This is a genomic window from Pseudomonas sp. M47T1, from assembly GCF_000263855.1.
Classification (GTDB): domain Bacteria; phylum Pseudomonadota; class Gammaproteobacteria; order Pseudomonadales; family Pseudomonadaceae; genus Aquipseudomonas.
Window position 1 is genome coordinate 112,069 of record NZ_AJWX01000007.1, and the last position, 91,750, is coordinate 203,818.

The following is a 91,750-nucleotide window of genomic DNA, read 5'->3' on the forward strand; positions in this document are numbered from 1 at the left end:
CATGCCCACGATGTCGCAGCCATCACGCTCCAGCCGGGCGATTTCCGCCACGGTCTCCAGGCGCGGGCCCTGGGTGCAGGCATAGACACCCTGCTCGCTGTGCGGCACGCCTTCGGCTGCCAGGGCCGAGATCAGGCGGGCACGCAGTGCCTCGGTGTAGGGGTAGCTGAAGTCTATGTGGGTCACATGCTCAAGTTCATCGGCGAAGAAGGTGTGTTCGCGCCCACTGGTGTAATCCACCAACTGATGCGGCACACACACATGCCCGGTACCCATGGCCGGATGAATGCCGTCCACCGCATTCACCGCCAGAATCGCCTGGGCACCGGCCTGTTTGAGCGCCCACAGATTGGCACGGTAATTCACCTTGTGCGGCGGCAACCGATGAGGGTGGCCGTGACGCGCGAGGAACAACACCTCATGGCCGGCGAACTCACCTTGGAGGATGTCCGCCGATGGCGCCCCGCAAGGGGTGTCCAGCGCCAGGCTGCGGGTGATGGTCAGCCCTTCGAGCTGGGTCAGGCCGGTACCGCCGATAATCGCGTAGACAGTCATTGTCAGGCCTCGGTCAATCAATCAATTGGGCGTCGCGCAGGGCTGCGACGGCCGTAAGCCAACGCGGATGCTGGCGGTACTCGACATTGCTGAATGCCTGCCCGCGCATGCGCGCGATGCGTGGCGACGGGGTCACGTTCAGGCGCTGCGCCGCGCTCAGTGCCAGCTCGGCCGCCGCACGGTCGTTGCACACCAGGCCCATGTCGCAGCCCGCACCCAGCGCCGCCTCGATACGACTGGCCGCGTCACCCACCACATGGGCGCCGGCCATGGACAGGTCGTCGCTGAAAATCACGCCATCGAACTTCAGTTCGCCACGCAGAATGTCCTGCAGCCAGCGCCGGGAGAAACCGGCAGGCTGACTGTCGACCTGCGGATAAATGACGTGGGCCGGCATCACCGCCGCCAACTGAGCGCTCAAACGCGCGAACGGCACCAGGTCCAGGGCACGGATCTGTTCCAGGCTGCGCTCATCGGTGGGGATGGCCACGTGGGAGTCCGCCTCGGCCCAGCCGTGACCAGGAAAATGCTTGCCGCAAGCGGCCATGCCGGCAGCGTTCATGCCCTTGATAAAGGCACCGGCAAGGGCCGCGGCACGCTCCGGATGGCCCTCGAAGGCTCGACTGCCCACCACGGCGCTGCGCTGATGGTCCAGGTCGAGTACAGGGGCGAAGCTCAAGTCCAGGCCAACCGCCAGCACCTCGGTAGCCATGATCCAGCCGCACTGCTCGGCCAGGTACTCGGCATTGGGGTTGTCAGCCAGGGCGCGCATGGCCGGCAGGCGCACAAAGCCCTGGCGCAGGCGCTGCACCCGACCGCCCTCCTGATCCACCGCCAGGATAAGGTCCGGGCGAATGGCACGGATCGACGCGCACAGCTCGCGCACCTGGCGGGCGTGCTCGATATTGCGCGCGAAGATGATCAGGCCGGCCACTTCGGGCTGGCGCAGCAGGTGGCGGTCTTCGGCGGTCAGCCAGGTGCCGGCGATATCGACCATCAACGAGCCTTGAAGGCGGGAAGTCATGGGGTAATCCTTGATTCGCGGGTGCATGCGTGCCGCCCCATGCAGCCTTTGGCCGCACAGGGGTGGATAAGCAAGAGGGAAAAATCGGCGCCAGAACGGCGCGACAGATTCGGAATAGGCATGGGCGGCTAGCTTAGCCGAAGCCACCCGCCGCGCCCACCGTCAATTGTTTCATGCCTTGGCCAGGGCTGGCGTCGACTTGCTGCGCGGGCGCAGCTGCGCGGCGGCCATGGCACCGTCGGTGACGCCACTGTCAGCACGCATGCCGGCGGCCAGGAACGGCACCATCAGGCGCATGACCTGCTCGATGGAGGTGTCGATGCCGAAATCGGTCTCGGCAATGGCGCGCAAGGCCTTGATGCCGGACATGCTGAACGCGGCGGCGCCGAGCATGAAGTGCACGCGCCAGAACAGCTCCAGCGGCGGGATACGCGGCGCGGCCTCGTTGACCAGCAGCATGTAGCGGCGGAAGACCTTGCCGTACATGTCTTCCAGGTAACGACGCAGGTGGCCCTGGCTCTGGCTGAACGCCAGGCCCAACAGGCGCATGAAGATGGACAAGTCGTTGCCGCTGCGCGGCTGCACCACCATGGCCTGCTCCACCAGGATTTCCAGCAGCTCTTCGAGGTTGGCCTTGTGCTCGGGGCGCGCCTGGCGGCGCTCCAGCTCACGTTCCAGGCTGATGCAGAATGGCCCCAGGAAACGCGAGAACACCGCCTGGATAAGCGCCTTCTTGGAGCCGAAATGGTAGTTCACCGCCGCCAGGTTGACCCCGGCCTTGCTAGTGATCAGCCGCAATGAAGTTTCGGCAAAACCTTTTTCCGCGAACAACTGCTCGGCAGCGTCGAGTATGCGTTCAACGGTTTCCGACTGGGCCATGCTAGATTCACCTGACAAACACTTGTTTGAAACATACGTTTCAGACCCGGCTTTTGTCAAGCCTGGGCAGACGTTTTGTGTCTTGTCGGTCACGTATTTAATCACACGCCGTGCACGTTTGGCCCGGACCTTGACGATTCCCCTGCCCTGTCCGCCGGGCGGCAGTGCGATTCGGGGGGACGAGCGGTGACAAAAGCAGGATTGCCAAGCCACTCATACTGTATATAATCCCAGTCACTGTATAAAAAGACAGAGCGATCGACATGCTGAAACTGACGCCACGCCAAGCCGAGATCCTGGCTTTCATCAAGCGCTGCCTCGACGACAACGGCTTTCCGCCCACCCGCGCGGAAATCGCCCAGGAACTGGGCTTCAAGTCGCCGAACGCCGCTGAGGAACACCTCAAGGCGCTGGCGCGCAAGGGGGCCATCGAAATGACCCCGGGCGCGTCCCGCGGCATCCGCATTCCCGGTTTCGAGGCCAAGGCCGACGAATCCACCCTGCCGATCATTGGCCGGGTTGCTGCCGGTGCGCCGATCCTGGCCCAACAGCACATCGAGGAATCCTGCAACATCAACCCCACCTTCTTCCACCCGCGCGCCGACTACCTGCTGCGCGTGCACGGCATGAGCATGAAGGACGTGGGCATCTTCGACGGCGACCTGCTGGCCGTGCACACCTGCCGCGAGGCCCGCAACGGCCAGATCGTGGTGGCTCGCATCGGCGACGAAGTCACGGTCAAGCGCTTCAAGCGTGAAGGCAGCAAGGTGTTCCTGCTGGCGGAAAACCCGGAATTCGCACCCATCGAGGTCAACCTCAAGGATCAGGATCTGGTCATCGAAGGCTTGAGCGTCGGCGTCATACGCCGATAAAGGAGGCTACATGCAGTTCCCACAACCGTTGCAACCGGCTCAACTGTCTTTGTTCGAGGCCTTCATGGCTCAACCAGTCACGCCGCTGTTCACCCACGCAACCGAAGTGCCCTGGACGGCCCCACAGCCGGAAGTCTTCAGCGAACTGTCGTTGCGCGGCGCTGCCGGGAACTGCCTGAACCTGCTGGCCCCCGTGCTGCGCGAGCTGAGCGAGGACCAGGACGCCCGCTGGCTGACCCTGATCGCACCGCCTGCCAGCCTGACCCAGGCCTGGCTGCGTGACGCTGGCCTGAACCGCGAGCGCATTCTGATCCTGCAACCAGGTGGCAGCCAGAGCCCGCTGCAACTGACCTGCGAGGCCTTGCGCCTTGGCCGTAGCCATACGGTAGTGAGCTGGCTGAACCCGCTGGCCGGCAGTGCGCGCCAGCAGCTGATCGCCGCTGCCCGAGTGGGCGATGCACAGAGCCTGAATATCCGGATGGGGTAGAACACAGCTGTGGGAGCTGACTTGCCAGCGAGCTTTTAAAGATCAAAAGCTTGCTGGCAAGCCAGCTCCCACAGCGTTCCCTGATCAATGAAGGACGCGCGGGCCTTCGTCTTTTTCGATTTCGCCTTCCACCATCTTGCCGGCCATTTGCACGCCCACGCTGAGCATGGCCTTGGCCACTTCTACATGCTGTCCTTGCAGGAAGGCCTTGGCGTCTTCGGAAAAGTCCAAGGTCACGAGCGAGCCTTCATCCTCGGCACGGCGCAGTTCGATTCGGCCGTCAGGCAGCTCGACAATTTCTAGAAAGGACGTTGGCATAAAAAGGGGTTCTCCACGTGAGGGCGCCATTGTAGCAGCCACAGACGCAATCAGCACTCACTGAGGCCCTCACGGTACCGAATGGCCAAGCCCTTGAGCTGCTGACGCCAGCCTTCCAGCACCTCGCGGGTGAGCGCCTCGGGCTCCTCGGGCGCGTCCAGGTTGACTGCCACGATCAACGGCTGGGTGACATCCCCTTTCACTACCTTGGGCGCCTGGGGTGGACGGTGCAGGGCTGCATGGGCAGCCAGCAGCTCGTAGACCCAAGTGCCGGGCGCCTGCGCCAACTCCACCAGCTCGGCCATTTCCGGAATGGCAATCTGTGCCAGCACTTCACGGGTCAACAGGTCTTCGGCACGGGGCGTGGCGGCCTGGGGCAGGCGGTAAAAGCCGGCGATTTCATGGCACAAGCCAAGCAAGGCACCGTACAAGTGAAACAGCGACGACTCGCGCTCGGCCTGAATGCGTGCCAGGGCATTCATGGCCTGGCCCTGCTCGGCCTTGCCCATGGCTTCCAGGGACAAGCCAGCGAAGTAAATTTTCTGGTTGGTGCGGGTGTAGAGTTCGTGGGCCATGTGGGCACCCTCCGGTAAAGACGGGGTTCGGGCAGACGAACAGTTTCCGTGAAGGGGGGCGCCTACCGCAAGGCAAATTGCATCTGAGTAGCAGTCGGCCATGATGTGCGGGTTCTATCCGCAAAAAGCACCCCAGCGCAGTGTCTGATACTCCGCGGTGCCTGCTTCGCGGGCAGAGCCCGCTCCCACACAAAGCAGTATTCGTTAAAGGGGAAGGCGTTGGAGCCTGCATAAAAAAACCGCGCCTGGGCGCGGTTTTTTGTTACTGCTGAGTCAAGCCGGCTCTTTCTCTTTTGCCCGCTTGTCTTCCACCTTCCAGCTGTCGCCTTCGTAGAACGCGCGCCAGCCGGTAGGCTTGCCTTCAACCTCGGTCTGCACGTACTGCTCCTTGGTCTTGCGGCTGTAGCGGATCACGGTTGGGCGGCCATCCGGGTCCTTCTTCGGCGCTTCGCAGAGGAAGTGGTATTTGGGATCGATCTCGTCCTTGTGCGCAATGATCTCGATCACCAGCGGCGCACGGGTCTCGCGGTTTTTCGGGAACTGGCTGGCGGCCAGGAACAGGCCCGACGCACCGTCACGCAACACATAAGTGTCGTTGACCTTCTCGCACTTGAGCTCTGGCATCTTCACCGCGTCCATCTTCGGTGGCGCCGCCTCACCGCTTTTCAGCAGCTTGCGGGTGTTCTTGCACTCAGGGTTGGTGCAGCCGAAGAACTTGCCGAAACGACCGGTCTTGAGCTGCATCTCGCTGCCGCACTTGTCGCATTCCAGGCTCGGGCCTTCGTAGCCCTTGATGCGGTAGCTGCCTTCTTCGATCTCGTAGCCCACGCAGTCCGGGTTGTTACCGCAGATGTGCAGTTTGCGCTTCTCATCCAGCAGGTAAGCGTCCATGGCGGTGGCGCAGATCGGGCAGCGGTGCTTGCCGCGCAGCACCAGCGACTCGGATTCACCCTCGTCATCGGCAGCGATTTCGTCGCCCGGCACCAGGTTGATAGTGGCCTTGCAACGCTCTTTGGGCGGCAGGCTATAGCCCGAGCAGCCCAGGAACACGCCGGTGGAGGCGGTACGGATCATCATGTGCCGGCCGCATTCGCGGCAGGTGATGTCGGTAGGCGTCGGCTGGTTGGCGCGCATGCCGCTGTCGGCCGAGCCGGCCACTTCCAGCTTGGTCTTGAAGTCGCCGTAGAACTCGTCCAGCACGTTCTTCCAGTCACGCTCGCCCTGGGCCACGTCGTCGAGGTTCTCTTCCATGCCGGCGGTGAAACCGTAGTCCATCAGGTTGGAGAAGCTTTCCGACAGGCGTTCGGTGACGATGTCGCCCATCTTCTCGGAGTAGAAGCGGCGGTTGTGCAGCGCCACGTAGCCACGATCCTGGATGGTGGAAATGATAGCCGCGTAGGTCGACGGACGACCAATACCGCGTTTTTCCATCTCTTTCACCAGGCTGGCTTCCGAATAACGGGCCGGCGGCTTGGTGAAGTGCTGGGTAGGGTCCAGCTCGATCAGCTTGAGCACTTCGCCCTGGTCCATTTCCGGCAGCACGTCGTCATCGCCCGGCTTGGCCATTTGTGGCATTACGCGGGTGTAACCGTCGAACTTGAGGATACGGCCCTTGGCACGCAGCTCGAAGTCACCGGCGGCGACAGTGACCGTGGTGGACAGGTACTGGGCAGGTGGCATCTGGCAAGCCAAAAACTGGCGCCAGATCAGCTCGTACAGGCGCTCGGCATCACGCTCCATGCCCGACAGCTTGGTAGGGTGGGTGCTGACGTCGGACGGACGAATGGCTTCGTGGGCCTCCTGGGCGCCTTCCTTGCTGCTGTATACCATGGGCGCAGCGGGCAGGTACTGCTTGCCGAATTCGTTTTCAATGTAGCTGCGCGCCATTTCAACCGCGTCCGCGGACAGGTTGGTGGAGTCGGTACGCATGTAAGTGATGTAGCCGGCTTCGTACAGACGCTGGGCCATCATCATGGTCTTCTTCACGCCGAAGCCCAGGCGGTTGCTGGCAGCCTGCTGCAGGGTCGAGGTGATGAACGGCGCCGACGGCTTGCTGCTGGTCGGCTTGTCTTCACGCTTGACGATGCTGTAGCTCGACGCCTTGAGCTTCTCCAGCGCGGCCATGGCCGTGGTTTCGTTCAGCGGCTTGAAGGCTTCGCCCTTCTCGCGCGCCACTTCGAAACGCACCTTGGCGCTCTTGGCGGTGCCCAGGTCGGCGTGGATTTCCCAATACTCTTCTGGGTTGAACGCACGAATTTCGCGCTCACGCTCCACCACCAGCTTCACGGCCACCGATTGCACACGGCCTGCGGACAGGCCGCGGGCTATCTTCGACCACAGTAGCGGCGAGACCATGTAGCCCACCACGCGGTCGAGGAAGCGCCGCGCCTGCTGGGCGTTGACACGATCAATGTCCAGCTCGCCCGGCGTGGAGAAGGCCTCCTGGATGGCCTTCTTGGTGATTTCGTTGAACACCACGCGCTTGTAGCGGCTGTCATCACCACCGATGGCTTCGCGCAGGTGCCAGGCAATGGCTTCCCCCTCGCGGTCCAAGTCGGTTGCGAGATAGATGGTGTCGGCATCCTTGGCGAGCCGGCGCAGCTCCTCGATCACCTTCTCCTTGCCGGGAAGGATCTCGTAGTGGGCTTTCCAGCCGTGCTCCGGGTCTACCCCCATGCGCGCCACCAGTTGCTTGCGCGCCTTTTCCTTGGGCGACAAGACAGGTGCCTCGGCGGCCGCGGCCTTGCCACGCTTGACCGGTTCTTTCGTGGCGCTAGCCGAACCGCTGGTGGGCAGGTCTCGGATATGGCCGATACTCGACTTCACCACGTATTGGTTGCCCAGATACTTGTTGATGGTCTTGGCCTTAGCCGGGGATTCCACAATGACCAGCGATTTGCCCATGGATCAGAAAATTCCTGAATACTAGAAATGAAAGCGATTGGCGCCTTCGAGGCACCGCTATATATAGTGGCTACGAAGTGAGGTCAAGCGCGGATGTTCAAGCGATCTCGTCGCCGGGCCGCTCGAACAGGCTCGGTTCGGCCTCGACCAAAGCAAAGCGCGGGACGCGCTCGCCGTCAACTTCAACCGACTCCAGAAACATGCTCAATGGCCGTACCCACAGGCCAAACTCGCCATACAACGCCTGGTAGCAGACCACCTCTTCCTCGTTTTCGGAATGGCGCGCAACCCCAAACACGCGGTATTGAGGCCCCTTGTAGTGACGGTAGAGCCCTGGCTGTAACGGCATGTTTCCCTCGCTAAAACAAATATTCTGTAAAAACAAAAACCGGGGCACCTGGCCCCGGTTCGCCGACTCTCGACCGCTTACACGCGCTCGAAGACGGTGGTGATGCCCTGACCCAGACCTACACACATGGTGGACACCCCGAAGGTGCCGTTGTTCTGTTTCATGACATTCAGCAGGGTGCCCGAAATACGTGCACCCGAGCAACCAAACGGGTGGCCCAAAGCAATGGCGCCGCCGTGCAGGTTAACCTTCTCGTTCATCTTGTCGAGCACTTTCAGATCCTTCAGCACGGGCAGGGCCTGTGCGGCGAAGGCTTCGTTGAGCTCGAAGAAGTCAATATCGGCGATGCTCAGGCCGGCACGCTTCAGTGCTTTCTGGGTCGCCGGCACCGGGCCATAGCCCATGATTGCCGGGTCTACGCCAGCCACGGCCATGGAACGGATCACCGCCATCGGCTGAATGCCCAGGTCTTGAGCACGTTGGGCCGACATGACGATCATGCAAGAGGCACCGTCGGTGATTTGCGACGAAGTGCCCGCTGTCACCGTGCCACCTTTCGGGTTGAACGCAGGGCGCAGGGCGGCCAGGCTCTCCAGGGTGGTGTCCGGACGAATGGTCTCGTCGTAGTCGAACATTTTCAGGAAGCCGTTCTCATCATACCCCTGCATCGGGATGATCTCGTCCTTGAACTTGCCTTCCACGGTGGCCTTGTGGGCCAACTGGTGCGAACGCACGCCGAAGGCGTCCTGGGCTTCACGGGTAATGCCGTGCATCTTGCCCAGCATTTCCGCGGTCAGGCCCATCATGCCCGACGCCTTGGCAGCGTACAGGGACATGTGCGGGTTGGGATCCACGCCGTGCATCATGCTCACATGGCCCATGTGCTCCACGCCACCGACCACGAACACATCGCCGTTGCCCGTCATGATGGCCTGGGCGGCGGTGTGCAGCGCGCTCATGGACGAGCCACACAGGCGGCTGACGGTCTGGCCGGCCGCGGTGTGCGGGATCTGGGTCATCAGCGACGCCATGCGCGCGATGTTCCAGCCCTGCTCCAGGGTCTGGTTCACACAGCCCCAGATCACGTCCTCGACTTCGCCCGGGTCAACCTTGACGTTGCGTTCAAGCAGTTTGCTGATCAGGTGCGCCGACATGTCTTCGGCGCGGGTGTTGCGGTGCATGCCACCCTTGGAGCGGCCCATTGGCGTGCGACCGAAGTCAACAATCACCACATCTCTCGGATTCAAGCTCATAAAATTTTTCTCGCTCAAGTGTGGGGCGCTTAACCGAAGAAGCTCTGGCCGTTCTTGGCCATCTCACGCAGCTTCGCGGTGGGGTGGTACAGCGGGCCCAGGTCGGCGTACTGGTCTGCCAGGGCGACGAAGTTGGCCACGCCCAGCGAATCGATGTAACGCAATGCACCGCCGCGGAACGGAGGGAAACCGATGCCGTACACCAAGCCCATGTCGGCTTCGGCCGCGGTCTCGACGATACCGTCTTCCAGGCAACGCACGGTTTCCAGGCACAGCGGGATCATCATCCAGTTGAGGATGTCCTCGTCGGACAACTCGCGCTGCTCGTAGACGATTGGCTTGAGCACTTCCAGCACCGAAGCGTCGGCCACTTTCTTCGGCTTGCCCTTCTTGTCGGTCTCGTAGGCATAGAAGCCCTTGCCGTTCTTCTGGCCCAGGCGCTTGGCCTCGTACAGCACGTCGATGGCCGAGCGGCGATCGTCTTTCATGCGGTCGGGGAAGCCTTCGGCCATCACGTCACGGCCATGATGGCCGGTGTCGATGCCGACCACGTCCATCAGGTAGGCCGGGCCCATGGGCCAGCCGAACTTCTCCATGATCTTGTCCACGCGCACGAAGTCGATGCCGGCGCTGACCAGACGAGCGAAGCCGCCGAAGTACGGGAACAGCACGCGGTTGACCAGGAAGCCCGGGCAGTCGTTGACCACGATCGGGTTCTTGCCCATTTTCTTGGCGTAGGCCACGGTGGTCGCCACGGCGACTTCGCTGGACTTCTCGCCACGGATCACTTCCACCAGCGGCATCATGTGCACCGGGTTGAAAAAGTGCATGCCGACGAAGTTTTCCGGACGCTTGAGGGCCTTGGCCAGCAGGCTGATGGAAATGGTCGAGGTGTTGGACGCCAGGATGGCATCGTCCTTGACCTGGGCTTCCACTTCGGCCAGCACGGCCTGCTTGACCTTGGGGTTCTCGACCACGGCTTCGACGACGATGTCGACGTGGCCGAAATCACCGTACGACAGGGTCGGGCGAATGGCGTTGAGCGCCTCGGCCATTTTGGCCGGGGTCAGGCGGCCTTTCTCGACGCGCTTGCCCAACAGCTTCGAGGCTTCGGCCAGGCCTTGCTCGATGCCCTTCTCGTTGATGTCTTTCATCAGGATCGGCGTGCCCTTGACCGCCGACTGATAGGCGATGCCGCCACCCATGATGCCGGCGCCCAGCACGGCGGCCTGGTTCACGTCGCGAGCCAGTTCGTCGTAGGCCTTGGCCTTGCGCTTGAGTTCCTGGTCGTTGAGGAACAGGCCGACCAGGCTCTGCGCGGCAGAGGTCTTGGCCATTTTCACGAAACCGGCGGCTTCGATTTCCAGGGCCTTGTCACGGCCGAAGTTGGCGGCCTTCTGGATGGTCTTGATGGCTTCGACCGGCGCCGGGTAGTTCGGGCCGGCTTGACCGGCCACAAAGCCCTTGGCGGTCTCGAAAGCCATCATCTGCTCAATGGCGTTGAGCTTGAGCTTGTCCAGCTTGGGCTGGCGCTTGGCCTTGTGGTCGAATTCGCCGCTGATGGCGCGCTTGACCAGGTCCAGTGCCGCGGCCTGCAGCTTGTCGGGCGCTACCACGGCGTCCACGGCGCCGGCCTTGAGGGCGTCTTCAGCGCGGTTTTCCTTGCCCGAGGCAATCCACTCAATGGCGTTGTCGGCACCGATGATGCGCGGCAGGCGCACGGTACCACCGAAGCCTGGGTAGATGCCCAACTTGACTTCCGGCAGGCCGATCTTGGCGGTTTCCGACATGACGCGGAAGTCTGCGGCCAGGCACATTTCCAGGCCGCCACCCAGGGCGATGCCATTGATGGCCGCCACGGTAGGCACGCCCAGGTCTTCGAAGTCGCTGAAAATGCGGTTGGCTTCCAGGTTACCGGCGACCAGTTCGGCCTCGGGCAGCTTGAAGTTTTCGACAAACTCGGTGATGTCCGCGCCGACGATGAACACGTCCTTGCCACTGCTGACAATCACGCCCTTGATCGATGCATCGGCCTTGATGGTGTCGACGGCCTGGCGCAATTCGGCCAGGGTCAGACGGTTGAACTTGTTGACGGACTCACCCTTGAGGTCGAACTTCAGTTCGACGATGCCACTTTCAAGAGCCTTAACCGTGATGGCTTTACCTTCGTAAATCATCAACTGATCTCCACGATATGGAAGCTGAACAGTACACGCCAAACGCTGGTACGGGGCCGGCTGGCGCCTAGCGCCGATTGCCGCTCCCCCGCTGCCAGACACACCCGTCAGCGCGATAGTCGGGATTCTGTAAGAGCGTTCCTACAAGACAAACGCTCAATTCATACGCCCGTTTGATTTGGGTACGCACACATTCACGGAAAAACCGGCAATTGTCAAATGCGCTGAAACACTGCAAAAACGCGACTTTGCGGTCACGCGTGCGTCAAAACAGCGCACGCAGCCTTTTCGCTGATGACGCAACATTCAGCAACAGCATCGCACACCCTCGTGACAGCCAGATACGCTGCGGGCTGTGGCAACCAAACGTCGCACAGAGAATAAAAAGAAGGGATTTTTGCGAGCGCCCGACGTAAGCTCCGTTCGCGACTACACTGTCGACCAAACATCGCGAAAACGTCTTACCGGCCTGCCTGGCCACCCCCAGCCCGACGCAGATTATCGGGCTTTTTAATGCCTGGAATTTAACCGGCCTGGCGGGCAGAAGACCTTCAGGCAAGCGCCTTCAACACCTCATCAATCACCACCAGCACCTCGACCTTTCCCCGCTCCCCCCAATACAGGGCAATCATCTGGTGACCTGCGTCAACCTTGTAGACATTGGCCGGCAAGCGGGCGAACTGGGCCAGCAATATCGGGTCTTCACACGGCTCGCGCCATTGATTGAGCCAGCTGCCCGGCTCGGTCTGCCAGTAGCAGAACTGCGCGGCCTGGGCCGAGCGCCGGGGGCGGCAATACTGCGCACAGGGGCTAGGTGGCTCCTTGGGCAGCCAGTGGGGCCATTGCTGGGGCATGAGCTGCATGGCCATGCCCAGGCGCCGTGCTTCCATGCGCAGGGCCATCTGGCCGCTCTGGTTGCGCGAGGGGCGCAGCCAGACCATGGGGCTTAAAACCAGCGCAAGGATTGACACCACTATCCATACCGTCATATGACTGTGCACCCTGTAAAACATTTATAAATGAGTTGGTTAGGACACGCGCAAACAGACCGACTTGAAACAGGCCATACTTGAACTATCGCCACGTCAGGAGAGCTTCCCATGCCCTACCACCATATTCTGGTCGCCGTCGACCTGACCGAAGAGTGCGATCCGGTGATTCACCGGGCCCGCGAGCTGTCTGCCAGCCAGGACGCCAAGCTGTCCCTGGTGCACATCGTCGAACCCATGGCCATGGCCTTTGGTGGCGATGTGCCCATGGACTTGTCGCAACTGCAACAGCAGCAATTCGACCAGGCCAAGGAACGCCTTGAACGGTTGATTACCAAGTATCCGGAACTGACGAAAGAAAACTGCCACCTGACCTACGGCCAGCCGAAGCAGGAAATACATGGCCTGGCCAAGGAAAAAGGCTGCGACCTGGTGGTGGTGGGCAGTCACGCCCGTCATGGCCTGGCATTGCTGCTGGGCTCCACCTCGAACGACGTGCTGCATGGCGCGCCGTGCGATGTACTGGCGGTACGCCTGAAGAAGGCGGAGTAGCAGCTTCAAGCTTCAAGCTGCAAGAAGAGGCACACGCGCCCTTCTTGCAGCTTGCAGCTCAAAAGCTGCGCCTTAGGCGTCCAGCTCAGCCCAACGCTCGACCATCTGGTCCAGCTTGGCCTGAGCCTGCTCCAGGTCGGCAATGACCTTGGCGGTCTCTGCAGCCGGCTTCTGGTAGAAACCGGCATCAGCCATGGCCGCTTCCAAGGCCGCGATCTTCTGCTCCTGAGCCTCGATTTCACCCGGCAAGGCTTCCAGCTCACGCTGCAGCTTGTAGCTGAGTTTCTTCTTGGCCGCTGGCGCTTCAGTGGCTGGCGCAGGCGCTGCCGCCGGTGCGGTAACCACGGCGCTGTTGAGCTCGGCCTTGCCCGATTTGTTCTCGGTAACACCGAGCAACTTCGGCGAGCCGCCCTGACGGATCCAGTCCTGATAGCCGCCCACGTACTCGCGCACCTTGCCCTCACCTTCGAACACCAGCGTGCTGGTCACCACGTTATCCAGGAAGGCCCGGTCGTGGCTGACCATCAGCACGGTGCCCTTGAAGCTGGACAATACTTCTTCCAGCAGCTCCAGGGTTTCCACGTCGAGGTCGTTCGTAGGTTCGTCGAGCACCAGCAGGTTGGCCGGCTTGCTGAACAGCTTGGCCAGCAGCAGGCGCGCACGCTCGCCACCCGACAGCGCCTTCACCGGCGTACGGGCACGCTGGGGGCTGAACAGGAAGTCGCCCAGGTAGCTGAGCACGTGGCGGTTCTGGCCGTCGATCTCGATGAAGTCCCGGCCTTCGGCCAGGTTGTCGATCACGGTCTTTTCCAGGTCCAACTGGTGACGCAGCTGGTCGAAGTAGGCCACTTCCAGGCGCGTGCCTGCCTCGACCTTGCCGCTGGTGGCTTCCAGGTCGCCCAGCATCAGCTTGAGCAGCGTGGTCTTGCCAGTACCGTTGGCACCCAACAGGCCGATACGATCCTGGCGCTGCAGCACCATGGAGAAGTCCTTGACCAGGAACGGGCCGCCCGGGTGGGCAAAGCTGACGTTCTCGACCACCATCACCTGCTTGCCGGATTTCTCCGCGGTATCGAGCTGGATGTTGGCCTTGCCTTGGCGCTCGCGACGTTCGCCACGCTCCACGCGCAGCTCTTTCAGGGCGCGTACGCGGCCTTCGTTGCGGGTACGGCGGGCCTTGATGCCCTGGCGAATCCACACTTCTTCCTGGGCCAGGCGCTTGTCGAACAGCGCGTTGGCGGTTTCTTCGGCCGACAGCATGGCTTCCTTGTGCACCAGGAAGCTGGCGTAGTCGCCATTCCAGTCGATCAGACCGCCGCGGTCCAGCTCCAGGATGCGCGTGGCCAGGTTCTGGAGGAAGGACCGGTCGTGCGTGATGAACAATACGGCGCCGCCAAAGCTGCTCAGGGCCTCTTCCAGCCAGGCAATGGCACCAATGTCCAGGTGGTTGGTGGGCTCGTCGAGCAACAGCAGGTCGGGCTCGGACACCAGCGCCTGGGCCAGCAGCACGCGACGACGCCAGCCACCGGACAATTGCGCCAGGGTCTTGTCGGCCGGCAACTGCAAGCGGCTCAGGGTGCTGTCCACCAGCTGTTGCAGGCGCCAGCCGTCGCGGGCTTCAAGGTCCGACTGCACATGCATGAGCTTGGTCAGGTCTTCATCGGTGACGATGTTCTGGCTCAGGTGGTGATATTCAGCCAGCAGCGCGCCCACGCCGTCGAGGCCTTCGGCCACCACGTCGAACACGGTACGATCGTCGGCCACCGGCAGTTCCTGCGGCAGCTCGCCGATCTTCAGGCCCGGCGCACGCCAGACCTCGCCCTCGTCAGGCTTCTGATCACCCTTGACCAGGCGCAGCATGCTGGACTTGCCAGTGCCATTTCGCCCAATGATGCAGACCCGCTCTCCACGGGCGATCTGCCAGGACACTTTGTCCAACAACGGCATCGCGCCGAAAGCGAGGGACACATCGCTTAATTTGAGCAGGGTCATGTGTTTCTCCAAAAACCGGGCGCGCATTCTACCTGACTTGGGCGCCCAGCACAGTAAATGCCGTCATACGGACGGCGCGCGCCGAATTCATGTTCAGATACAAGCACAGTGCTTTCATCGCCGGCCCGCAACCGGCTAAGCTAGTGGGTAATCAGTGCAGGCCACGCCGCACTTGTCATGCCTTATCTGCACGGATGTCTCATGCGCGGTCGCCTGTCTAGCCTTTTGTCCTGCCTGCTGCTTTCTGCCACCGCCGTCTCCTGCGCCCACGCAGTGGACCTGAACACCCAACGCCAGTATTACGACCAGGCCAAGCGGGCCCTGGCCAAGGGCGACAGCGGCCCTTATTTCCAGTACGCGCCCATGCTCAGCGATTACCCGCTGGAGCCTTACCTGGCTTATGACGAGCTGACCGCCCGGCTGAAAACCGCCAGCAACGACGAGATCGAGAAATTCCTCGCCGCCCACGGCGACCTGCCCCAGGCCAACTGGATGAAGCTGCGCTGGTTGCGCTGGCTGGCCGAGCGTGGCGACTGGGATACCTTTGCAAAATATTACGACGCCAAGCTCAACTTCACCGAGCTTGATTGCCTGAACGGTCAATACCAGCTCAGCCACAACCTCAAGGCCGAAGGCTATGCCAACGCGCAGAAACTGTGGCTGACCGGCAAAACCCAACCCGACGCCTGCGAAGCGCTGTTCGGCATGTGGGCCGCCGACGGCCAGCTCACCGAGGACAAGCGCTGGCAGCGCCTCAAGCTTGCCGCGCACACCCGCAACTATGCGCTGGCGAACGCCCTGGTGGCTACCTTGCCCACCCTGGGCAACCAGGGCCGCCTGTTGATCAGCGTGGCGCAGAACCCCGAGTTGCTCACCGACCCGTCGCGTTTCCAGCCCGCCACCGAAGCCATGTCCGACGTGGTGGGGCTGGGCCTGCGCCGGCTGGCCAAGCAGGATCCGGACCGGGCCATGCAGCTGCTCGACAGCTATGCCAGCAGCATGCGCTTCTCGCGTGACGAAAAAGTGGCGATCGCCCGCGAGATAGGCCTGACCCTGGCGCGCAATTATGACCCGCGCGCACTGGACCTGATGACCCAGTACGACCCGGAGCTGCGCGACAACACCGTCACCGAGTGGCGCTTGCGCCTGCTGCTGCGCCTGGGCCGCTGGCAGGACGCCTATGAGCTGACCCGCCGCCTGCCCGCGGACCTGGCCGCCACCAACCGCTGGAAATACTGGCAGGCGCGCAGCCTGGAACTGGCGCAGCCGCAGAACCCGCAGGTGGCGGTGCTCTACCGCAACGTGTCCAAGGAGCGTGATTTCTACGGCTTCCTGGCGGCCGACCGCACCCAGGCGCCCTACTCCCTGGCCAACCGCCCGCTGGTGATCAGCCAGGCACTGATGAACAAGGTGCGCAACACCCCCGGCATCCGTCGCGCCATGGAACTGCTGGACCGCGGCCAGGTGGTGGACGCCCGCCGCGAGTGGTACTACGTCAGCAACCTGTTCAGCCGCGACGAAATGGTTGCCCAGGCCAAGCTGGCCTACGACATGCACTGGTACTTCCCGGCCATTCGCACCATCAGCCAGGCCCAGTACTGGGACGACCTGGACATTCGCTTCCCCATGGCCCACCGCGACGCCCTGGTGCGCGAAGCCACCAGCCGCGGCATTCATGCCAGCTGGGCGTTCGCCATTACTCGCCAGGAAAGCGCCTTCATGGACGACGCCCGCTCGGGCGTAGGCGCCATGGGCCTGATGCAATTGATGCCCGGCACCGCCAAGGAGACCGCACGCAAATTCAGCATTGCGCTGGCGTCGCCGTCGCAGGCCATCGACCCGGACAAGAACATTCAATTGGGCGCCGCCTACCTGAGCCAGGTGCACGCGCAGTTCAACGGCAACCGCGTGCTGGCCTCGGCGGCGTACAACGCCGGCCCCGGCCGAGTGAAGCAATGGCTGCGTGGCGCCAACCACCTGAGCTTCGACGTGTGGGTGGAGTCGATCCCCTTCGACGAGACCCGCCAGTATGTGCAAAACGTGTTGTCGTATGCGGTGATCTACGGCCAGAAGCTCAACACGCCGCAGCCGATTGCCGACTGGAACGAGCGCTACTTCGACGATCAATAACCGCGCCCGTGAGGCGGCCTTGAGGCCGCTACAGCAACCGCGCTGTCGCAGGAGCTGGCGCAGGCTGCGAGCAGGACCTTCGCGGTATCGCGCGCAACCCAGGCCCGCTGCGCGCGCCTTGCAGCTGCCGTCAGCGGTTATTCGAGCAGGGTAACCGGCATGCCCACTTCCAACTGCCCCACACCATCATTGACCAGGTTCTGGCCAAACAGGATATCTCCATCCACCTGGCGGTAGGTCTTGAGGGTGGTCAGCGGTTCGCGGTCCTCGCTGCGCACGCCGGTGTGCGGGTCAAGCGTGGTCAGGATGCAACGAGCGCACGGCTTGACCACGCGAAATTCCACATCACCTATGCGGATGCGCTTCCAGCCATCCTCGGCAAAGGCTTCGCTGCCGCTGACCACCAGGTTGGGGCGAAAACGCAGCATTTCCAACGCACGCCCGACCCGGCCGCTCAGATCGTCCAGCGACGCCTGGCCAATCAGCAACAAAGGAAAGCCGTCGGCAAACCCCACCTTGTCGTCGTCCAGCCCGAAGCCGGGCTGGGTGGTGCGCGCACGGTCCACCGGCACCTGCACCAAGCGCGTGGGCTTGCCTATAAAGGATGACACCCAGGCCGCAGCGGCATCGCCGGCGTCGGGCACGCGCAGGGTATCGCGCCAAATGGTCACACCACGCAGGGACGCATCGACCCCAGGCGTCGGCACGAACAAGGGAGCCTGGCCAGGCCCGGACAGTTGCAGGCCGCCATCCTGATGAGCCGCGCCCAACTGGCTCATGTGCGCTTCGGCGCGCTGGGTGAGGAAGCGCCCCGTGGCCTCGTCCACGAGCATCCAGCGTCGGTCGCCCGAAAGGCCCAGGCTGTCCAGCGCTGACGATTGCAAGGGCTCGGCGATGGCCGACTTGAGGGGGTAGCGATAAAGGGCGCTGAGGTGCATGGCGAATTCCGGCTATCAGACAGGCTGCCAGTTTATCGCAAACCGCCCCGCGACCGCTGCCTGACGAGGCAGCGGCGAAACGGCGATCAGTTATCGAGCATCAAGCGCTGGCGCACCACGTCCACCAGCTTGTCGGGCTGGAACTTGGACAGGAAGTTGTCGCAGCCCACCTTCTTCACCATCGATTCGTTGAAACTGCCCGACAACGAGGTATGCAACACCACGTAAAGGCCACGCAGGCGTGGGTCATGACGAATTTCGGTAGTCAGGCGGTACCCGTCCATTTCCGGCATTTCCGCATCGGTGAAAATCATCAGCAACTTGTCGGTAAGGTTTTCACCGGCGTCGGCCCAGGCCTTCAGCATGTTCAGGGCCTTGAGGCCGTCACTGGCCACGTGCATCTTCACCCCCAACTGCGAAAGGGTGTCGCGCAACTGCGCCAGTGCCACCGTCGAGTCATCCACCAACAGCACTTCACGACCACGCGCGCGGGCCAGCACGGGGTCTTCGAGCTTCTCGCGCGACACCTTGGCGCTGTAGGGAACGATCTCCGCCAACACCTTTTCCACGTCGATGATTTCCACCAATTGGTCGTCGACCTTGCTGATGGCCGTCAGATAATGCTGGCGACCGGCGCTGGTGGGCGGCGGCAGGATGGCTTCCCAGTTCATGTTGACGATGCGGTCGACTCCACCCACCAGAAACGCCTGCACAGAGCGGTTGTACTCGGTGACGATGATGGTGCTGTTGGGGCCGGGCTGCAGCGGGCGCATGCCAATGGCCTGGGACAGGTCAATGACCGGCAGCGTCTGGCCGCGCAAATTGACCACGCCGCATACATACGCATGGCGCTGGGGCATCAGGGTCAACTTGGGCAGTTGCAGCACTTCCTGCACTTTGAACACGTTGATGGCGAACAACTGGCGGCCGGCCAGGCGAAACATCAGAATTTCGAGGCGGTTCTCACCCACTAGCTGGGTACGTTGGTCTACTGTGTCGAGAATGCCTGCCATCAATGACTCCTGGGGACGTTGCTAAGGTGGTCTCATGGGGGTTATCGGCCGTAACCTGTCGATCTTGAAGAGCGACGAAATACACGTTCCAAACCATTGATGTCACATTAACATCATGGTTAACTGATCGCATCGACAACGCTACATATCCAGATACAAAACTGCTAAGAACCCTCCCTCCTTATCAGGGTTTCCCCTATAGGCAATCGGGCAGAACCTGATATTCGCGATATCCAATAGCCATTAATGTGACGCCATTCTCAATGCATGAATGGAGTCAGGCTTTTGTTCGGTCTCTTTTTACCCCCCTGGTCACAGCAATCGGAGTGGCTGTGAGGGCCTGATTCCCTCCCGCCCGATGCAGACAATGTGTCTGGAATGTGGCTCGCAGGACACATTGAAAATGAAAGCGCAATTGCCAGCCACCCGCCCACGGATGCAGCTAAGCTTGAGTGGCCTGAACGAAAACTCGCACGGACAGCGCGCGATGACCAGGTCCGCACGGAGTTGTGGAGATAAACATGCTGAATGACACTCAGTGGTCATGTGCCCTGCCCGACTTTCTGGTCGACGCCCAGGCCATGCTGAACAAACTGCAGGAATGCTTGAGCCACCTGGAGCTGATCTGCAACGATCAGGACGCTGCGGACTGCCTCCTGCGCACCCTGGAAAGCCTGAGTCAACGGGCTTGCGGGCTGTCACTTGTGGAAGTGACAGCCTTTTGCCAGCAGTTGCAACAACTGCTGCGAGTTGCCAAACCGCGCAATCGTTTGGAGGGCAATACCCTCAAAGCGCTAAACGCGTGTCTGACGTTGCTGGCCTGGCAACTGGAACTGATTGACCCTCGCACCGGCCAATTGAGCATGGATGAAGACGAGCAGACCGCCCTCGTTCGAGCCCTGGCCATCACCATCGACCCTGATCAGCAGCACCTGCCGTCGCCTGCAGGAAGATTTGAAAATCAGGCAGATCGTCGGGCGCCCTGATTGTTATTACGCCTGCTTTGTTGTTTTTTTCATACACCCCCGAGCGCGCTACGGCGCGAGTCAGCGGCTCATGAATTGACCAGTGGTTCTCTTAGTGACCATCGGATAATCCCCTAGGTACAACTTTGCCGGTTATCTGTAACTTGGGCCTTACAGCCAAAGTTGAAGAAAAGCCATGGGCGCCCCATAACCGTGCAATACAGCATGGGGAAAATAAGCGGAGTTGATAGTTGATAGCGCCTGGCAGCAACTTGGACAGGCCCGATGATGGCACAATGCCTTTATCCTTTCCTCCTTTCACTCCCGTGAAAACTACCGACCGCTCAGGACCCGAACCTGAACAGGCGACCTAATGTTGATGAAGTGATACCATGGCACACCATTTCCCCGCACGGACCGGACACCTTGACCACCCGACACCTTCCCGGCGTCACGGGGAATCGGGCCGCTCGTTCTATTTGCCTGCCTTTTTTGTACCACGCGACACATCAAGAGCATGGAGCCCTGGAAACAGGTTTCAACAACGCCTTAACCGGTTATCAGCAGCGACTATTTCTTGGCTCCGTTCTCTATGTACGCCAGTTTCAGAAAATACACACAGTGGCCAATGGGCCTACATCAAATGCGTTGGCTGACCGTGTTGCTGTGCCTTTCTTCGCTCTTGGGCAATGCATTGATATTTGCCCATGGCGGCACTGTTCCTGCCGCCCTGCTGGTGTTAAACGTGGCAGCCATGCTCAGCGTCTGGCTGCAGCACCGCGGCGCCCAGAAGTCCATTGCGTTCAAACCTCAGGAGCTGGCCGACCGCCTGCTTGAAGTTCAGGAAAACGAACGCCACCGGCTCAGCCGTGAACTGCACGACGACATTGGCCAGTTGCTCACGGCCGCCATGATGCAGGCGGACTGGCTGCAACGGCGCCTGCCCAATGATCTGGAAGAGGGCTTTGCGACATTGCGCGACACCATCGACGAAACCCTGACCAAGGTGCGCGACGTGTCGGCCATTCTCAACCCGCGCCAGCTCAACAGCCTGGGCCTGGAAGCCAGCCTGCGCGCGCATCTGTTGCGCACCCTGGAAAACACCAGCGTGCACTGGAGCCTGGAGTGCCGCCAACAGATGACCGGCATTCCCGAGGAAATGGCAGTCGCGGCCTTTCGCATTACCCAGGAAGCGGTGACCAACCTGCTTCGCCATGCCCAGGCTGCCAACCTGCTGGTACGCCTGCAGCGCGCGCCCGAGGGCCTGCGCCTGTACATCAGCGACGATGGCGTGGGCTTTACCCCGGTGGACGACCCGGCCCGCCACGGGTTGCGAGGCATGTCTGGCATGCAGGAGCGCGCCAGCCTGATCGGCGGCTGGCTGAAGGTGACCAGCCAGCCTGGCCATGGCACTCAACTTGAAGCACTCTTTCCGTGGGCGCCGCGCGACCTGGAACGAGCCAACCTGGGCAACGGCCTATGATCTGCAAATTACTGCTGGTAGACGATCACTCGCTGATCCGAGCGGGCGTGCGCGCCCTGGTGTCGGACCTGCCCGGCTACGCGGTGATCGGCGAAGCCAGTGATGGCGCGCAATTGCTGGACATGGTGCAACGCCTGGACCCGGACATCGTGCTGCTCGACCTTTCCATGCGCGACACCGGCGGGCTGGAAGCGCTGGGCCGCCTGCGGGCCACCCGGCCGCGCAGCAAGGTGCTGATCCTGTCGATGCACACCGACCCCGAGATGATCATGCAGGCGCTGGAAATGGGCGCCCACGGCTACCTGCTCAAGGACACCACGGCGGTGGAACTGGAACAGGCTCTGGATGCACTGCGCGGCAACGAGCGCTACCTCAGCCCGGCCATCGCCCACACGGTCATCAACCAGGCGTTGATACGGGTGCAAAGCAACAAGCCGGAGTTGGCCGACAACCACAACCTCACCCCGCGGCAACTGGAAATCCTGCGCCTGATTGTGCGCGGCAAATCCACCCGGGAAATTGCCAACGGCCTGGGCCTGAGCGTGAAGACCGTGGAAACCCACCGTTCGCAGATCATGAAGCGCCTGCAGATCTTCGATGTGGCCGGCCTGGTGCTGTTTGCCGTACGCGAGCGCATCATCAGCCTCGACGACTGACCACTGCCACGCTGTAGATTTCACGCTGAACATGCGTAGTGTCCACTGTGGCCGGCGCAAGCCTTGGGCAGCGGCTAGGCGTGCGGCTTTGTCACCAGCGGCGAATGGGCGGGTAGGTGCACGTTCAATGCGCCCTTGCGGGCGCTGAAGCGCAGGTTGTCGCCCGTCAGCGGTTCGCCGTCCAGGTTGATATCCAGCCCTTCGGCGCTGTGGATCTCCACCCACGGCAAGCGCGCCCGCACAAACAGGTTGTCCACCCCCAGGCCACCAGCCAGCAGGTCCTTGAGGGTGCCGAACACTTCGGTGGGCGCCGGCAGGATACTGACGTCCAGCAGGCCGTCATCTGCCAGCGCCGTGGGGCACAGCACATGGCCGCCACCGGCCTGGCGACCGTTGCCGATGCCCAGGGCCAGCAGTTGGCCTTCCCATTCGAAGCCCGGGCCACGCAAACGACCATAGGCCGGGCGCAGTTCGGCGAACCGCGACAGCCCGGTGAACAGGTACGCCGCCCCACCCAGCACCTTCTTCAGGTCATCGGAGGTGCTGGCGGTGATCTGGCTGCCGAAACCGCCGGTGGCCATGTTCAGGAACATCTGCCCGCCCACCTCCCCCAGGTCGATGGCCCTGGCCGGCGCGTCCAGCAGCGCCAACGCACCCGCGCAATCGAGCGGCACACCGGCCGCACGGGCAAAATCATTGGCTGTGCCCAATGGCATCAACACAAGGCTGGCGTCCGTGTGCGCCCGGGCAATGGCCTCGGCAATGTCTCTGAGGGTGCCATCGCCACCGCCGGCGATGATATGCGTATACCCAGCAGCCAGCGCCTCGCCCACCAAACGCTGGGCATCGCCCGCCTCCCAGGTCAGGCGCACGGCAATCTCCACACCGCTGGCGCGCTGTGCCTCCACGGCGCGGCGCACCTCGTCATTGAGTGCCTGCTTGCCATGCAAAATCAAAAATGCCTTGCGCGTCGTCATCCTGCCTCCGCCCTTCAAGAAAGCCCCCAGAAGCAGTTTTCGACCACAAAGGCGTCAAAAAAAGCCATACAGATCATCGGCCGCTGAATATTTTTTTGGCGCATCGCGTTTTTTTCATTCGCAAGGCGGTGCTTCATGGACTTTACTCAGATTTCAAAGTGCCACGTATCTTTGTTGTTTTCCAAAGCGTCCGACCTTAAAGTACCGCGCTAACGGAAAAATGACGCGCAATTCCCCGCCAAGAATAAAGCGACAATAATTTGCCACCACGGATGGGACCCAGCGAAAAACAGTCATACCCATGACGCACTATGGAACTGCCGCAATTCTTGTTGTCGGCCTTGGATTACCAACGGTCTGGAGGGAAGGGATATATGCGCTTGCAACCCGTGGACAGTCTGCTGATGACTCGGCCGAGTATGGTCGAGTATTTTCTCTTTGCTATTCGCCTGGTCCACGGTTTTACCGCCATAGCCCCTGGGCTGCTGATCTTGTGGCTCGATTCGAGCATCGAGGTTGGCGCGGTGAAGAACGACCTGGCCGTACTGTGCTTCTTCGGTTTCCTCAGCGTGCTGATTTTCCAGGCGCTAGGGGTCTATGCCGAATCGATTTTCAGTAACCGCCTGCGCTTCCAGACCACGTTCTACGCCTGGGCGTCGGCGTTCTGCCTGCTGCTGTTCATGCACCGTGCCCTGTCGCTGTTCGACTTCATCAGCAACCTGCAACTGGCCATCTGGTTTATCGGCACCTTCATCCTGTTCGGCATCGAGCGGCTGATCATCCTCACCCTGTTCCAGCAGTTGATGGTGCGCGGCGTATTCCTGCAGAACGCAGTGATTCTGGGCGCCACCGAAAACGGCCAGCGCCTGGCCGAATACTTGCTGCAACACCAGGATATCCGTTCCGGGGTGGTGGGCTTCATCGATGACCGTATGGCCCGCCTGCCCAAGACCCTGGTCAACCTGCCCCTGCTGGGCAACACCCAGGACCTGGAACAACTGATTCGCGAAGAGAAAGTCACCCAGGTACTGGTGGCCATTCCGTGGTCGGCGGAAAACCGCATGGACTACATCATTCGCGAGCTGCGCCGCCTGCCGGTGAACGTGCTGCTGGTGCCGGACATGGTTGCCTTTCGCCATTCCCACAACCGCATCACCGAAGTCGCCAACCTGCCCATGTTCAACGCCTCGGAAGTGCCGTTGCGTGGCTGGTCGCCGTTTTTCAAGCGTGTGGAAGACATGGTGATTTCCACCATCGCCCTGACCCTGCTGTCGCCGATCATGTTGCTGGTGGCCCTGGCCATCAAGCTCGACTCACCCGGCCCGGTGCTGTTCAAGCAAAAGCGCTATGGCTACAACAACCGTTTGATCGAAGTGTTCAAGTTCCGCTCAATGCATCAGCACCAGGCCGACGCCAATGCGGAAAAACAGACAGTGCGCGGCGACTCGCGCATCACCCGGGTAGGCCGCTTCATTCGCAAGACCAGCCTGGACGAGCTGCCGCAGTTGTTCAACGTGTTCGGCGGCAGCATGTCCATGGTCGGCCCACGCCCCCATGCCACCGCCACCAAGGCCGCCGGCATTCTGTTCGAGGAAGCGGTGAAGGAATACACCTCCCGCCACCGGGTCAAGCCGGGCATTACCGGGCTTGCGCAGATCAACGGCTACCGTGGCGAAACCGACACGCTGGAAAAGATCGAGAAGCGTGTGGAATTCGACCTCGAATACATCGAAAACTGGTCAGTGTGGTTTGACCTTTACATCCTGTTCCGCACTGTCCCGGCAGTGCTTTTCACTCGCGAGGTTTATTGAATGGGCACGCTCATCCCCTGCATCATCGCCGGCGGCGCAGGTACCCGCCTGTGGCCCGTCTCCCGCGAAGCCATGCCCAAGCCGTTCATGCGCTTGCCCGATGGTGAAAGCCTGCTGCAGAAAACCTTCAAGCGCGCCAGCGGCCTGCCAGGCGTGGACCGCCTGCTGACTGTGACCAACCGCGAAGTGTTTTTCCGTACCCTGGACGACTACCGGCTGCTGAACAAGGGCGGCGCCGGGCTGGACTTCATTCTTGAACCGTTCGGTCGCAATACCGCCCCGGCCGTTGCCGCCGCAGCCCTGCACACCGCACGCCTGTACGGTGAAGACGCGCAGTTGCTGGTAATGCCGGCCGACCAGTTGATCACCGACATCGAAGCGTTCGGCAAGGCCGTGGACGCTGCTCGCAGCCTGGCTGACCAGGGTTGGCTGGTGACGTTCGGCATCGTGCCAAGCCGTGCCGAAACCGGCTTTGGCTATATCGAGAAAGGCCAGGCGCTGAGCGAGGGCGGCTTCCAGGTGGCTCGCTTTGTAGAAAAGCCCGACGCCGTCACCGCCCAGGAATACCTCAAGGGCGGCCTGCACCTGTGGAACGCCGGCATGTTCTGCATGCGCGTGGATGCGATTCTGCGCGAATTCGAACAGCACGCACCCGAGGTGCTGGAAAAGGTCAGCACGTGCCTGGCCGCCAGCCACCGCAAGGATGGCAACCGCGAGATCCAGCTGGAACTGGACAGCACCGCGTTCGCCAATGCCCCGGACATTTCCGTGGACTACGCCATCATGGAGCGCTCGCAGAAAGTCGCGGTCATCCCCTGCGAACTGGGCTGGAGCGACATCGGCTCGTGGCAGGCGGTACGCGAACTGAGCCCGTCCGACGGCAATGGCAACCAGTGCAACGGCGAGACCGTGTTGCACGACGTGCACAACTGCTACATCGACTCGCCCAAGCGCCTGGTAGGCGGCGTGGGCCTGGACAACCTGATCATCATCGACACCCCCGATGCCCTGCTGATCGCCGACGGCGACCGCAGCCAGGAGGTCAAATACATTGCCCAGGAGCTCAAACGCCAGGGCCACGACGCCTACCGCCTGCACCGCACCGTGACGCGCCCGTGGGGCACCTACACCGTGTTGGAGGAAGGCAAGCGCTTCAAGATCAAGCGCATCGTGGTACGCCCCAACGGCTCGCTGTCGCTGCAGATGCACCACCACCGCAGCGAGCACTGGATTGTGGTGAGCGGCATGGCGCGGGTGACCAATGGCGAGCGCGAGTTCCTGCTCGACACTAACGAGTCGACGTTCATCAAGCCGGGCCATACCCACCGCCTGGTCAACCCCGGCGTCATCGACCTGGTGATGATCGAGGTGCAGAGCGGCGAGTACCTGGGTGAAGACGACATCGTGCGCTTTACCGACATTTACGGCCGGGTGCCAGAAGCGCCCAAAGCCTGAACCCACTGACAACGACTGACCGACGCGGATCCGCCAGGGAGCTGTATTTCATGCACCACAGGAAGACTGACCAATGAAAAAAGTGTTGCTTATGTTAAGCGTTGTCCTGCTCGCAGCCTGCAGCAGTCCAGCCAAAGTTTCATTGCCCAGTGGTAACGTGCTGAAAGCAGCTCATGACGCGGGTAACTCGCTGGCCGGCAAACCCCTGCCGCCAGAACGTATCCGCGCCGGCGACACCTTGAGGATCGTGCGCAACACGGGCGAGGCGCCGTCGATCTCGGCGTTCACCGCCAACTCGATCTACGAGCTGACCCTGTTCCCGGTGCAGAACGACGGCACCTTCTCCTACCCCTACATCGGTCAGGTGCGGGCGGCCGGGCTGTCCACCGAAGAGCTGACCAAGGTGCTGGAGGTCAAGCTTGAGAAGATCTACCGCGAGACATCGCTGACCATCAACATCAACTCGGCGCCCAGCAACACCGTGTTTGTTGGCGGCGCCGTGCGTAGCCCCACCACCCTGTCGGTGAACGTGGCGACCACGCTGGAGCAGGCCATCATCGGTGCCGGCGGCGTGCTGTCGGTGGCCGACAGCCACAACGTGGCCTTGATGCGCCAGGAAGAAAGCGGCAAGTACAAGACGTACTTCTTTGACTACAGCAGTTCCCTGTTTGCCAACAACGATCGCGGCCCCGTATTGCTGCAGCGCGGTGACGTAGTGTTCGTGCCCAAATCCCATGTGGGTAATGGCATCGAGTCGGTCGATCTGTACCTGAACCAACTCATCCCATTCTCCAAATCCATTGGCGTTGGCGTGACCTACGACTTGCGCAACAACAATAACTGATCGTAAAGGACAACAGACATGATCAATATCCGTTCCTTCCGCGATTTGCTGCGCCTGTTTTTCATCTTCAAGCGTGAAGTGAAAATCACCGTTGCGGTGACGTTCGTGGTAATCCTGCTGGGCGCCTTCCTGCTGCCCAACCGTTATGAGTCCACGGCACTGCTGCTGGTCAAGCCCGGCCGCGACAGCACCCTGCCCATCGAGGTGTCCGACCGCCAGACGGCCGTGGTCCCGCTGCAGCGCGACCCGGTGGTGGACGAGGAGCGCATGCTCACCGGCCGCCCGATCACTCGCCTGGTGGCCGAGCAGTACCTGGATGACCTGTCGCGCCAGCCGCGCAAGGAAGGCGTGGTCGCCAACCTCAAATACGGGGTCAAAAGTGCCGTGCAAAGCCTGGCCGACATTGGCCGCGGCTTCCTGCAACTGCTTGGCCTGGTGGAGAAGCAGACCCCGGTGGAGCGCCTGGCCACCCAGCTTGAGAAGAACTTCAGCGTGACCCACGCCACCGGCTCCTCGGTGATGGAAATCAGCTTCACCTGGAGCGATCCGCAAGTGGCCCAGACGGTGGTCAAAAGCTGGATCGAAAACTATCAGGAAGAGCGCACCCGTACCCTGGGCCGCAAGAGCCTCTACTCCTTCTATGAAGGCGAGAGCAAGGCTACCCAGCAACGCATCCTGGAGACCAAGAAAAACATCCAGAGCCTGCTCGACCAACTGGGCGCGGTGAGCATCACCGAGCGCCTGAACGATGTGTCGCGCAACCTCAACGACCTCAAGGGCGAGCGCCTCAACACCCTGCGCTCGATCGCGTCCACCCAGGCTGGCCTGGACACGCTGAAAGCGCAGATGAAAAGCATCCCGCCGGAAATCAGCATCGCTCGTGAAATCGCCCGCAACCCGGACCGTGAAGACCTGAGCACGCGCATCAACACCAAGCAGATCGAGAAACAGGAGCTGCTACGCACCTTCAACGACGACGCACCTCCGGTGAAGGCCATCAACACCGCCATCGCCAACCTGCAAGCGCTGATGAACGGGGAGAACGCGACCGTGCAGCGCTCGCAGAACATGGCGCCAAACCCAATCTATACCCGCCTGCAAAACAGCATCGCCGACCAGTCCGCCAGCCTCAGCCGCCTGCAGTCCCAGGCCGCGCAGCAGGAAACCCAATTGGCCAAGCTGGAAGGCGACCGCACCCAGGCCGTGGGCCTGGAACCACAACTGTCGCAGCTGCAACTTAACCTGGACGCCGCCGAGAAGAGCTTTGCCCTGTACAGCGACAGCCTGGAAAAAGCCCGTATCGACCGTGAGCTCGATGCCAGCCAGATCAGCAACATCGCCGTGGTCGAACAGGCCACCCTCAACCCTAGCCGTGTGTTCCCGAAAAGCCTGCTGATGATTCTGTTCGCCATTCCAATCAGCCTGGCGGTTGGCCTGCTGGCCCTGTACTTCTTCTACCTGCTGGACCAGCGCATCCACGACGGCGACAAGATCGAGGAGCGTTTCGGCATCAAGGTATGGACCAGCCTGCAAGACATCAGCGGCCAGGAGGCGGCACGCATCAGCGCCTTCACCGCCAGCATGTACCGCCTCTATGGGGTGCTGCCGCTCAAGCAAGTGGCCCTCAGCGGCCTGAGCATCGGCCTGACCTCGGCGCGCAAGGGCGAAGGCGTGAGCTTTGTCATCGAGCACTTGCGCACGCTGCTGCAAGAGCGTGGCCACCTGGTGCGCGTCAACGGCCAGGGCGCGGCGCAACCGGGCGAAATCGTGTTGTTGGACGCCGCCGGGTTCTTCTCCAACCAGGAAGCCTTCGTCACCCTGCGCGAGGCTGACCTGATTGCGCTGATCGTCGAAGCCGAGAAAACCACCGTCCCAGTACTGGAAAACGCCCTGTCGATTCTCACCACGGCGTTCAAGCGTGTTGATGGCATCATCATCAACCGTCGCCGCTTCGAGATTCCGGCCAAGGTGCTGACCTTCATGTCGCGCATCCGGAGCCATGGCTGATGCATATTGCCCTGCTGGCGCCCCTGCCACCGGAACAGAACGGCATCGCTGACTACGCCGGGCACCTCAAGCACGCCCTGGAACAACAGGGCGTGACCGTCAGCGCACCACTGGCGGGCCTGGGCAACGACGTGCAAGCTACCCAGGCGGCTATCAAGGCCTTCGACTGGCAGGGCATCGACCTGGTGCATGCCGAGATCGGCGGTGGCCGCCTGGCTGAATTCAACGGCTTGCGGGCCCTGCGCGAGCGCTTCCCGCGCCTGCCGCTGACCGCCACCGTGCATGACCCGGAGCGCTTGGTATGGCGCCGTGAACACCTGCCCTGGCCACTGTCGCTGGCCCAAGGCCTGCCCAACCCGTTGCCGCAGATGGCCACGGTATTGGCCGACCCCCTGTGCCTGCGCGAAGAGCGCCAACTGGCGCGCAGCCTGACGCGTCTGATAACCCTGACCCGCTCTGGCAACCAGGCCCTGAAACAGCGCATGGGCCTGCGTGACGAGCAGATGGTGGTGATCCCCCACGGCAACCTGGACATCCCGTCGGCGCCGCTGCCACCGTTGGAGCCCCTGCGCCTGCTGTACTTCGGCTTTATCTACCGCGGCAAAGGCATCGAGGACCTGCTGGACGCCCTGGCGCTTACGTTCAGCCAGCAGCCGGCCTTGCGCGACCGCATCCGCCTGACCCTGGCCGGCGGCAGCGAACCGGAAATGGCCTTCGGCCCGTCGGGCAGTTACCTGGACCAGCTGCGCCAGCGCATCGACCAGTTGCAACTGGGCGATGCCATCGAATGGGGGCTGGACTTGCCGGCTGCCGATATTCCCAAGGTCATCCAGGCCCACCACGTGATGGTGTTGCCCTACCGCGAGTCCAGCAAGCTCAAGCTGCTGGGCAACCTGCGCGGCACCAGCGGCGCCCTGTCATGGGCGGTGGCCTGCGGCCGGGGGGCCATTACCTCCGATGCCCGTTCGTTCGCCGAAGAAGTGGCCAACGACAATGGCGTCATCTTCCCGCAGGGCAATGTACAGGCCCTGGCAGCTGAATTGAGTCACTTGTGTGCCACACCGGAACTGGCGATACGCTGGGCCGAGCACGCCAGCCTGATCGGCAGTCAACGAACCTGGCCACTCACGGCCGCTCGTTTTGCGCAAATGTTCGAGGACGCCTGTGGAGGGCGCTGATCATGTGGAAAAAGCCAATCGTATGGATACCCGTCCTGCTGTGCGCCATTGTGGCAGTCAGCACCTTGCCGTGGAGCGACAAGGCCGAGGCAGACATCACACTCAAGGGTCCGCGAGCGGTGACATGGAGTGATTTCCTGGGCGTCAACGCACAGTTCCAGTATTTCGACCCGGCCGTCTACCAGAAGCAGATGTCGGCCCTCGACGCCTTGGGGCTTACTTGGGTGCGCCTGAGCATTCACTGGGCGGTCATCGAACCTGCGCAGGGCACTTTCGACGTTGCCGCGCTGGACGGCGCGATGGCGGCAATGGCACAGCATAACTACAACATCGCCGCCTACCTGGTCGGTTCGGCGACCTTCGACAGCAGCGCACCCAGCGGTGCCACCGCCGTGGACCAGTATCCGCCCACCGATTTCAGCATCTTCGCCAACCGCATGGCCATGCTCGCCAAACGCTATCCGCAGGTGAACACCTGGCAGGTGTGGAACGAACCCAATATCTACTGGCTGCCCAAAGAAGACCCCACCGCCTATGGCAAGCTGCTGTTCACCGCGGCGGCGGCCATTCGTGCCGCCGCTCCTGATAAAGCCGTTGGCACTGCGGGCATGGCCTACTACAGCCAGATGCAAAGCACCTCGGGGCTGATCCTCACCGACCTGGTCGACCAGGGCCTGCCGTCCAGCAACATCATCGCCTCCTACCATCCCTATTCAGCTTACCCAGAAGGCGATGACACCACCGCCAAGGACTTTATCCAGCGCGGCAACTTGCTCAACACCACCCTGCACAGCAAGGGCGTGACCCAGGTATGGGCCGACGAATGGGGCTGGTCCAGCTATGCCGGGCCGGTGGAAGAGCAAGCGATCATCGGCACCGCCGGCCAGGCCGACTACACCTTGCGCCGCCTGGCATTGATGAGCGCCATGGATTACCAGCGCATCTTCCTGTTCAACCTCACCGACCTGGATGCCCGCGCCTCGGTACGGGACCAGTCCTATGGCCTGGTAGACATCAACGGCAATCCGAAACCGGTGTACACCGCCCTGAAAAACTTCCTCGGCGTGACGGGCGCGCGCCTGGAACCGGCTGACGCGCCGACCTATACCAACGGCCCTGGCGACTTGTTCAACATTGCCTGGACCCGCGCCGACGGCACGCACCTGTGGCTGATCTGGAGTGCCACCTCGGGCGCCACGGTGACGCTGCCCTCGGTGCCTTCGGCGACGCTCTTCGACCCGTTGCAGGGCACCAGCACCAGCCTGGCCAATGCCCAGGGCATCAGTGTTCCGCTCAAGACCAGCCTGCAAATGCTGGTCTGGTAACAAGGACGATTCAATGCGTATTCTCTGGACCCTGCCCTATTTGCCGTGGCCCACCACCAGCGGCGGCAAGACCCGCCAGTACCATCTGCTGCGCAGCCTGGCCGCGCGCGGGCATCGCATTACGCTGCTGGTGCAGTCCAAGACCGAGGTTGACCAGGCTACACGCAACGCCCTGGAACCGTTCCTGGAGCAGTTGATTGTGTTGCCGCGCCGCCCGCTGCGCAGCCTCAAGACCCTGCTGGCGGTGCTGGCCGCGCCTTACCCGATGCTGGCCAGCATCAATGGCCTGGCGCCGGAACTGGAACGCTACTTCGACCAGTTGCTGAGCACCCACTGGGACGTGGTGCAGATCGAGCACAGCTACAGCTTCCAGCCCTACGAACGCGCCTTGCACCGCCACGGCCAGCCGTTCCTGCTGACCGAGCACAACATCGAATCGGCGCTGGGGGCGGCCAGCTATGATCGCTTTCCTGGCTGGCTGAAACCCTTCACCGCCTACGACCAATGGCGCTACCGCCGTTGGGAAAAGCGCGTGTTCGCTCAAGCGACGCAATTGGTAGCAGTGACCCAAGCCGACGCGGAGCAGATGCAGGCGCTGTTCCAGCGCCAGGCGCCCGTGGTGGTCAACGGCGTCGACTGCCCGCATTACGCGTCGGTACAGCCGGACTTCAACAGCCAGCGCCTGTTGTTCATCGGCAACTACGAATACAGCCCCAACCTGGATGCGGTGGAATGGGCGCTGGACTCCATTATGCCGAAAGTCTGGGCATTGAACCCCGAGGTGCAACTGTCGGTCTGCGGTTTTGCCCTGCCCGCCCAATGGCGCGAGCGCTGGCCCGATCCGCGAGTGCAGTTCCAGGGTTTCGTGCCCGACCTGCGTGCGCTGCAAGAGCAGACGGCGGTTTTCTTCGCCCCGCTGCGCCAGGGTGGCGGCTCCAAGCTCAAGGTGCTGGAAGCCATGGCCGCCGGCCTGCCGGTGGTTACCACGGGCCAGGGCGTGTCGGGCCTGGCGGTCAACAATGGGCACCACTACTTGGGCAGTGAAACCGCCGAGGGCCTGGCACAACTGCTGGCTGACGCGGTACGCGACCCGGCACGGCTGCAAGCTCTTTGCGACGCTGCGCGCGATTACGTGCGCGGCCATCACGACTGGGCCGTTGCCGCGGCTCAGCTTGAACACGTTTATTCACGGCTTTTGCAACCTATGGAAGACACCAGCGTATGCGCATAGGACTGGATTATCGCCCCGCCACTTGCTATCCCAATAGCGGCATCGGCCGTCAGAACCTGGCGCTGGAACAAGCGTCGCGGGCCAACCCGAACGTGCAGTTGCAGTTGTTCAGCCTGGCCCCCGAGGACCATGTCATCCGGCGCAAGGCCCACTGCCCGCGCTGGGGTGCGCCACTGAGCGGCCTGCACCGCCTGCCCCTGAGGCTCAAATTCGAGGCCGGTTTTCTGCCCGGCGCCCTGCGCGAAGCCGATATCCAGGTTTACATTGCCAATTTCAACATGGGCCTGCCCCTTGGGCGCAAGCCCGAGGGCATGAAGTACGTGCTGCAATTGCATGATCTGTTCCAACTGACCTTGACCAACGCTCATGGCTCGCAGCTCAAGGCGCGGGTGTATGGCTACACCGACAAGCTGTCGATCGGCTGGTCGGTGAAAGTCGCCGACCGCATCTGGACGCCATCCCAGTACACCGCCGATGAAGTGATCAAGCTGTTCCCCCAGGCTCGCGGCAAGGTGCGTGTGCTGCCGAACCTGGTTGTGCCGTTCAGCGGCGAACTGGCCGACCTCAGCGACCTGCAGCTGCCTTCACGCTACTGGTTGTGCGTGGGCACCCGGGAGCCGCGCAAGAACATTCCCTGGTTCGTGGCGGCCTGGCAGCAGGCGCGCCAACAAGATGCCAACGTCCCCGAACTGGTACTGATCGGCGCCCGCGAGCACCTGCCGGCGGAACAGCAACACCTGCAGGGCCTGCACTTTCTCAGCGACATCAGCGATGCCCAGTTGCAAGCCCTGTACGCCAGCGCGGCCCGCCTGTGGCAGCCGTCCTACGCTGAAGGCTTTGGCTTGCCAGTGATCGAGGCCTTGGCCCAAGGTACACCCGTGGCCGTAGCCAGCGGCTCGGCGCTGGATGAAATCACGCCACCCGACAGCCCGCGCTTTTCCCCCACCGATACCCCGGCGGCAGTGACGCTGATGAAAGCGCTGGCGCTTGACCAGCCAGTGGACCATCGCGCTTTGAAAGTGTGGGCCGCCGGCTATGGTGAACAGGCCTACCGCCAGCGCTTTGACGAACTGCTCGGGGAGTTGCACTGATGCCATTGGCCTTTCCGCTTGGCCTGTTGTTGAGCGTCCTGTTCGGTATTCTGGCGTGGCTGCTGCCTGCCGCGAAAGTCATGGCGGCGGTGGTCGCCATCGCCGCCATCATCACCATCATCCGCCGGCCGTTGTGGGGCTTGCTGCTATTTGCCTTCATCGCCACATTCCTGCCGTATACCACGGTCACCATCGGCTTTCGCACCACCGTGTCCGAAGCCGTATTGATGCTGGTGTGGGCCAGTGTCATGGCTCAACACTTGTTTGGGCAGATGCAGCAAGCCCCGAAAATGCTTCCCACCGAACGTCGGATGGTAGCGTTGATGCTCTTCAGCGCACTGCCTTTCCTGGTCGGCCAAGTGATCATCAATGCCGATGGCAACGGCCCGATCAACTGGGTGCGCTGGCTGTTCAACCTGTCGGCGCTGTTCCTGGTGCCGCGGCTGCTGGACACACCGCAGAAACGTGAGCAACTGGTCACAGGCTTGCTGTTGGGCACCTTGTTTCTGTTGCTGCTGTCGATCCCGATCTATTTCAAGGACCGCACCTCCGCGACCATTACCGACGTGCTCGGCAAACTGGGCTATGGCTCGATCGACCTGGTGACCAAGACGCTGGCGGGTTTCAGCACGCGGATGACGTCGCCCTGGAACCACCCCAACATCACTGGCGGCGCCATGGCCCTGCTGGTGCCCCTGGCAGCCTGCTTCGGCCTGACCCGCCGCGGCTGGCCACGTGCCCTGGGCGTTGCGGTAACGCTGCTGGGCATGCTTGGCCTGGTGCTGACCGGTTCGCGCGGCGCTCTGATCAGCCTGCTGCTGGTCATGGTGTGGCTGGTGAGCAAGCGCGTGGCCTATGTAGGCCGCGTATTGATGGTCGCCTTGGTGGGCGCTGCGTTGCTGCTGATGTTTTATCCGCCGTTGCAGGATCGCGTCGCGGATCTGTTTTCCAGCAACGACGCCAGCACCTCGGTCCGCTTCGACGAATACGCCAGCTTCCCTGAAGCCATGGCAAGCTACCCATTGGGTATCGGTTTCAAGGTCGACCCTCCGGTACCGAACACCGACCTGTTGGGTATTTCCAACCTTTACCTCAACTACGTCTACAAACTGGGTGTGCTGGGCTTGTTGATGTTCCTCGCCGTGGTGCGCAGCTGGTGGCTATACACCCGCCCGACCACCCGAACCATCACCTTGACCCATGACAATGCGCTGTGGCTGGGCAGCACCATCGGTGTGCTGGCAGCGCTGGTCAGCGGGCTGTTTGACCATTACTTCAGTTTCACCATGGTGCTGATCGCTGTGTTCTGGTTATTGATGGGCCTCAACCTGCATGAGGCCAAGCGGCTGCGCGCCATCCCGGGCTCTACCCTTGCCAATACAGGAAACCGCTCATGAGACATCGGCTTTTTCACTCCAACAATTTGCGCCAGGCCCTGCCGGAATACGCCACCAAGTTGGGAGTGAGCACTGAAGAATTGGAAGCTGCCTACGACTGGATGTTGGCCAACGAGGTGTGTTTCGAACAACCGCTCAAAGGCAATATCCTGTGCTTCGTGAGCTACGTGAACATCGAGCCGCGCATTGAAAACCCGCTGGCGCGACGCTTTTACGCAGTGCTGGGCCGAGAGCTCAAGGGCGCGCTCATTCCGTTGTACGGCAAAAATTGGGCAACCCTGCGCGACCGCATGTTGCGCACCTGGGAACAGGCCTACAACATTCTGATCTGCAAGATCCCCAGCCACACTCTGCGTCTGGCCTGGCTGAGGCTGGGGGGCGCAAAGATCGGCAAAGGCTCCACGGTATGGCGTAACACCGAGGTACTGGGCATGGATAGCCTGCGCATCGGCGAAGACACCGTGGTGGGCTGGCACGGCCAACTGGATGCCCGTGGCGGGCTGATCATTGGCGACCATGTGACCATTGCCTCCCATGTGCTGATCATTGCCGGCGGCCATGACACCCAGGCCCCGGAGTTCTGGGCCGTGGGCGGGCCGGTGTACATCGACAACTACGCTTGGATCGCCAGCCGTGCCCTGTTGTCATTTGGCGCGCACATTGGTGAAGGCGCGATCGTCGGCGGCAACGCGGTGGTCAGCAAGCCGGTAGCACCCTACGCCATCGTTGGCGGGCCGAACGCCGAGGTCAAAGGCGAGCGCTGTCGCAATCTCACCTACAAGGTGGGCGGCAAAGGCCTGTTCACCCTGTTTCACTGAGGCTAATCATGTTCGGCTCAACGCTGTGGCTGACCCTGGCAACACTAACGGGCCTTGCGGCCGGCTTCGCGCGTGAATGGCTGCTGGTGGCCTCGTGGGGGGCCGGCGGGCAGAGCGATGCCTTTCTGGTGTCGCTGTTCCTGCCCGAAGCCTTGCGCATGGCCTTGGCGGCCGGCCTGCTGAGCGCTGCGGCGTTGCCGCTGTTCCAGCGACGCGACGCCAATGGCCAACGTGCCTGGCTGGGCGCCTTGGTGCCGCGCGTATTGTTGCTCGGCCTGGGCCTGGCGCTGCTGTTGAGCGTGGCCGCGCCGCTATGGGTGCGCGCCATTGGCCCGGGGCTGGACAGCGAAGGTTATGCGCGCGCGGCGGCCTCCTTGCATTGGTTGGCTTGGTGCGCACCGGGTTTCCTTTTGCATGCCTTGCTTTGCGTGCCATTACAGGCGCGATCGCGCTTTGTGCTGGCCGGGCTGGGCTCGCTGCTGTTCAACCTGCCACCGGTTCTCTACCTGGCCATTTTGCGCCACGATGCCAGCACCACGGGCCTGGCCTGTGCCTGTGTGCTGGGCAGCTGGCTGATGCCGGCGGTGTTGGCGCCTCCGCTGTGGCACAGCGGCTGGCGCCCCTGGCAACGCGAACAGGCACCGGGCGCGGTGCGCGAACTGCTGCAACGCATCGGCCCGCTGCTGAGCAGTAACCTGGCCAGCCAGGGCCTGGCGCTGCTGGAACGCATGGTGGCCTCGCTGCTGGGCGAAGGCGCCGTCACCTGGATCAACCTGGCGCGCAAACTGATCAACCTGCCACTGATTGCCCTGATGAGTCTGAACCAGGTGCTGCTGGGGTTGATGAGCGGCAGCGCTGGCGAACAACGCCTGACGTTGCTGCGCAAAGGATTGAGCAGCGCCACGCTGTTGACCGTGCCGGCAGTCACCGGCCTGATCGGCGCATCGGCAGCGCTGGTCACCCTGCTGTTGCCCAACCAGTCGGCAGGCAGCCCGCTGCCTGAGCTGCTGGCGTGGTTCTGTGCGCCGTTGATGTTCGGGGCCTGGAACGCCCTTCTGGCGCGTTACGCCTACGCGGCGGGCGACACGCGCATGCCGCTCAACTGCGAGCTGGCTGGCAGCCTGCTGAACGCCCTGTTGCTGGGGGTGTTGCCGTGGGTGTTCGGCCTGATCGGCATCGCCATGGCGGCGCTGTGCGGCGTATTGCTGACCGGTGTGCTACTGATGCGCAGGCAAGCGCTGCTGGGTCAGTTGCCATGGCGCAGCCATTGGGTATTGGGCGCGGTAGCGATGCTGCTGGCGGCGCTGCTGGTGCATCCGCTGCCGGGGATATGGGTGCAATTGGGCGTCAGCTGCGTGTGTGGCGCGACGTTGATGGTGGGGTTGGCGGTGTGGTTGCGGCCTTGGAGCAAGGCCTGACCGCGGTGGCGGCTGAAGGCGCCGCCCCGCAGCTCCTACCGGGTTCGTTGTCAGGCGTACGGGCTATCCCAGTAGCGCTTGTGCATGCCCAAGCGCTTTTTCCACTTCATGGGCAAGCGCTGTTCCTGCTGGCTGAACTTGTACGCCAGCAACTTCAGGCCATTGCGCACAAACGAGCCCGGCCATAGCCAGAAACGGCGCAGGCCCAGGAATTTCAGTTCCGACTTCACGTAGCGCAAACCCTCGCCGCCCGCACCGCCGAACTGTTCGCGAATCCACGGCTCGCGGGCCTGGAACACGCCAATGTCAAAGTAGCGGCGAAACTCTTCGGCCAGGGTGTAGTTGTGCGAATGACGACAACAGGCATCGCCCGCATAGGCGATTTTCCACCCCGCCACCAACATCCGCGCCGCCACGTACATGTCCTCGGAGAGAATCACATGCAGCGGAAAGCCGCCGATCTGCATCAGCGCCTTGCGCCGGTAGGCGGCAAAGGAGTTGGACATGAAGCAGGCCTTGATGCCCAGCCGGTCCACGTCGGCAATGCTCTTGATCTGCGACGTGGGCGGGTAATTGAACAGCCGCGCATGCTCGGACAGCAGGTTGGCGTCCTTGTGCGGCAACTGTCGCCCGCACACCGCCCCCACGCTGTCCTCGGCAAAGGGCGCGACGATGCGCGCCAGCGCCTGGGGGTCTTCGAGGTAGGCGTCCTGGGTCATGAACACGTAGACGTCATAGTCGGGAAACTGCTCGACCATGCGCTGTCGCGTTCCGCCGTGGTTGAACTCGCGGCTGGGTATCAGCAGAAACTGATCGGCACACTCGCGCCCCAGCTCGGTACTGCCGTCGCTGGAAGTGGAATCCACGATCAGGGTATCAAAATCAATCGTCTGGCTGCCCAGCGAGTCCAACAGACGTTGCAGATCCCTGCGACCGTTATAGGTTGGGACCACGCACGCCACTTTCAAAGTCGTCATGGCCAGATCCCCACTTATGTGCCAAGTCCATTTGTATCGGCCACTTGCCGGCGATTGGCTATGCCTGCCGGCAACGGCTCCCATGATGCGTTACAGCGTGGTGAAGATTAGCGCACACGGAGCCATTGTCGGAAAGAAATAATTCAGCCAAGCACTTCGCTCAGGGGAATGAATCGCACCCGGTCGCCTTCCGCCAGGGTGCGGCCTTCCAGCACCTCCACCAAGCCTTCGGCCCAGGCGGCGCTGCGCAGTACACCCGAGCTCTGGTTGGGGTAGATCACCGCCCGGCCATTTTCCAGGCGCCCACGCAAATACTCGCGGCGGTTGCCCGGTTTGCTCCAGGTGAAACCCACCGGCACCTCAAACGCCAGGGGCGTTACATCCACCACGCCCATGCGCCGCATCAGGTAAGGCCGCGCCAGCAACGCGAAGGTCACCAGGGTGGACGCCGGGTTGCCCGGCAGGCCAATCACCGGTACGCCGCGAAAGTGCCCGAACGTCAGCGGTTTGCCCGGTTTGATTGCCAATTTCCACAGCGCCAGCTCGCCTTCTTCGCGCAGTGCTACCCCTAGGAAGTCGGCCTCGCCCACCGAGACGCCACCGGTGGACAGGATCAGTTCGGCATGACCCAGCTGGGCCAGGCGCGTGCGGGTTTTCGCCAGGTCGTCGGGCAGGATGCCGGCGTCGATGACTTCGCAGCCCAGGCGCTGCAGCCAGCTGACCAGCAGGCGCCGATTGCTGTTGTAAATCTGCCCCGGGCCCAGCGGCTGGCCGGGGTCGACCAGCTCATCGCCCGTGGACAACACCGCCACGCGCACCTTGCGCACCACATCCAGGTGGGCATGGCCCAGGGACGCCGCCAGGCCAAGCTCAATGGGGCCCAGGCACGTGCCGGCGGGCAGCACCTGCTCACCCACGCGGGTTTCCTGGCCCTGGGGGCGAATGTTCTGGTTCAGGCCAAGGGCTTGGGTGAAGCGCACGCGGCCGTCTGCCAGGCTTTCCACGTTTTCCTGCATTTCCACGCAGTCAGCGCCTGCCGGCACCGGGGCGCCGGTGAAGATCCGCGCGCAGGTGCCTGCCAGCAACGGCGCCGGCGCCTGGCCGGCCTGGATGCGCTGGCTGACCACCAACGGTTCACCGTTCCAGTCGGCCAGGCGCAGGGCGTACCCGTCCATGGCACTGTTGGACCAGGGCGGCAGGTCCAGCGTGGACACCAGGCCTGCGGCCAGCACGCGGCCGTCGGCCTCGGCCAAGGGCACGCGCTCGATCTCGCACAGCGGCGCCTGGTCGGCCATGGCCAGCAGGCGATCCAGCGCTTGCTCAAGCGGCATCAGCGGCGCGGCCGCGCCCAACTCAGCCACGGGACTGGCAGGGCGCGGCCTGCTTGAGGTGCGGAACGAAATTGCACGGCCGATGACGCACGTCCAATTGCTCGGCAAGGATGCCGTCCCAGCCGGTGCGCACGGCATTGGTGGAACCGGGCAGGCAGCACACCAGGGTGCCGTTGGACAGCCCGGCCAGGGCCCGCGATTGCACGGTGGAGGTGCCGATATCGGGCACGCTGATCTGGCGGAACAGCTCGCCAAAGCCATCAACCTGTTTGTCCAGCAGGCAGGCCACGGCTTCCGGCGTGCTGTCGCGGCCGGTAAAACCGGTGCCGCCGGTGATCAGCACCACCTGCACCACGTCCTCGGCAATCCAGTGGGCCACTTTCGCGCGAATCTTGTACAGGTCGTCCTTGAGCAGCACGCGCTCGGCCAGCAGGTGGCCGGCGGCGGTCAGGCGGTCGACGAACATCTGCCCGGAGGTGTCGTTTTCCAGGGTACGGGTATCACTGACAGTCAGCACCGCAATATTGAGCGGCACAAAAGGTACATCAGCCTTGGCTTTCATCAGGGCTCGTCCGGTTGTGTGTATGAATAGGCAGTGTTATATCACAGCAGCCCGTATCTGAAGACCGAGACCTGTCATGTCCGCCACCGCCCTGCCCGCCTGTTCTGTCCTGCTGCTGGCCGGTGGCCGTGGCCAGCGCATGGGCGGGCGCGACAAGGGCCTGCTGCCCTGGCGCGGCCAGCCGCTGATTGCCCACCTGCACCAGCAGGTGCGGGCGCTGGGCGATGACCTGATCATTTCCTGCAACCGCAACCAGGCGGTGTATGCCGATTATGCCGACCACTTGGTGAGCGACGACAGCGACGACTTTCCCGGCCCCCTGGCCGGCATTCGCGCAGGCCTTGCCGTGGCCCGCCACAGCCACCTGCTGGTGCTGCCCTGCGACGTGCCGGGCATCGACGAGGCCCTGCTGCACGCCCTGCTCGCCACGGCGTTGCAACATCCCGGCCAGCCCTTGATGGTGCGCCAGGGCGAGCAGTGGGAGCCGTTGCTGTGCGTGATCCCCGTGGCCCACGCCGCAGCATTCGAGCAGGCCTGGCAGGCGGGCGAACGCAGCCCGCGCCAGGTAATGCTGGCGCTGGGGGCGCAGGCGTTGCAATGCCCGATGGACGACCCGCGCCTGGCCAACCTCAATACGCCGCAGTTGCTGAACCCGTAACCGTCAAAAAAATGGAACTCGTTTCAGGTACAAACGTCTCAAACGGTGTACATGGATTAATCGTCCCTTCCTGGAGAACACAGACAATGACTAAACGGACCCTTCCCGCTCTGCTTCTGGCAATGGGCCTGGCTACCTTGGCGGGGTGCTCGACGCCCACGGTCATCACCCTCAACGACGGGCGCGAGATCCAGGCGGTCGACACGCCCAAATTCGACGAAGACTCGGGCTTCTACGAAGTCAAGCAACTGGATGGCAAGGAAACCCGCATCAACAAGGATCAGGTACGTACCGTCAAGGAACTCTGACCCCCGCCTGCCGGGGCCTGCCCCGGCAGTCAGCGCACCACTTGCCGGATACCCGACGTTGTGACGGGTGTTTTGGCTATCGGGGTGTAGCGCAGCCAGGTAGCGCGTCTCGTTCGGGACGAGAAGGCCGCAGGTTCGAATCCTGTCTCCCCGACCAGTTGTATAAAAAGCCCGCCGAGTGCGGGCTTTTTTGTGGCCAAAGCAAATCCCCCGCCAAACACCCAAGGCTAAACCCTCAGTCTGACAGGCCATGGCACGTTGCAACAGACGTGGGAGCGGGTTCTACCCGCGAAGCGTCGCGCGGGCGGCGCTCAATCTCAAGCCCCCCCCCAGACATGCACCTCTGCGCCCCACCGCAAACTGTAGATACCGTCTCGCCGGCTGGTGGCCAGCAGCTGCCACTCATGAAACGTCTCGACGTGCTCGGCAGCAAGGTTGATGTCCTCCACCGGCATATGCGCCGTGAGGGAGGCCGTCGGGTCGATGTGAAGCCAGTGCTGGGCAAAACAGGATTGATACTGGCAGAGGATTTCACCTGTTGGGCCGACGTTTTAGCGTAAGTTTTGTACTGTTCCCTCTGAATGGACTCTGCCTGTGCCCCACCTACTGACCCTATGCGGCAGCCTGCGCCAAGGCTCCACCAACCGCGCCCTGCTCGATGCCTGCGAAGCGCTGTGCCCGCCCGGCCTGTCGATTCGACACTACCGCGGCCTTGGGCAGCTGCCGTTGTTCAACCCCGACCTGAGCGACTGCGCTCCCCCCGCCGTGCTGGATTTGCAGGCCAAGGTGGCGGCGGCCAACGGGTTGTTGATCGCCTGCCCCGAATACGCCCGCGGCATTCCTGGCGCCTTCAAGAATGCGCTGGACTGGCTGGTAGCCAGCGAACAGTTTCCCGGCAAGCCGGTGGCGCTGTTCAATGCCTCGCCCCGCGCCAGCCATGCCCAGGCGGCGCTGCGGCTGGTGCTTGACACCCTGTCAGCGCGAATCGTGGAGGGGGCGTCGGTGACGGTCAACCTGTTGTCCAAAGGCATGACGGCGGGTGATATCGTGGCCGACGCAACGCTGGCCGAAACACTGGACGCAGCGTTGCGCCATTTCCATCGTGCGATCAAGGAAGGTCACTGCCCATGAGCTGGACGGCCAACAACCTGACTGGCATAGCCGGCATTGCCCACGGGTTTCTCGGCATCGACGAAGCCCTGCCGCCGGGCACCCTCTTCTGCAACCAGAAGCACACCGCCGATGTGCTCGATGCTGCAGCCGCCGCCGCAAGCTGCGCAGTGGGCGACGGTGTATTTACCGGAGAAAAAACGCCGGTGGCGGTGCTGACCGCCGATTGCCTGCCGGTGCTGATCGCATCCCGCGACGGCCAGCACGTGGCCGCCGTGCACGGTGGCTGGAAGGGGTTGCAGGCGGGGATCCTCGACAACGCCCTGGCGCGGTTCGATCAGGCCGGCGTAGACCGAGGGCAACTGCGCATCGCCATCGGCCCATCGATCAAGCCCTGCTGCTACGAGGTCAGCGCCGAGTTCGCAAGCCTGTGGCCCGACTGCAATCCGCCCTGGCAGCACACGCGGCCCGCGCCCACACGACCGAACGCCCTGCCCCAGCCACCGGCCATGAACGAGGACGGTCTGTGGTTCGACCTGGCCGCCTATGCAGGGCTGCTTCTGGCCCACCAAGACATCGACGCCCAGCAGGTGGAGGTCAGTGATATCTGCACCTGCTGCCACACACAGGCACTGGGCAGCTACCGCCGCCGCACCCACTGGCCCGCCGCACGTACCCAGCAATTCTCCTGGATAGCCCGTGTTTGACGGCAGCGGCTGACTGGCGCTAGTGTCCGGCTTCCTCTTACATAACGGAGTACCACGGTGCAGTTGAACATCTACCAGGTCGATGCCTTCGCCAATCGCCCTTTCGGTGGCAACCCGGCCGCCGTCTGCCCGCTCACCGAATGGCTGCCGGACGCCCGGTTGCAGGCGATCGCCGAGGAAAACAACCTGTCGGAGACGGCCTACTTCGTGCGCACGGGCGATGCATTCGAGCTGCGTTGGTTCACCCCCACCGTGGAAGTGGACCTGTGTGGCCACGCTACCCTGGCGGCCGCGTGGGTGATTGCTAACGAACTGCCCGATGCGCCCGATGTGATCCGATTTGCCACCCGCAGCGGCGAACTGCGGGTCACCCGCACCGAGCATGGGCTGGCCATGGACTTCCCGGCCAAGGCACCCGAGCCGAGCGAACCGCCCGCCGGCTTGCTGGATGCGTTGGGCATTGACAAGGCAGAGGTGTTCGCCACCGACGACTGGCTGGTGGTGGTCGAGGACGAGCATCTGATTGCCGGCCTCACGCCTGACTTCGCTCGGCTCAAGGGCCTGCCCCTGCGCGGCGTGGCGGTGACGGCGGCCAGTCGGCGCTTTGATTTCGTCACCCGCTGGTTCGGCCCCAACGTGGGCGTGAATGAAGACCCGGTCACCGGCTCGGCACACACCTCGCTGGCGCCTTTGTGGGCCGCACGCCTGGGCAAGTCAGTGTTCAGGGCCCAACAGGGCGGCGCGCGCAAGGGCCAATTGACCTGTGAACTGGCCGGTGACCGAGTCATCATCAGCGGTGAGGCCGTGTTGTATATGAAAGGCCGCCTTTACCTCTGACGGTTCTAGATGAACATTCACACACGCACACAAACTGTCACATAACCGCAATAATTCGTCCTCATGATCGCGGCATCAGCCCTTGCGCCGCGAGCCCACATGAATTCGAGCATTATCAAGAGCAATCAGGACTCGGACCTTTTCGGGCTGCTCTACGGTTACCGGTTCCGCCCCGGCGGCCCGGTGTGCGAGCTGGATTCGGCGGCGGTGCTGCAGGCCCTGGGCACCACCGAGCATAACGATGAGTTCGTGTGGCTGCACCTGAACCTGGCCCATGCCGGCTGCGAACGCTGGATGCACGCCCACCTGCAGTTGCCCGAGGACTATTTCGAGGCCCTGCACGAGGGCTCGCGCTCCACGCGCATCGAGCACGTGGAAGACTCGCTGCTGGCGGTGGTGAACGATGTGGTGTTCAACTTCGGCATGGTGTCCTCGGACATATCCACCCTGTGGCTGTGCGCCACCGAGCGCCTGCTGATCAGCGCCCGCCGCCACCCGCTGCACTCGGTGGACAAGCTGCGCTCCTCGGTCAAGCGTGGCGAGCGGTTCCGTTCGCCCATGGAATTGCTGGTACACCTGTTTCGCGACCAGGCCGAAGTGCTGACCCAGATCGTGCGCAAGACCAGCCTGAGCGTGGACGGCATCGAAGACCAGTTGCTGTCCCTGCGCCTGAGCAACAACCGCACCGAATTGGGCGCCATGCGCCGGGTGCTGGTGCGCTTGCAACGCCTGTTGGCCCTGGAACCGGGATCATTGCTGCGCCTGTTGAACCGCCCACCCGCCTGGCTGCAGGAGGATGACTTGCAGGAGCTGCGCCAGGCCACCGAGGAGTTCGCCCTGGTGCTCAGTGACCTGACGGCCCTGGGCGAGCGCATCAAGCTGTTGCAGGAAGAAATAGCCGCCAACCTCAACGAACAAAGCAACCGCACGCTGTTTACCCTGACCGTGGTCACGGTGCTGGCGCTGCCCATCAACATCATTGCCGGCTTTTTCGGCATGAACGTGGGCGGCATTCCCCTGGCCAGCGACCCGGAAGGCTTCTGGATACTGGTGGCACTGGTGGCGACCTTCACGGTGCTGGCCGGGCGCTGGGCTTTTCGCAAGCGCAGCGACTACTGACCTGCAACTGACGCCAGCCTGTCACATTTTGCAACGAATATAGGGGTTCCCTTCCCTCAATCGAGTTGCCTGACATGGCTACGCCAACCCTGGCTTCTTCATCCGCAAGCAGTACCCAACAGCGCCCGAAGTTTGACCGCAAACCGGGGCGTGCGACGTTGATCGGGTTTTTCATCGTGCTGGCCGTGGGGCTGATCTACAGCACCTGGAGCATTGTCAGCGACGTCGATGAGATGGGCACCATTGTGACCACCTGGACGCCGTTCATCCTGTTGGGCGTGGCGTTGCTCATCGCCCTGGGCTTTGAATTCGTCAACGGCTTCCACGACACGGCCAACGCCGTGGCCACCGTAATCTACACCCACTCGCTGCCGCCGCAGTTCGCAGTGGTGTGGTCGGGCTGCTTCAACTTCCTTGGCGTGCTGATGTCCAGCGGCGCCGTGGCGTTCGGGATTATCGCGCTGTTGCCGGTAGAACTTATTTTGCAGGTAGGTTCATCGGCCGGTTTCTCGATGATCTTCGCCCTGCTGATCGCTGCCATCCTGTGGAACCTGGGCACTTGGTGGCTGGGCCTGCCCGCCTCCTCGTCCCATACCCTGATTGGCTCGATCATCGGCGTGGGCGTGGCCAATGCCTTGATGCATGGCCGCGACGGCACCAGCGGTGTCGACTGGGGCCAGGCGCTGAAAATAGGCTATTCGCTGCTGCTGTCCCCGCTGCTGGGCTTCGTGTTCGCGGCGCTGTTGCTGTTGGTGCTGCGCGTGCTGGTGAAGAACCGCGCGCTGTACAAGGCGCCGGAAGGTGATGCGCCACCGCCGTGGTGGATTCGCGGCCTGCTGATTCTGACCTGCACCGGCGTGTCGTTTGCCCACGGTTCCAACGACGGGCAGAAAGGCATGGGCCTGATCATGCTGATCCTGGTGGGCACCCTGCCCATGGCCTACGCGCTGAACCGCGCGATGCCGGCTGACCAGGCGGTGCAGTTCGCCGCCGTGGCACAGGTAACCCAGCAGGCACTGGTGAAGGCTGCGCCTACGCCTGTGACCGGCGACCCTCGGGTGATTCTAACCGACTACATTCGCAACAAGCAGGCCAGCCCTGAGTTGGTGCCGGCGCTCGCGGCCATCGCCGGTCTCATCGGCAATGAGGTCAACGCCTACGGTAGCCTGACCGCTATCCCGGCCGCTGCCGTCGGCAACGTGCGTAACGACATGTACCTGACGTCGGAAGCCATTCGCCTGATGGACAAGGACAAGGTGGGCCAGTATGACGCCGATACCCAGGCCAAGGTGGGCCAGTTCAAGCAGCAGATCGACAGCGCCACGCGCTTCATTCCGCTGTGGGTAAAAGTGGCCGTGGCCATTGCTCTGGGGCTGGGCACCATGGTGGGCTGGAAGCGCATCGTGGTCACGGTGGGCGAGAAAATCGGCAAGAACCACTTGACCTACGCCCAGGGCGCCAGCGCCGAAACCGTGGCCATGCTGACCATCGGCGCCGCCGACATGTACGGCCTGCCGGTGTCCACCACCCACGTGCTGTCCTCGGGCGTGGCCGGTGCCATGGTCGCCAATGGCTCGGGCTTGCAAATGCGCACCATCCGCAACCTGGTGATGGCCTGGGTGCTGACCTTGCCGGCTGCGATTCTGCTGTCGGGTGCGTTGTACTGGGTGTTCAGCAGGGCGTTCTGATAGGCGCGGACCCTTTCGCAGCCTGGCGGCATTTGCTACAACACGGGTCGTAGTAGCTGCCGAAAGGCTGCGAAAAGGCCCGCAGGACGTTCGGCGGTGTCCGGTTGACGCGGGCACGCTGCGCGCGCCTTCGCAGCCTGGCGGCAGCTACGGGGCCTGGTGGCAGCCCCTACGGCCAATCCAGCGTCAGGCGACTCTCAAAGTGCCTTTCCTCACCACTGAGCGGATCCTTGAAGCGCAGGCTCTGCGCCAATAACTTTAGCGGTTTGCTGTAGTCATCTTCAGCGCCTTGCGCGCACACCTGCGGGTAGAACGGGTCGTTGCACAAGCTGGCACCCAGCGCCGTCATGTGGACGCGCAACTGATGGGTCTTGCCGGTGATCGGGTACAACAGGTAACGCCACAGATCCCCGTTCCTTTCGCCCACCTCCACCAACGTCTCGCTGTTGGGCTGGCCGTCGACCTCTTGCATGCGAAAGAACGGCTCGCCATGCACCATGCGGCTCTTGTGCACCAACGGGAACGTCAAGTGCGGCAGCGCCGGGGCGATGGCGTGGTAGCGCTTGTCAATCTGCCGGTTGGGGAACAGCGACTGGTAGGCCGACCGCGTGTCGGGGTTGGCAGAGAACAGCACCAGCCCGGCGGTATGCCGGTCGATGCGGTGCAGGGGCACCAGGTTGGGGTTGTCCAGGCGGCGGATCAGGCGGCGCAAGAGGGTATGCTCGACGTACTCGCCGGTTGGCGTCACCGGCAGGAAGTGCGGTTTGTCAGCTACCACCAGATGCTCGTCCACGTGGAGGATGTGCTCCTGGGCAGCAATGGGTTTCTCGTTGGGCACTTCACGGAAATAGTGAATGCGCAGGCCTTGCCGGTAGGCCAGGTTCACGTTGATCGGCTGGCCCTGGGCGTCCAGCACTCGCCCTCGGGCGATGCGGTCAAGCCACTGGGCGCGGTCGATGGCCTTGAAGTGATCGCACAGGCAATCCAGCACGGTGACCCAGGGGCCAGGCGGCAAGCTGAGGGTGCTGGCCTGGTGCTGGGCGGGGTTGAACGTGCTGTCGGACATGGGCGGGCTCTGGGCTCAATACAGCCTGGCATTATCCCCCAGCCGCGTGCCTGCTGTCATTGCGCATGGGCCTGGCGGGCAGCGTCGGTGAATTCCTTGAGCCAGCGCAGCACCTGCACCGCTTCCCAGCGGGTGGGGTCGTACAGGGCATAGAGCAGGCCTTCGTACCCCACCACATCCAGCGGGCGGTGATAGCCGGCACGCTGGAACAGCGCTTCGATTTCGGCGAAACAGGTGTTGAAGTGCAATTTGTTGAAGGGCGTCTTGCGTTCGGTCACCAGGCCATCGAGGCGCAGTTCCAGCACGGCTTCCTGGACCACTTCGGGGCTCATGCGATTGACGCTGTATTTCAATTGTTCGACGTTGACCACGCGGGCAATCCTCTGACTTCGTTGCTCAAGGCGCACACCGGCGCCTTGTGGTAGTGTTCTTCCGTTAATACTGTATTTATATACAGCATAAGGATCACCGCCCCACCCGTCAATCCACAGATGATCGGTGGCCGCTCAGGCGACGCCTGCCAGATAACCGGTACCCTTGCGCAAGGTAAGTACCTGGCGCCGCGGGGCCCGGGCACTGACCGCCACATGGACCCAGCGGTCGAACTCCAGGATCACCTGGTCGAAGGCCAGCGAGCTGTCCGCGATCAGTTCCACCACCTGACGCGGAGGTAACCCCACCACGGTGAAATCGGCCGCCAGGCCCTGCACATGGGCACTGTTGTCGGCACCGCCGATCAGCCGGTTCAGCGCCGGGCAGCGGTAGCCACTGCTGATCAGCAGCGGCGCCCCCACCAGCTCGCGCGCACCTTCGAGCAATTGGCACAGGCGCTGCAGATTGGCGATGGTTGGCGCATCGGGGGTGTTGTCGATGCCGGCCTTGCGGGCCGTGGGGGACTCAATCAATTCTTGCAGGGTGAAGTGTTCGCTGAGGTTCATGTTGTCGCTCCTTGACAGCCACTGGGTAGGCGCCGGCCTTCTCGGTGACCGGCGATGGTACGTGCAGTTATCTATGCAGGAGGGGCAACGAGGCAGCGGGAAAACCTGCACCGGTCAGCGAACGAAGGCAACCACCTGGTCGGTGTCGAACGGCCAGCGCAGTTCGGCACCGGTGTCGACGCGGCGCAGCACGGGGATGTGCATTGCATACAGGTCAAACAGCGGTGAATACTCAGCGATATCAATCAGCTCCACCTGCAGGCCGTGCTCAACCAATGGCATGAGTTCGAACTCCGCCAACTCGCACAGGTGACAACCCGGGGTTCCCAGCAATTGGCATTCGGCAGGCATGGGGCGGATACCGTTGTTCACACGATGACGACCATTTTAAAACCCCGCGCCAATGGTCGTCGAGCCGCGAATTTCAGTCGTGGCTCACGGCACCGATCTTGTGCAACGACAGGTCGGCACCGTAATACTCCTGCTCTTGGCTCAAGCGAATACCGCACACCAGCTTGAGCACGCCGTACACGGCGAAGCCGCCCACCAGTGCCACAACGATGCCCGCCAGGCTGCCCAGCACTTGCACGCTCAGACTCACACCGCCGATGCCGCCCAGGGCCTTCTGGCCGAAGATTCCGCACGCCACCCCACCCCACACGCCGCAGATACCGTGCAAGGGCCACACACCCAGCACGTCATCGATTTTCCATTTGCCTTGGGCGGCAATGAAGCAGCCAACAAACAGCGCGCCGGCGATAGCGCCGGTCACTAGCGCGCCCACCGGGTGCATCAGGTCGGAGCCGGCGCACACCGCCACCAGCCCGGCCAGCGGGCCGTTGTGCAGGAAGCCGGGGTCATTGCGGCCCACGATCAGGGCAGCGATGGTGCCGCCCACCATGGCCATCAACGAATTGATCGCCACCAGGCCACTCATGCCTGCCACGCTCTGGGCGCTCATGACGTTGAAGCCGAACCAGCCCACCATCAGAATCCACGAGCCCAGGGCCAGGAACGGAATGTTCGACGGCGCAAACGCCACAAGGCGCCCATCACGGTAGCGTCCCTGACGCGGCCCCAGCAACAGCACCGCAGCCAATGCCAGCCAACCACCCATGGCGTGCACCACCACGGAACCTGCGAAGTCATGGAAGGTGGCGCCAAAATGCGCAAGCAACCACGGCTGCACGCCGTAATTGCCGTTCCAGGCAATGCCTTCGAAGAATGGGTAGACAAAGGCGACGATCAAGGTGGTGGCGCACAACTGCGGCACACAGCGCGCCCGCTCGGCGATGCCGCCGGAAATGATCGCCGGAATCGCCGCGGCAAAGGTCAGCAGGAAGAAGAACTTCACCAGCGCATAACCATGGTCGGCGCTCAATTCGCTGGCCGGGGCAATGAACGTCACGCCATAGGCGATCCAGTAGCCTATAAAGAAATAGGCCAGGGTCGACACGGCGAAATCGCTGAGGATCTTGCACAGGGCATTGACCTGGTTCTTCTGGCGAACGGTGCCAACTTCCAGGAAGGCAAAACCGGCGTGCATGGCCAGTACCATGACAGCGCCCATCAGCAGGAACAGGGTGTTGGAGCCGTGAATCAACGTTTGCACGGCGCTTTGCAGATTATCCATCGAGAAGGCAGACCTGAGATCAGGAAAAAGAGCACCAAAGCAGGTCGACCGATGAGTCACCGCACCAATATGGGACGGCGAGTACGCTCATTATTCGACTGCGTGGTAATTTTTCCTCGGGGTTATTTCGTTTGGGTTAAGGTTCTTTACCGAGCGCAGGCTCTGGCGCGCCGATTCGGCGCACGTGCCCGCTGTTATGCACCAAGTAAAAGCAAAAGCTGTACCAGACAATCGTGAAGGAACCTTCAGAAACCCTGGCTACTCGAAACACCAGACGCCCACAATGGAGAGCATCATGGCCCGCACCACGGCAAAGACTGCGCAAGACGTACTGATGGCTGATTTTCAGACGTTGGTGCGCGACACCGAAAAACTGCTGGACCACACCAAGACCCTGGCGGGCGATCAGGCCGACGAGCTTCGCGAGCAAATTCACGACAGCCTGCTGCGCGCCCGCGAAACCCTGAAGGCCACCGAACAGTCGCTGCGCCTCAAGGGCGAAGCCGCCGTGGCCAAAACCGAGGAATACGTGCAGGAAAACCCTTGGCAGTCCATCGGCATCGCGGCCGGCGTGGGCTTTCTCATCGGCCTGCTGGCCACAAGGCGCTGACCCATGGCTTTGGACATGGATTCGAAATCGACGGCCGCCGGGCCGTCGTCGCGGCGCCTGGGCGCGGCTCTGCTGGGGCTGCTGCACAGCCACGTGGAGCTGTTCGGCATTGAATTGCAAGAACAGAAATCACGTACCCTGAGCCTGCTGCTGTTTGCCGGCCTGGCGCTGGTGTTCGCTTTGCTGGCGCTGGTGGCGTTGTCGGGGCTGATCCTGATTTTGCTGTGGGACAACTACCGCATGGTGGGCATGATCGGCTTGTGCCTGTTCTACCTGCTGGCCGGGCTGTTCTGTGCCATGCGCCTCAAGGCAGCGATCTTCGACGAATCTTCGCCGTTCAGCGGCACCCTTGAAGAGCTGGCCAACGACCGGGAGCGCCTGTTGCCATGAGTGCACCCAACCTGCCACAGAACCAGTCGCGGCGCGAAATGCGCAAGGCGTTGATCCGCCTGCGCATGGAAATGCACCGCCAGGAAATTCGCCACGAGTCGGGCCAGCTGGTCAACCCGTTGAATCGGTTGCGCGGCATGGGCCAATCCGTGCAGGACGGCTTGGGCATCAAGCATGCACCGTTATGGGGCCTGGCCGGGGTTGTGCTGCTGGGCTTTTTGACCGGCAAGGGCGCCAAGAGCAACGGTGTGGGCGGCCTTACCCGCCTGGTACGGCTAGGCACGAGCCTGATGCCATTGATCAAACTCGCACTGCAACGAAAAGATTAGTGCCATCATTTGGCTACATTCTTGCAAGAGCGGTCAGTCTCGCCACACGCCATCTGAGGAGTCGCCGTGTTCGACGGGCAACCGCTCGCCTGGTTTCAGCCGTTCATCGACACCGCCACCGGCCGCATCGCCGGCGTTGAAGCCTTGGGCCGTCTGCGCCAGGCCGACGGTCAGGTGCAATCGGTAGGACCGCTGTTTGCCGACCCTCGCACCCTGCCAGCCGCACTGCGGCGCCTGGATCGGCAGATCCGCGGCGATGCCTTGGGCCGCCTGGCCGAAGCGCCTCAAGACTGGTTCCTGAGCCTCAATATCTCGCCACGCTGGATCAGCCGCCTGCGCGACGACCAACCGCTGCCCAGCCTCAACCAGTTGCAGCGCCATGGCGTTGCGCCGCAACGGGTGGTATTTGAAATCACCGAGTTGGGCGGTGACAGCCGTCGCCTTAGCCAGGTGGTGCAACGCTACCGCGAGGCCGGGGCGCGCATCGCCATCGACGACTTTGGCGCCGGCTACTCCCAGCTTGACCGCGTGCTGGCGCTGCAGCCGGACATTCTCAAGCTCGACATGCGCCTGTTCCAGGCCGCGGCCCGCGGCGGCCCCAGCAGCGAAGTGGTGAAGGCCCTGGCGCAGATGGCGGAAAAGACCGGCTGCTGGATCATTGCCGAAGGCGTGGAAACCGAAGCCGAGCTCAATTTCGCCCTGGAGTGCGGTTCGCGTTACGTGCAGGGCTACCTGTTCGCCCGCGCCGAACCGCACTTTTTCCCCACCGATGCCTTCGTCGCCCGCTTTGCTGCCCTGCGCGAGCGCTACGTGCAACAGAAACTGGGCGAGCGCGCCCGGCTGATGAACCTGCGCCAACAATTGATCAAGCTGATGGCCATCCTGCACCCCTGGGCCCAGGCGGGCGCGCCCCTGAGCGAACTGCCGCAACTGGACGCCTACCCCTGGCTGCTGCGCTTCTACCAGTGCGACCGCCACGGCACGCAACTGACGCCGAACATGGAATGGCGCCACAACGCCTGGCACGCCGACCCCAGCTACCTGGGCCACAACTGGTCCTGGCGCCCCTACTTCTACCACTTGCTGGCAGAAGGCTGGGACGAGCGCCGCCTGATCCTGTCCAACACCTACCGCGACGCTACTAGCAACCAGTACTGCCTCACCGCCGGGCAGTTCTTTGATAACGGCCAGCGCCTGCTGTTGATTGACGTAGACGCGGCGCAGCTGGGCTGAGGTATCCACGTAGCCTGGCGGCAGCGGCGTGGTTGAAACACCATTAAAACTTGCACGAATCCCGCCAAACCCCGAAGCTCAAGCTCAATCACGCTTTCAGGAGATTCGGCCTTGGATTGGCTTACCCTGCTCAACCGCGAACGTCTCGGCAAGATCCTGCACAGCCCTGAAGAGCTGGGCCGCAGCCCCTTTCACAAGGACCACGACCGGGTCATTTTCTCCGGTGCCTTCCGCCGCCTGGGCCGCAAGACCCAAGTGCACCCCGTGACCAGCAATGACCACATTCACACGCGCCTTACCCATTCGCTGGAAGTCAGTTGCGTGGGCCGTTCGCTGGGCATGCGCGTGGGTGAAACCCTGCGCGACCAGTTGCCCAGCTGGTGCGAACCCAGCGACCTGGGCATGGTGGTGCAGTCGGCGTGCCTGGCCCATGACATTGGCAACCCGCCCTTCGGCCATTCCGGCGAGGACGCCATTCGCCACTGGTTCCAGCAGGCCGCGGGCCGCGGCTGGCTGGACGGCATGACCCCGACCCAGCAAAACGATTTCCTCAATTTCGAAGGCAACGCCCAGGGCTTTCGCGTGCTCACCCAACTCGAATACCACCAGTTCGACGGTGGCATGCGCCTGACCTACGCCACTCTGGGCACCTACCTGAAGTACCCGTGGACCGCTCGCCATGCCGACTCCCTGGGCTACAAGAAGCACAAGTTCGGCTGCTACCAGAGCGAGTTGCCGTTGCTTGAGCAGATCGCCCACAAACTGGGCCTGCCACAACTGGAAGACCAGCGCTGGGCGCGGCACCCATTGGTGTACTTGATGGAGGCCGCCGACGACATCTGCTACGCGCTGATCGATCTGGAAGACGGCCTGGAAATGGACTTGCTCGACTACGCCGAAGTCGAATCGCTGCTGCTGGGCCTGGTGGGCGACGACTTGCCGGAAACCTACCGCCAACTGGGACCGCTGGATTCACGCCGGCGCAAACTGGCGATCCTGCGCGGCAAGGCCATCGAGCACCTGACCAACGCCGCCGCACGGGCCTTCGTCGAGCAACAGGACGCCCTGCTGGCCGGCACCCTGCAGGGCGACCTGGTGGAACACATGCACGGCCCGGCCAAGCGCTGCGTGCTCAGTGCCAAGGACATGGCGCGCAAGAAAATTTTCCAGGACAAGCGCAAGACCCTGCACGAAATCGGCGCCTACACCACCCTGGAAATCCTCCTCAACGCCTTGTGTGGCGCCGCGCTGGAACAGCACGGCGGCCAGCAGCCCTCATTCAAGAACCGGCGCATTCTCGACCTGCTCGGCAACAGCGCCCCCAACCCTGACGGTTCGCTGCATGCCTCGTTCCTGCGCATGATCGACTTCATCGCCGGCATGACCGACAGCTATGCCAGTGAGATGGCACGGGAAATGACCGGCCGCTCCAGTCCGCAGTGACCTGCAGCGGTGGCCCCAGACGGGGGCCACCCTCCCCTGCATCACCTTCGGAAAAAACCTACGATACTTTCAGAAGCGTCCTCTCGCCGGCACCGTCCTGCCCGGGGAATAATCTGTCGCAGCTGTAAGGGAAATCCCTTCAAGCGTGTAAGACCTATACTAGAAACTTCAGGCCCCACGCGCCGCTGGCGAACACACCCCCCACTAAGTGAATATTTACATACAACTTTACCGCTTGTGAAAATACACTTTCATTCCGTCACAAAGCCATCACACTATTACCTTGACACCCTAGAAAAACGCTTTTAGCTGTATTCTTAAACTACAATTTCTGTAGGAAGTTTCCTATATGGCGCAGACGGCTATCTTTCTTCATATGCCACCCTCTGCAACTGGGCTAATGTGCGCTTTTTCTTCGTCGCCTGTATGGGAAAGTTATTTATGAGCACCGCTTTTATCGTTGACGACCATCCGGTCATCCGCCTCGCCGTACGGTTCCTGCTGGAAAAAGAGGGCTACACCGTGATCGGCGAATGTGACAACGGCGTCGACGCCATGCAGATCATCCGCGAGAACCCGCCGGACCTGATCATTCTCGACATCAGCATCCCGCGTCTGGATGGCCTGGAAGTGCTTGCACGCTTCCAGACCATGAACATCGGCCCGAAAATTCTTGTACTCACCGCGCAGACACCGGCCTTGTTCACCTTTCGCTGCATGCAGTCGGGCGCCGCCGGTTACGTGTGCAAACAGGAAGCCCTGGGGGAACTGAGCAGCGCCATCAAGGCGGTGATGTCCGGTTATAACTACTTCCCCAGCGAGGCCCTCAACCCTCCGAACCTGGACGACTGCGGGCGCAATGAAATAGAACGCTTCAAGGCCGTCAACGACCGTGAGTTGATGGTCTTGCAACTGTTTGCCCAAGGGCGTTCAAACAAGGAAATCGCCAAGGGTATGTTTCTCAGTAACAAGACCGTCAGCACCTACAAGAAACGACTGATGCAGAAACTGCAAGTGGCTTCATTGGTTGAACTGATTGAAATTGCCAAACGCAATGCCCTTGTATGAATAAACTCACCCGCCGCGTGGCCCTTTGCTGCAGCTTTCTGTGCATCGCCGTCGATGCAGTTGCAGCACAGCACACCCAGTGGCTGGTACTGCGCAGCCACGACGCTGCCCCCACACTCACCCCGTCTCGCTCGGGTGACAACGGCGCACCGTTGCGCCTGGGCGTTTCGGCGCCTGATTACCCACCGTTCGACATCAGCACGGCCCAAGAGTACGAAGGCCTGAGCGCCGACTATGCCACTCTGGTGGGCCATGCGCTGGGCCGCCCGATAGCCGTGCAGCGCTACCCCAGCCGTGACCAGGCCATCGACGCGCTGCGCGACGGGCGCATCGACTTGCTGGCCAGTGCCAACGGCTACGAGGCCGTGCAACCGCAACTGGCCCTGAGCAGCGCCTACGCTGTGGACCGCCCGGTGCTGGTCACCCGCACAGACGACGACCGCCCCTTGGATGACGGCCTGGCGGGGCGCCGCCTGAGCGTGGTCAACCACTACCTGCCCGCCGCCTACATCAAGGCCCACTACCCCGAGGCGATCGTGCAGTACTACCCGTCCTATCAGAATGCCCTGAACGCGGTAGCATTCGAGCAGGCCGACGTTTTTCTGGGCGACACCATTTCCACCCATTACCAAATGGACCAGGGCCTGCTGAACAATGTGCACATGGCCAACTTCAGCCGCGACGAGGCATCGGGCTTCAGTTTCGCGGTGCGCCGTGACAACCCCGCCCTGCTGGCCCGGATCAACCAGGCACTGGATGACGTGAGCGTGAGCCAGCGCCAGGCTATCTTCCAGCGCTGGAGCGGAGCCAGCGACCTGTTGCTCACCGACCGCAAACTGCAATTGAGCCGCCAGGAACAGCGCTGGCTGGCCACGCACCCCAGTGTGCGGGTAGTGGTAGACGACTCGTTCGCGCCGCTGACGTTTTTCGACCGCTACGGTAACCTGCGCGGCATCAGCGCCGACTTGCTGGAACTGATCCGCCTGCGCACCGGGCTGCAGTTCGAGATTCAACGCGCCACCGGCGTCAACGACATGCTCACCCGTGTCAGCCAGGGCAACGCCGACCTGGTCGCGGCCATCATTCCCAGCGACCAGCGCGAACAGCGCCTGCAATTCAGCCGCCCCTACCTGAGCAATTCCTTCGTGCTGCTGACCGCCAAGGACAGCCGCTTGAACGACCTGGGCGACCTTGACGGCCGCCGCCTGGCCATTACCCGCGGCAACCCGCTGGTGCCCTGGCTGCAGGAACACTTTCCCCACGTGCAGCTAGAACAAACCGACGACGGCTTTGCCAGCCTGGACCGGCTTGCCCAGGGCCAGGTCGAGGGCGCCGTCAGCTCGCTGGTGGTGGCCCGCCACCTATTGGCCTCGCCGTTGTTTCAGGACCGCCTGGCAATTCGCAGCACGGTGGGCTCCGTCCCGGCCACCTTTGTCTTGGCCACGGCCCATGAGGCCACGGAACTGGCGTCCATACTCGACAAAGCGCTGCTGAGCATCGACCCGGCGCAAATGACCGCCCTCATCGCCCGCTGGCGCAACTACGCGCCAGGGGGCACAGGTTACTGGCGCAATTATCATCGCCTGATCCTGCAGATCGTCGCCGGCGCCACCCTGCTGCTGAGCGTATCGCTGCTGTGGATCCTGTACATGAAACGCCAGATTCGCCAACGACTGCGTGCCGAGCGCGCCCTGAGCGACCAGTTCCAGTTCATGCGCACGCTGGTGGACGGCACCCCTCACCCGATCTATGTGCGTGACCGCGCGGGCCTGCTGATCAGTTGCAACGACAGTTACCTGAAAACCTTCGACGCCCGGCGCGAAGACGTGCTCGGCAAGACCGTGCAACAGGGCGTGCTGCCAGACCCCGAACAGGCCCGTGCCTATCACCTGGATTACCTGCACGTGATGGCCCAGGGCGAGCCGCTGGTGATGGACCGCCCCCTGCGCATCGGCTCGCATCTGCTGAGCATTTACCACTGGATACTGCCGTACCGCGATTCGGCTGGCCAGGTACAGGGGGTGATCGGTGGCTGGATCGACATCAGCGAGCGCCGCCAGCTCCTGGAAGACCTGCGCCAGGCCAAGGACCAGGCCGACCAGGCCAACCGGGCCAAAAGCACGTTCCTGACCACCATGAGCCACGAGATTCGCACCCCCATGAACGCCCTGATAGGCATGCTCGAACTGGCCATGCGCCGTGCCGAGCAGAACCAGCTGGACAGCGGCGCCATCGAGGTGGCCTATTCGTCGGCGCGAGACCTGCTGGCGCTGATCGGCGATATCCTTGACGTATCGCGCATCGAAGCCGGGCACCTGACGCTGGCGCTGGAACGCACCCAGGCGCCACGCCTGGTCAGCGACGTGGCGCGCATCTTCGAAGGCCTGGCGCGCGACAAGGGCCTGCCGTTGCACCTGCGCCTGCCCACCACGCCGCAACCTGACGTAGTGCTGGACCCGCTGCGCCTCAAGCAAGTGCTGTCGAACCTGGTCAGTAACGCGATCAAGTTCACCGACCAGGGCCAGGTGACCCTCGAACTGACCATGACACCCGGTACCAAGCCCGGCACTCGGCAGGTGCAGGTGCAGGTCACCGACACCGGCATTGGCATCACCGGCACCGACCGCCAGCGGCTGTTCCAGCCGTTCGCCCAGGTCGACCCCGACAGCGCTCGCGCACGCAGTGGCACCGGCCTGGGGCTGATGATCAGCAAGCACCTGTGCCACCTGATGGGGGCTAGCATCGAGCTGCACAGCGAACCTGGCCAAGGGACTCAGGTGCACATCAACCTGGTGGCCGACGAGTTGGCCGCGCAGGCCCCGGCGCCCGCCCAGGCCCCGCCCGCCGTGAACCTGCACGGGCTGCGGGTGCTGGTGGTCGACGACCACCCCGCCAACCGCTTGCTGATGACCCAGCAACTGGACTTTCTGGGCCTGAGCGCCACCACCGCGGACAACGGCGACCGCGGGCTGCAGGTTGCACTGGACAGCCCGTTCGACGTGCTGCTGGTGGACTGCAACATGCCGGGCATCGATGGCTACGAGCTGACCCGGCGCCTGCGCCAGCAGGAACAGCAACAAGGGCTGCGGCCGCGGGTGATTTTTGGCTATACCGCCAGTGCCCAGGATCAGGAGCGCGAACGTTGCCTGGCAGCCGGCATGAACGACTGCCTGTTCAAACCCATGGGCCTGGCCGACTTGACCCGGGCACTGGCAACGGTGGCCGTGCAACTGCATGGTGGCGTGCTGGACCTCAGCCAGTTGGCGCCCTTGACCGGCGGCGAACCCAAGCTTGAACGACGGCTGTTGCAACAGGTACTGGACAGCTGCATGGCCGACCGCCAGGCATTGCTGGCCGCCGACACCCCCAGCGCCCTGCATGACCTGGCGCACCGCATCAAGGGCGCTGCGCGGATTGTGGCGGCGACTACCCTGACCCAGGCCTGCGAAGCCCTGGAAAAGGCCTGCCAGGACGGCGCGAGCACGGTTTCGGCGACACCGGTGGCCACCGCCATGGAAGCGCTGGAACGGGCGTTGAAACGGCACTTGGCAACCCTGCCCGACAACTGAGGCAGCAGGCTTGTCAACGGCCATTCCGTTAGCCATTATCGGCCCGCAAGGGCTGCGGTGATCAGGCTCTGCACGCTGTCGCGCCTTGACTATGCTTGGCGGGCGGTGAACGCATCCTCAAGGAGTGATTCGCGATGCCCAGGCTCACAGAACGCCGCTTTCCGCTGCATGTGCATATCAGCGCCATGTTCACCCTGCTGTTGCTGCTCACCGGCACCGTGCTGGGGCTGTTCAACTACCGACAGACCTCGCAGATCATCCTGTCCAGCAGCCAGACTCTGTTTTCGCGCATAGACCAGGATGTGCGCCTGGACATCGACCATACCTACCTGCCTATCCGTCATCTGCTGAGCCTGCTGGCCCTCAACGATGCCGCCCAGGCCGGGAACCTGGAGCAGCGTCTGGCACTGCTCGAACCCATGGCGCAGTCACTGGCAGACAACCCCAACCTGGCCTCGCTGTATACCGGCTACGGCAACGGCGACTTTTTCATGGTCCGGCCGCTGCGTACCGACGCCCTCAAGCAGCGTTTCGATGCCCCGGCCAACGCCGCCTACCAGGTGTGGAGCATCGAGCATGACAGCGCAGGTACCGTGCTGGAGCAATCACTGATGTACGACAGCGCGCTGAACCCCATCAGCCGCCACGCAGCCAACGACGCGCCTTACGATCCCCGCACCCGCGACTGGTTCAGCCGTGCACTCAATGATCGCGGGCAGATCACCACTGATCCCTATGTGTTTTTCTCCAGCCACGCGGTGGGTACCACCCTGGCCCTGCGCGTCAGCGATCACGTGGTGCTGGGCGCCGACCTGACCCTGGACGACCTCAGCGCCACCCTGGCCAAGCATCGGGTCACTCCCCATACCCAGATCGCGCTGTTCGACCATGGCGGCAACGCCGTCGCCTATCCCGACAGCCAGCGCCTGATCACCCAGAGCGGCACTGCCGAACTGGTCAAGGTGGCCGAACTCAACCCGGCACTGGCCGAGCTGCTGGCCAATGGCAGCGGCGATGACAACCGCCTGCACGCTGCCGGACGTGATTGGGTGGTGTCGCGCAGCAGCATCGACCAGGGTGGCCCCGACGGCCTGCAACTGGCCCTGCTGGTGCCCGAGGATGAATTGCTGGCCGATGCCTATCGAATGCGCTGGCAAGGCGCGCTGGTGACCCTGACCATTCTGCTGCTGTGCCTGCCGGTGGGCTGGTTGACCTCGCGCCTGCTGGTCAAGCCGATCTACGCCCTGGTGAAGGAAGCCGATGCGATTCGCAGCTTCAACTTCAAACACCCGCCGGCCCAGCGCTCGCCGGTCCTTGAAGTGGACCAGTTGACCGAATCCATGCGCCGCATGAAACAGACCCTGGCCAGCTTCTTCGAGATCACCGCCAGCCTGTCCGCCGAGACCCGATTCGAGCCGTTGCTCAAGCGCGTGCTGCAGGAAACCGTGAACCTGAGCCACGCCCAGGCGGGCATCATCTACCTGTACGACAGCGACACCGGGCGCGTCGAGCCCAGCGGGCTGATCATCAACGAGAAGCGCCGCAACGTGAAAAACTACGGCCTGACCAGCCACGCCCTGGGCGGCGCCGACACCCCGGAGTGGCTGCGTGACCTCAGCGAGCAACGCAACAGCGTGGTGACGTCACTGGGCTTTGATCAAGCCCGCGAGCTCAAGCCGGTCATGCTCAAGCTCGACAGCCCGCGCCTGGACCTGATCGGCGTGCGCCTGCACAACCGCCGCAATGAAACCATCGGCGTGCTGGTACTGCTGCACCGCGACACCGGCAGCCGCAGCGACCTGGCAAAGTTCGGCCCCGACCGCATTGCGTTCATCCAGGCCGTTTCCGGCGTGGCGGCCGCCAGCATCGAGGGTCAGCGCCTGCAAGTGCGCCAGCAGCAACTGCTGGACGCCTTCATTCAGATCATCGCCGGCGCCATCGACGCCAAGAGCCCCTACACCGGCGGCCACTGCCAGCGCGTACCGGTGCTGACCAAGATGCTCGCCCGCGCCGCCGCCGACAGCCAGCAGCCGCCGTTTGCCCACTACCAGCCCACCGAAGAAGAGTGGGAAGCGCTGCACATTGCCGCGTGGCTGCACGACTGCGGCAAAGTCACCACGCCGGAGTACGTGGTGGACAAAGCCACCAAACTGGAAACCCTGTACGACCGCATCCATGAGATCCGCACACGCTTTGAAGTGCTCAAGCGCGACGCCTGGATCGACTACTGGCAGCGCCTGGCCGAAGGCGGCGACGGTGCCGCGCTGGCGGGCCGAAGGGATACCGAACTGCAGGCGCTGGACGACGACTTTGCCTTCGTGGCCCGCAGCAACCTGGGCGGTGAATTCATGGACGCCGCCAGCCTGGAGCGCCTGGCGCGCATTGCCGAACGTACCTGGTTGCGCACCCTGGACGACCGCCTGGGCGTGTCGTGGGAAGAAAACAAGCGCCAGGAACGCAGCCCGGCCGCCCCACTGCCCGCGCGCGAGCCGCTGCTGGCCGACCGCCCCGAGCATTTATTCGAGCGCCCGGACGCCGAGCGCATGCCCGAGGACAACCCCTGGGGTTTCAACATGAAAGTGCCCCAGCACAAGTTCAACCGGGGCGAGCTGTACAACCTGAGTATCGGCCGCGGCACGCTGACCGCCGAAGAGCGCTACATCATCAACCATCACATGGTGCAGACCATCCTGATGCTCAGCCGCCTGCCCTTCCCCAGCCACCTGCAGAACGTTGCCGAAATGGCCGGCGGGCACCATGAGAAAATGGACGGCAGTGGCTACCCTAAAGGCCTCAAGCGCGAGCAGATGAGCCTGCCGGCGCGCATGATGGCCATTGCCGATATCTTCGAAGCGCTGACGGCGGCCGACCGTCCCTACAAGAAGGGCAAGACCCTCAGCGAGGCCCTGGGCATCATGGCGTTCATGTGCCGCGACGCGCACATCGACCCCGAACTGTTCGCGCTGTTCCTGCGCAGCGGGGTGTACATGGAATACGCCCGGCAATTTTTGCCCGCGCAGCAACTCGATGCCGTGGACATCGAACAGGTGCTGGCCAAGGCCGGCGTGGCCCCGCAGATCGCCTGACGGGTTTGCGTAGCAGCGGCCGTAAGGCCGCGTCACGGGCGACGTGCAATGCCTGATACACCGCGCCGCAAGAGGCAGCCTGGCGGCAGCTACTGCAGGACCCGAGGTAAAACGCGCGCACAAAAAAGCCGCTGGCGGGCAGCGGCTTTTTCGTATCGCTTGGTTCAGGCAACCGGGTTGATCGGCTTCCCTGGGTACCAGGCGTCCAGCAGCGGGCTGACTTCGATCTTGGTCAACTCGTCGCGGCCCTTGAGCCACGCTTCCACAGCAGCGCGCTGCTCTTCGTTGACCGAGCCGCGACGCACGGTGCAAACCAGGCCCACGTCATCGGTACCGACGTAGTCCAGACCATGGGCGTCCATGGCTTGGGTCAGGAACGCGTCGAGGAATGCGTCGATTGCCTGGTCGTCCAGGTTTTCCTTGAAGTCCAGGTTCAGTTCGAAACCCAGCTCCTGGAATTCATCCACGCAGAGTTTTTTGCGCAGACGGCGGGAACGGTTAGTGGCCATGAAACAATCCTCTTGAGTAATAACGCGCGGCACTTTAGCAGTTTCAGCACGAAACTGCCCGTTTCCTGTGGACAAACCCGCCCAAGCGTCGAAAAAATCATGAATAAGTGGTCAGTTCAGGTCAAAGCGCCAATGCCTTGGGGCATAATGCCGACACTTTCATGTCCGGGGGCTTTCACCTTTTCATGCCCTCATTTTTATCACCCCTCGCACGCAGGGTTTTCCACACCATGATCAAATCGCTCCGCCCTCTGTTTTTTGCCAGCCTGATGCTGCCCCTCGCCCTGCCCGCCCACGGCGCCCAGGTGGACACCAGCCTGCCACCCAAGGTGGCCCAGGCCCTCAAGACCAGCAAGATCCCCGAAAGCTCGCTGTCGCTGGTGATGGTGCCGCTCAGCGCGCCCGGCACGCCTACCGTGTTCAATGCCGACGTGTCGGTGAACCCGGCGTCCACCATGAAGACCATCACCACCTTCGCCGCGCTGGAGCTGCTGGGCCCCAACTACCAGTGGAAAACCGAGTTCTACACCGACGGCACCCTGAGCAACGGTGTGCTGCACGGCAACCTGTACCTCAAGGGCGGCGGCGACCCCAAGCTGAACATGGAAAAACTCTGGCTGCTGATGCGTGACCTGCGTGCCAACGGCGTGCAACAGGTCACCGGTGACCTGGTGCTGGACCGCAGCTACTTCATCCAGCCCAACCTGCCCGAATTCAACGACGATGGCGGCGACGAGAACGCGCCGTTCCTGGTGCGTCCGGACGCTCTGATGGTCAACCTCAAGGCCCTGCGCTTCGTGGCCCGCAACGACGGCGGCAAGGTTTCCGTGTCGGTGGAGCCACCGATCGCCAGCATTCACGTGGACAATCAGGTCAAGGCGCTGGCCACCAAGCAGTGTGGCGGCGACGTACGCTACAACCCGGTGACTGCCGCGGACGGCATCAGCGTGGTGGTCAGTGGCAACCTGGGCGAAGGCTGCAGCTCGCAGACATACCTGTCGCTGCTCGACCACCCCACCTACGCCGCCGGCGCCGTGCGCGCCATCTGGGGCGAGCTGGGCGGCAGCATTGCCGGCCGTGACCGCGAAGCAGTAGTGCCCAAGGATGCCAAGCTGCTGGCCCGGGCCTTTTCCCCGGACCTGTCGGAAATCATTCGCGACATCAACAAATACAGCAACAACACCATGGCCCAGCAGCTGTTCCTGAGCATCGGCGCACGCTACCGCACCGACGCCGACGCCGACGACGCCAAGGCCGCCCAGCGCGTGATTCGCGCCTGGATGGCCCGCAAGGGTATCCCGGCCAGCCACCTGGTCATGGAGAACGGTTCGGGCCTGTCCCGTGACGAACGCGTCAGCGCGCGCGAACTGGCCACCATGCTGCAAGCCGCCTGGAAGAGCCCCTACGCGGCGGAGTTCATGAGTTCGCTGCCCATCATCGGCACCGACGGCACCATGCGCAAACGCCTCAAGACCACCGCGCTGGCCGGCGAAGGCCACGTCAAGACCGGCACCCTGAACACCGTGCGCGCCATTGCCGGCTTCAGCCGTGACGACAACGGCAATACCTGGGCCGTGGTGGCCATCCTCAACGACCCAAGGCCGTGGGGCGCCTCGTCGGTGCTGGACCAGGCCCTGCTGGACCTGTACCGCCAGCCCAAGGTGCTGAATCAGGGTGTGTCGCTCAACCCCTGACGTCGCGGCTGCACAGACCGTGCAGCCTGGCGGCAGCGGTTACAGCGCCAGGTCGTTTTCAGGGCAACTCGGGCTCGACCCGATCCCGCCCGCCCTGCTTCGCGGCATACACGCCCGAGTCGGCGCGCAGCAACAACGCATCCGCGCCCTCCCCGCGCCGCCAGCCGGCCACACCGAAGCTGGCGGTGACGGTGCCCACGCCCTCCACCGGCGCGTGGCGCAGGCCCTGCCACAGCTCCAGTGCCAACGCATGCGCCTGTTCGACGTTGCTGCCCGGGCACAGCACCATGAACTCCTCACCCCCCAGGCGGCAGAACACATCGGTACGGCGCAGACGGTGGCTGATCTTCTCGCAGATGCCCTGCAACACGTGGTCACCCACGGCGTGGCCGAACTGATCATTGATACGCTTGAAGTGATCGATATCAAGCATGATCACCGCCAAATCCAGATGATCACGCTCGGAACGATCCAGCTCGGCCTTCAATCGCTCTTGAAAATAGCGGCGGTTGTGAATGCCCGTCAGCACATCGGTAACCGATAGCGCACGCAACTCTTCTTCCACCCGTTTAAGGTCGGTAATGTCAGTGAGGTAGCCGTGCCACAGGGTGCCGCCGCCGGGCATGGGTTCGGGGGTGGCCTCGCCACGTACCCAGCGCAGGCCCTGGCGCGGCAGCAGCACGCGGTACTCTTCGCGCCAGGGCGTCTGGTGCACGGCCGAATAGCGAATGGATTCCAGCACCCGCTCCCCGTCGTCCGGGTGAATGCGCTGCATGACCACCCGGCCATCGTCGCGCAATTCGCTGGGCTCCATTTCGTAGATGTCGCGAATGCCATCGCTGGCCCAGCTGAAACTGGTATGGCCATCGGGGTCCAGGCGGAATTGATAGATGCCACCCGGCACCTCGGCGCTGAGCTTGCGCAGCAACTGGTCACGGGCCGCCAGCGCCTCGTGGACACGCTTGCGCTCGGTAATGTCAATGCAGATGGCCAGGTGGCCGATCCAGCGTCCCTGCTCGTCCAACACCGTGGTGGCCAGCATATTCACCACCACCGTGCTGCCATCACGGCGCACCAGCGTCCATTCGCGCGCCTGGTCGCCGCCCTCGCCCGGCGTTTCCACCAACATGGCCTGGGACAGCGCGATGTCCCGCTCGTAATAAGCGCTCAAGGTACAGGCGCGCGCCACCAGCTCTTCGCTCAGGTGCAGGTTCTGCAGGGTCAAGTGGCCCACCGCCTCGTCGGTACTGTAACCCAGCATGCGCTCGGCACCGGCGTTGAAGGTGGTGATCAGGCCGTGCAGGTCGGTGGCGATGATCGCCACCTGGGTCGCCGCATTGAGCACGCCGCGCAGCTGGTTATGGGTGATGCGCAGCGCCTGCTCGCTGCTGCGCAGCTGAGTAGTGCGTTGTTCTACCAGCCTCAGCGCACGCTGGCGCTGGCTGACCAGGCTGTACAGCAGGGCGCTGAGCATCAGGCTCAGCAGCGCGCCAAGAATGACCATCACGTTGACCGGCGAGGTATGGTTGGCCTCGGCGAACAGCGGGCTGGGGCTGATGTCCAGTTGGTAGTCACGGTCGGCCAAATGCAGCAGGTGGCTGGCGGTCAGCGCCTCGGGAGCGGGGGTATTGCTTGACTCGTACAACACCTCATGGGTGCCGGCGGTAGACAGGTCGAGCATGCGCACGTGCAGGTTGTCGTCGCTTTGCGCTGGCAGGCCGTCGCCCATCAATTGGCCCATGCTGATGACCGCGGAAACAAAACCCAGCGGCGGCCCGTGGTCCTTGCCCGGCACCGGCGCCACCATCAGCACGCCACGGCTGTTACGTTCGCTCACGCCTACCAGATTGATCGGCGCCGTCACTGACAACCCGCCCGTGGCCAAGGCGCGCATCAGGGTGTCGTGACGCAGGCCCTGGGAGTTGACGTCAAAGCCCAGGGGCAAGCGCAGCCGTGTCTGGGACTGGGTGAACAATACCGGGTAGTACTCGTCGCGCCGAGCGGCGGGCACCAGGCTGCCGTCGGCAGCCAGTTCGCGAATGACAAAATCGTCGATGCCGTCATCCCGCGCCTTCTGTTCGAACGCCTGGCGCCCGGCGTCGGTCACCCTGGGCAGCCAGGAATAGGCCTGGGTGCGCAACAGCAACGGGCCGGCATAACCATCGTATTCGTGGCGAGTGACATCGTTGGAATAACTGAAAAAACGCCGCAGGCCATCCAGACGTTGCGTCTGGTCCTCGAAGCGTTCTTCAATGCGGCTGAAACGCTCATTGGCCAGCAGTTCGAAACGCTGACGCAACTGGCGCTGATACAGTTCGGACGCGCCAACGGCCAACAGGCTGGTGACCAGCGCGCCGGCAGCCAGAGCCAGCGAGGCGATCAACCAGGCCGAGGCGTCTTCACTGATAAAGCCAAGAATCTTTGGGCGAACGGCATGCAACGACATAAGCGGAACTCATAACGCCGGCGTGCTTCGGTTGTCACATTGGCCTTAGCTCAGTTATAGCTATTTGCCAGTAGTTTGCCTAGTGAGCCATCAAGCGAAAATGTTGATCGGTCGCACAGCAAAAAGGGCTCCATCGGAGCCCTTTTCCAGCGTGCGCGCAAAACTGTACGACAGTCAGGCCCGCTGCGGGTTACCGCTCATCGGGCCTGAATCTTCCAGGCACGGTGAATCTTGGTATTGCGGGCAAAGTCCGGGTCCAGGGTCTGGGCACTGATTTCTTCAACCTGATAGCGCTCGCCCAGGTGCTCATCGAGCTGGAACTTGCGGAAGTTGTTGGAGAAATACACCACCCCGTCCTTGGCCAGGCGCGCCACGGCCAAGTCCAGCAGTTGCACGTGGTCACGCTGCACGTCGAACACGCCTTCCATGCGCTTGGAGTTGGAGAAGGTCGGCGGGTCGATGAAGATCAGGTCGTATTCGTCGCGGCTGGCCGAAAGCCAGGCCATTACGTCGCCCTGCTCCAGGCGGTTCTTGTCAGAGTAACCGTTGAGTGACAGGTTGCGGCGCGCCCAGTCCAGGTAGGTGCGCGACAGGTCGACGCTGGTGGTGCTGCGCGCGCCGCCCTTGGCCGCGTGCACACTCGCGGTGGCGGTGTAGCAAAACAGGTTGAGGAAGCGCTTGCCGGCCGCCTCGCGCTGAATGCGCAGGCGCATGGGGCGATGGTCCAGGAACAGGCCAGTGTCCAGGTAGTCGGTGAGGTTGACCAGCAGTTTGATGCCGCCTTCCTGCACTTCGGTGAACTGGCCCTGGGCGCTCTGGCGCTCGTACTGCTTGGTGCCACTCTGGCGCTCGCGGCGCTTGATGATCACCCGGCTCTTGTCGATGTTCAGCGCCTGGGGAATGGCCGCCAGTGCGTCGAACAAGCGGGCCTGGGCCTTCTCCGGATCGATGGACTTGGGCGCGGCGTATTCCTGCACGTGAACCCAGTCGTGGTACAGGTCGATGGCCAGCGCGTACTCGGGCATGTCGGCGTCATACACGCGGTAGCAGTCGACTTTCTCGCGGCGGGCCCACTTGCCCAGCTGCTTGAGGTTCTTCTGCAGGCGGTTGGCGAACATCTGCCCGCCTTCGCTCAGGCGCGCCTGCTCCACCACCGGGGCCGGGGCTGGAGCCGGCTTGATCGGGTTGCCGTTCTTGTTGACGCGGGCATAGGGGTCGGCTGCTGGCTGGATAGCCTGCTCTTGGGCCTGCTCGCGCTCAAGCTGGCGCTGTTCGGGGGTGCGGCGCTCGCCAGTGACGAACTGGTCGGGCAGCACCTTGATCAGCAACAGCTTGCACGGCAGCGCGCCGTTCCAGAAGGAATACTGCTTGTGGCTGCGGATACCCATGCGCTTGCCCAGGTCCGGGGCGCCGGTGAACACCGCCGCCTCCCAGTTCAGGCAGGCCTGGCGCAGGCGCTCGCCCAGATTCTGGTAGAGGTAGAGCAGGCTGGCTTCGTCACCCAGGCGCTCGCCGTAGGGAGGGTTGCAGATGACCAGGCCTTTCTGGTTCTGGTCGGGACGCGGTTCGAACGTCGCCACTTCGCCCTGGTAAATCTTGATCCAGTCGCTCAGGCCTGCACGCTCAACGTTGTTGCGGCCGGGCTGGATCAGCCGTGGGTCGGCTTCGTAGCCGCGAATCCACAGCGGTGGCTTGGCCAGGCCCGCTTCGGAGCGTGCCAGGGCCTCGTCGTGCAACTTGCGCCACAGCGCCGGCACGTGGCCCAGCCAGGCGCTGAAGCCCCAGCGGGTGCGTTTCAGGTTGGGGGCGATGTCGGCGGCGATCATTGCCGCTTCCACCAGGAAGGTACCCACACCACACATCGGGTCAGCCAGCGCGCCGCCTTCGGCCGCAATGCGTGGCCAGCCGGAACGCACCAGGATGGCCGCTGCCAGGTTTTCCTTCAGCGGAGCCACACCCTGCTGCAGGCGGTAGCCGCGCTGGTGCAGGCTGTGGCCCGACAGGTCCAGGGACAGGATGGCTTCGCCCCGGTCCAGGCGCAGGTGCACGCGCAGGTCGGGGTTGAGCTTGTCGATGCTGGGGCGCTCGCCGTCGGGCGTGCGCAGCTTGTCGACAATGGCGTCCTTGACCTTCAGTGCGCCGAAATGGGTGTTGTCGATGCCCGAACCGTGGCCACTGAACTCCACCGCCAGGGTACCGTCCGGCAGCAGGTGGTCCTGCCACTCCACGTCGTGCACGCCGTGGTACAGGTCTTCGGCATCCTTCATGGCGAAGCGCTTGAGCACCAGCAACACGCGGTTGCCCAGGCGCGACCACAGGCACAGGCGGTAGGCCGTTTCCATGTCAGCCATGCCGCGTACGGCTGAGGTGTGTTCGCGGGTGTCCTCGAGGCCTAGCGCAGTGGCTTCCTCAGCAAGCAGGCCTTCGAGGCCCTTGGGGCAGGTGAGGAAGAGTTCGTAACGATCCGACATGGGGTATCCAGGGTCTTGAGCCATAAGTGAAAGGGCAACGCATTACCCTTCCCGAGTTTAACCAGGCGCCGTTCCAGGCAGCGCCCGTGTGACACCACCGTGGTGTCGACCGCCAGGACACGTTTGCGGCCCCCAAAGGAGCCTTTGATCGTCCCGGCAGAAAAAAATTCTGCAAATCGACGGGGCTGAAAACGACCCTTCGTCGCTTAATACTGAAAAGCATTTAGCCATCAATGGTTGATGGCCCATTCCCATTAACCGTGCTGCAACGCTGATCATAGCCGGGTTTGGCGCAAAAACCGCGTTGAAGCATCCGTTTACTTATCGTTCAGACACCATAATCGTTACGTCCTTATGACAAAACGGTCGTTCACAGGAAAGAACGCATTGTTTAGAAATCACTACAGGCCCCACCGCAACGGTGCGGCACCATTGCTCGCCACGCCGGCAGCGAGCGTCAAAAACCGGCAGAACGACTCTGCCCGGCCTCAGACGAGGCCGACGGGACATAACAGTCAACAAACGAGGGCAATACCCTATGAGAAGACTTAAGCGTGATCCGTTGGAACGAGCATTTTTACGCGGATACCAATACGGCATCCATGGCAAATCCCGTGAGCTTTGCCCTTTTACTCTACCGTCAGTTCGGCAGGCATGGATCAATGGCTGGCGCGAAGGACGCGGCGACAACTGGGACGGTATGACCGGCACTGCGGGCATCCACAGACTCAACGAACTTCACGCGGTCGGCTAACGAGGACGATTTTCCCCTTACATCCACATTCTTGCTGATTAACCATGCGCGCCCCAACGGGCGGCGGGCGAGAGCCCAGGGGCCCCATAGAGGGCCCCTTTTTTATACCCCGGTTATTGGCGCGGCAGCGCGGCGATGGCGTCCACGGCTTCGCGAATCAGCGCCGGGCCCTTGTAGATGAAACCTGAGTACAACTGCACCAGGCTGGCACCGGCGGCAATCTTCTCGGCTGCGTGCTTGCCCTCGGTAATGCCGCCAGCGGCAATGATCGGCATGCGCCCGGCCAACTCGCCGGCCAGTACCTTGACGATGTGGGTGCTCTTCTCGCGCACCGGCGCACCGGACAGGCCACCGGCCTCGTCACCATGGGCCAGGCCTTCAACGCCTTCGCGGCTCAGGGTGGTGTTGGTGGCAATCACCGCGTCCATGCCGGCACCCAGCAACGCCTGAGCGACTTGCACGGTTTCTTCGTCGCTCATGTCCGGGGCAATTTTGATCGCCACTGGCACGCGCTTGCCGTACTGGGCGGCCAGCAATTCGCGGCGCTCGGCCAAGGCTTCCAGCAGTTGCTTGAGCGACTCGCCGAACTGCAGGCTGCGCAGGCCCGGGGTGTTGGGCGAGCTGACGTTGACGGTGATGTAGCTGGCGTGCGGGTATACCTTGTCCAGGCATATCAGGTAGTCATCCACCGCGCGCTCGACCGGAGTGTCGACGTTCTTGCCGATATTGATGCCTAGCACGCCCTTGTACTGCGAGGCGCGCACACGATTGAGCAGGTTGTCGACGCCCAGGTTGTTGAAGCCCATGCGATTGATGATGGCCGTGGCTTCGGGCAGGCGGAAGATACGCGGCTTGGGGTTGCCAGGCTGTGGGCGTGGGGTGACGGTGCCGATTTCGACGAAACCGAAGCCCAACTGGGCGAAACCGTCGATGGCAGCGCCGTTCTTGTCCAGGCCTGCGGCCAGCCCTACCGGGTTGTCGAACGACAGGCCCATCACCGTCACCGGCACGCGCGCCGGTTGCTTGGTCAGCATGCCGTTGAGCCCCAGGCGGCCACCTGCGCCGATCAGGTCCAGGGACAGGTCGTGAGAGGTTTCCGGAGAGAGTTTGAACAACAGCTGGCGGGCCAGGTTATACATGGGCGGGCATGACTCGTTGGGGGATCGTTGAGGGGCGCGATTATAGGCCTTTTGGGGGGCTGCAAGCTACCCGCGGCGAAGATCGCGCCGATCCGCAGCCGAGCACGCTGGGGATGCTGCCCGACAATCCGCGAAGCAAAAAAAACCCGGCCTAGGCCGGGTTTTTTTCAAGCGCTATCCAATTACTTGGATTGAGCTTCTACTTCAGCTTCTACGCGACGGTTAACGGCGCGGCCAGCTTCAGTTTTGTTGTCAGCCACTGGACGGGTTTTACCGTAACCGATGGAGTCAACACGGTTGCCCTGAATGCCGTACTGGTTAACCAGGACGTTTTTCACGGCAGTAGCGCGGCGCTCGGACAGCTTCTGGTTGTAGGCGTCTGGACCGACGTTGTCGGTGTGGCCTTCAACACGAGTAGTGGTCTGAGGGTACTGCTTCATGAAGTCAGCCAGGTTCTTGATGTCAGCATAGCTGTTTGGCTTGACGACCGACTTGTTGAAGTCGAACTTCACGTCCAGCTGAACGCGAACGGTTTCAGCTGCTGGCTCTGGAGCTTCAGCCACTGGAGCTGGAGCTGGCTCTGGAGCAGGAGCTGCAGCCGGGGCCTTGCCACCGCTGCCGCCGAAGTTCACACCCAGACCGATAGTAGGAGCGTAGTCCCACTTGCCGTTGTCCAGTTTGTAGTCAGCTTCAACACCGGCACGAGCGTACAGGTTGTCGGTGATGTACCACTTGGCGCCAGCGCCAACGGTTGCGAAGGTGGAGCTGTCGCGACCGCTGTGGCCGTCGGCCTCAACGTTGCTCAGGCTCTGGTGAGCGAAGCCGCCGGAGACGTATGGACGAATGGCATCGCCAACGGTACCGAAGTGGTACATACCGGTCAGGGAAGCGGTGTCGCCGTGGATTTTCTGGCTGCCAGTACCATCGTTCGAACGAGTGTAGTTGGTCTTGCCATAGCCCAGGATCACTTCGACGTCGTCGGTCAGGAAGTAGCCCAGGGAACCACCGGCGGTGCGGCCGTCTTCGACGTGCTTGACGCTGTCGTTGTAGGTCTTGCCGTAGAAGGCTTCACCTTCGACCGCGCCTTGGCCTTGTGCCAAAGCGCCGAACGAAGTTGCGGCTACAAGAGAACCAATGGCAATGCCTAAGGTGTTTTTCAGTTTCATCCGTTAAATCCCCATCTGGTGATTGTTAAGCAGTACCCCGTTACACGGGGACAACTCGGCGGCAAGTCTAGCAGAACTTGCCCCACGTTAGAGATATTTGCTCCGAACTAAGTTTCGGCGATTCCTGCAAATTTCTCTCGTAGCTTGTCGAGCGCGCGTTTGTATCGCATTTTCGTCGCGCTCAGACCCATGTGCATGATGTCCGCAATCTCTTGAAACTCAAGCTCTGCGACGAATCGAAGCACAAGTATTTCTCGGTCGATCGGGTTGACATGTATCAGCCAACGATCCAATCCACCACGCTCCTCCGGCTTTGGCGCCTTCTCTTCAGATGCCTCCTCGAGTGGGTCGAGGCTCAACGCATCCATGAGGCGGCGCTTGCGCCGTTCTTTACGGTACTGGGTGATACATTCGTTGTAGGTGATGCTGTAGAGCCAGGTCTTGAACTTCGATTTTCCCTCGAAGTTTTTCAGACCATACAACACCTTCAACATCACCTCCTGACAGACATCGTCAGCATCACGATCGTTCCCTAAATAACGTGCACACACGTTAAAGAGGGTGCGCTGGTAGCGCCGCATCAGCTCTTCGTAAGCGCGCGTGACGTGGAAAAGCTCCACATGCGAACGCGCCACCAGCTCCTCATCAGTGAGCGTGCGGGGGTCGTAACGCAAGGGCAACGAATGAACTTTATTCAAAACAAGTCGGGCCGACAGTCAGGTCAATATCCACCACGGCCCGAACCCGGGCCGTTTTACGGCGGCATACAGTAGCAGAATTCGCCGGCTCAGCGGCTACTAACCCGCTGCTCCAAGAGGATCCGATTGGACAGGGACACCAACTCCCCCTCATCGGTCAGCAGCGTCGTCTTGACCGTGCCGATCTCCTCGATCTGGCCTTCAACCTCTCCAACTCGCACGTGTTGCCCCACCTGGTACAACTCCCGAACATAAATTCCCGCCAGGATCTGCCCGGCGATTTCCCGACTGCCCAGGCCCATGGCCAGTGCAACAGCCAGACCAACGGTAATCAAAACAATGACAATGACGTGGTTCAGCAGGTCGGTCTTGACCTCAAGCTGGCTGATGGCCACCGAAATACTGATGACAATCACCAACCACTGCGCCACGCGCCCAAGGCCGGCCGAATAGTCCAGGCCCACCCCTTCGGCGGCGCCTCGCACCAGGCCGTTGACCACTTGCGCCAGCAGCACGCCAACCAGCAACACCAGCGCGGCACCAAAAACCTTTGGCAAATAAAGCGCCAGCATGTCGAGCGTAGCTGAAACTCGCTGCAAGCCAAGGGATTCGGCCGCCGACACCAGGAAAATCAACAATACGAACCAATAGACGATCTTGCCCACCAGGGTGGAAATCGGCACCTGGATGCCACCACGACTCATCAGCTTGGTCAGCCCGGTACCCGCCATCAGGCGGTCCAGGCCTACCTTGGCCAGCAGCTTGGACAACAGCGTGTCGAGCAGCTTGGCAACCACGAAGCCCAGCAGCAGCACCACCAACGCACCAAACAGGTTGGGGATGAAGTTCGCGACTTTGGTCCACAGTGCGGTCATGGCCGTCACCAGGCTCTGGGTCCAGAGATCAAGTTGCATAGTCAATCAGCCTTATCAGCAGTACGAGCAGTAGGTTTGCGTCGCGAAACTGGCGCCACATGGCCCGATCCATTGTCCACGGCGATCATGAAGGCCTGTAACCAACGGCCCATCAGGCTGAACAGATCGCCCGCGCCGACCTGGCGATTGGCGGTCTTGAGTACACGGCCCAGACACGCATCGTCATCCCGCCCAGGGGAGGAAGACGCCTTGAGCATGTCACGCAATGATTCTTCGAACGGATCGTGCATACGCACCTCACGAATTATCAGTCAAAGACGAGAGCTGTCGGAGGCGGGTCACATCTGTGCGATGCGTAGATGCAACCACATGTGTCCTGAACGGCACCTAAACCCAACGCAATCGACGAAACAACCACCATTGCCCCAGACCCAGCACCACCATCATCGCGCACGCCACCAGGAAACCGTAGGGGCTCGTATTGAGCGGGATGCCACCGACGTTGATGCCCAGCAGGCCGGTGAGAAAACTCATCGGCAGGAAGATACAGGTGATGATGCCGAAGCGGTACATGGTGCGGTTCATGCGCTCGCTCAAGCGCCGATCCTCGGCCTCCAGCACCAGGCCCACGCGCTCGCGGGTGAGCTCAAGCTCCTCCAGGTAGCGGGTCAGGCTGTTGTTCAGCTCGTTCCAGTAATCGGCGTCGTCGTCGACAAACCACGGCAGTTTGTTGCGTGACAACTGCCCGAAGATCTCCCGCTGCGGGGCGAGAAAACGGCGCAGCCCCGCAGCGCGTCGGCGAATCTGCAGAATGTTGCCATGCTCGGGGGTGTACTGTTCGTCGGCGTCGATCTTGTCTTCTTCGTCGTCGACCACTTCGCCCAGCTCGCTCACCAACGTCTGCACCTTGTCGGTGAGGTACTGGGCAAGGTAGAGGATCAGCTCGGACGCCGTGCGCGGGCCACGGCCCTGCTGCAACAGCACCATCAGTTCATCGGTGGCGCGCAGGGGCCGCAGGCGCAAGGAAATGACCCGACGGGCTTCGGCGAAGATGCGCACCGAGACCATGTCTTCGGGTTCGGCGCCAGGGTTGAGGTTCACGCCACGCAGGAACAGCAGCAACTGGTCGTCCGGCAATGGCAACAGCCGTGGCCGGGTGTTCTCCTCCAGCAGCAGGTCGCAGCTGAACTCGTTCAGGCCGCTGTCTTCGCGCAGCCACGCCTGGGTCTGCGGATGGCCGCGGTCCCAGTGCAACCACAGGCTTTCCTGCTCTTGCAGCTGCAACTCGTCCAACTGCGCCCGCGCGATCTGGCGAGCGCCACCCTTGCCATCGAGCACCAGGGCCTGTACCAGCCCCCACTGCGCGTTTTCTTCCTCGAACATCCAAACCCCATTGACCGATTACAGACAGCTTACTCTGGCATTTTCAATGCGCTGGGCGACACGATAACGCCATTGTTGTCGGCGTAGATGAATTCTCCCGGCTTAAATGTAACTCCGGCAAAACTGACAGGCACGTTCACGTCGCCAAGGCCCCGCTTCTCGGTGCGCAGCGGGTGGCTGGCCAGGGCCTGGACGCCCAGGTCGGTCTGGGCGATGACGTCCACGTCACGGATGCAACCATAGATGACAATGCCTTCCCAGCCGCTCTTGGCCGCCTTTTCCGCCAGCATGTCGCCCAGCAGCGCGCAGCGCAGGGAGCCACCGCCGTCTACCACCAGGACCTTGCCCTTGCCGTCCAGCTCGACTTGCGCCTTGACCTTTGAGTTGTCTTCGAAGCACTTGATGGTGACAATTTCGCCACCAAAGGAGTCGCGCCCGCCAAAGTTGCTGAACATGGGTTCGAGCACCTTGACGAGTTCGGGATAGGCATCGCACAAATCGGGAGTGAGGTAATGCATGGGGTAACTCCTGTCAGCTGTAGGCATGGTCAATCGAAAAGGTTGGCGATACCTGAATAACGAACCGCCAGACCCTGCGTTTACACCCCGCGCGGTTGCTACCAACCGACGCGCAATCGACATAGCTTAGCCCCCACACCGCTGACCGTGAAGTCACGCGCCCACGGCCACCGGCGCAGCCTGGGCAGGCAGTGCTGCATGCGGGCGGTTGAGCCATTGCACCACCAGGGGCCACACTTCGCTCTGGGCGGCTTTGCTCACCAGCATTTGCACATGGCCGAAGTTGTCGCCAAAGCCCTGCTCGCGCCCCAGCTGGACGAATTGCCGGTGGTCGCCACCGAAGGCCTCATACAGCTTGCGACACGCCCAAGGCGGGTCCTGGTGGTCACCACTGGCGCTGACGGCCAGCAACGGCACCTGCACCTCGGCCAGGCCCGCCCACCAATCCTGCTTGCCCTCGCCGAAGCGGCCGAACAAGCCGTGCCAGCGCATCGCCTCCAGGGCCAGGCCAATGGGCTCATCCTCGGGGCCACGCTTGAGGCGCGAACCGGAAATGTGCGCGAAGCGCTTGAGCAACAGCCGCGCACCCCACTCCACCGGCGGCATTTTCAGGGGCCAATAGGTGCGGCTCACCTGACAGCCGAACAACGCAGCCGAGGCCACCATGGCCTGGTCCAGGTAACCACCCCCCAGGGCTGCGGCCAGGCTGATGCCGCCCAGGGAATGACCGATCCAGTGGGGTTGCTGGCCACTTTGCTCCTGCACGAACGCACCGATCACTGGCAGGTCGTAGCGGGCGTAGTCGGCCACGCGATTCTTGCGGTAGCCCAGGTTGCGCGGCGACAGGCCGTGGCCGCGCATTTCCGGAATCCACACGTCGAAACCGGCGCGTACCAGGTAGGCCCCCAGGCCGATGCCACGGGGCGACACCCAGAACCGCCGATTGGAGAAACTGCCATGCAGAAGAATGACCGGCACGCCGCCGGGCTGGGGTTGGTCGGCCAGGCCCAGGCGGGTCACGGCCAGCTCCACACTGGCATCCGGGCTGTTGGCAGCCTTGATGCGATAGACGTCTTCGCTCAGGTCACCGCGCCGTTCGGCGCTGAGCAAGGCGACCGGGAAGAGATTGCTGCTGCTTTGCATAAAATACTTTTACAAAAAAATTCTCGGAAATACATCGCAACTGTGGGAGCGGGCTCTGCCCGCGAAGGGTTCACCCCTGAAATGGGCGGCGACCTCTTCGCGGGCAGAGCCCGCTCCCACAGTCATTCACCTACAGATTTGAAGGTTACGCGGCGCCTTGGCCTTCGGCCAGGAAGAACCAGGTTTCCAGCACGGAGTCAGGGTTCAGGGACACGCTTTCGATGCCCTGCTCCATCAGCCATTTGGCCAGATCCGGGTGGTCCGAAGGGCCCTGGCCGCAGATGCCGATGTACTTGCCGGCCTTGTTGCACGCGGCAATGGCACTGGCCAGCAGCTTCTTGACCGCCGGGTTACGCTCGTCGAACAGGTGGGCAATGATGCCCGAGTCGCGGTCCAGGCCCAAGGCCAGCTGGGTCATGTCGTTGGAACCGATGGAGAAACCATCGAAGAATTCCAGGAATTCATCGGCCATCAACGCGTTGGACGGCAGCTCGCACATCATGATCACGCGCAGGCCATTGACGCCACGGCCCAGGCCGTTCTCGGCCAGCAAATCGACCACCTGGCTCGCCTCGCCCAGGGTGCGCACGAACGGCACCATGATTTCGACGTTAGTCAGGCCCATGTCGTTGCGCACGCGCTTGAGGGCACGGCATTCGAGCTCGAAGCACTCGCGGAACGACTCGCTGATGTAGCGCGAGGCACCGCGGAAGCCCAGCATCGGGTTTTCTTCTTCCGGCTCGTACAGCTTGCCGCCGATCAGGTTGGCGTATTCGTTGGACTTGAAGTCCGACAGGCGCACGATGACCTTTTTCGGCCAGAATGCGGCGGCCAGGGTGCTGATGCCCTCGACCAGCTTGTCGACGTAGAAGTCCACCGGGGCGCTGTAGCCGGCGATGCGCTTGTCGACGCTGTCCTTGATGTCGGCGGGCAGGCCGTCATAGTTCAGCAGCGCCTTGGGGTGCACGCCGATCATGCGGTTGATGATGAATTCCAGGCGCGCAAGGCCGACACCGGCGTTGGGCAGCTGGGCGAAGTCGAACGCACGGTCCGGGTTGCCGACGTTCATCATGATCTTGAATGGCAGGTCCGGCATGGCGTCTACCGAGTTCTTCTTGATGTCGAAGCCCAGCTCGCCTTCGAAGATGTAGCCGGTGTCACCTTCGGCGCACGACACAGTCACGCCCTGGCCGTCCACCAGCAACTGGGTGGCGTTGCCGCAACCGACCACGGCCGGAATGCCCAGCTCGCGAGCGATGATGGCGGCGTGGCAGGTACGACCGCCACGGTTGGTGACGATGGCGCTGGCGCGCTTCATCACCGGCTCCCAGTCCGGGTCGGTCATGTCCGACACCAACACGTCGCCGGGCTGAACCTTGTCCATTTCGGACACGTCCTTGATGATGCGTACGCGGCCGGCGCCGATGCGCTGGCCAATGGCACGACCTTCCACCAGCACGGTGCCCTTTTCCTTCAGCAGGTAACGTTCCATGACGTTGGCCTGGGAACGGCTTTTCACGGTTTCGGGACGCGCCTGCACGATGTACAGCTTGCCGTCGTCACCGTCCTGGGCCCACTCGATGTCCATCGGGCACTGGTAGTGCTTCTCGATGATCATGGCCTGCTTGGCCAGCTCGCTGACCTGGGCATCGGTGAGGCAGAAGCGCGCGCGATCGGCCTTGTCGACGTCGACGGTCTGTACCGACTTGCCAGCCTTGGCCTCGGCGCCGTAGATCATCTTGATGGCCTTGCTGCCCAGGTTGCGGCGCAGGATGGCCGGGCGACCCGCGTCAAGGGTGTGCTTGTGCACGTAGAATTCGTCAGGGTTGACAGCGCCCTGTACCACGGTTTCACCCAGGCCGTAGGCGCCGGTGATGAACACCACGTCGCGGAAGCCCGATTCGGTGTCCAGGGTGAACATCACGCCGGCGGTGCCGGTTTCCGAACGCACCATGCGCTGCACGCCGGCCGACAGGGCCACCAGCTTGTGGTCGAAGCCCTGGTGCACGCGGTAGGAGATGGCGCGGTCGTTGAACAGCGAGGCGAACACTTCCTTGGCCGCACGAATGACGTTTTCCACGCCGCGGATGTTCAGGAAGGTTTCCTGCTGGCCGGCGAACGAGGCGTCGGGCAGGTCTTCGGCGGTAGCCGAAGAGCGTACGGCCACGGCGATGTCCGGGTTGCCCTTGGACAGTTCGGCGAAGTGCGTGCGAATTTCGGCGTTCAGTTGCTCGGGGAACTCGGCATCCATGATCCATTGACGGATCTGCGCGCCGGTCTTGGCCAGGGCATTCACGTCATCCACGTCCAGGGCGTCGAGCGCCGCATGGATCTGAGCGTTGAGGCCGCTCTGTTCGAGAAAATCGCGGTACGCCTGAGCCGTAGTGGCAAAGCCACCGGGTACCGATACGCCGGCACCGGCAAGGTTGCTGATCATCTCGCCAAGGGATGCGTTCTTGCCCCCCACATGCTCAACATCGTGTTTGCCGAGCTTATCGAGGGAAACTACGTACTCTACCAAGGTGATCTCTCCACTAGCTGTGTTGGAAAAGCTCAGGACCCGTACAGCTCCCAACCGGGAGCGTGCCGAGTGTTTATGGCCTGGACCCGGAAAATAAGTGAGAATGCCAGGCAATCAAGACCGGCAAATCCGGCCTATCATATCCAAGAATCGTCACCAGCTTAAGGCCCAGGGCGCAAATGAAACGATCTGCTTTTTTCATCTCCGACGGCACCGGGATCACCGCCGAGACACTGGGCCAGAGCCTCCTGGCTCAATTTGAGAACATTACGTTCAACAAGTTCACGCGCCCGTACATCGATAGCCTCGACAAAGCCCGCACGATGGTCAAGCAGATAAACGATTCAGCGGAACGCGACGGCGTGCGCCCGATCATTTTCGACACCATCGTCAACCAGGACATCCGCGAAGTGATGGCCACCTCCAACGGCTTCATGATCGACATCTTTTCCACGTTCCTGGCGCCCCTGGAACAGGAACTGAGCGCCCATTCATCGTATTCGGTGGGCAAATCCCACTCCATCGGGCACAACTCCAACTACATGGAGCGCATCGAGGCGGTGAATTTCGCTTTGGACAACGACGACGGCGCGCGCACGCACTACTACGACAAGGCTGACTTGATTCTGGTGGGTGTTTCGCGTTGCGGCAAGACCCCGACGTGCCTCTACATGGCAATGCAGTTCGGTATTCGCGCAGCCAACTACCCGCTGACCGAGGATGACATGGAACGCCTGCAGTTGCCGGCGGCCTTGAAGGCCCATCAGCACAAGCTATTCGGGCTGACGATCGATCCCGATCGTTTGACGGCCATTCGGCACGAGCGCAAGCCAAACAGCCGGTATTCCAGCTTTGCGCAGTGTGAGTTCGAAGTGCGGGAGGTGGAAAGCCTGTTCCGCCGCGAGAACATCCCTAACATCAATTCCACGCATTTCTCGGTGGAAGAGATTTCGGCGAAGATCCTGGTGGAAAAAGGCGTGGAGCGCCGCTTCAAATAAACGCCGCCGTATCCTGGCGGTAACATGCTGTGGGGGAGCGGGCGCTGCCCGCGAAAAAACGCCGCACAGCGCCTGAAACACCGCGGCGCCCTCTTCGCGCGCAAAGCCGCTCCCACAGAAGTCAATGGCGGTATGCGATTCAGATCACCAACAGGTCGACGAAGCGGTGCACCGCCAGCGCCTCGAACCTGTCCTGGTCGCGGCAGGCTTCGAGTATCTGCAGGCAGCGCTGGGGCACGAAGCGCGTGGCCAGGTGGGTCCTGAACTTGTCCAACAGCAGCGGCATGCCCTCCCCCCGCCGGCGCCGGTGGCCGATGGGGTACTGCACCTCCACCTTCTCGGTGCTGCTGCCATCCTTGTAGAACACCTGCACCGCGTTGGCGATTGACCGCTTGTCGGCCTCCAGGTAGTCGCGGCTGTATTCCGGGCTTTCGACGATCTGCATTTTATCGCGCAACTGGTCGATGATCGGGTGCGCCGCGTGGAAGGCGTCTTCGTACTGTTCGGCCACCAGGGTGCCGAAGGCCAGGGGCACGGCGGTCATGTATTGCAGGCAATGGTCGCGGTCGGCCGCATTGGCCAGCGGCCCCACCTTGGAAATGATGCGAATCGCCGATTCATGGGTGGTGATGACGATGCGGTCGATCTCGCTCAGCCGCCCACGCACCAGGGGGTGCAAGATAATGGCAGCCTCGCAGGCGGTCTGGGCGTGGAATTCGGCGGGAAAATTGATCTTGAACAGCACGTTTTCCATCACATAGCTGCCGAACAGCCGCGGCAGGCGAAACTGCCGCTGGTCCTCGGGTTTTAGCGCCAGGTCCTTGTTGGTGTGGCTGAACAGCACGTCATAGAAACCCCACTGCGGCGCAGCCAATACACCGGGAACGCCCATTTCGCCGCGCAGGGCAATGTCGGCCAGGCGCACGCCGCGGCTGCTGGCATCGCCGGCGGCCCAGGACTTGCGCGACCCGGCGTTGGGCGCATGGCGGTAAGTGCGCAGCGCCTGGCCATCGACAAAGGCATGGGACAGCGCCGACAGCATCTGCTCGCGGCTGGCGCCCATCAGCCAGGCGCTGACCGCGGTGCTGGCGACCTTGACCAGCACCACGTGATCGAGCCCGACACGATTGAACGCGTTGTCCAGCGCCATCACGCCCTGGATCTCATGGGCCATGACCATCGCTTCCAGCACCCTGCGCAGGGTCAGCGGCGCCTCCCCGGCGGCGGCGCGGCGCTGGGACAGGTGGTCCGCCACGGCGAGGATGGCCCCCAGGTTGTCCGACGGGTGCCCCCATTCCGCCGCCAGCCAGGTGTCGTTGTAGTCCAGCCAGCGCACGATGCAGCCAATGTCCCAGGCGGCCTTGACCGGGTCCAGACGGTAGGCGGTGCCGGGCACCCTGGCACCACAGGGCACCGTGGTGCCCTCCACCAGCGGGCCCAGGTGCTTGGTGCACTCGGGAAAGCGCAGGGCCAGCAGGCCGCACCCCAGGGCGTCCATCAGGCAATAGCGCGCGGTGGTCAGCGCCTCGCCGGGCTCCACCTGGAAGGTCAGCACGTAGTCGGCGATGGCCTGCAATATCGGCTCATATTCTGGCCGGGTGTTGACGTCGGCGTTCAGGCTCATGGTGTTTACTCACGGCAAGTTACAAAACACCCTTAATCCTAGTAAAAACGCGGCCCGGCGCAACCCACCGTGCGCTGGCGTCATAAAACCATCATGCTAGAATGCGCCGCCCGCGCCCCAGGTGCCGTTTTCCCGGAATAATGACTATCAAGCCACTGCACCGCCTGTTCTGCCTGCTATTCGTGCCCGGCCTGGCCACGGCCGCCGAAAAGACCGTGTACGGCCTAAACGAATACGCTCGCCTGGACGATATCGACCTGCAGGTGGCCGCCAAGCTCGACACCGGTGCCAAGACCGCCTCGCTCAGCGCCCGGGACATCAAGCGCTTCAAGCGCGACGGCGAGTCCTGGGTGCGCTTCTACCTGGCCATCGACTCGGCCCACAGCCACCCCATCGAACGCCCGCTGGCACGGGTGAGCCACATCAAGCGCCGGGCCGGCGACTACGACCCGGACGCAGGCAAGCATTTCACCGCACGGCCCGTGATCAAACTGGACGTGTGCATGGGCAACGAACTGCGCGCGATCGAAGTCAACCTCACCGACCGCAGCGCGTTCCAGTACCCGCTGCTGATCGGTAGCGACGCGCTCACGCACTTCGATGCGCTGGTTGACCCCAGTCTAAAATATGCGGCCGGCAAACCTGCCTGCAGCAATGACGCTCATACCGCCGAGTAACCTCAATGCGCTCGCTTACCCTGCATCTGAAAATCCTCATCGCCGTCCTGGTTACCCTGGGCCTGGCGGTTACGGCCTATCAGATATTCGTGCTCGGCATTCCCATGACCGAGGACGAAACCGACGACCTGTGGAACATCGACGCCAAGGTGGAGTTCGTGGCCGGCGCCAAGGACCCGGTGAAGATCCAGATGTTCGTGCCGCCACTGACCCGTGATTACGTCAGCCTGAACGAGAGCTTCATCTCCAACAATTACGGGGTGAACGTCAACCGCATCGACGGCAACCGCAAGGTCACCTGGTCGGCGCGGCGCGCCAGCGGCAACCAGACACTGTATTACCGCCTGGTGCTGACCAAGCGCTACAGCACTGAAAAACCCAAGCTCAAAGGCCCCACCTTCCGTGACAGCATGGCCATCGACGGCCCCGAGAAAATAGCCGCCGAGGCGCTGCTGGCGCCGATCCGCCAGCACTCGGCCGACGTCGAGACCTTCGTCAGCGAAACCATCAAGCGCGTCAACAACCTGAGCGACGACAACGTCAAACTGCTGCTGGCGGGCGACCCGTCCACGGCGCACAAGGCCAGCATCGTCGACCTGTTGCTGTCCATAGCCCACGTGCCGCTGGAGAAGGTGCACACCATTCGCCTGGTGGCCGACCAGCCCCAGGCGCCGGAGCTATGGCTGCGCAGTTTCAACGGCAACCAGTGGCTCTATTTCAACCCCGACACCGGCGAGCAGGGCCTGCCGAGCGACCGGCTGCTGTGGTGGACCGGCGATGACAACCTGATCAGCGTGGAAGGCGGCAAGAAAGCCATGGTCACCTTCACCCTGAACAACAGCGAAATGAACGCCATCCGCCTGGCCAAGCTCACCGACGCGAACACCGACGCCGATTTCCTCGAATACTCGCTGTACAGCCTGCCCCTGCAAACCCAGCAGACGTTCATGATCATGGTGATGATCCCCATCGGCGTGCTGGTGATCCTGATCCTGCGCAACCTGATCGGCCTGCAAACCCTGGGCACCTTTACTCCGGTGCTGATCGCCCTGGCGTTCCGCGAGACCCAGCTGGGCTTCGGCATAGTGCTGTTCACGGTGATCACCGCCCTGGGCCTGAGCCTGCGCTCCTACCTGGAGCACCTGAAATTGCAGATGCTGCCGCGCCTGTCGGTGGTATTGACCTTCGTGGTGGTGCTCATCGCCGCCATCAGCCTGTTCAGCCACAAGCTGGGGCTGGAACGCGGGCTGTCGGTGGCGCTGTTCCCCATGGTGATCCTGACCATGACCATCGAGCGCCTGTCTATCACCTGGGAAGAGCGCGGCGCCAGCCATGCCATGAAAGTCGCCATCGGCACCCTGTTCGCCGCCTCCCTGGCGCACCTGCTGATGACCGTGCCGCAACTGGTGTACTTCGTCTTCACCTTCCCGGCCATCCTGCTGATCATGGTGGGCTTCATGCTGGCCATGGGGCGCTACCGTGGCTACCGCCTGACCGAGTTGCTGCGCTTCAAGGCCTTCATCAAGGCGGGCTCCTGAATGTTCGGCCTGTTCAAGACGTGGAAGGCCCTGCACGCGCAGGGAATCATGGGCATCAACCGGCGTAATGCCGACTACGTGCTCAAATACAATAAGCGCAGCCTCTACCCCATTGTCGATGACAAGATCATCACCAAGGAACGAGCCATTGCCGCCGGCATCCACGTGCCGGAAATGTACGGGGTGATTTCCACCGAGAAGGAAATCAGCCAGCTGCCCGCGATCATCGACGGGCGCAGCGATTTCGTCATCAAACCGGCCCAGGGCGCCGGCGGCGACGGCATTCTGGTGGTGGCCGACCGCTTCGAGGGCCGCTATCGCACGGTGTCCGGGCGCATCATCAGCCACGACGAAATCGAGCACCAGATTTCCAGCATCCTCACCGGCCTTTACTCCCTGGGTGGCCACCGCGATCGGGCACTGATCGAATACCGGGTCACGCCGGACCAGATCTTTCGCAGCATCAGCTACGAAGGCGTGCCGGACATTCGCATCATCGTACTGATGGGCTACCCGGTCATGGCCATGCTGCGCCTGCCCACCCGCCAGTCCAACGGCAAGGCCAACCTGCACCAGGGTGCCATCGGCGTGGGCGTTGACCTGGCCACCGGCGTGACCCTGCGCGGCACCTGGCTGAACACCATTATCAGCAAGCACCCCGACACCGCCAACGCGGTGGATGGCGTGCAACTGCCCACCTGGGACGGTTTCATGAAGCTGGCGGCCGGCTGTTACGAGCTGTGCGGGCTGGGGTACATCGGCGTGGACATGGTGCTGGACCAGGAAAAAGGCCCGCTGATCCTGGAGCTCAACGCGCGGCCGGGGCTCAATATCCAGATTGCCAATGACTGCGGGCTCACCCACCGTACCGAGGCCGTGGAAGCGCGATTGGCCGAACTGGCCAGCGAAGGCCGCACCGAGACCGCCGAAGAGCGCGTGCGCTTTACCCAAGGCCAGTTCGGCCACGTGCCTGCAACCATCTGACCTAACCCGTGGGGGGCTGGCTGGCAAGCCAGCGCCCACAAGGGCGGCCGCTACCCAGTTTGTGTGTACAGGTCTACAATCGCCGCCTCGCTTTTGATGGTGTTTCACCGCCCGCATGTCGACCTGTACCGTACACCCCCTGCCCTACGCCCCCGACCCCGCCGCCTGGTTCGCTGCGATCCGCCATGCGCCCGGGGCTGTTCTGCTGGACAGCGCCAAACCTGCCGGCGAGCGCGGGCGTTTCGATGTACTCAGTGCCTGGCCGCGGGAAACCCTGCGCGCATTGCCGGATGAAACCGGCGAAGCCTTCCTCCAGCGCCTGCGTGGCGCCTTGGCCAGCCTGGGCCCGGCGCAACTGCCCGATGGCCTGGAGCTGCCCTTCGCCGGCGGCCTGATCGGCTACCTGAGCTACGATTTCGGCCGCCGCCTGGAACAGCTGCCCAGCGTGGCGGTGGACGACCTGCACCTGCCCGATGCGAACCTGGGGCTGTACGCCTGGGCGCTGATCAGCGACCACCAGCGCCAGACTAGCCAACTCATGCTGCACCCCAGCGTGGACAGCGCCGAACGCCGGCGCCTGATCGAGCTGTTCAGCCAGCCCGCCCCCGGCGCCAGCGGCCCGTTCAAGCTGAACGCGCCCATGCGCCCGGACCTGACTGCGGCGCAGTACCGAGAGGCCTTTGATCGGATTCAGGCCTACATCAGCGCAGGCGACTGCTACCAGATCAACCAGACCCAGCGCTTCCGCGCGCCCTGCCAGGGCGACCCGTGGACCGCTTACCGCGCCTTGCGCCAGGCCTGCCCCACGCCGTTTTCCGGCTTCCTGGCCCTGGAAGATGGCAGCGCCATCCTCAGCCTGTCCCCCGAGCGTTTTATCGAGGTCAGCGACGGCCGCGTGGAAACCCGCCCCATCAAGGGCACGCGCCAGCGCGACGCCGACCCGGCGCAGGACGCCGCCAATGCCCGGGAGCTACTGAGCAGCCTGAAGGACCGGGCGGAAAACCTGATGATTGTCGACCTGCTGCGCAACGACCTGGGCCGCACCTGCACCATCGGCACGGTGCGCGTGCCGGAGCTGTTCGCACTGGAAAGTTACCCCAACGTGCATCACATGGTCAGCGCCGTGGTCGGCGAACTGGCGCCAGGCAAGGATTGCCTGGACCTGATTGGCGGCAGCTTCCCCGGCGGTTCGATCACCGGCGCGCCGAAAATTCGTGCCATGCAGATCATCGACGAACTGGAGCCCAGCCGCCGCGCGCTGTACTGCGGTTCATTGCTGTACCTGGACGTACGCGGGCACATGGACAGTTCCATCGCTATCCGCAGCTTGTTAGTGAAGGACGGTCAGGTCAGTTGCTGGGGCGGCGGCGCCATCGTCGCCGATTCGAACTGCGAAGATGAATACGCCGAGTCGGTGTTCAAGGTGAAGGTGTTGATGGATACCCTCGCAGGTCTGTAAATCGGCGGTGGCTGATTCGTGGACACGCTCCACTCCTGCCGGCCAGCGTCATCCTGCAGGAGCGGGCCGGGGCCGCGAAGCAGGCGCCGCAAATCCGATTTTGTTACCATCTGCAACAGACGAGCGCCAAAGCGCCACATGAACTAGGAAGCCGCCTGATGAGCCTGAACCTCGACGTCGCCGAACTCGCCGCGACTTACGCCAACAAGTCCCCCCAGGACATCCTGAAGCTTGCCTTCGAGCACTTCGGTGACGACCTGTGGATTTCCTTCAGCGGTGCCGAGGACGTGGTCCTGGTGGACATGGCCTGGAAGCTGAACAAAAACGTCAAGGTCTTCAGCCTCGACACCGGCCGCCTGCACCCCGAGACCTACCGGTTCATCGATCAAGTGCGCGACCACTACAACATCGCCATTGAGCTGGTGTCGCCCGACCACACCAAGCTGGAGCCGTTCGTCAAGGAAAAGGGCTTGTTCAGCTTCTACAAGGACGGCCATGGCGAATGCTGCGGCATCCGCAAGATAGAACCGCTGCGCCGCAAGCTGTCCACCGTCAGCGCTTGGGCCACCGGCCAGCGCCGCGACCAGAGCCCGGGTACCCGCAGCCAGGTGGCGGCGATGGAAATCGACGGCGCGTTCTCCACGCCCGAACGCCCCCTGTACAAGTTCAACCCGCTGGCGCAGATGACCAGCGAGGAAGTATGGGGCTACATCCGCATGCTGGAGCTGCCGTACAACAGCCTGCACGAACGCGGTTTCATCAGCATCGGCTGCGAGCCTTGCACCCGCCCCGTGCTGCCGAACCAGCACGAGCGCGAAGGCCGCTGGTGGTGGGAAGAAGCCACCCAGAAGGAATGCGGGCTGCATGCCGGCAACCTGATCAAGAAAGCCTGAACATAAAAAACCGGCCAGATTGGCCGGTTTTTCATGGATGGCTGTGGGAGCTGGGTTGCCAGCAAGCTTTTGAGGGCCTCGGAAACTCGCTGGCAAGCCAGCTCCCACAAAAGCCCCACCCCAGGCCGTAGCGAACTTAGTGCACCGGAAGCTCGACACCGTCGAACAGCTCTTCCAGCTCCTGCTTGTTATGGCACTGGATAGCCTTGGCCATGACTTCGCGGGTCAGGTGCGGGGCGAATTTCTCGATGAAATCGCACATGAAGCCACGCAGGAAGGTGCCGCGGCGGAAGCCGATCTTGGTGATGCTGGACTCGAACAGGTGGTCAGCGTCCAGCATCACCAGGTCGCTGTCCAGCTTGGTGTCCACCGCCATCTTGGCGACGATGCCCACGCCCAGGCCCAAGCGCACATAGGTCTTGATCACGTCGGCGTCGGCGGCGGTGAACACCACCTTGGGGGTCAGGCCGCGGTGACTGAAGGCTTCGTCCAGTTTGGAGCGGCCGGTGAAACCGAACACGTAGGTGACGATCGGGTATTCGGCCAGCACTTCCAGGGTCAGCTTCGGCAGTTTGGTCAGCGGGTGGCCCTGGGGCACTACCACGCAACGGTTCCAGCGGTAGCACGGCATCATGATCAGGTCGCCGAACAGCTCCAGCGCCTCGGTAGCAATGGCGAAATCGACGGTGCCATCGGCGGCCATCTCGGCGATCTGCATGGGCGAACCCTGGTGCATGTGCAGCGCAACGTCGGGGTATTGCTTGATGAAGTTGCTGATTACCGGTGGCAGGGCATAGCGCGCCTGGGTGTGGGTGGTGGCGATCGACAGGGTGCCCTTTTTCTCGTTGGAGAACTCCTGGGCGATCTGCTTGATGCTTTCCACCTTGCGCAGGATTTCGCCGGCGGTGGTGATGATGCGCTCACCGGCCGGGGTTACCCGGGTCAGGTGCTTGCCGCTGCGGGCGAAGACTTCGACGCCCAGCTCGTCTTCCAGCAGGCGGATCTGCTTGCTGATGCCGGGCTGGGAGGTATAGAGACTTTGTGCTGTCGCGGAGACGTTGAGGTCGTGGTGCGCTACTTCCCAGATGTAGCGCAATTGTTGAAGCTTCATATGTATCCCTCAAAGCAAATAAACGCCAACAGCGACGATTTATAACTATATTAATGGTCTGGGTAAGAAATCTAGAACTTTTTATCAAAATTTGTACGAAAGTACGCCTTCGCACCGTTCAAGCCTTGCGCCGGCCCAACTGCTGGGACAAAGGCACCATGTACACCGGCACGGGTGAAAGCTGCAGGACCCGCGCGGCGGTTCGACCCAAAGGCATGTCGGTTCCCGCGCCATGGCTATGGCTGCCCACAATCAGCAAGTCCACCGCCAGGCGTTGAGCCTGGTCGAGGATGACCTGCGCCGGGTCGCCCTGGCGTACCCGTACGGCCGTGATCAAGGCCAGGTCCTGCTGGCCTTCGCCCAGTTCCTCGCGAAAACCATCCAGCACCTTTTGCTCGATGCCGGCCATCATCGTGCTTAGCCCCTCGCTGTGCAGTTCGTTGAGCGTGGGTTCGTCCAAATAGCTCTGCAGTACCGACTCTGCGAACAGGCCCATGGGCTCCACCGCGTGGATCACGTAAAGGTCAGCCTTGAAAGTACGCGCCAAGGCCAGCGCGTGTTGCATCACATAAGGGGCATACAGGCCCAGATCTGTGGCATACAGCATCGAACGGATCATGTGATCTCCTCGACTGCCAAAACGGCAGAGCTTGCTCAAGCTTAGCAGCGCCGCCCACAGTCCGACGGCCCGCTCATAACCTGCGCAATGGTCACCGATCAACTGTCATGATCACCGTTCAAGGCAGTTCTTCAGGCTCGCGTGCCAGGGCCTCATGCACTTGGTGATCGATTTCCCCCGCCAGCAGCCGTGCGTTCAGCGCACCATAAAATTCGCCGTTGTGCACAACAAACATTGCCGGCAGGTGAAAGACCTCGTACCGTTGCACCGCCCCGCCGTTCTCGCCGGCATCGATCCAGCACACCCGCTCCAGGGCCAGCGGCATGCCCGGCAGCTCGCGGCGCGCCACCCGGCAACTGGCACAGCCGGCACCGGTGAACACCAGCAGCGAGGTGCCCGGGGCCTCCAGCAGTACATGGTCTACAGTCAAATCAGTCAGTTCCAGTTCCTGCGGGGGCTTGCAGGGCCTACCGTCAACCAACCGACACTCGGAGCCAGTGTTCATGGGTCGTTTTCTTCCTCATCCTTTTGATGTTGCCGTTACATTGAACCTGTGCCACCGACCTTCGATTTCCGCTCGCCGGCTTCACGCTATCAGCCTGGGCGGCGTTGCCTGCCAGCATGACCGCGCCTACCGTAGCGGCACTGCCATCGACCTCAGCATGCCCAGCCTGGGCAACGGCGTGCGTTACCCCGGCTACGTGGCCTGGTGCCGCAAGCAGCCCCAAGGCTACCTGATCGGCGTGGCCTTTACTGATGAACAGACACTGTTCGGCGCGCGAATGGGTGAGCAGGTCTGTCAGATCCAGCAATACTGCGAAACACAATCACCCTTTTCCAGCAGCGTGGGCAGCATCGATGAACTGGCTCGGCAGTGGGTGGAGCGCCATGCGGCGGAGTTTTCCCAGGCCAGCCTGAGCAGTGTCGGCGAAACGCCCCTCTAGTCCCTTACTGGCACCCGTGACCGGCATTTACACGGCTGCCCATTGTCGCGCCAGCAGGTTCGCGCTAAGGTTCGGCTCCCCGCTGCGCCTAAAATAAGCTGTGCTCCGCCGCGCGGGGATCGCTGGCGGCCGGCACCCGTGACCTGACGAGTAACACGATGGCTGATTTACCGATCGACGACCTCAATGTCGCCTCCAACGACACCCTGATCACCCCTGACCAGCTCAAGCGTGACATTCCGCTGAGCGCGGCCGCCCTGAAGACTGTGACCCAGGGCCGCCAGGTCGTGCGCGACATCCTCGACGGCAAGGACCACCGTCTGTTCGTGGTGATCGGGCCGTGCTCGATCCACGACATCAAGGCCGCTCACGAATACGCCGAGCGCCTCAAGGTGCTGGCCGCCGAAGTCAGCGACACGCTGTACCTGGTGATGCGCGTCTACTTCGAAAAGCCGCGCACCACTGTGGGCTGGAAAGGCCTGATCAACGACCCGTACCTGGACGACTCGTTCAAGATCCAGGATGGCCTGCACATTGGCCGTCAGTTGCTGCTGGACCTGGCCGAAATGGGCCTGCCGACCGCCACCGAAGCCCTGGACCCGATCTCGCCGCAGTACCTGCAAGACCTGATCAGTTGGTCGGCCATTGGCGCGCGCACCACCGAATCGCAAACCCACCGCGAAATGGCCTCGGGCCTGTCCTCGGCCGTGGGTTTCAAGAACGGCACCGACGGCGGCCTCACCGTGGCCATCAACGCCCTGCAATCGGTGTCCAGCCCACACCGTTTCCTGGGCATCAACCAGGAAGGTGGCGTGTCCATCGTCACCACCAAGGGCAATGCCTACGGTCACGTGGTGCTGCGCGGTGGCAACGGCAAGCCCAACTATGACTCGGTCAGCGTCGCGCTGTGCGAGCAGGCGCTGGACAAGGCCAAGATTCGCGCCAACATCATGGTCGACTGCAGCCATGCCAACTCCAACAAGGACCCGGCCCTGCAACCGCTGGTGATGGAGAACGTCGCCAACCAGATCGTCGAAGGCAACCATTCGATCATCGGGCTGATGGTGGAAAGCCACCTGAACTGGGGCTGCCAGGCCATTCCCAAGGACCTGGCCGAACTGCAGTATGGCGTTTCGGTCACGGATGCCTGCATTGACTGGGCCAGCACCGAGACCACCCTGCGCAGCATGCACGCCAAGCTCAAGGATGTGCTGCCCAAGCGCGCCCGCGGCTAAGCATAAAAAACGCCGGGGTCATTCCC

Annotated in this window: 82 protein-coding genes and 1 tRNA gene (1 of these 83 cut by a window edge); 45 read left to right on the forward strand and 38 right to left on the reverse strand. The window is 62.6% G+C overall.

The genetic code is table 11. The features are described from left to right. The 3 genes from PMM47T1_RS10435 to PMM47T1_RS10445 all read right to left on the reverse strand — a co-directional run. Positions 1–555 carry the 5' portion of an S-methyl-5'-thioinosine phosphorylase gene (locus tag PMM47T1_RS10435; RefSeq protein WP_008368400.1) on the reverse strand. Its footprint begins 183 nt before the window's first position, so 555 of the gene's 738 nt are visible here — the first part of the coding sequence; it begins with the start codon at positions 553–555; the stop codon falls past the left edge of the window. Between the two features lie 13 nt (positions 556–568). Continuing rightward, positions 569–1,579: a beta-N-acetylhexosaminidase gene (gene nagZ, locus PMM47T1_RS10440; RefSeq protein ID WP_008368401.1), complete on the reverse strand. Its 1,011-nt coding sequence runs from the start codon at positions 1,577–1,579 to the stop codon at positions 569–571. Positions 1,580–1,750: 171 nt separating this feature from the next. Beyond that, the gene (locus tag PMM47T1_RS10445) at positions 1,751–2,458 is read right to left on the reverse strand and encodes a TetR/AcrR family transcriptional regulator (protein ID WP_008368402.1); all 708 of its coding nucleotides are present in this window, start codon (positions 2,456–2,458) and stop codon (positions 1,751–1,753) included. A 263-nt stretch (positions 2,459–2,721) separates the two neighbouring features. Here PMM47T1_RS10445 and lexA point away from each other — a divergent pair, with 263 nt between their 5' ends. Together lexA and sulA are read left to right on the forward strand one after the other, a co-directional pair. Continuing rightward, positions 2,722–3,330, forward strand: coding sequence for a transcriptional repressor LexA (gene lexA, locus PMM47T1_RS10450; RefSeq protein ID WP_008368403.1), 609 nt, complete (start codon positions 2,722–2,724; stop codon positions 3,328–3,330). Between the two features lie 10 nt (positions 3,331–3,340). Then, a complete protein-coding gene (gene sulA, locus PMM47T1_RS10455; protein WP_008368404.1) occupies positions 3,341–3,817 on the forward strand; it encodes an SOS-induced cell division inhibitor SulA in 477 nt (158 codons plus the stop codon). An 84-nt stretch (positions 3,818–3,901) separates the two neighbouring features. Here the strand turns inward: sulA and PMM47T1_RS10460 are convergent, their stop codons facing one another. The 7 genes from PMM47T1_RS10460 to PMM47T1_RS10490 all read right to left on the reverse strand — a co-directional run bounded on the left by PMM47T1_RS10460 (position 3,902) and on the right by PMM47T1_RS10490 (position 12,382). Next, on the reverse strand, positions 3,902–4,135 hold the full coding sequence (locus PMM47T1_RS10460; protein WP_008368405.1) for a hypothetical protein: 234 nt from the start codon (positions 4,133–4,135) through the stop codon (positions 3,902–3,904). Positions 4,136–4,185: 50 nt separating this feature from the next. Then, positions 4,186–4,710, reverse strand: coding sequence for a DUF6586 family protein (locus tag PMM47T1_RS10465; protein ID WP_008368406.1), 525 nt, complete (start codon positions 4,708–4,710; stop codon positions 4,186–4,188). Positions 4,711–4,983: 273 nt separating this feature from the next. Beyond that, positions 4,984–7,614 (reverse strand): type I DNA topoisomerase, encoded by a 2,631-nt coding sequence (gene topA, locus PMM47T1_RS10470; RefSeq protein ID WP_008368407.1) that lies wholly within the window; start codon positions 7,612–7,614, stop codon positions 4,984–4,986. A gap of 97 nt (positions 7,615–7,711) precedes the next feature. Further along, complete coding sequence (locus tag PMM47T1_RS10475) at positions 7,712–7,963, reverse strand: DUF1653 domain-containing protein (protein WP_008368408.1); 252 nt, start codon at positions 7,961–7,963, stop codon at positions 7,712–7,714. 77 nt (positions 7,964–8,040) lie between these two features. Beyond that, positions 8,041–9,216 (reverse strand): acetyl-CoA C-acyltransferase FadA, encoded by a 1,176-nt coding sequence (fadA, locus tag PMM47T1_RS10480; protein ID WP_008368409.1) that lies wholly within the window; start codon positions 9,214–9,216, stop codon positions 8,041–8,043. A gap of 29 nt (positions 9,217–9,245) precedes the next feature. Next, complete coding sequence (gene fadB / locus PMM47T1_RS10485) at positions 9,246–11,393, reverse strand: fatty acid oxidation complex subunit alpha FadB (protein ID WP_008368410.1); 2,148 nt, start codon at positions 11,391–11,393, stop codon at positions 9,246–9,248. Between the two features lie 551 nt (positions 11,394–11,944). Beyond that, on the reverse strand, positions 11,945–12,382 hold the full coding sequence (locus PMM47T1_RS10490; RefSeq protein WP_008368412.1) for a hypothetical protein: 438 nt from the start codon (positions 12,380–12,382) through the stop codon (positions 11,945–11,947). Positions 12,383–12,493: 111 nt separating this feature from the next. Here PMM47T1_RS10490 and PMM47T1_RS10495 point away from each other — a divergent pair, with 111 nt between their 5' ends. Further along, on the forward strand, positions 12,494–12,934 hold the full coding sequence (locus PMM47T1_RS10495; protein WP_008368413.1) for a universal stress protein: 441 nt from the start codon (positions 12,494–12,496) through the stop codon (positions 12,932–12,934). A 72-nt stretch (positions 12,935–13,006) separates the two neighbouring features. Here PMM47T1_RS10495 and PMM47T1_RS10500 read toward each other — a convergent pair whose 3' ends face one another. Beyond that, the gene (locus tag PMM47T1_RS10500) at positions 13,007–14,926 is read right to left on the reverse strand and encodes an ATP-binding cassette domain-containing protein (protein WP_008368414.1); all 1,920 of its coding nucleotides are present in this window, start codon (positions 14,924–14,926) and stop codon (positions 13,007–13,009) included. Positions 14,927–15,127: 201 nt separating this feature from the next. On the opposite strand from PMM47T1_RS10500, the gene PMM47T1_RS10505 reads away from it, so the two are divergent. Next, entirely contained in the window at positions 15,128–17,056 is a 1,929-nt protein-coding gene (locus PMM47T1_RS10505; protein ID WP_008368415.1) for a transglycosylase SLT domain-containing protein, read from the forward strand. A gap of 137 nt (positions 17,057–17,193) precedes the next feature. Here PMM47T1_RS10505 and PMM47T1_RS10510 read toward each other — a convergent pair whose 3' ends face one another. Continuing rightward, positions 17,194–17,994 (reverse strand): MOSC domain-containing protein, encoded by an 801-nt coding sequence (locus PMM47T1_RS10510; RefSeq protein ID WP_008368416.1) that lies wholly within the window; start codon positions 17,992–17,994, stop codon positions 17,194–17,196. An 86-nt stretch (positions 17,995–18,080) separates the two neighbouring features. Beyond that, positions 18,081–19,007 carry a chemotaxis protein CheV gene (locus tag PMM47T1_RS10515; RefSeq protein ID WP_008368417.1) on the reverse strand — a complete coding sequence of 309 codons (927 nt, stop codon included), beginning with the start codon at positions 19,005–19,007 and terminating at the stop codon, positions 18,081–18,083. Positions 19,008–19,528: 521 nt separating this feature from the next. Here PMM47T1_RS10515 and PMM47T1_RS10520 point away from each other — a divergent pair. The 3 genes from PMM47T1_RS10520 to PMM47T1_RS10530 all read left to right on the forward strand — a co-directional run bounded on the left by PMM47T1_RS10520 (position 19,529) and on the right by PMM47T1_RS10530 (position 22,111). Then, complete coding sequence (locus tag PMM47T1_RS10520) at positions 19,529–19,993, forward strand: hypothetical protein (protein ID WP_008368418.1); 465 nt, start codon at positions 19,529–19,531, stop codon at positions 19,991–19,993. A 571-nt stretch (positions 19,994–20,564) separates the two neighbouring features. Next, positions 20,565–21,455: a sensor histidine kinase gene (locus tag PMM47T1_RS10525; RefSeq protein ID WP_043300912.1), complete on the forward strand. Its 891-nt coding sequence runs from the start codon at positions 20,565–20,567 to the stop codon at positions 21,453–21,455. Further along, positions 21,452–22,111 (forward strand): response regulator, encoded by a 660-nt coding sequence (locus tag PMM47T1_RS10530; RefSeq protein WP_008368420.1) that lies wholly within the window; start codon positions 21,452–21,454, stop codon positions 22,109–22,111. The genes PMM47T1_RS10525 and PMM47T1_RS10530 overlap by 4 nt, the downstream gene beginning before the upstream one ends. 74 nt (positions 22,112–22,185) lie before the next feature. Here the strand turns inward: PMM47T1_RS10530 and yegS are convergent, their stop codons facing one another. Then, the gene (gene yegS / locus PMM47T1_RS10535; protein WP_008368421.1) at positions 22,186–23,088 is read right to left on the reverse strand and encodes a lipid kinase YegS; all 903 of its coding nucleotides are present in this window, start codon (positions 23,086–23,088) and stop codon (positions 22,186–22,188) included. A 374-nt stretch (positions 23,089–23,462) separates the two neighbouring features. Between yegS and PMM47T1_RS10540 the strand changes: the two genes are divergently transcribed. The 11 genes from PMM47T1_RS10540 to PMM47T1_RS10590 all read left to right on the forward strand — a co-directional run bounded on the left by PMM47T1_RS10540 (position 23,463) and on the right by PMM47T1_RS10590 (position 37,663). Continuing rightward, a complete protein-coding gene (locus PMM47T1_RS10540; protein ID WP_008368422.1) occupies positions 23,463–24,899 on the forward strand; it encodes an undecaprenyl-phosphate glucose phosphotransferase in 1,437 nt (478 codons plus the stop codon). Beyond that, a complete protein-coding gene (locus tag PMM47T1_RS10545; RefSeq protein WP_008368423.1) occupies positions 24,900–26,354 on the forward strand; it encodes a mannose-1-phosphate guanylyltransferase/mannose-6-phosphate isomerase in 1,455 nt (484 codons plus the stop codon). A 73-nt stretch (positions 26,355–26,427) separates the two neighbouring features. After that, on the forward strand, positions 26,428–27,198 hold the full coding sequence (locus tag PMM47T1_RS10550) for a polysaccharide biosynthesis/export family protein (protein WP_008368424.1): 771 nt from the start codon (positions 26,428–26,430) through the stop codon (positions 27,196–27,198). A gap of 18 nt (positions 27,199–27,216) precedes the next feature. Beyond that, a complete protein-coding gene (locus tag PMM47T1_RS10555) occupies positions 27,217–29,205 on the forward strand; it encodes a GumC family protein (RefSeq protein ID WP_008368425.1) in 1,989 nt (662 codons plus the stop codon). Continuing rightward, on the forward strand, positions 29,205–30,383 hold the full coding sequence (locus PMM47T1_RS10560) for a glycosyltransferase (RefSeq protein ID WP_008368426.1): 1,179 nt from the start codon (positions 29,205–29,207) through the stop codon (positions 30,381–30,383). Before PMM47T1_RS10555 ends, PMM47T1_RS10560 begins: the two co-directional genes overlap by 1 nt. A 2-nt stretch (positions 30,384–30,385) precedes the next feature. After that, positions 30,386–31,708 (forward strand): cellulase family glycosylhydrolase, encoded by a 1,323-nt coding sequence (locus PMM47T1_RS10565; RefSeq protein WP_008368427.1) that lies wholly within the window; start codon positions 30,386–30,388, stop codon positions 31,706–31,708. Between the two features lie 13 nt (positions 31,709–31,721). Next, entirely contained in the window at positions 31,722–32,939 is a 1,218-nt protein-coding gene (locus tag PMM47T1_RS10570) for a glycosyltransferase family 4 protein (RefSeq protein ID WP_008368428.1), read from the forward strand. Beyond that, a complete protein-coding gene (locus PMM47T1_RS10575; RefSeq protein ID WP_008368429.1) occupies positions 32,930–34,030 on the forward strand; it encodes a glycosyltransferase family 4 protein in 1,101 nt (366 codons plus the stop codon). Before PMM47T1_RS10570 ends, PMM47T1_RS10575 begins: the two co-directional genes overlap by 10 nt. Then, a complete protein-coding gene (locus PMM47T1_RS10580; protein ID WP_008368430.1) occupies positions 34,030–35,427 on the forward strand; it encodes an O-antigen ligase family protein in 1,398 nt (465 codons plus the stop codon). The genes PMM47T1_RS10575 and PMM47T1_RS10580 overlap by 1 nt, the downstream gene beginning before the upstream one ends. Further along, positions 35,424–36,245, forward strand: coding sequence for an acyltransferase (locus PMM47T1_RS10585; protein WP_008368431.1), 822 nt, complete (start codon positions 35,424–35,426; stop codon positions 36,243–36,245). The genes PMM47T1_RS10580 and PMM47T1_RS10585 overlap by 4 nt, the downstream gene beginning before the upstream one ends. 8 nt (positions 36,246–36,253) lie before the next feature. Then, complete coding sequence (locus PMM47T1_RS10590) at positions 36,254–37,663, forward strand: lipid II flippase MurJ (RefSeq protein WP_008368432.1); 1,410 nt, start codon at positions 36,254–36,256, stop codon at positions 37,661–37,663. Positions 37,664–37,713: 50 nt separating this feature from the next. Here the strand turns inward: PMM47T1_RS10590 and PMM47T1_RS10595 are convergent, their stop codons facing one another. From PMM47T1_RS10595 to moaB, 3 genes are all read right to left on the reverse strand, one after another. After that, a complete protein-coding gene (locus tag PMM47T1_RS10595; protein WP_043300913.1) occupies positions 37,714–38,640 on the reverse strand; it encodes a glycosyltransferase in 927 nt (308 codons plus the stop codon). Between the two features lie 143 nt (positions 38,641–38,783). Next, complete coding sequence (locus tag PMM47T1_RS10600; protein ID WP_050990404.1) at positions 38,784–39,971, reverse strand: molybdopterin molybdotransferase MoeA; 1,188 nt, start codon at positions 39,969–39,971, stop codon at positions 38,784–38,786. A gap of 22 nt (positions 39,972–39,993) precedes the next feature. Beyond that, complete coding sequence (gene moaB / locus PMM47T1_RS10605) at positions 39,994–40,533, reverse strand: molybdenum cofactor biosynthesis protein B (protein WP_008368435.1); 540 nt, start codon at positions 40,531–40,533, stop codon at positions 39,994–39,996. A 76-nt stretch (positions 40,534–40,609) separates the two neighbouring features. Between moaB and mobA the strand changes: the two genes are divergently transcribed. From mobA to PMM47T1_RS10645, 9 genes are all read left to right on the forward strand, one after another. Further along, the gene (mobA, locus tag PMM47T1_RS10610; RefSeq protein WP_008368436.1) at positions 40,610–41,191 is read left to right on the forward strand and encodes a molybdenum cofactor guanylyltransferase MobA; all 582 of its coding nucleotides are present in this window, start codon (positions 40,610–40,612) and stop codon (positions 41,189–41,191) included. A gap of 86 nt (positions 41,192–41,277) precedes the next feature. Beyond that, complete coding sequence (locus PMM47T1_RS10615; protein WP_043300914.1) at positions 41,278–41,499, forward strand: YgdI/YgdR family lipoprotein; 222 nt, start codon at positions 41,278–41,280, stop codon at positions 41,497–41,499. An 80-nt stretch (positions 41,500–41,579) separates the two neighbouring features. Further along, a tRNA-Pro gene (locus PMM47T1_RS10620) sits at positions 41,580–41,656 on the forward strand. Between the two features lie 247 nt (positions 41,657–41,903). Beyond that, positions 41,904–42,059 (forward strand): hypothetical protein, encoded by a 156-nt coding sequence (locus PMM47T1_RS29750; RefSeq protein WP_157212980.1) that lies wholly within the window; start codon positions 41,904–41,906, stop codon positions 42,057–42,059. A gap of 34 nt (positions 42,060–42,093) precedes the next feature. Beyond that, positions 42,094–42,630 (forward strand): NADPH-dependent FMN reductase, encoded by a 537-nt coding sequence (locus PMM47T1_RS10625; RefSeq protein WP_008368438.1) that lies wholly within the window; start codon positions 42,094–42,096, stop codon positions 42,628–42,630. Then, a complete protein-coding gene (locus PMM47T1_RS10630) occupies positions 42,627–43,316 on the forward strand; it encodes a polyphenol oxidase family protein (protein ID WP_008368439.1) in 690 nt (229 codons plus the stop codon). Before PMM47T1_RS10625 ends, PMM47T1_RS10630 begins: the two co-directional genes overlap by 4 nt. Positions 43,317–43,373: 57 nt before the next feature. Further along, positions 43,374–44,153 carry a PhzF family phenazine biosynthesis protein gene (locus PMM47T1_RS10635; protein WP_008368440.1) on the forward strand — a complete coding sequence of 260 codons (780 nt, stop codon included), beginning with the start codon at positions 43,374–43,376 and terminating at the stop codon, positions 44,151–44,153. A gap of 99 nt (positions 44,154–44,252) precedes the next feature. Beyond that, positions 44,253–45,272 (forward strand): transporter, encoded by a 1,020-nt coding sequence (locus PMM47T1_RS10640; RefSeq protein WP_008368441.1) that lies wholly within the window; start codon positions 44,253–44,255, stop codon positions 45,270–45,272. Positions 45,273–45,346: 74 nt separating this feature from the next. Continuing rightward, positions 45,347–46,960: an inorganic phosphate transporter gene (locus PMM47T1_RS10645; protein WP_008368442.1), complete on the forward strand. Its 1,614-nt coding sequence runs from the start codon at positions 45,347–45,349 to the stop codon at positions 46,958–46,960. A 169-nt stretch (positions 46,961–47,129) separates the two neighbouring features. Here the strand turns inward: PMM47T1_RS10645 and PMM47T1_RS10650 are convergent, their stop codons facing one another. The 5 genes from PMM47T1_RS10650 to PMM47T1_RS10670 form a co-directional block, all read right to left on the reverse strand. After that, positions 47,130–48,026, reverse strand: a complete 897-nt coding sequence (locus PMM47T1_RS10650; protein ID WP_008368443.1) for a pseudouridine synthase — start codon at positions 48,024–48,026, stop codon at positions 47,130–47,132. 56 nt (positions 48,027–48,082) lie between these two features. Next, a complete protein-coding gene (locus PMM47T1_RS10655) occupies positions 48,083–48,397 on the reverse strand; it encodes a hypothetical protein (RefSeq protein WP_008368444.1) in 315 nt (104 codons plus the stop codon). Between the two features lie 135 nt (positions 48,398–48,532). Further along, positions 48,533–48,964, reverse strand: a complete 432-nt coding sequence (locus PMM47T1_RS10660; protein ID WP_008368445.1) for a D-Ala-D-Ala carboxypeptidase family metallohydrolase — start codon at positions 48,962–48,964, stop codon at positions 48,533–48,535. Positions 48,965–49,078: 114 nt separating this feature from the next. Further along, positions 49,079–49,315 carry a glutaredoxin family protein gene (locus PMM47T1_RS10665; RefSeq protein WP_008368446.1) on the reverse strand — a complete coding sequence of 79 codons (237 nt, stop codon included), beginning with the start codon at positions 49,313–49,315 and terminating at the stop codon, positions 49,079–49,081. A 73-nt stretch (positions 49,316–49,388) separates the two neighbouring features. Further along, positions 49,389–50,597, reverse strand: a complete 1,209-nt coding sequence (locus PMM47T1_RS10670; RefSeq protein WP_008368447.1) for an ammonium transporter — start codon at positions 50,595–50,597, stop codon at positions 49,389–49,391. A gap of 295 nt (positions 50,598–50,892) precedes the next feature. On the opposite strand from PMM47T1_RS10670, the gene PMM47T1_RS10675 reads away from it, so the two are divergent. From PMM47T1_RS10675 to PMM47T1_RS10710, 8 genes are all read left to right on the forward strand, one after another. Next, positions 50,893–51,207 carry a DUF883 family protein gene (locus PMM47T1_RS10675; RefSeq protein WP_008368448.1) on the forward strand — a complete coding sequence of 105 codons (315 nt, stop codon included), beginning with the start codon at positions 50,893–50,895 and terminating at the stop codon, positions 51,205–51,207. Between the two features lie 15 nt (positions 51,208–51,222). Then, a complete protein-coding gene (locus PMM47T1_RS10680) occupies positions 51,223–51,597 on the forward strand; it encodes a phage holin family protein (RefSeq protein WP_008368449.1) in 375 nt (124 codons plus the stop codon). After that, positions 51,594–51,926, forward strand: a complete 333-nt coding sequence (locus PMM47T1_RS10685; RefSeq protein ID WP_008368450.1) for a hypothetical protein — start codon at positions 51,594–51,596, stop codon at positions 51,924–51,926. Before PMM47T1_RS10680 ends, PMM47T1_RS10685 begins: the two co-directional genes overlap by 4 nt. A 66-nt stretch (positions 51,927–51,992) precedes the next feature. After that, on the forward strand, positions 51,993–53,159 hold the full coding sequence (locus PMM47T1_RS10690; RefSeq protein ID WP_008368451.1) for an EAL domain-containing protein: 1,167 nt from the start codon (positions 51,993–51,995) through the stop codon (positions 53,157–53,159). Between the two features lie 111 nt (positions 53,160–53,270). Continuing rightward, on the forward strand, positions 53,271–54,602 hold the full coding sequence (locus tag PMM47T1_RS10695) for a deoxyguanosinetriphosphate triphosphohydrolase (RefSeq protein WP_008368452.1): 1,332 nt from the start codon (positions 53,271–53,273) through the stop codon (positions 54,600–54,602). Between the two features lie 441 nt (positions 54,603–55,043). Next, positions 55,044–55,670, forward strand: a complete 627-nt coding sequence (locus PMM47T1_RS10700) for a response regulator transcription factor (protein ID WP_008368453.1) — start codon at positions 55,044–55,046, stop codon at positions 55,668–55,670. Beyond that, positions 55,667–59,239, forward strand: a complete 3,573-nt coding sequence (locus PMM47T1_RS10705; RefSeq protein ID WP_008368454.1) for a transporter substrate-binding domain-containing protein — start codon at positions 55,667–55,669, stop codon at positions 59,237–59,239. The genes PMM47T1_RS10700 and PMM47T1_RS10705 overlap by 4 nt, the downstream gene beginning before the upstream one ends. 134 nt (positions 59,240–59,373) lie before the next feature. Then, the gene (locus PMM47T1_RS10710; protein ID WP_008368456.1) at positions 59,374–62,325 is read left to right on the forward strand and encodes an HD domain-containing phosphohydrolase; all 2,952 of its coding nucleotides are present in this window, start codon (positions 59,374–59,376) and stop codon (positions 62,323–62,325) included. Between the two features lie 164 nt (positions 62,326–62,489). Here PMM47T1_RS10710 and PMM47T1_RS10715 read toward each other — a convergent pair whose 3' ends face one another. Beyond that, complete coding sequence (locus PMM47T1_RS10715; protein WP_008368457.1) at positions 62,490–62,834, reverse strand: YggL family protein; 345 nt, start codon at positions 62,832–62,834, stop codon at positions 62,490–62,492. A gap of 230 nt (positions 62,835–63,064) precedes the next feature. Between PMM47T1_RS10715 and dacB the strand changes: the two genes are divergently transcribed. Continuing rightward, the gene (gene dacB, locus PMM47T1_RS10720; protein ID WP_008368458.1) at positions 63,065–64,528 is read left to right on the forward strand and encodes a D-alanyl-D-alanine carboxypeptidase/D-alanyl-D-alanine endopeptidase; all 1,464 of its coding nucleotides are present in this window, start codon (positions 63,065–63,067) and stop codon (positions 64,526–64,528) included. Between the two features lie 58 nt (positions 64,529–64,586). On the opposite strand, the gene PMM47T1_RS10725 is transcribed toward dacB, so the two are convergent. Then, positions 64,587–66,974 carry a sensor domain-containing diguanylate cyclase gene (locus PMM47T1_RS10725; protein WP_008368459.1) on the reverse strand — a complete coding sequence of 796 codons (2,388 nt, stop codon included), beginning with the start codon at positions 66,972–66,974 and terminating at the stop codon, positions 64,587–64,589. Between the two features lie 197 nt (positions 66,975–67,171). Next, positions 67,172–69,445 (reverse strand): bifunctional 23S rRNA (guanine(2069)-N(7))-methyltransferase RlmK/23S rRNA (guanine(2445)-N(2))-methyltransferase RlmL, encoded by a 2,274-nt coding sequence (rlmKL, locus tag PMM47T1_RS10730; protein WP_008368460.1) that lies wholly within the window; start codon positions 69,443–69,445, stop codon positions 67,172–67,174. A 538-nt stretch (positions 69,446–69,983) separates the two neighbouring features. On the opposite strand from rlmKL, the gene rmf reads away from it, so the two are divergent. Continuing rightward, positions 69,984–70,199 carry a ribosome modulation factor gene (rmf, locus tag PMM47T1_RS29040; protein WP_008368461.1) on the forward strand — a complete coding sequence of 72 codons (216 nt, stop codon included), beginning with the start codon at positions 69,984–69,986 and terminating at the stop codon, positions 70,197–70,199. A gap of 113 nt (positions 70,200–70,312) precedes the next feature. Here the strand turns inward: rmf and PMM47T1_RS10735 are convergent, their stop codons facing one another. The 9 genes from PMM47T1_RS10735 to ppsA form a co-directional block, all read right to left on the reverse strand. Further along, complete coding sequence (locus PMM47T1_RS10735) at positions 70,313–71,338, reverse strand: quinone-dependent dihydroorotate dehydrogenase (RefSeq protein WP_008368462.1); 1,026 nt, start codon at positions 71,336–71,338, stop codon at positions 70,313–70,315. Positions 71,339–71,520: 182 nt separating this feature from the next. Next, a complete protein-coding gene (locus PMM47T1_RS10740) occupies positions 71,521–72,504 on the reverse strand; it encodes an OmpA family protein (protein WP_008368463.1) in 984 nt (327 codons plus the stop codon). A 107-nt stretch (positions 72,505–72,611) separates the two neighbouring features. Then, entirely contained in the window at positions 72,612–73,202 is a 591-nt protein-coding gene (gene sigX, locus PMM47T1_RS10745; protein ID WP_008368464.1) for an RNA polymerase sigma factor SigX, read from the reverse strand. Positions 73,203–73,291: 89 nt separating this feature from the next. Next, positions 73,292–74,116: a mechanosensitive ion channel family protein gene (locus PMM47T1_RS10750; RefSeq protein WP_008368465.1), complete on the reverse strand. Its 825-nt coding sequence runs from the start codon at positions 74,114–74,116 to the stop codon at positions 73,292–73,294. A gap of 2 nt (positions 74,117–74,118) precedes the next feature. Beyond that, positions 74,119–74,373: a CrfX protein gene (locus PMM47T1_RS10755; RefSeq protein ID WP_425225948.1), complete on the reverse strand. Its 255-nt coding sequence runs from the start codon at positions 74,371–74,373 to the stop codon at positions 74,119–74,121. 91 nt (positions 74,374–74,464) lie between these two features. Beyond that, complete coding sequence (locus PMM47T1_RS10760; RefSeq protein ID WP_008368466.1) at positions 74,465–75,460, reverse strand: zinc transporter ZntB; 996 nt, start codon at positions 75,458–75,460, stop codon at positions 74,465–74,467. A gap of 29 nt (positions 75,461–75,489) precedes the next feature. Beyond that, positions 75,490–75,978, reverse strand: coding sequence for a ribonuclease E activity regulator RraA (gene rraA / locus PMM47T1_RS10765; RefSeq protein ID WP_008368467.1), 489 nt, complete (start codon positions 75,976–75,978; stop codon positions 75,490–75,492). 153 nt (positions 75,979–76,131) lie between these two features. After that, complete coding sequence (locus tag PMM47T1_RS10770) at positions 76,132–77,121, reverse strand: alpha/beta fold hydrolase (protein ID WP_008368468.1); 990 nt, start codon at positions 77,119–77,121, stop codon at positions 76,132–76,134. A 145-nt stretch (positions 77,122–77,266) separates the two neighbouring features. Continuing rightward, positions 77,267–79,642 carry a phosphoenolpyruvate synthase gene (gene ppsA, locus PMM47T1_RS10775; protein WP_008368469.1) on the reverse strand — a complete coding sequence of 792 codons (2,376 nt, stop codon included), beginning with the start codon at positions 79,640–79,642 and terminating at the stop codon, positions 77,267–77,269. Positions 79,643–79,821: 179 nt separating this feature from the next. Between ppsA and ppsR the strand changes: the two genes are divergently transcribed. Next, on the forward strand, positions 79,822–80,640 hold the full coding sequence (gene ppsR, locus PMM47T1_RS10780; RefSeq protein WP_008368470.1) for a posphoenolpyruvate synthetase regulatory kinase/phosphorylase PpsR: 819 nt from the start codon (positions 79,822–79,824) through the stop codon (positions 80,638–80,640). Positions 80,641–80,779: 139 nt separating this feature from the next. Here ppsR and prpD read toward each other — a convergent pair whose 3' ends face one another. Further along, the gene (prpD, locus tag PMM47T1_RS10785; RefSeq protein WP_008368471.1) at positions 80,780–82,264 is read right to left on the reverse strand and encodes a 2-methylcitrate dehydratase; all 1,485 of its coding nucleotides are present in this window, start codon (positions 82,262–82,264) and stop codon (positions 80,780–80,782) included. Positions 82,265–82,404: 140 nt separating this feature from the next. On the opposite strand from prpD, the gene rloA reads away from it, so the two are divergent. The 5 genes from rloA to PMM47T1_RS10810 all read left to right on the forward strand — a co-directional run bounded on the left by rloA (position 82,405) and on the right by PMM47T1_RS10810 (position 87,815). After that, positions 82,405–82,941 (forward strand): retropepsin-like aspartic peptidase RloA, encoded by a 537-nt coding sequence (gene rloA, locus PMM47T1_RS10790; RefSeq protein ID WP_008368472.1) that lies wholly within the window; start codon positions 82,405–82,407, stop codon positions 82,939–82,941. A gap of 5 nt (positions 82,942–82,946) precedes the next feature. Next, positions 82,947–84,479 carry an osmotic stress tolerance membrane protein RloB gene (gene rloB, locus PMM47T1_RS10795; protein ID WP_008368474.1) on the forward strand — a complete coding sequence of 511 codons (1,533 nt, stop codon included), beginning with the start codon at positions 82,947–82,949 and terminating at the stop codon, positions 84,477–84,479. Further along, positions 84,480–85,463 (forward strand): alpha-L-glutamate ligase-like protein, encoded by a 984-nt coding sequence (locus PMM47T1_RS10800; RefSeq protein WP_008368476.1) that lies wholly within the window; start codon positions 84,480–84,482, stop codon positions 85,461–85,463. A 115-nt stretch (positions 85,464–85,578) separates the two neighbouring features. Next, positions 85,579–86,922, forward strand: a complete 1,344-nt coding sequence (gene pabB / locus PMM47T1_RS10805; protein WP_008368477.1) for an aminodeoxychorismate synthase component I — start codon at positions 85,579–85,581, stop codon at positions 86,920–86,922. Between the two features lie 158 nt (positions 86,923–87,080). After that, positions 87,081–87,815, forward strand: coding sequence for a phosphoadenylyl-sulfate reductase (locus tag PMM47T1_RS10810; RefSeq protein ID WP_008368480.1), 735 nt, complete (start codon positions 87,081–87,083; stop codon positions 87,813–87,815). Between the two features lie 136 nt (positions 87,816–87,951). Here PMM47T1_RS10810 and cysB read toward each other — a convergent pair whose 3' ends face one another. The 3 genes from cysB to PMM47T1_RS10825 all read right to left on the reverse strand — a co-directional run bounded on the left by cysB (position 87,952) and on the right by PMM47T1_RS10825 (position 90,050). Next, positions 87,952–88,926 carry an HTH-type transcriptional regulator CysB gene (gene cysB, locus PMM47T1_RS10815; protein WP_008368482.1) on the reverse strand — a complete coding sequence of 325 codons (975 nt, stop codon included), beginning with the start codon at positions 88,924–88,926 and terminating at the stop codon, positions 87,952–87,954. A gap of 118 nt (positions 88,927–89,044) precedes the next feature. Beyond that, on the reverse strand, positions 89,045–89,545 hold the full coding sequence (locus PMM47T1_RS10820) for a universal stress protein (RefSeq protein ID WP_008368483.1): 501 nt from the start codon (positions 89,543–89,545) through the stop codon (positions 89,045–89,047). 118 nt (positions 89,546–89,663) lie between these two features. Further along, a complete protein-coding gene (locus PMM47T1_RS10825) occupies positions 89,664–90,050 on the reverse strand; it encodes a hypothetical protein (RefSeq protein ID WP_008368485.1) in 387 nt (128 codons plus the stop codon). Between PMM47T1_RS10825 and PMM47T1_RS10830 the strand changes: the two genes are divergently transcribed. Then, on the forward strand, positions 90,049–90,489 hold the full coding sequence (locus PMM47T1_RS10830) for a PilZ domain-containing protein (protein ID WP_043300916.1): 441 nt from the start codon (positions 90,049–90,051) through the stop codon (positions 90,487–90,489). The genes PMM47T1_RS10825 and PMM47T1_RS10830 overlap by 2 nt on opposite strands. Before the next feature lie 158 nt (positions 90,490–90,647). Beyond that, positions 90,648–91,724, forward strand: a complete 1,077-nt coding sequence (locus PMM47T1_RS10835) for a 3-deoxy-7-phosphoheptulonate synthase (RefSeq protein ID WP_008368489.1) — start codon at positions 90,648–90,650, stop codon at positions 91,722–91,724. Positions 91,725–91,750 lie beyond the last annotated feature (26 nt).

Excerpts from the sequence above, each read along its gene's own strand:
- PMM47T1_RS10460 (WP_008368405.1), bottom strand. The coding sequence starts at position 4,135 with ATGCCAACGTCCTTTCTAGAAATTGTCGAGCTGCCTGACGGCCGAATC.
- PMM47T1_RS10650 (WP_008368443.1), bottom strand. The coding sequence starts at position 48,026 with ATGTCCGACAGCACGTTCAACCCCGCCCAGCACCAGGCCAGCACCCTC.
- PMM47T1_RS10820 (WP_008368483.1), bottom strand. The coding sequence starts at position 89,545 with ATGATCCGTTCGATGCTGTATGCCACAGATCTGGGCCTGTATGCCCCT.
- nagZ (WP_008368401.1), bottom strand. The coding sequence starts at position 1,579 with ATGACTTCCCGCCTTCAAGGCTCGTTGATGGTCGATATCGCCGGCACC.
- PMM47T1_RS10665 (WP_008368446.1), bottom strand. The coding sequence starts at position 49,315 with ATGCCTGCCGAATGCCAATTGCTGGGAACCCCGGGTTGTCACCTGTGC.
- PMM47T1_RS10525 (WP_043300912.1), top strand. The coding sequence starts at position 20,565 with ATGTACGCCAGTTTCAGAAAATACACACAGTGGCCAATGGGCCTACAT.
- PMM47T1_RS10810 (WP_008368480.1), top strand. The coding sequence starts at position 87,081 with ATGAGCCTGAACCTCGACGTCGCCGAACTCGCCGCGACTTACGCCAAC.
- PMM47T1_RS10615 (WP_043300914.1), top strand. The coding sequence starts at position 41,278 with ATGACTAAACGGACCCTTCCCGCTCTGCTTCTGGCAATGGGCCTGGCT.
- moaB (WP_008368435.1), bottom strand. The coding sequence starts at position 40,533 with ATGAAAGCCAAGGCTGATGTACCTTTTGTGCCGCTCAATATTGCGGTG.
- PMM47T1_RS10735 (WP_008368462.1), bottom strand. The coding sequence starts at position 71,338 with ATGTATAACCTGGCCCGCCAGCTGTTGTTCAAACTCTCTCCGGAAACC.
- PMM47T1_RS10590 (WP_008368432.1), top strand. The coding sequence starts at position 36,254 with ATGTTCGGCTCAACGCTGTGGCTGACCCTGGCAACACTAACGGGCCTT.
- cysB (WP_008368482.1), bottom strand. The coding sequence starts at position 88,926 with ATGAAGCTTCAACAATTGCGCTACATCTGGGAAGTAGCGCACCACGAC.
- PMM47T1_RS10560 (WP_008368426.1), top strand. The coding sequence starts at position 29,205 with ATGCATATTGCCCTGCTGGCGCCCCTGCCACCGGAACAGAACGGCATC.
- PMM47T1_RS10725 (WP_008368459.1), bottom strand. The coding sequence starts at position 66,974 with ATGTCGTTGCATGCCGTTCGCCCAAAGATTCTTGGCTTTATCAGTGAA.
- PMM47T1_RS10520 (WP_008368418.1), top strand. The coding sequence starts at position 19,529 with ATGCTGAATGACACTCAGTGGTCATGTGCCCTGCCCGACTTTCTGGTC.
- PMM47T1_RS10550 (WP_008368424.1), top strand. The coding sequence starts at position 26,428 with ATGAAAAAAGTGTTGCTTATGTTAAGCGTTGTCCTGCTCGCAGCCTGC.
- topA (WP_008368407.1), bottom strand. The coding sequence starts at position 7,614 with ATGGGCAAATCGCTGGTCATTGTGGAATCCCCGGCTAAGGCCAAGACC.
- fadB (WP_008368410.1), bottom strand. The coding sequence starts at position 11,393 with ATGATTTACGAAGGTAAAGCCATCACGGTTAAGGCTCTTGAAAGTGGC.
- PMM47T1_RS10825 (WP_008368485.1), bottom strand. The coding sequence starts at position 90,050 with ATGAACACTGGCTCCGAGTGTCGGTTGGTTGACGGTAGGCCCTGCAAG.
- PMM47T1_RS10475 (WP_008368408.1), bottom strand. The coding sequence starts at position 7,963 with ATGCCGTTACAGCCAGGGCTCTACCGTCACTACAAGGGGCCTCAATAC.
- rraA (WP_008368467.1), bottom strand. The coding sequence starts at position 75,978 with ATGCATTACCTCACTCCCGATTTGTGCGATGCCTATCCCGAACTCGTC.
- PMM47T1_RS10530 (WP_008368420.1), top strand. The coding sequence starts at position 21,452 with ATGATCTGCAAATTACTGCTGGTAGACGATCACTCGCTGATCCGAGCG.
- PMM47T1_RS10800 (WP_008368476.1), top strand. The coding sequence starts at position 84,480 with ATGTTCGGCCTGTTCAAGACGTGGAAGGCCCTGCACGCGCAGGGAATC.
- PMM47T1_RS10565 (WP_008368427.1), top strand. The coding sequence starts at position 30,386 with ATGTGGAAAAAGCCAATCGTATGGATACCCGTCCTGCTGTGCGCCATT.
- rloA (WP_008368472.1), top strand. The coding sequence starts at position 82,405 with ATGACTATCAAGCCACTGCACCGCCTGTTCTGCCTGCTATTCGTGCCC.
- fadA (WP_008368409.1), bottom strand. The coding sequence starts at position 9,216 with ATGAGCTTGAATCCGAGAGATGTGGTGATTGTTGACTTCGGTCGCACG.
- PMM47T1_RS10670 (WP_008368447.1), bottom strand. The coding sequence starts at position 50,597 with ATGGATAATCTGCAAAGCGCCGTGCAAACGTTGATTCACGGCTCCAAC.
- PMM47T1_RS10760 (WP_008368466.1), bottom strand. The coding sequence starts at position 75,460 with ATGTTCGAGGAAGAAAACGCGCAGTGGGGGCTGGTACAGGCCCTGGTG.
- ppsR (WP_008368470.1), top strand. The coding sequence starts at position 79,822 with ATGAAACGATCTGCTTTTTTCATCTCCGACGGCACCGGGATCACCGCC.
- PMM47T1_RS10600 (WP_050990404.1), bottom strand. The coding sequence starts at position 39,971 with ATGCCGCTTGAGCAAGCGCTGGATCGCCTGCTGGCCATGGCCGACCAG.
- PMM47T1_RS10830 (WP_043300916.1), top strand. The coding sequence starts at position 90,049 with ATGGGTCGTTTTCTTCCTCATCCTTTTGATGTTGCCGTTACATTGAAC.
- PMM47T1_RS10585 (WP_008368431.1), top strand. The coding sequence starts at position 35,424 with ATGAGACATCGGCTTTTTCACTCCAACAATTTGCGCCAGGCCCTGCCG.
- PMM47T1_RS29750 (WP_157212980.1), top strand. The coding sequence starts at position 41,904 with ATGAAACGTCTCGACGTGCTCGGCAGCAAGGTTGATGTCCTCCACCGG.
- PMM47T1_RS10540 (WP_008368422.1), top strand. The coding sequence starts at position 23,463 with ATGCGCTTGCAACCCGTGGACAGTCTGCTGATGACTCGGCCGAGTATG.
- PMM47T1_RS10510 (WP_008368416.1), bottom strand. The coding sequence starts at position 17,994 with ATGCACCTCAGCGCCCTTTATCGCTACCCCCTCAAGTCGGCCATCGCC.
- PMM47T1_RS10545 (WP_008368423.1), top strand. The coding sequence starts at position 24,900 with ATGGGCACGCTCATCCCCTGCATCATCGCCGGCGGCGCAGGTACCCGC.
- PMM47T1_RS10465 (WP_008368406.1), bottom strand. The coding sequence starts at position 4,710 with ATGGCCCACGAACTCTACACCCGCACCAACCAGAAAATTTACTTCGCT.
- PMM47T1_RS10660 (WP_008368445.1), bottom strand. The coding sequence starts at position 48,964 with ATGAACCTCAGCGAACACTTCACCCTGCAAGAATTGATTGAGTCCCCC.
- PMM47T1_RS10505 (WP_008368415.1), top strand. The coding sequence starts at position 15,128 with ATGCGCGGTCGCCTGTCTAGCCTTTTGTCCTGCCTGCTGCTTTCTGCC.
- PMM47T1_RS10500 (WP_008368414.1), bottom strand. The coding sequence starts at position 14,926 with ATGACCCTGCTCAAATTAAGCGATGTGTCCCTCGCTTTCGGCGCGATG.
- PMM47T1_RS10680 (WP_008368449.1), top strand. The coding sequence starts at position 51,223 with ATGGATTCGAAATCGACGGCCGCCGGGCCGTCGTCGCGGCGCCTGGGC.
- PMM47T1_RS10570 (WP_008368428.1), top strand. The coding sequence starts at position 31,722 with ATGCGTATTCTCTGGACCCTGCCCTATTTGCCGTGGCCCACCACCAGC.
- PMM47T1_RS10675 (WP_008368448.1), top strand. The coding sequence starts at position 50,893 with ATGGCCCGCACCACGGCAAAGACTGCGCAAGACGTACTGATGGCTGAT.
- yegS (WP_008368421.1), bottom strand. The coding sequence starts at position 23,088 with ATGACGACGCGCAAGGCATTTTTGATTTTGCATGGCAAGCAGGCACTC.
- PMM47T1_RS10580 (WP_008368430.1), top strand. The coding sequence starts at position 34,030 with ATGCCATTGGCCTTTCCGCTTGGCCTGTTGTTGAGCGTCCTGTTCGGT.
- PMM47T1_RS10685 (WP_008368450.1), top strand. The coding sequence starts at position 51,594 with ATGAGTGCACCCAACCTGCCACAGAACCAGTCGCGGCGCGAAATGCGC.
- PMM47T1_RS10645 (WP_008368442.1), top strand. The coding sequence starts at position 45,347 with ATGGCTACGCCAACCCTGGCTTCTTCATCCGCAAGCAGTACCCAACAG.
- prpD (WP_008368471.1), bottom strand. The coding sequence starts at position 82,264 with ATGAGCCTGAACGCCGACGTCAACACCCGGCCAGAATATGAGCCGATA.
- PMM47T1_RS10445 (WP_008368402.1), bottom strand. The coding sequence starts at position 2,458 with ATGGCCCAGTCGGAAACCGTTGAACGCATACTCGACGCTGCCGAGCAG.
- lexA (WP_008368403.1), top strand. The coding sequence starts at position 2,722 with ATGCTGAAACTGACGCCACGCCAAGCCGAGATCCTGGCTTTCATCAAG.
- rloB (WP_008368474.1), top strand. The coding sequence starts at position 82,947 with ATGCGCTCGCTTACCCTGCATCTGAAAATCCTCATCGCCGTCCTGGTT.
- PMM47T1_RS10630 (WP_008368439.1), top strand. The coding sequence starts at position 42,627 with ATGAGCTGGACGGCCAACAACCTGACTGGCATAGCCGGCATTGCCCAC.
- PMM47T1_RS10595 (WP_043300913.1), bottom strand. The coding sequence starts at position 38,640 with ATGACGACTTTGAAAGTGGCGTGCGTGGTCCCAACCTATAACGGTCGC.
- rmf (WP_008368461.1), top strand. The coding sequence starts at position 69,984 with ATGAGAAGACTTAAGCGTGATCCGTTGGAACGAGCATTTTTACGCGGA.
- PMM47T1_RS10710 (WP_008368456.1), top strand. The coding sequence starts at position 59,374 with ATGCCCAGGCTCACAGAACGCCGCTTTCCGCTGCATGTGCATATCAGC.
- PMM47T1_RS10490 (WP_008368412.1), bottom strand. The coding sequence starts at position 12,382 with ATGACGGTATGGATAGTGGTGTCAATCCTTGCGCTGGTTTTAAGCCCC.
- PMM47T1_RS10705 (WP_008368454.1), top strand. The coding sequence starts at position 55,667 with ATGAATAAACTCACCCGCCGCGTGGCCCTTTGCTGCAGCTTTCTGTGC.
- mobA (WP_008368436.1), top strand. The coding sequence starts at position 40,610 with ATGTCCGCCACCGCCCTGCCCGCCTGTTCTGTCCTGCTGCTGGCCGGT.
- PMM47T1_RS10640 (WP_008368441.1), top strand. The coding sequence starts at position 44,253 with ATGAATTCGAGCATTATCAAGAGCAATCAGGACTCGGACCTTTTCGGG.
- sulA (WP_008368404.1), top strand. The coding sequence starts at position 3,341 with ATGCAGTTCCCACAACCGTTGCAACCGGCTCAACTGTCTTTGTTCGAG.
- rlmKL (WP_008368460.1), bottom strand. The coding sequence starts at position 69,445 with ATGTCGGATCGTTACGAACTCTTCCTCACCTGCCCCAAGGGCCTCGAA.
- PMM47T1_RS10715 (WP_008368457.1), bottom strand. The coding sequence starts at position 62,834 with ATGGCCACTAACCGTTCCCGCCGTCTGCGCAAAAAACTCTGCGTGGAT.
- PMM47T1_RS10555 (WP_008368425.1), top strand. The coding sequence starts at position 27,217 with ATGATCAATATCCGTTCCTTCCGCGATTTGCTGCGCCTGTTTTTCATC.
- pabB (WP_008368477.1), top strand. The coding sequence starts at position 85,579 with ATGTCGACCTGTACCGTACACCCCCTGCCCTACGCCCCCGACCCCGCC.
- PMM47T1_RS10495 (WP_008368413.1), top strand. The coding sequence starts at position 12,494 with ATGCCCTACCACCATATTCTGGTCGCCGTCGACCTGACCGAAGAGTGC.
- PMM47T1_RS10515 (WP_008368417.1), bottom strand. The coding sequence starts at position 19,007 with ATGGCAGGCATTCTCGACACAGTAGACCAACGTACCCAGCTAGTGGGT.
- PMM47T1_RS10740 (WP_008368463.1), bottom strand. The coding sequence starts at position 72,504 with ATGAAACTGAAAAACACCTTAGGCATTGCCATTGGTTCTCTTGTAGCC.
- PMM47T1_RS10700 (WP_008368453.1), top strand. The coding sequence starts at position 55,044 with ATGAGCACCGCTTTTATCGTTGACGACCATCCGGTCATCCGCCTCGCC.
- dacB (WP_008368458.1), top strand. The coding sequence starts at position 63,065 with ATGATCAAATCGCTCCGCCCTCTGTTTTTTGCCAGCCTGATGCTGCCC.
- PMM47T1_RS10835 (WP_008368489.1), top strand. The coding sequence starts at position 90,648 with ATGGCTGATTTACCGATCGACGACCTCAATGTCGCCTCCAACGACACC.
- PMM47T1_RS10770 (WP_008368468.1), bottom strand. The coding sequence starts at position 77,121 with ATGCAAAGCAGCAGCAATCTCTTCCCGGTCGCCTTGCTCAGCGCCGAA.
- PMM47T1_RS10750 (WP_008368465.1), bottom strand. The coding sequence starts at position 74,116 with ATGCAACTTGATCTCTGGACCCAGAGCCTGGTGACGGCCATGACCGCA.
- PMM47T1_RS10575 (WP_008368429.1), top strand. The coding sequence starts at position 32,930 with ATGCGCATAGGACTGGATTATCGCCCCGCCACTTGCTATCCCAATAGC.